Origin of the sequence: Enterococcus sp. DIV0712 (genome assembly GCF_050554855.1) — a bacterium.
Lineage (GTDB): Bacteria > Bacillota > Bacilli > Lactobacillales > Enterococcaceae > Enterococcus > Enterococcus faecalis.
The window spans coordinates 2499537-2614879 of the sequence record NZ_CP187333.1; the positions used below are offsets into that span (position 1 = coordinate 2499537).

Here is a 115343-nt window from a genome sequence, read left to right on the forward strand (position 1 = left end):
CCTACTTTTCTACATACTTTACCGAAAAACAGCGAAACACGCAAGGAAAATCGGCATTTCCCTTGCGTGTTTCTTTAATTAGCGTTTAAGCGAATGATGGCAATGATCGTCTGAACAGCTTTGGCCATTGATTCAACGGTAATGAATTCATATTGCCCATGAAAATTCTCGCCACCTGTAAATAGATTAGGCGTGGGAATGCCCATGAAAGAAATCTTAGAACCATCTGTCCCGCCACGAAATGGTGTGATGATTGGTTCAATGTCACAACTTTCCATTGCTTGGACGGCCAATTCTACAGGAGTCCAATCTTTTTCGATGATTTCCTTCATATTATAGTATTGGTCTTGGAAAGTAATTGTTAGTCTGGGTTTATCCGCCAGCGCATTTAAACGTTGGACTTGTTTTTCCAAAAATTGCTTTCTCGCTTGAAAGTTTTCTTGATCATGATCCCGAATGATATAGACAAGTTCTGCTTTTTCAATACTTCCTGTAAATTTATTGAGTAAATAAAATCCTTCATTTCCACGTGTTTGTTCTGGTACTTCCTTTTGCGGTAGTGATTGATCAAGTTGTTCGCCTAATTTAATGGCATTCACTAACGAACCATAGGCCGTTCCCGGATGGACACTGGTTCCCTCAATTGTTATCACAGCTTGAGCAGCGTTAAACGTTTCATACTCGAAATGCCCCACGCGGCCACTGTCAATCGTATACGCAAAAGCGACTGGGAAGTTCGGCGCATCAAATTGATCGGCCCCGCGTCCAATCTCTTCATCTGGACCGAAGGCGAGCCAAACATCCCCCCGCGCTACTTCTGGATGTGCCAAAAAATACTCAACAGTAGCTAATATCTCGACAATTCCCGCTTTGTCATCTGCTCCTAAAAGTGTGGTTCCGTCTGTAGTAATCAACGTTTCCCCTTGATACTCTTTTAAATTGGGAAATTCAGCAACCGATAAAACGATGCCTTGTTCTTGATTCAAGAGGACATCTTGGCCATCATAATTAGTGATGACTTGGGGACGGATATTTTCTGCTGAAAAATCCGCCGTATCCAGATGTGCAATCAAACCGATACTCTTCGCTGCAGGTTGGTTACCAGGCAACCGTGCCGTTAAAAAGCCGTTTTGTTCGTTATAATGCACATCGGCCAAGCCTAATTCATGAAGTTCTGTTTCAATCATTTTGGCTAAAACCACTTGACCGACCGTCGTCGGTGTGGTTTGACTGTTGGCATCTGAACGGGTGTTAACTTTCACGTAAGTTAAAAATCGTTCGACTAATTTTTCCATTTTTTACTCCTTCTTCCTGAATCATTCTGTTAAATAAGCATTGCGCAAGTGGAAATAGTCCCCATACAAGTGATAACTAATGCCTTTCAATTTAGGATTGATTAGATAATTTGAGGCACTTTGATACAGCGGTACTTGGGCAGCATCTTGGTTCAACAAGATGTCTTCCGCTTCTTTGTATTCTGCAAATTGTTTCTCTGGATTATTGGCATTAATCGTTCGCGCATCTTCTACCAGTTGGTCGTATTTGGCATTATGATAATTGCCATAATTGTAACTTGATTCTCCCGCATATAAGTTAAAGTAAGAGTCTAATTCACTACTGCCGGCAATCCATCCTGAAAGGGACAACTCATAATTTTTTTCACGTCGCGATTGATTCACATTATTACTTGGTTGCGATGAAATGGTAATTTCTAAACCTGGCAGATTTTCTTGCAACTGACTTTGAACATATTCAGCAATTCGTTTTCCTTGATCTGTATCTGCCGCCAGCAATGAAAGTTTCACTTTTTTACCAACATCCGCTTGGGCTTTCGTCCATTCAGCTTGAGCTTTTTTGACGTCATTTTTCAAATATTCGCCACTGTAAGCTCGGAAATCTTCATCTGTTTCTGGATTCGCATAAAGTTTACTTGGAATCAATCCGTTGAGGGGTTTTGACCCATCGTTTAAGACACTTTGTGTTAAGGCTTCTTTATCAATTGCTTGGCCAATCGCTTTTCGTAAATGAACATTCGCTAATGGCGTTCCTTCTTTTTTGTTGAAATCTAAGAAGTAGTTGGCCACATCTGGATGACTGACATAGCCTGGATCATCTTGATATTGTTGAACATATTGTCCGTTAATGCGAACTAAGTCTAGTTCATTCGCTTGATATAAGTTAATCCCAGTATTATCTTCTTTGATTGTACTAACCGCAACTTCTTCCAGTTTCACTTGATCCGCATCATAGTATTCTGGATTTTTTTTCAATGTCCAAGTATCTGAAGTCGCATCCCAATTGGCTAGCGTAAATGGCCCGCTATAAAGTAAATGTTCACTATCCAAGGCATAATCTTTACCTTGCGCTTCGACAAATTTTTGATTTTGTGGCGCTAACCAAGCAATCGAAACGACTGCTAAGAAGGAAGGTTGGGCCTGTTTTAATTCAACAATGAATTCTTTGTCATTAGGGGCTGAAATCCCTAATTCATCGACTGACTTTTCACCGTTGCGTATTTCAAAACTATTTTTAACACTGTCTAGTAAATAAGCATTCGGTCCAATCGTCGCTGGTGTCACCAGTTTTTTCCAAGAATAAACAAAATCTTGGGCCGTAATTGGCTCGCCATTGCTCCACTTAATCCCCTCCCGCAAGGTAAAGTGGTACTTGCGCCCATCGTCACTAATCTTGACATCTTTAGCTAGAGCTGGCACCGTGGCACTATCATCATCAAACCGATAAAGGCCTTCAAATAAATGTTGTGCCATTGTAAAGGTATTTTTATCTGTTGTTTGTGTTGTATCCAATGTTGAGATTGGTGCAGGTGAACTAATACTGATTTTTTGTTCAGCTGCTAAATTTCCCGAATCTACTTTCTCTGCCGCTTCTTTGGTTCCGCCACATGCGGCTAAAAGAAACCCTGTTGCAATCAAACCTACTACTTTTTTCCCCAATTTCATGTTGTTGCCCCCTCATATTTTTTAAACAAATAAAAAAAGCATTCGTCCTAAAAAGGACGAATGCTTATGCAATCGCGGTACCACCTTTGTTGATCTCTTCGCTAAAAAAGATCCGCTCGTTTCCAGTACAATCATACTGTAGCGCTATAACAGGCGCACCTGAATTGGTTTAAGCAAACGGCTTCAACCAACCTGTTCAAAGGCCATTTTCCCCTTTAACGTCACTACCTCTTCTCACCAAACGAGGCTCTCTGCAAGCTATTTTAAAAAGTACTTTCCTTCTCATCACATTTTGTTCTTTTATTTGTTTCATCAATCATACTGATTTACGGATAGTTTAGCAAACATTTTCGAGGCCGTCAACCACATTTTTAATTTAAAACTTTTTTGTTTTTCATCAAGAAGGTCGGGACAGAAGTGTTTAGCTCCGAGAAATAAGAAGAAATTTCCGAAAATTGTTCTTTAATTTTTGGAGAATTTCAGCTTATTTCCGAAGGAGTTGCTTTTGTTCCCGCCGTTTATCAGCTTTTAAGCCTAGGACAAAAATCCAAAGTGATTTTTGTCCTAGGCTTTTTTTTACTCTAATCCTTTTTTAACATCTTCTATCATCAAATGCATTGATTCTAATCCACCACCGCTTAGATACCAAACATCTGGTTGAAGCATAATGACTTTATCATTTTTACCAGCATCGGTTTTTTGAATCAATTCGTTTGCAGCGACGTTATCTTTTGAATCGTCGCCACCAATTGCTTTGGTGCGATCTACCACAAAGAGAATCCCAGGATTTTTTTCTAAAACATATTCGTAAGAAACACTTTGCCCATGAGTGGAAGCTTCAATCTTATCGTCTGCTGCTTTGAAGCCAAATGTATCATGAATTAAACCGAAACGAGAGCCTTTTCCGTAAGCGGAAAGTTGTCCTTCGTTAACTAACACAACAAGCGCATTATTCGCGCTAGCTTCTGCTTGTTTTTTCACGTCAGCAATTTCTTTTTCTAAGCCAGTTATTTTTTCTTTAGCTACCTCTTCTTTATCAAAAATAGTGCCTAACGTTTCGATATTTTGTTTCGTTGATGCCCAAGGATTTTTGGCATCTACAGCTAAGTAAATGGTTGGCGCAATGGCTTTTAATTGTTCTTGATAATCTTGTTGACGACCAGAAATAATAATTAAGTCTGGTTTTAGTTGATTGATTTTTTCTAAATCTGGTTCTTTAATGCCGCCTGCTGATTCAACTTTTTGGTATTTTTCCAAATACGCAGGGATATTTTTAGTTGGCGCACCTACCACGCGGTCACCGACACCTAGTGCATCCATTGTATCCAAGGAACCATTATCAAAAACAACGACTTTCTGAGGATTTTTGGGAACGGTTAATTGACCATTGGTGTCTTTGACTGTGACTTCCGTTTTAGCTGTTGTTTCTGTTGTTGCAGAATCTGCTGTTTTTTTATTTGTTTGACAAGCACTTAACATCAACAGTCCCATCATTGAAACTGCCATCATTGCTAAAAATTTCTTTTTCATTCTTTTCCTCCAAAAACGTTATTTTTAAATTGCCCGATTTAGTGATAAAGACAAAAGCGTTTTCCTTCAATTTCACAAATCCGGATATTCATTTCATAAAGATCATTTAAAATACTTGTTTGAATAACTTCTTCTGTTGCGCCATGCGCATAGAGCTTTCCGCCTTTCATGGCGACAATTTCATCTGCATAGCTTGCGGCAAAATTAATATCATGTAGAACAATCAGAATCGTTTTTCCTAGTTCATCCACTAAGCGTTTAAGAATCTGCATCATTTGAACCGCATAATTCATGTCGAGGTTATTTAAGGGCTCATCTAATAAAATATAATCGGTATCTTGGGCTAAAATCATGGCAATATACGCCCTTTGTAATTGGCCCCCAGAAAGGGTATCAATGTATTCTTCTGCCATTTCAGTTAAGCCCAATTGTTCCAGTGCTTCTGTTACTTTTTCGTGGTCAGCGCTTTTTAAGCGACCTTTGGAATAAGGAAAACGACCAAAATTGACCAGTTCTCGCACAGTTAATTTAAGTTGTACACCATTGGCTTGTTTTAAAAGGGCAATTTTTTGTGAAAAAGCCGATTGCTTCCAGGTTTTTACTTCTTGCTTGTCCAGATAAATTTCCCCGGTATCTTTGGGAATTAAACGACTCATCATGGCTAGCAGCGTGCTTTTCCCAGCGCCATTTGGCCCAATAAAGGCCGTTAATTTGCCTTCAGAAATAGGTAAATCAATGTCTGAAACGACAAATTTATCGCCATATTTTTTTGATACATCACTCATCTGGATCATGTGCGTTGCTTCCTTTCTGCAATAATTTTCCATATAAAATAAACGCCCCCAACAAATTGAATCACCACACTTAGCGGGGTATTCAAATGAAAGACCTGTTCAACCATCAATTGACCGAACACCAGTAAAAAGACTGCTATTAAACTCCCTGCCACAAACAGTTCTCGGTGGCGATAGGTTTTCATGAATTGATAACTCATATTGGCCACGATAAAACCTAAAAATGTAATCGGTCCCACTAATGCTGTTGATAAGCCGACCAGACTACTAATCAAACACAACAACACTAATTGAAACTGATTCACAGCAATCCCCAAATTCTGTGCTTGATGGTTCCCTAAATGTAAAACGTCTAAACGGTAACTTTCCCGCCAAAGTATCCCACAAATCATGAGTACCGCCACACCAACGAAAACGAGATACTGACTATTGACGTTACCAAAACTGGCAAACAACTTTCCTTGGAGTAAGTCGTATTCGTTAGGATCCATAATCACTTGTAAAAACGTACTAATACTACTGAAAAAAGTACCTAAAATCATGCCAATCATCAATAATAAAAATAAATCGGATTGATTTTTGCGTAATAGAAAATACGATAAACTAGTACTTAAAAACACCATTAAAAAGACGTTCATCAAAAACGAGCCAAGACTTACTTGACCTAACGCTTGTGCGCCTCCTAAAAGAAAAAATAACACCGTCTGCACAAAGACATACAAGGAATCCATCCCTAAAATGTTTGGCGTTAGGAAATGATTTTGCGTGACCGTTTGAAAACTAATAGTTGAAAAAGCCGCAGCGATTCCAACAAAAATAAAAGCCAATAACTTTTTGCCTCGTAACGCCAAAGCAAAGGACCAATTGCCATACGTGTTATAAGTTAAATAACAAAGACTCACAATTACTACGGCAGCTAAAAGCAAAAGTAATGAAAGCCATTTTTTTAAAGGCCGTTTCATTGTTTGCGCCCCCTTAGTAATAATAAAATGAACAAAATGCTCCCTAATGTTCCGACAACCACGCTGACAGGAATTTCATAGGGGGCAATCAATACTCGTGCTAAAATATCACAGATTAACAAGAACAAACTCCCGCAAATCCCAGTTAACCACAAGGTATTTTTCATATGATCGCCATAACGTAAAGACACGAGATTAGGAATCACAACCCCTAAAAACGGAATATTCCCCACCATCAATAAAACGATGGCACTTGCTAAAGCAACCAGCGTCAAACCTAAAAACTGAATTCGCTGGTAATGGACGCCAAGACTATTTGCAAATGCTTCACCCATACCAACGACAGTGAAATGATAAGCAAATAAATAAATAACAAACCACAAAGGAATCATTAAGAATAACCATTCATAATTCCCTTTCATAACTGTGGAAAAATTTCCTTGTAACCAAGCAGACATATTTTGAACCAATTGGTATTGATAGGCAAAAAATGTGGCAATTGAGCCTAGAATGTTACCAAACATCACGCCCACCAAAGGGACCATCACTTGATTCTTACTTGGTAATAATCGAATGAGCGCTAAGAATAATAAGGTCCCGCTTAGCGCAAAAATAAAAGCAATTGCCGTTCGATAGAGAAACGGAGCTGTTGGGAAAAATAACATTGCGACTAAAATACCCAACCTTGCACTATCGGTTGTTCCAGCGACACTAGGAGCGACAAATTTATTTTGTGTGAGTTGCTGCATAATCAATCCAGAAATACTCATCGTACTACCAGCAATGATTAAACTCAACGTGCGGGGAACACGGGTGGTAAATAAAACAAATTGTTGCTGCGCATCTAATTGAAACAACTGAGAAAGTGCAATGTCCTTCACCCCTATCACTAATGACAATAAGCTGAAAAGTAATAGTAGAACAAACAAACCAATCTTTTTCATGAGAAAACTCCATTTTTATTTAATTGAGAATGATTCTCATTCTTAATTACAGTGTATGAGAAAACCATCACAAATGCAACCACTTTTTTTCCTTTATTAAAAACTTCTTCTCAAGCCGACTGACCAACGACTTATCTAAGATATGCTATAATGGAGGGAAACGTTAGGAAAGGAGTGTTACTGAATGGCGAATGATGACTTACAACAACGTCTGGATAAAGGAATGTACGGTACGCCCCTCGTTAATCCTGAAGAACAACACAAATACATGGGCACATTTCGTGAACGCTGCCGTCTCTCCATGACCGTCGCTGAAATGAAAGATGCACAGAACCAAAAACATTTATTAGAAGAATTAGCGAAGCATCCTGAAGTTACAGTACTTTTAAATGGCGAAATCTCTTCTGACCTGCAAAGTACCTATATTAAATTATTAAATCAGCATGGCGCAAACTTTAAGATTGTTAACAATTTTGTGGAGAACAACCCTGACTCTCTCGGCTTACTGTTAGCTGAAAAACATGCAGTCGATGAACCTGTGATTGACGTTACAGAAAAATATCCTCAAGCAACAGAAACGCCAAAAGAAGAGCCAACAGCTAAAAAAGGCTTTTGGCAAAAACTATTTCAATCATAAAAAGCTCAAGGAAAGTTATGAGCGCTTCCATTTATAATAGAATTATGCTATTATAAAGATGAAAAAGAGAGGTATGCGGGTACATACCTCTCCTTTTATACCAACACCAGTTATAAGAACTGGTGGCTTACTGAGTTAAGTTTTTGTTGTTCTTTAACCGTTCAGCCGTCTAAGCTTATGAACGGTTATTTTTTATCGTTTTTCGTTGCTTCAAGGATACCGAAAATCAGTAACGCAACAAGGGTTGCAAAACTAATCATCAATTCCAATGTCGCTTCGATTGACAAAAAAAATGCTCCTTTCGTTAAAGTGCATCGGATACACATAGGCATCACCTGCCTCTCTAACTCAGAGCCACCGTCATACAACTTTCATTGGTAATAGTTTTAGTATAACCTATTGGGTTCACCAAGAAAACGTTTTTATAAAGAATACCGCCAAAAAATCTATTATGAATTTTTTGGCGGTATTCTTTTTTTATTGAACCACTTCTGGGTATAAAAGTTTTAAAACGTCCATTGTTAAACGGCGTCCTTTTCCAGCGTAAGGATACACATGCATGTGCATGGCTGGATTAAAGTTTGCTTCGATAATCCCGTACGTTAAGCTATCACGTGTGCCTTTTACGTCTTTGTCAGGAATGATTAAATCAATGCCACAAATTTTGGCTCCTAAAGCAGCTACGGCCTCAATGGCGATTTGTTTATAACTATCATCAATGACATCGGTCATATCAATCGAATCCCCGCCCGTGCTAACATTAGAATTTTCTCGCAAGTACACGATTTGCTCTTTTTCTGGCACAGAATAGATAGTTAAACCTTGTTCTTTCAACATTAGTTTTTCTAAATCATTTAACTGGATTAATTCTAGTGGTGCACGGTGATTGGTCCCCCGCAATGGATCACTATTTTTAGCGGCCACCAATTCTTCTACAGTGTGTTTGCCATCTCCGGTAACATTGGCTGGCACGCGCAACATGATGGCTTTTACATCATTATCTAACACAAAGAACCGATATTCTGTTCCAGGTAAAAACTCTTCAATTAAAACCGCTGTGTCCTCTTTAAAAGCAATCCGTAACGCTTCCGTAAAGTCTTCCAACGAAGCGCCTTCTTTAAAAATGGTAATTCCTAAACCGTAATTCGTTGATTTTGGTTTCACGACAAACGCTTTATTGGCATAGCGTAAATGTGCTTCTTGTGCCTCAATAAAAGATGAAAATTCTTCACCGCCAGGCACATGGAACCCTGCTGCAGACAAAATTTTCTTTGTCACGGTTTTGTTTTCCATAATCAATGGTACCACGTAGTTATCTTTGCTAGTCATGTTGGCATTTTTGACGTATTCAATGTGCTCGCCATGTTGCAGTTTCAAAAATTGCTCTTGTTCATCTAAAATTTCGATTTCCAAACCTTTTTGAATCGCATCAAATAAGAAAATTTGTGTGGATAATTCCATCTCACGGAAACCAGCTAATTGATAAGGGCGTTCAAAGGCCATACTTTGATATTGGTTTCCAAAAATATTTCCCAGTTCACTGTTGGAGTTTTCTTGAATAATCGTCCACATTTTGCCAGAAACGGTGTCTTGTGGATTCCGCAGTTGTTGATAATACTTACCGACAACTTCTTTGCCTTTACGAATGCCTAGAGCATCTAACATATCAATCATTTCTGAAAAAATCCGATCGCCTTCTGCAATTAACTTAATCGTTTCATGAGGATGACCAAGAGCCACTTGTTCATTAAAAATATCGCCAGTTTTTACCCATTCATCCGCTTCTTCTTTTTCATCTGTCCACAATAAATACAACATGAAATAATGTAAGAAATCCACGGTATCTTCCACAATGCCTAAACGTGAAAAAGGATTTAAGTCTAAATTACGCAACTCGATATAGCGAATACCTGTTTTAGGCAGATCAGACATTTGTTTCCCGCCACGTAAGCGCACAGGCGCATAAAATTCTTTTTCTTCAGAAAGTAAACCATTTTCCACCATGCGATGAATATCTTCTAAATAGCGTTCCAATGAGGCATACGATACTTTCACATTGTCATGATTTCTGTAGCCATACGTACTATTCCGAATACTGCGAATGGGTTCTTGCGGTTGGTCGTCATAGACCCTAAAGTAGCCGTCTTCACTAACTGGCGAAGCCCCAAAAAGATACGTAATTAACCAACGATAACGTAAAAAGTTACGGGCAACTTTCATGTACACTTTCGTTTTAAATTGTTTGCAATCTGTCACTTCGGATTGTTCATCATATAATTGCTGAATCAGGGCTTGGTCATATTCAAAATTAAAATGAATTCCGCTGACCATTTGTTTTCGTTTGCCATACTCTTTTGCCAAATAACGACGATATAACACCGCATCATATTGATCTAATTTAGCAATTTTAATCTCTTCATCTTTTGTTGGTAATTGTGGCGGCATACTTAATGGCCACAACATTTCATCTTCTGGAATCGAACGACGAGCCACATCGTGAATGGCATCTAAAAAACGAAGCATTTCTGTGCCGCTATTTGCTACAGGCGTGATTAGTTCTAATTGTGTTTCACTAAAATCTGTTTGAATATATGGATGATAAGAACGGTTACCAAAAACCGTGGGATGATCAGTTGTCGCTAAAAGCCCTTCTCGTGTACTACGTTGGTTTTCTTTTTCTAAACCAAAACGAGCCATCAATACGTAAGGACGAACATTTTTCTTTTGCATTAATTCTCTATAATTCATCTTGTCGCCTTTCTTTCTACAAACTATCTGTTTCTCTTACTATTATATAGGAAAACGAGTAAATATGCTGTTTTTTTGAACGTTCACTTGGGAATTTTCGAGACACTTTTAGAGAGCGCCTTTTTCCGTTATACTCAAAACAACTAGTTTATAGAAAGTGGGGATTGCTCATGAAAAATCGTGCATTACTTTTAATTGACTTTCAAAAAGGCATCGAAAGTCCGACGCAGCAATTGTACCGTCTACCAGCAGTGTTGGATAAAGTCAATCAGCGTATTGCTGTCTACCGCCAACACCATGCGCCCATTATTTTTGTTCAACATGAAGAAATCGAATTAGCTTTTGGCTCAGACTCTTGGCAACTTTTTGAAAAACTGGATGCACAACCTACAGATTTTTTCATCCGCAAAACGCATGCGAATGCCTTTTACCAAACAAATTTAAATGATTTACTGACGGAACACGACATTCAAACGTTAGAAATCGCTGGTGTCCAAACCGAGTTTTGTGTGGACACTACAATTCGGATGGCTCATGGTTTAGGCTATACGTGTTTGATGACACCGAAAACCACTTCCACCTTGGATAATGGACATTTAACCGCAGCACAAATTATCCAACATCATGAAGCTATTTGGGCTGGCCGCTTTTTGACTTTTTTGCCTTCAATAAATTGAGGGCTTTTCCAAAAAATTGTTTGTTCACTATGTTTTCTTGTCGTATTTCATGTTAGTATAAGGAAAAAGTGTTCAGTTGATTAGTTGAAGATTTAGAGTGTGGGACATAAGTCGATTAGGCTTGTCTCTCATGTTCTGTCTTTTTTTATGTCATCATTCACTAAACTAATAAATAATTGGAGGTATTTTATGAACAAATTTTTTACAGCCCAACGTTTAAAAGACACCGCCTATGTAACAGTCGGTGCATTCATTTTGGCCATTTCAATCAATGCGGTCTTATTGCCAAATAAACTTGTCGCAGGCGGAGCCAATGGCATTAGTATTGTTATTAATTATGTTTTCGGGATTAGTCCCGCCATTGTTCTTTACGCCATCAATATTCCTCTTTTAGTGCTTTGTTTCTTACTTCTTGGGAAAGAGGTCGGTGTCAAAACCATTTATGGCAGTCTTATTTATCCATTTTTTGTAGGAATTACTTCAGGGATGCCTGTTTTAACACATAATATTTTTCTAGCAGCATTATTTGGCGGTATTATTACAGGTGCTGGCCTAGGCTTGGTTTTCCGTGGCAATGCTTCAACTGGTGGGACAGCAATCATTTCACAAATTGTCAATAAATACTTCAAAGTTTCCTTAGGTATTGCTATTTTATTCGTCGATGGTTTAGTCATTTTATCAGCAATGTACGCTTTTAATGCAGATATTGTGTTATTCTCTTTAATTTGTTTATTTACAATTGGTCGTGTCGTTGACATGATTCAAGTTGGTCTGGTTCGCTCGAAGAATGTGATGATTATTTCACCAAAATATGTCGCTATTCAAGAACGCTTATTACGTGAACTAGATAAAGGTGTGACCTTGGTGCCAATCGAAGGCGGTTATCGAAGCGCGAAAGGCATGCTCTTAATGACTGTCATTCGTGAAAAAGATTTTCCCCGCTTAAAAGAAGCCATTCTTGAGATTGATGAAGAAGCCTTTTTGATTTCAATGAGTGCAAGTGAAGTCTACGGAAAAGGATTTAGCTTGAAAAAAGTAGCTGATTCTTATGGTGTTGAAGCTACTAATGCCAATAATTTACAATAGTTTTTTGTAGGAAAAGAGCCGCAAAATCTGTAGAGATTTTGCGGCTCTTTTTACATCTTCATCCAGACAGGTTCTAAGCTATTGCCATCCAAATCTTGCACTTCTAAGCCATACATTTGCTCTTCTGGTATTCCCATATCAACTCGGTAACAGTTGCCTCCGTTAGCTTTGGCGGTTTCGCCAAACTGTTTTACGGCTTCGGCACTCTCTAAACTAAAGGAAATTAATGCTCCACTGGTTGTTTGCGCATCAATAATTTGCTTTTCTTGGATAAATTTTCCATAAAAATCATGGTTCAACAACATAATCCAAAATTGATCATCCCACATCATCGAACTAGCTTCCTCTGTTGAAAATTCCTCGTTCTTTTTGAATCCAAGTTTTTCATAAAAGGCTGTAGAACGTTGGACATCCGCTACTGGGAAGTTAACAAAAACCATTGTGCCCATGTGATTCATCCCTTTCTTTTAATCATCTACGACAGCTAAGTGTGCGTTGCGACAAAATCAACAATCTTGTTTGATTTATACTAGCATATTCATAAAAGAAATGTTACTAAAACGTTTTCTTAAGGTAATTCTCGATAAGCCAAGTGCTGAATGATTTCACTATGTTGTGGATAATCGTTTAACAATTCCGCTTGAGTAAATAACTCGAAGTCTTCAAACTCAAAGCCTGGTGTAACCACACAACTGACTAACGCAAATCCTGTCGCTACTGTAGAGCCAAAGATTGTGCCGGCAGGAACTGAGAACGAAAGCTGTTGTCCTTGAACTAAGTCTTTCCCTAACTGAACAGCTTGATACGTTCCATCAGGAAAAATACAGTGAACGGTTAATGGCTGACCATCGTGAAAAAACCATAATTCATCCGCTTTTAAACGATGAAAATGTGACGGACTTTCTGTATTTAATAGAAACAAAATCGCTGTATGCAACGCCCGTTCGCCTCGTTTGGTTGGAATCAATTGTTCACTTTTATTGGTTTGTTTAAAATAACCGCCCTCAGGATGCGCTTCTAATCCTAACTTCTCAATCCACATTTGTTCTGTCATCTTCTCCCTCACTCCTTCATTTTTTTCAGAAACAATTTAGAAAGAACTTAGAACATCCGTCCTAATCCTAAAATAAATGGCGGGACAGGAGTAGCTTCTTCATTCTTGAAGCTAAATACTCCTGTCCCACGTTCTTCCCAAACCTGTTATTTTCTACAACTAAACATCTTTTAATAAGCCTTTAAATAAGCCCATTGCGAAATCGTTGGCATTGAATGGTTCTAAATCGTTAATGCCTTCACCTAGACCAACTAATTTCACTGGCAAGTGTAATTCATTCCGAATAGCAATGACAATACCACCTTTGGCTGTTCCGTCTAGTTTGGTTAAAACTAAGCCAGTGACATCAGTTGTTTCTTTGAACTGTTTGGCTTGTGTCATCGCATTTTGCCCAGTAGTTGCGTCCACGACTAAGAGAACTTCGTGAGGCGCATCTGGAATTTCTCGTTGGATGACTCGTTTGATTTTTTCTAATTCTTTCATTAAGTTGACTTTATTTTGTAACCGACCTGCTGTATCCACTAGCAAAACATCGGCCTGCTCTGCTTTGGCACGTTCCACTGCATCGAAAACGACCGCTGCTGGGTCGCCGCCAGCATTCCCACGTACAACTTCAACGCCAGCCCGTTCGCCCCAAACAACTAATTGATCGATGGCGCCCGCTCGGAACGTATCGGCAGCGGCCATTAAAACTTTCTTTCCTTCCAACTTGTATTGATGGGCTAATTTACCAATGCTGGTTGTTTTACCAACTCCATTAACACCGACAAATAAAATCACGGTTAAGCCATTTGGCTGTAAGTTAATCGCATTATTTTCATTAATTCCTGCTTCTTCATACAAATCAACCATTTTTTCAATGATGGTATTTTGAACTTGAGCTGGTTTTTTCACGTTTCGCAGTTTCACTTCTTGTCGTAAGGCTTCTGTAATTTTTAAGGATGTATCAAAGCCTACGTCTGCACCAATTAACGTTTCTTCTAATTCTTCAAAGAAATCTTCATCGACGCTTCGGAAATTAGCAAACAATTCGTTCAACCGTTGACCAAATGTTTTACGCGTTTTTTCCAAGCCTTTTTCATATTTTTCTTGGACCTGCTCTTCTTTCGACTCTTCAATTTCTTCTGAAACCTGCGTGTCTGTTGGTTCTGCCAACGGAGTCACGACACTACTTTCTTCCTCAGGCGCTTCCACAACAACTTCTTGTGTTTCCTCTGTCAAGATTTCTTCTGGCTCTTCTTCTAATGCTTCTTCTACGCCAGCTAATTTTTCCATTTCAGCGTTATCTGTTAAATCGGCTGTTTCTGTGACTTCTTCCGCTGTCGTTTCTGGCGTTGTTTGCGCCTCTTCTGCTGCGGTTTCTTTTGATTCAGCAGGCGCTGATTCATCACTAGGTGTTTCGTCTACTGTTTCTTCAATTATCTCTTGTTTTTCTTCTTCCTTTTTTTCAGCGGAAAAAGCTTTTTTAATTTTATCAAAAAATCCCATTCTTATTGGCCTCCTTCCAACGGCGTTAAAATATATTTTTCGACCGCTTTGGCAACGCCATCTTGGTCATTCGTGTCTGTAACGACATCTGCGGCTTCTTTAACTAATGGAATCGCATTTGCCATGGCGACACCTAAGCCAGCGTATTCGATCATCGGTAAATCATTTTCTTCGTCCCCTAGGGTCATGATTTCTTCTGCACGGATTCCTAAATCTTTGGCTAACAAGGAAATACCATAGGCTTTCGTAATCCCTTTTGGCATAAATTCTAATAAGTTATTTCGCGTTTTAATAATTTCAAAGCGCTCATAAAAGGAGGCCGGAATTTCCTTGATGCGTTCATTTAAATACGCTTCATCAATCGCAACAACAACTTTGTTATAAATTCGATTCGGGGTTAACTCTTCTAATTTGTAGGACTCAAAGGTTAATAATTTGTTTAGAGAACTATAAATTGAAGGATAATTAGGTGCAGAAGGCAGTTGCATCACGACCTCATCGGATAAGACATCAAACGGCATGTTGAGTGTGGTTGCTAATTGGTACAGCTCATGAATCGCTTCCAAGGGCATCAATGTTTTCTCAATAATGGCCCCTGTATCATTTTTTTGAACCAATCCGCCGTTAAAAGTAATGCTATAATCGCCTTCATCTTGTAAACCTAATTCTTCTAAGTAAGGACCAATAGCTGCCAAAGGTCGACCTGTGCAGATAACAACTTTCACGCCTGCTTGTTTCGCAGCCATCAGTGCTTGTTTATTCCGTAAAGAAATCTCTTTTTGGCTATTTAATAATGTTCCATCTAAATCAATAGCAACTAATTTTATCAAACGTTCGCTCCTCCTTGCTTCTGGCTAATTGCTTTTTTCAATTGCGCCACCTTCTTTGACCTCTTCCAAGCGAACTGAAACGATTTTTGAAACCCCAGATTCTTGCATAGTCACGCCATATAAAACATCTGCGGCTTCCATTGTCCCTTTACGATGCGTCACCACAATAAACTGTGTGCCATCTTCAAATTCGCTTAAATAATGACCAAAACGAGCAACGTTGGCTTCATCTAAAGCTGCTTCTACTTCATCTAAAATACAGAACGGAACGGGTCGAACACGAATAATTGAAAAGAGTAACGCAATCGCCGTTAATGCCCGTTCGCCTCCAGACAACAAGCTTAAATGTTGTAATTTTTTCCCTGGTGGTTGCGCCTCAATCTCAATCCCTGTATTCAAGAGATCCTCTGGATTGGTTAGCACCAGTTCTGCCCGTCCGCCACCAAACATATTAGGGAATACCACTTTGAACTGGCCACGAATTGCTTCAAAGACTTCTTTAAACCGTTCTTTCACTTCTTGGTCCATTTCATCCATGGTTTCAAATAATTGTTCTTTCGCATTTAATAAATCATCACGTTGACTGACTAAAAATTGATGGCGTTCATCGACTTGTTCAAATTGCTCGATGGCACTTAAGTTAACAGGTCCTAACCGCTCAATTTCTTGTTTTAGGCGTTTCACTGTTTGCTGCGCCTGCGCTAAATCATCGATTGGGAAATACGCTTCATAGGCAGCTTCAAAGGTTAAGCTGTATTCTTCCTGTAAGTAACTTAACGAGCTATCTAATTGCATTTCTGCACGATTTTTTAGGACTTCAATTTGTGTTTTATCTGCTAAATACTGTTGTTGGCGTTTGTTTTCTTCCGCTAATTTTGTATCTAACTCGTCTACTTCTTCTTGCAACGCTTGTCGTTGACTACGTGCCGTTTGTAAAGAGGTTTGCAACGCTGTTTGTTTCTCCGCTAATTGAGCGACTTGTGCCGCTAAGCCTTCTTCGGTTAACTGGTGATCGCTAGAATGGCTACTTAATTGTTGTAGCTGTTGACGGATGGCCGTTTCTCGAATCAACAATTCGTCCAATTGTTCTTGTTTGTCTTGCTTTTGACGAGCAAAATGGGCACATTGTTCCGCCGCTACTGCTTGTTCTGCTTGAACTGTCGTCAAGCGTTCTTGCGCTTGGGCTTTAAAGGTTTCCATTTGGCTAGCTTCTTGTTCCACTTGTTTCATTTCAGCATCTAAACGTTCTTTCGTTGCCGTTAAGTTTGCTTGTTGCTCTGTCAATGTGGCTTTTTTCGTTTGATATTCGGTTAAGAATTGATGCAATTCCCGTGATTCATATTCAAACAGACGTTTTTCTTTTGTTAAACGAGTAATCGTTTCTGTTTGATTGGCTAATTTATTGTCAATTTCTTGTTGTTTTAAGCGATTTTGTTCACCAGCAGAGCGCAACATTTCTGCACGTTCCGTGGCTGTTTTCACTTCTTGCGAGAGCGCTTGGACTTCTTGTTCCACACTTCTTAGTTGTGTTTCTAATTGAGTCATTTGTTCAGTAATTGTTTGAAGTTCTTGCGCTTGTGAAAATAGGCTTCCTTGGTTGCCACGTTTATTGGCTCCCCCAGTCATCGAACCGCCAGGATTCATCACATCGCCTTCCAATGAGACAACGCGATATTGGTAATTGACTAATTTTGCTAACTGGTTGGCACTCGTTAAATCTGCCGCTAAAATCGTGACGCCTAAGAGATTTTGAATAACGGCTTGTACTTGTTCTGGATAACGAACTAATTCACTGGCAATCCCCACGAAGCCCGGTGCACCAGCCAAACGATTCTGAACCATCGCCGATACAGAGCGCGGCTTAATGGTAGTCAATGGTAAAAAGGTTGCTCGGCCACTGTGTTGTTGTTTTAAGAAGGTAATGCCTGCACGACCATCTTTCTCATTTTCCACAACAATATGTTGCGCCGCACCACCTAAGGCCGTTTCAATCGCCAACGTATATTCTTTAGGCACTTCAATTAACTCAGCCACTGCGCCAACAATCCCAGTTAATTGGTTTTTGTGACGCAATACAGCTTTCACGCCTTGATAGAAGCCAGCGTAATTTTCTTGAATTTCTTGCAAACTTTTTTGGCGTGCCTTCGCTTGTTGCACTTGATTCATCGCTTGGTACATATCATTTTGACGCTGTGCTAATCGTTCACGTTTGGCTTCAAGCGTTGCTTTCAACGCAGTGTATTCTTCCAGCTGTTCTTGTAAGCCTTGTTTTGCGACTTTTTGCTCTTTTTCTAGCGTTTCTTTCATTGCAAGAGCTTCAACCATCTGTTCTTCTAGCGCTTCGTGTTTTGCTAGCGATTGTTGATTTTTAGCTGTTTCTTGTTGATATTGTCGTTCTAAATATTTTAAGTCATTGGCTGTATTGGCTTGTTCTTGCATGACTTCCACATACTGACTGCGCAATTCTTCCATTAATTCTTTAGAAGACTTACTATATTTTTCCACATCTTTCGTTGCCAAAGCCAATGCTTCTTTTAACGTCTGACGTTGTGCCGTTTTTTCTGCGATTGCTGTTTCCAGCGTCTGCAATTCTTCTCGATAACGAACAATTTTTTCGGCCGTTTCTGCCAACGTCTCTTCGTATTCGCTTGCCGTTTGGGAGGTGTGTTTAGAACGTTCAATTAAAACATTTTTTTGTCCTTCTGCTTGTTTCAACGCTTCTGTCACTTGTAATAATTGTTGTTGTTCCGTTTCAATTTGTTCATCTAAACGATTGCGCTTGCTGCGTAAACGTACCAATTTGCCTTCTAGGTCATGGACTTGTTTACTTGCGCCAGCTAACTTTTCTTCAATGGCTGTTAATTCTTGCGTTTTCGTTTCCCAAATAGCTTTTGCTTCTTGAATTTCGGTCACAGTTAAATTGACATCAATTTCGGTAAGTTCTTCTTTCAAAGCTAAATACTTTTTAGCCGCATCTGCTTGGGCGGCTAGAGGAACTAATTGGTCTTCCAACTCGTAAATGATATCTTGGACACGGCTTAAGTTGTCCTCAGTTTCGAAAAGCTTTTGTTCAGCCTTTTTCTTTCGTTGTTTGTATTTTAAAACGCCCGCTGCTTCTTCAAAAATCCCTCGACGGTCTTCAGGTTTACTATTAAAAATCGCTTCAACTTTCCCTTGCGAAATAATTGAAAAAGATTCTTTGCCTAACCCTGAATCCATAAATAAATCTTGAATGTCTTTTAAACGGCACGCTTGTTTATTAATAAAAAAGTCACTTTCGCCCGTTCGTTTTAAACGACGGGTGACACTAATCTCACTATAATCCAATGCTAAATAATGGTCGTTGTTGTCTAACGTCACGGTAACTTCCGCAATATTTAGCGGCTTACGACCTTCCGAACCGGCAAAGATAATGTCGTTCATTTTGCCACCGCGAAGGTTTTTCGCAGATTGTTCACCTAATACCCAGCGAACGGCTTCCGTGATATTACTTTTCCCACTTCCATTCGGACCAACCACTGCTGTCACATCATCTTCAAATTCAATAATGGTTTTATCTGCAAATGATTTAAATCCTGTAATTTCAATTCGTTTTAAATACACGAATATTGCTCCTTCCAGCCTTACTGAGGAATACTTTTCAGTGCCCGCTCAGCGGCATCCTGTTCAGCTAACTTCTTCGATTTTCCTTGGCCTAACCCAATGAGTTCACCATTCATGTAAACTTCAGTGAAAAAGGTGCGGTCATGAGCAGGGCCTTCTTCTTTAATTAAGCGATATTCAATTGAAACATCGCCTTTGCGTTGTAAAACTTCTTGTAATTGTGTTTTGTGATCCATCTCATGTGAAAAAGCACCGGCATCAATTTTCGGAAAAATAACGTCTTCAATAAATTTCTTGGCTGCGCCAACTTTTTGGTCTAAGTAGAGGGCACCTAAAAAGGCTTCAAATAAGTCACATAATAATGATGCACGTGTTCGTCCGCCCGATGCTTCTTCTCCTTTACCTAATAAAATGTAGTTGTCGAAGTGACATTCTTTCGCAAATTTGGCTAAACTATCTTCCCGAACGATGGCTGCGCGCATCTTCGTTAATTTTCCTTCTGGAAGTTCTGGGAATTTTAAATACAAATATTGTGAAACAATTAATTCTAAAACTGCATCTCCTAAAAATTCAAGACGTTCATTATCGGATAATTTTAAATAGCGATGCTCATTCACATAGGATGAATGAGTAAAAGCTTGCTCTAATAGATTGACATCATGGAAAACAATGCCGTAACGTTCTTTTAACTCTGTTGTTAACTGATTGTCCATTCTCCACATTCCTTTACATTTATTTACACCTTGTTTCATTATACTTTTTTTTTCACTTTTTTTAAATGGTTCTATTCAGAAAAAGCCTGTTATTCACTGTGTTCTCATTATTTTTTAGAAAAAAATAAATAAATAGAGCTATGACTGAGATAAAAGCGTTTGTTTACGTAAGAGATAGAAAGAGCGTGGGACAAAAATCACTTTGGATTTTTGCGCCACGCTCAAAAACTGATAAACGGCGGGAACAGAAGCAACTCCTTCTTATTTCTCGGAGTTAAACACTTCTGTCCCGACCTCGTTCTATCTCTATTAAATCAGCGGAACGTTGTTTAACGTTTTTCCGCAGTGACACCCACCGTTGCCCATGGATTATCTTTCGTATCAACTGCCCACGTAAAGTCAACTACACGGTCGTTGACAGGCAAGACTTCATTTCTGTAAAGCGTTGGGATTACAAACGCTTCATCAATGGCATACTCTTGCCAATCGTAGAAGGCTTTTTTACGTTTTTCTTCATCAAATGATGCTTTTGAATCAATCGCATCAAGTAATTTAGTATTTTCTTCTGACTCAAAACGTGTATAGTTAAAGGCTGAGTTTGGACCATATAAGCCGGTTGGTGAAGGATCTGAACCTGTGCCCCACGCGCCTTGATAGATATCTACTTCTGGGTCATCATTTTTCAATTTATCATAGAATGCTTGGAAATCAATTAAGCGTCCTGTTGTATACGTTACGTTTAAGCCAATTTCTTTCCATTGTTGGACATAGTAATCAGCAAGTGGTTGTGCAGTTTCGCCGCCTGACATTGAAGCAAACTTGATTTCTAGTGGTTTGCCTTCTTTGTCTTCGCGAATGCCATCGCCGTCTACGTCTTTATAACCAGCATCGTCTAATAATTTTTTCGCTTTGTCTAAATCAAGCGTATAGCCTTTCGCTTCGCTATCATGCAAGCTCTTGAAGACTGGTGGGATTAACGTTGTTGCCCCTGTTCGTAAGCCGTTGTAGAATTTTTGGCCGACTGCATCATTGTCAATTGCATAGCCCATGGCTTGACGTAAGCTTTTATCTGCCATTTTAGCTTTTGGATTGTATTTCACTGTATTGGTTTCTTTGTCAAACGTACCCATTTTAAAGCCAATATACGTGTAGGCTTGTTCGGGACGTCCTAAGATTTGATACCCTTCAGTATCTTTGTATGTTGGATACGTATCTGTTGGCATTGATAATGCAATATCGTATTGTTTCGCTTTCATCGCTTCTACAATGCTCGCAGAAGGAACAGATTTGAACACTAATTTATCTAATTTAGGTTTGCCACCGTAGTAATGCTCATTTGGTAGGTATTCAACAGATTCACCTGTCACAATATTACTCATGTAGTATGGTCCAATAGTCACAGGGTTTTTACGAACTGCATCGCTTGATTCCATGTCTTTAACAGCAATTCCTTCAAAGGCATGTTTTGGTAAAACTGAACCCCAAACACCGCCACCTAATTGTTGCATTCCTGGGTGAACTTCTTTATAAGTGATTTTAACTTCTTTATCATTGACTTTTTCTATGCCAGAAATGGTTGGTGATTTACCAGCATGGTAGTCTTCCATGCCAACAATATTCGTAAAGTTATCATCATAACGAATCCCTGTATAGTCTTTATGACCAATGACTTCATAAGAGAAAATCACGTCATCTGCCGTCACATCTTTACCGTCAGACCATTTCAAATTGTCACGTAATTTAATGGTTGCTGTATTGGCATCTTCATCTAATTTCAGATCCGCAGGACCCCCATCGACAATCTTAAAGTCTGCATCATTGTTAAATAATGGCTGTACCGTTGGAAGCATGTATTGTGCATCATAGTTGTCTTGATAAAATTCTTGCTGGAAAAGTCCTTGGAATTGTGTATCCATAACTACAGCGACATCTAATGTCCCGCCATCAATTGCTTTTTTATCATTTTTAACAGCGATTGGCATTTTTGAAATGTCTTCTGTTTCCGTTGCTTTATTGCCCCCGCCTTTATTGCCGCCACCACATGCAGCTAACCCGAATACTAACACAGAAGCTAACGTGATTGCACCTAAAATTCGTTTCTTGTTCATCTCTTTTCCTCCCTCATTTTTTGGCTAATTAGCCTAATCGTTGTCGTGCATCTGCTGAGCGCTTAAATGCTTGTCCAACATAGTTTATACTTAACATCAAGACTAAAATTAGAATTGATGCAGGTAACCAAACCCATTGTTTATTGACTAATACATCCCCACTGCTGGCGTAGCCAATTAAGGTTCCTAAACTTGGGACACTTTGTGGTAACCCGAAGCCTAAGAAAGTTAACGTTGTTTCGATCCCGATATTGGCCGCGAAATTAATCGTTAAGTTCGTAATAATTAATGAACTTAAATTCGGCATAATTTCTCGAAACATAATTTTAAAATCGCTTGTTCCCATTGTCTTAGAGGCACTAACGTAATCTCGGCGCCCTTCAGATAACGTTTTACTGCGGAACAACCGCGCTTTTCCAACCCAATAAAACGCACACATAATCCAAATAAAGGACCAGATACTATATTTAGGAATCACGGAAACGAACACAATAATAATTAACATAATTGGCAAAATCATAATAAAATCCACGATACGCATCAAAATATTATCAATCATGCCTCCATAATAACCGGAAATAATCCCTAAACCGACCCCGATAATAGACGTAATAATCGTAATGGCAAAACCGATTAAAATCGAGTTCCTAGCCCCGATAATCAATTGTCCTAAAACATCACGACCCCCTTCATCGGCACCTAAAATGAACTTGGTGCCATTCATTGTAACGGTACCTGGTTCCGCATATTTATCTAAAATACTTACATGCATAACGGCACTTTGGTCTAACACTAACGAACCGATAAAAACGGCTAATAAGATAATGACCAAAAGGATTAAAGAAAACATCGCCATTTTTTCTTTGACGAATTCTCGCGCAATCATCCGAAAGCCCATTGGTGGAATACTTTCTTGTAAGACTTCTTCTCTTTTTTCTTCTGTCAATTCCATTTTTATCACCCTTTCTTCGTGTTTTTTCTACTGAATTCGAATTCTTGGATCAACAATACTCATTACAATATCAGAAATTAAGGTTCCGATAAGGGTTGCCAATCCCAAAATCAACACGAGAGCGGTAATAACGGAATAGTCACGTTGAATGATACTATCAATAAATAATTTTCCAATTCCTGGGAAAGCAAAAATCTTTTCAATAACGACTGATCCGGCAATCAAAGCAGTAATTTCATAACCTAATTGAGAGGCAATTGGTAATGCTGCATTTCTAAAAATGTGTCGATTAAAAATTTTATTCGTTGGCACTCCTTTTGAACGAGCAGTACGAACAAAGTCCATGTTTTTAACATCAATCACTTCACTCCGCAAATATTGAATAGTGACCGCTGTCCCTAGCAACGCTTGAGTGACCCCTGGTAAAATTAAATGCTTCAGTTTATCTAAATAATACGGCCATGTTCCCTCAGCCAAACCAACAGTCACGGTTCCACTCGTTGGGAACCAGTCTAAGCGATACCCAAAAATAAAGAGCATAATCAAGGCAAAGATGAATAATGGCACGGCAAAACTGAAGAAGTTATAGATAACCACCATTTTGTCAAACCATGAATTTTGGTAACGGCCAGCAATTAAACCGAAAGGAATGGCGATTAAATACGTGATTATAACTGACACAGCAGCCAATGCAATCGTATTCCCCACCCGACCAGCAATGAGCGTGGACACAGGTAATTTAAAGATAAAACTATGACCAAAATCTCCATGTAAGGCATTGCCAATCCAACGGAAATATTGTTCGTACCAAGGATCATTTAACCCGGCAGCTTCGCGCATGGCTTCAATCACTTTCGGGTCTTGGTTCGGATTAATCAATCCTGTAAACGGATCACCTGGCATCATTTTAGCCAATAGGAAAATCAAGACACTTAAAATAATCACTTGCGGAATCATCAATAACAAACGGCGTAAAATTGTTTTCCACATTATTCAGCACCTCCATTTTTTAACGCTACTTGGTGGGTTGGACTAATCGCATGTAAGTTATAAACCCGCCCATTTTCATCATAATAGTCTTTATGATTTTCCCGATACTCTTGCTCAACTCTTCTTCGTTCTTCTTTGTGAGCTTCTCGGTTCGCTACGTCAATTTTAGGAATTGCTGAAAGTAAGCGTTTGGTATAAATGTGTTGTGGATTAGTGTAAATATCTTGGCGTGTACCGATTTCTACAAAACGGCCTTTGTACATAATGGCAATGTTGTCACACATATGTTTAACTACGCCCAAATCATGGGAAATAAATAAGTAACTTAACCCATATTCCTGTTGAATGTTTTTCATAAAATTCAATACCTGTGCTTGCACAGATAAGTCCAGTGCTGAAACAGGTTCATCTGCAATAATTAATTTGGGGCTGGTAGCCACCGCTCGGGCGACGCCTAAACGTTGGCGTTGTCCACCAGAAAATTCATGAGGATATTTGTACAACGCATCTTCTGGCATCCCCACAATGTCCAACAAACTTTTGACTTTTTTCTTTTCTTCTTGGTCACTTAACCGTTCAAAATTTCGAATTGGTTCGGCGATAATATCTAGTACTCGTTTTTTAGGGTTTAAACTTGACATCGAATCTTGGAAAATCATTTGGACATCTTTGTTGTATCCAATCGCTTTTCGACTTCGCGGCTTGGTTACATCTTGTCCTTGATAAATAATTTCACCATTTGTAATTTTTTCTAAACCAATAATTGCTTTTCCTGTCGTTGATTTTCCAGAACCCGATTCACCAACTAACCCATACGTTTTACCTTGTTCAATCATGAAATCCACACCATCAACCGCCAAAACATGATCAGTGATTCGATTGAAGAAGCCGCTGCGAATTGGATAATGAACTTTTAAATCTTTAATTTGAATAATTTCTGTCATTACGCTTCCCCTTCCCCGTCTCTAAAATGAAAATGTTTATAACATGTACAACGAACATAATGATTCGGTGCAACTTCATGTAATGTTGGATTTTCTTCATGTTCCGATGCATCAATCCAAGGAATTCGTGGGGCAAACCGACAACCTTTTCTAGGTAATTTGGTTAACGAAGGAACAATCCCTTCAATCACATGAAGTTCTTCTTCATCTGAATTCTCTTGGGGAATGGACTGAAGTAAGGAACGTGTATATGGATGTTTCGGATGACTAAACAATTCTTCAGCAGTGGCTACTTCTACAAACTGACCCGCATACATAACCGCTACACGATCAGCCATTTCCGCAACTACACCTAAGTCATGGGTAATTAAAATAATGCCGCTCCCTGTTTCTTCTTGCAAATCTTTTAACAAATCGAGAATTTGTGCCTGAATGGTAACGTCTAAGGCCGTCGTGGGTTCATCTGCAATTAAAATCGGTGGTTTACACGCGATTGCAATGGCAATAATCACCCGTTGGCGCATGCCGCCAGACAATTCATGAGGATACTGTTTCCCGACACGCTCTGGGTTGGGAATCCCCACTTGATCTAACAGTTCAATGGCCCGTGCTTGTTTTTGTTGTGCGGTCATTTTGGTATGATACGTGAGACTTTCTTTAATTTGGTCTTCAATTCGCATGAGCGGATTCAGTGCAGACAACGGATCTTGGAAAATCATCCCAATATCGTTTCCTCTGACTTTGTTGTACAATGTTTCATTAAACGTAGTTAAGTTTAAATTGTTGTATAAAATTTCCCCAGTAATTTTGGTATGATTGGGATCATGTAAGCCCATAATCGTTGTTGCTAAGGTACTTTTTCCACAACCAGATTCTCCGACGATTGCCAGAATCTCATTTTTCTTCAATTCAAATGAAACATCATCGACGGCATTATAATAATCATCTTTGATTCTAAATGCTGTTTCTAATCCTGAAACCTCTAGTAATTGTTCATTTCCTTGCATCCATACGCACCCCTTACGTCCTTTCAAAAACATTATATAAATTAACTAATATTTAATGATAGCACTTTCTAATTTTTATCAATGTTAATTTACAGCTCATTGTTTTTTCATAATTTTATAGAATTATTCCATAAAAAGCAAGATAAAATAACTTTTTTCGCAGTTATTTTTTTACATGTATGATTTTTTTTACAAAAATATGTGTAAAAATAGCCTTATTGCTTAATAAAATAACCATTATGTACGCAAAAAAAGTCGATTAACAGGAATGTTAATCGACTTTGTCTTATTATTTTTTATGAATTACTCACAATATAATCTACAGCGGCACCAACTGTTTCAATTTTTTCTGCATCTTCATCTGAAATCTCTGTTCCAAATTCATCTTCAAGTTCTAAAACAAACTCCATTACGCTAATTGAGTCAGCGTTCAAATCATCTTTAATGTTTAATTGATCTGTTACTTGATCCGCTTCAATATCAAAGTGGTTTGAGATAATCTTCGCTACTTTTTGAAGTACTTCTTCACGAGTCAACTGTATTCACCTCCACTGCTTTTGAAAAAAGGTTCTTTCTTTTACTAAAACGCTAAGATACATTGTACTCACAATTTGGGTATTTGTCCATCTTTTTTTCATTTGAGTAACAAACTGATGTCAAGACAATTGCAAATTACTCTGCTTTGCCTTCATAATATTCCACTAATTGTGGGACAACTTGGGTTTCTAACATTGTATGAATTTGACGAATGGTGTAGCGGACGGCATCAGGACCCGTGGCCCCATGCGTTTTAATGACTGGCGCTTTTAAGCCAAATAAAACCGCTCCCCCATGTTTTGAGTAGTCCATTTCGTCTTTCATGCCACGCAACGCATTCTTTAATAATAAGGCGCCCATTTTTCCTTTGACACCTTCAGAAAGAATCGCTGTTTTCAGCAAGCTCATCATGTTCATAGCTGTGCCTTCGATGGATTTTAAAACGGCATTTCCTGTGAAGCCATCTGTCACCACCACGTCAGCTACGCCATTTAATAATTCTCGTGCTTCAACGTTTCCGACAAAATTAATCGTTTCATCTGCTGCTAACAATTCGAAGGCTTTTTTCGTTAATTCACTGCCCTTTGTTTCCTCAGTTCCGTTATTTAATAGACCGACACGAGGATTCTGAACGTTCCGAACTTTTTCAGCATAGAATGAACCTAAAACGGCATACTGAACCAAATGTTCTGGTTTATTGTCTGCATTGGCTCCTAAATCTAACATGTCAAACCCTTTGTCTGGTTCTCCCATGACAGGTAAAGTTGACATCAAACCGGGACGTTCCACATTTTTGATGCGGCCGACAATGAACAGACCCGCTGCTAATAGCGCTCCGGTGTTGCCTGCAGAAAAAATCGCATCGGCTTCCCCATTTTTAACTGCTTGCGCTGCTAAAACCATGGAAGCAGTTTTCTTACGACGGATTGCTTTAACTGGCTCATCGTCACTAGCGATTTTTTCATCGGTATGAATAATCGTAATGTTTTTTTCATCGGTGATGTATTTTTTTATTTCGGCTTCTTTTCCATATAATTGAAATTCAATGTCTGGGAAGTCTTGTTTGGCTAGCATAACCCCTTCAACAATTGCTTGTGGGGCGTTATCTCCACCCATTGCATCTACAGCAATTTTCATGAGTGATTCCCTCCTACTTTTTTGTTTCCTAACAAGTATAACATATTTTTTTCAAAGAAATACGCATTGGCTTTTACTTTCTGGCTTCAAAAATTACCTCTTCTAATCGAAAAATTGGGCTGCCTCATCTTGGGGTTTCACTCGATTGGCTAAGCCTTGATAAGCAGGATATTGCCACCATTCTTTCACTTGCCATAGGGAACTTGCTTCTTGGCGCGCAACTTCTAAAATGTTAAAGTCCGTCACGATATCTCCTACCGCAAATTGAGGCACCCCTGATTGCCGTGCACCGAACACTTCCCCAGGTCCGCGAAGTTCCAAATCACGCTCACTCAAGACAAAACCATTGGTGGTTTCTGTCATGATTTTCATACGCTCAACGCCCATTTCATTTTTCGGATTGGCCACTAAAATACAATAAGAAGCACTGGAGCCACGCCCCACACGTCCCCGTAACTGATGTAATTGTGCTAACCCAAACCGGTCCGCATCCATAATTAACATCACTGTGGCATTTGGTACATTCACGCCAACTTCAATAACGGTGGTAGAAACCAATAATTGCAGCTGATTGTCTTTGAACTCCTGCATAATGTCATCTTTTTCTTGATTTTTCATTTTACCGTGTAGCAATCCCACTTGATATCTTGGGGAATAAAAGCTTTGCATATGTTCAAAAATTTCTGTTGCGTTTTTCACATCTAAGGCTTCGGATTCTTCAATCAAGGGACAAATAATATAGGCCTGATGTCCTCGAGCTAGCTCTTTTTCCATCCATTCTAAAACAGTATCTAACTGCGGCGGCCGAATCCAACGTGTTTCGATTGGAATCCGTCCAGCTGGCATTTCATCAATGATTGATACATCCATTTCGCCATAGGCTGTAATGGCCAGCGTTCGAGGAATCGGAGTGGCCGTCATAAATAGAACATCTGGTTTTAAGCCTTTTTCTCTTAATATTTTTCTCTGGTTCACACCAAAACGATGTTGCTCATCGGTGATTACCAAACCTAATTGATGGAAACTGACATCTTGTTGTATCAAAGCATGGGTCCCTACCACAATGTCAATCTCGCCATTGGCCAGTTCTTCGAGGATTAGACGACGTTCTTTCGTTTTGGTGGAACCTGTTAATAAGGCCGTTCGCACTTCTAATGGATCAAACAACTGCTGTAAGCTTTCCATGTGCTGTTGCGCTAAAATTTCAGTCGGAACCATTAACGCCCCTTGAAAGCCAGCGGTCATGGTGGCGTATAGCGCAATCGCAGCCACTACCGTTTTCCCACTCCCCACGTCACCTTGAAGCAATCGTTGCATATGCTTCGGACTTCGCAAGTCTCGACAAATTTCATTGGTCACTTTTTTTTGGGCGCCTGTCAATTCAAAAGGCAGTCCTTGGGTGAACGTTTTTAAGCGATCCACGTCATATTGAACAGCTAAACCATTTTTTTCCGCTTTTTCTTGTTTCTTCAATCCTTGCATTTTAAGTTGGAAAAGGAAAAACTCTTCAAAGACTACTCGCCGTTTGGCTTGATGGCTTTCTTCTGGATTACTGGGAAAATGCATCGCCCACATTGCTTCTTTTCTAGGCATCAAGCGGTACTTTTCTAATAAATCATTCGGTAAAATCTCTTCAACCAGTGAACCATACTCTTCAAAAGCAGTGCGGATTAACTGAACCAACGTGCTTTGGCGGACTTTTTTATTCACATGATAAATGGGGGCGAAATCTTCATTGTCTCCTTTAGAAGCTAAGATTTTCATGCCATTTAATGATTTTCTCTTGGCGTCCCATTTGCCATAAACAGCAATTTCTTCGGAAAGAACTACTTTGTCTTTTAAAAAAGGTTGATTGAAGAAGGAAACATTAATGACCGCATGTTCTTGCATCATTCGAAACGTTAACCGGCTCTTCTTATAACCGTACCGACTAACGACTGCTTCCGAAACCACTAGCCCTTTTAGCGTAACTTTTTCCTGATCCTGAATCTCGCTTAAATCCTTTTCTTGGATATCATCGTAGCGGAAGGGATAATACGTCAATAAGTCTTCAATTGTAGCAATCCCCAGTTCTTGTAAATTTTCAGCACGTTTTGGGCCAACACCGGGCAATACGCTGACTAAATCTGTGATGTCCATAAAATCCCCTCCTCATTAATATACGCAAAAAAATGGATCATTCATTAAATAGGCTGGTTCATTAGCCCTAACTAATGAACCAGCCTATTCGTTTTTATTTTTTCATCACGAAAACCTATTCTGCTGAGAATAAGTATGGATACACAGGTTGTCCACCTTCATGAAGTTCTGTTTCTAGTTCATCGTTTTCAGAAACTAAAATAGCGATTAGCTTTTCAGCTTCTTCAACCGAACCATCTTCGCCGACAATAATTGTCACGATTTCAGTGTCTTCATCAATCATGCGGTTCAACGTGTCTAATGATGCATTAAAACGATCTGCTTCAGAAACGACGATTTTACCATCAATCATTCCTAAGAAGTCATCTTTTTTAATTTCAACGTCATCAATGGTTGTGTCACGAACAGCTGTGGTTACTTGACCACTCACAACGCTGTCTAACATTTCCGTCATACTTGCTTTGTTTTCTTCTAATGATTGTTGATCATTGAAAGCTAACATTGCTGTCATTCCTTGAGAAATGGTTTTAGATGGAACAACCGCTACTGGTACATCGGCAACTTCTGCTGCTTGATCAGCTGCCATAAAGATGTTTTTGTTATTTGGTAAGATAATGACTTGCTCTGCATTCACTTCTTTGACTGCTTTTAAAATATCTTCCGTACTTGGGTTCATTGTTTGGCCACCACTAATAATGTAGCTTGCACCTAAACTTCGGAATAATTCTTGAACGCCTTCACCGGCTGCAATAGCAATCACAGCAAACGGTACGCGAACTTTTTCAGTCAACGCTTCTTGCTGAGCATCGCGTTCAACTAACGTTTCATGTTGTAAACGCATATTGTCTACTTTTATTTTTACTAACGAACCAAATTTTTGGCCGTAGTTCATCACTTCACCTGGATGCTCAGTGTGCACGTGAACTTTGATAATTTCGTCATCGTTAACGACTAATAGAGAATCGCCTAGTTCATTTAAGTAGTTTCTGAATGTTTCATAATCAAAAGCGCTGTCCACGGTTGGGCCTTCGCCGATACGAACCATAATTTCTGTACAATAGCCAAATTTAATGTCTTCTGTCGCAACGTGGCCACTAACACCACGGTGATGTTCAGCATTAACCATTTCGTCCATTTCGGCAGGACTTGGTTCATAGGTTTCAGTTGGTAAAAATTCACCACTAAGCGCTTCTAAAAATCCTTCATAGATAAATAGTAGTCCTTGACCCCCACTATCTACAACGCCGACTTCTTTTAGGACAGGTAATAAATCAGGTGTTTTCGCTAAGGCACGTTTAGCGCCTGCTACAACAGCTGTCATAACTTCGATACAGTCATCTGTTTCTTTCGCTTTACGTTCACCAGAACGCGCCGCTTCACGAGAAACAGTTAAGATTGTTCCTTCAACGGGTTTCATCACTGCTTTATACGCTGTTTCTACACCATGTGTAAAGGCAGCGGCCAAGTCTTTGGCATTTAATGTTGTAACCTCAGGAATTTGTTTTGAGAAGCCGCGGAATAATTGAGATAAAATAACCCCAGAATTTCCACGAGCACCCATTAATAACCCTTTGGATAACGCACCTGCTAATTCTCCTACTTTTTCAGAGCGAGAATCGGCCACAGCCTTTGCACCACTGGTCATTGATAAGTTCATATTTGTTCCTGTATCACCATCGGGTACAGGGAAAACGTTTAATGAGTTGACATATTCTGCATTTGTGTGCAGACGAGTCGCACCTGCCTGGACCATTTCCTGGAACTGACCTGCGCTGATTTCTGTTACATTCACCTAAAAAATCCTCCTTCAGATTTACCGCTAACGGCAACACACGACTTCCTTGTGCAATTGCATCGTTGACAGTACACTACCTCTAATCCGGTAATACACGAACTCCTTGAACAAAAACGTTAACTGAATTCGCAGTGACACCTAATAATGTTTCAAGATTATATTTTACTTTTTCTTGGACGTTACGAGAAACTTCAGAAATTTTTGTACCATAACTAACAATCGTGTAGACATCCACTGCGATTCCGTTGTCTTCTTGACGAACAACGACACCACGTGAGTAATTCTCACGACGTAAAATATCGTTTAAGTTATCTTTAATTTGATTTTTGCTTGCCATTCCGACAATTCCGTAAATATCTGTCGCAGCTCCGCCAACTACTGTAGCGATCACATCATTGGTAATCTCAATGGTACCTGCGGGTGTTTGAATTTTTACAGCCATTGATGAAAGCCTCCTTATAAGAGCACATTCGCCCTATTTTCTTCCATAACATTTTATCATATCCAGCCTTTAATTAAAAGGAAGTTCGTCAGATATTATAGACCCTTCCTCATAATTACCAACATTTGTACAATTTACAACGTTTGTCGTGCATTGTCAATGCAGAAAAAGACAAGATTCGACTTGGTTCATTGAATCTTGTCTGCTGATTTTAGAGGTTTTTCATGGCTCTCACTGAGACTAAACATCTTTCTCCATTACTCATTTCGACAATCCGTTCGCTTTTTATAACTTTACTTATATGCTTGCGGTTGATTAAATATGATTTGTGACAACGATAAAAGTCATTAGACTGTTCTTCAATCTCCTTTAAGGAACCATAAAATTCAATTTCTCCGTTTTCAAGATGTAAAACAATTTTATGCGATACGGAAGAAGATTCAAAAAAAATGATTGTTGTCATATCTACAGACCGAATGGTATCGCCGTCCTTAAATTTAAATAATTTTTTTGTATCTCCACGTTCACTAGTTATACGTTCATGAGCCAATTGAATATTTTCACAGATTTTCTGCTGTAGATGTTCTTTGTTGTCTTTAATGATATAATCCAGCGCTTCCACTTTATACGTAAACGTCAGATAGGACAGTTCCCCATGTGTTGTGACAAAAACGATTTTACCTAAATTATCGTAGTCTCTGATTTTAGCTGCTAAGGTTAATCCTGACATTTCATGTTGTAAATCAACATCTAGAAAATATAACCCAATTATTCTAGACTGACTTTTGACAAATTCAAGTACTTCTAACGGATTTCCTGTTGAAAAAACCAGTTCCATATCAAGACTTTCCATCATTATGTAATTTTTAACATAGGTTTCCAACATTTGTCGTTGTCGCCAATCATCTTCGCAAATAATAATAGAAATCACCTTATTCGCACCTCCTATTGTTTTCAATCGTCAATTTTTGAGTAAACCATCCATCACTGATGGAGGTAGCTAGTTGAACATTATTTAGGGATTGAAGCAATTCTTGAACATTACTCAATCCCATTCCTCTATCAGTGCCCTTTAATGAAAAACCGCGTTGCTTAAGTAGATGGAATTTTGGTAAATTTTTCCTACATGAATTTTGGATAATAATATGTACAGCAGAGGCATCTTTATATACAGCGATTACAAGCTTACCCTCACCTAAAAATTCGATTTCTTCTATAGAGTTATCTAAAAAAATACCTAGTATTCTAACCAAAGAAATTGAATCAATGGCTAATTCTTCAATTGGTTCAGTCACTTCTAACTGTACATCCATTCCTTTTTCTTGCGTTGAAATCAACTTAGACACAAGGAGACTTTTAACTTCTCTTACTCGAATGTTTCCAATCGCTTCTAACTTGAACCCATTTTGGTCAATGCATTTTGATGCTTTCTTTATTTTACTGAAATAATAGTCATTAAGACTCTCGTAATCTCCACTTACAATAAAATCTTCTAATGAATTTAGGATATTTTTATAATCATGCCGAAACTTCCGAATCTCCTTGAATTGTTTCTCCATTGCCTCCATATATCTCTGATTTTCTAAATATTCTGTTTCCTTCTGTTGAATATCATATTTATTTTTGAGCGAACTAAGATACACAATAAAAGAAATTAATGAAACGACTAAATAGAGCGTGAGAAAGATTGAATTTACTACAATTATTTCCTTGTTATTCCCCAAATATTTTCCTAAAACCAGGCTGGTATAGTAGATAATCATTGTGCCGATTCCTATCAAATTAAAAAGCAGAAGACATTCATTGATAATAGAAAACTTTTTTTCTAGTTTTTTTATCCCCTTTATCATTAATATCGTCAGAATTACTGATAGTGCTAGCCGAAATGTACTATGTAAAAACATAGTTAAATTACTTGAAAAAATTAGTTCTGTGCCAAATATTTTTTCCTTTATAAAGGATACAAACTGACCACTTATAGCTGAAATAATGACGATATAAGAATTTATACCTAAAACTTTAATAAGGCTTTTAGAGATAAAAAAATAACCTAAAATTATTATACTCAAATAAATCCAAGCAAATCCATACATTCCTATAGCAGAAATTATTTTGCCATTCAAAATTGCGATAACCATCAATCCGAAAATACTATGTAAAGTAATTTTTTTATTAAGCTTTACTACTTTTGACTTTAGATAATTAAAGAACACTTGAACCACTGCCGTGATATTACTTAGAATAAAAACAAACCTCACCAAATTAAAACCTCCTTATATTTCAGTTAATAAAAAAAGTATATACTCTAATAAAAGACAATTCAAGCTTTCTTTACAAGTGAAACTGAGAAAAAGTAGTTTTCAGCGCCCGACTATTACGCTATAAACAAAAATTGTACACTCGCTATACTGAGTGTACAATTTCAATTACTTTTTTATTTATCAAAATAAATGTTTTATACATGAGAGTTGCGACAAGATTTTTTATACTCATCTAACATAATATTTCCCAGATTTAAACGCTTTTTTGAAAACATTTATAAGTTTATCTCCACTATAAATAAATACGCCCCCTTGATAAACACTTTTGCCTAGAAACGCTAAAATCATAGTAAAGACCAGATTAATTCCCATCGCTACTGCAAAAGCATTTAACGATGCATCCCCCAGCATATAACGTGCGTACATGACTATCGGTGATAGATACGGTATATAAGATGAAATGATAGTCGCTTGGTTACTTCCTAATCCAGTTGCAAGAATCATTACCATAAACATCGCAATAAATAAAGGAATAATCAAAATATACATCAACTGTTGAACTTCCTGAACAGAGGAAACAACAGAACCTAAAATAGCAGCCGTAACAGAATATAGCAAATAACCTAAAACGAAACATATGACAGCTAAGATGATTGCTTGACTATTTTTGCCTTCACTCAAAAAGTCAAATACTCCTGTACTATCTCCAAAAATTCCATAAGATGCATACGCAGCCCCAAAAATTGCTGCTGCTTGCGTTACCCCAACTAGCCCAATGCCAACAATTTTACCAATTAAGTGCTGAACTGGTGTAATTGTTGTGAGTAAAATTTCCATAACTCTTGAACTCTTTTCCACCGCAATGTCTTGGGCAACCATTGTAGAATAGAGCATAACTGCAATGTAGAGAATAAAACCAACAATATAAACTAGTATTAATGTTTGAACCGAATTATCTTGATTTCCAGCTAAAGATTCTAAGGATAAACGTGTGCTTTCATTCAAAAACTGTTGTTGCGCCGCATCAATATTTAATTGATTTAATTTAATCGATTGATTTACAGTGGTTACAAGACTTTGTAATTGTTCAGACACATTATATTGGAGAGCTCCTTCGTAATAAATTTTTCCTTCGTATAGACCAGCGCTACTCTTTTCAATTTTCAAAATGGTTTTACTCGCTCTATCTTTCAGCTCTTTCTCAGCATCTGATAACTTTTGACCGCCGTCAACAAAGTTCAGATTGGTACCTTTACCAACTTCTTTCAGCATAGTAACAGTCTCTTGATTATTTGAAACAACAAGGATGGTTTCTTTGCTTGGTTCCTCTTTTTTTAGAATCCCTTCATAATTCATTCCCAAAAATGTCCCTACCATCAAAACCAACAGTATAATAACAAACACTTTTGACACGACTTTTTGTTTGTATGTTTCTAAAGCAATCGTCACTATATTTTTCACTTTACTCACCCACTCTTTCTAGAAAAATATCATTTAACGAAATTGGCTCAATTCTGAATTGCTGAATATTTTCTGATTGAAAAATAAATTTTTGAATTTTCTTCGCAGTACATTCATCTTTTACATAAAAAGAAATAACATCATTTTCTTCTTTATACGATTCTATTTCAAAATCTTGTTTTAATATTTCTCTGTCAAAATCAGCCTGAACAATCACTTTTCTTTTATCCGTTTCATCTTTGATTTCTTTTAAATTTCCTTCTACAAGAACCTCACCCTTTTTCATCATACAAATGTTTTCACAGATTTCTTCTACGTTTGCCATTTGATGAGAGCTGAAAATTATCGTAGCACTATTTTCCTTCAAAAAAAGAATTGCTTCTTTTAGTTGATTCGCATTAATCGGGTCTAGCCCAGAGAATGGTTCATCCAAAATGACAAGCTTGGGTCCATGAATGATCGACGCAATAAATTGAATCTTTTGTTGATTCCCTTTTGACAATTCACTAATTTTTCGATCTACGTTCTTTTGTATCTTAAAAAAATCCAGCCAAAAGAGGATACTTTTTTCAATTTCTTTCTTTTTCATTTTACGGAGCTTCCCAAAGAAAGTTAATTGTTGTCTCACCGTTCTTTTCGGATATAGTCCACGCTCTTCTGGAAGATAACCGACCTCTTTAGCATCAAAGCGATCAACTTTACGTCCCTGCCATGTTATTTCCCCTTCATCAGGAGAGTAGATGCCTAAAATATGGCGGAAAATAGTAGTTTTACCTGCACCGTTTGCGCCTAAGAAGCCGTAAATTTCGCCTTCTGGAATAGTCAAATTGATTCCTTTAATAATTTCCTGCTCATTCATTTTCTTTTTCAACTTTTTAATTTCTAAGCTCATATTTTCCCTCTTCCTGTTAAACAATGGTATAGCCATAATCCACGATAATGTTTTGACCTCTAATTGCTTTACTGCGATCTGATAACAGAAAATCAATGGCTGCAACAACATCTTCCAGTTGAACAAATTTCTTTAGTGGGATTTTTTTTAGCAATTTCTTTCCTTCAAAAGATTCTGTTAATAACTGCTTATTACTTTGATTTAGAATATATGATGGGGAAACAACATTAACTTTAATATCTTTTTCCTGATCCTTCTCAAAATCCAAAGTTAAATTTTTAGCTAATTGAATCAACGCAGCTTTAGATGGACCGTAATCTATTCTCTGTTCATGCCCAACCACACCATTTTGAGAACCAATCAGAACGATAGCTACTTGTTCTTTAAATAATGGATACAGTTCCTTAATCATGAATACAATAGACTTTAGATTTACAGAAAATGTGTAATCCCATATTTCTTCATCAATACTATAAAAACTTTGAAAAGGATTAATCCCTACTGAAAATAATAGACTATCTAATTTTATCCTCTCGCATTCAAGTTTTTTTCTTATTTTTCGAATGTTGTTTAAATTTGTTACATCTGCAATAAATTCTTGCTTAATAAAATCTGGACAACTAGTATTCTTGACTTTGTCTATTCCCCAAAAATTATATTTTTCTTTATTTTTTTCTATATAAGACCTACCTAAATATCCAGCAGATCCCACAACTAATAAATTTTTCATACTTACTCTCCTTCGTATTCTCTTAAAAGAACAACTGTATCAGCTGTATGGCTCCCATCAAGATAATAAAAAAAATAATAACAATATTTGCTAAAGATAATAAAATTTCTACTAGCCTAATGTCTTTTTTCTCTTTTTTGATCCATGATTTAAAAGAACTCATATAGTCTTGTGAATCAATCAACAAATTAACAATCCAATATCCATCTGTTTTTATAAAAGGTAGTAAGTTAATCAAAATATTAAAGCTATTTAAAAAAAAGAGCAGTATTAATATACGTGAAGAATTAACCAACATTATCAAACAAAGAATCCCACTAATCATCATCTGAATCTGAATACCACCTATCATAATTTTTAATTGCTTTTTCTTTGATAGTTGTTCAATAAAATTCACATTCGTGTAAAACATAAATAAGAAAAAATATCTTAACAAAAAACCAAAGCGAAACTGATTCGAACTGATATATTTTTGATAATAGTAATAGTGTCCCAGCTCATGAATCATAGTGATTATCAATTGACCAACATACACAACTACCAGTGTCCTCCAGTCCACTCGCTTCATCTCAGTAAAATAAACTATAAGTTCTTTTTGAAAAAAAAATGGCAAAAGAATCACACCTATTAGGGTGAAAGCAAAACGTATCTTTGTTATAATCGTCGCATCCATAAATTTAAAAAAAACTAAAAAAAATGATTTAGATATAGAAAAACCTTTCAACTTAATATCTAATAACTTTCTTTTTCCTGCACCAAAAATAAAATTGTCAATTGCTGGATCATTCGTACTATCCCCCGATTTATATTCTTTTAAATAATTAATCATATCAATTGTTGATTGGACCATTCGTTCATTATTTGTATTATAGATATAGACACCTTCATCACATTCTATATACTCAAAAAGAACTTGATCTACTTTCAAATAACGTACATCAAGCATATGCGTTCACCACTTTAGCTATACGCCTTATTATTTGTAACATCTTTTGATAGTTTGTATAAAATGATGGCATCAATGTCAATCCATTGTCTTCATCAGAATTAAAATATTGATAACATAATATCCCTGTCTGTTTTAATGACTGAATAATCAAAGGTAGTGCTTGTTTGTCATCTATTGGTATTGCAAACATACAACCTATTCCTCTAAAAGAAATACCATATACATTTAACTCTGTTAAAATAAGTTCATTTAAATTTTGGATATTTTGCACAATTTCTACTTCATGTTGTCGATAATAATTTAAAGTTTCATATGCACTGATCACACCAAGTAAATTACCATTCTGCGTCGAAAAATGTTCTAATTTTTCTTTTTTCAATTCACAAACAATATCATTTGATAACAAAACAACTCCAAACGGTAACATACCATTATTTATTCCTTTACTGAGATTTATAATATCTGGTTTAAAATCTAAATAATGAAAATAAAATGGTTTTCCGGTCCGATAAAAACCAGTTGCCACTTCATCAAAAATAACTATTATACCGTATTTTTTTAGTAAACTTCCTAATTTATTCAAGAATCGAATTGAAGGCATTTTTATACCTGCAGAGCCCAAAACAGGTTCAATAATCATTGCACTATATTCATGGTGATGATATTCAATATGCTTAAAAAAATTCTTCTCCTCTATATCATTCTCCGGAGATTTTATAAATTCCATATTACTCAGTTTAGGTGAATAAATGTCTGTTACTTCTTGATCTAACCCACTGATTGACATCCCTCCCCAAAAAGTACCATGATACCCTTGAGAAAAGGCTAGTATCTTTTGATTGCTTTTATTTATTTGACGCGATATTTTTAATGCCAGCTCGGTACATTCAGACCCACTGTTTGTATAAATAACCTGTTCATAGAATCCTTCTTTATCGGCAAATGTTGCAAGTTTTTTAGCATATTCTTGATAAACTGGGTGATGAAAAGAATGAATATCTAGATAAGTTAAGCTCTTTGATAGTTGTTCAGTGAATCGTTGCCTGATTATCTCATACAATTCTTTTTTATAGCCTAAATTTGTATTCCATAATCCACTTCTTAAATCCACAAATCTCTTCTGCTCTTCATCAAATACATACTCCTCTTCAGCTCGAACAATAGTAGTTTTATGTTCATTCACTTTTGTAATATCACCCATCGGGACTAGATAATTATATTTCATTTTTTTGCACCTCCATCATAATATAATCAGGTTGTTTTTTTATGATTCTTGACGTATAGCCTAATTGTTCACCTAAATGATTTACTTGATCAATGGTGTAAATATTCTTTATTGAATAACCTAACTTTCTACTTCCCTTAGCTGTTTTTGTGTAAATGTTATAGATGAACTTTTTTCCTTGGACAAAGTTTCCTGACATAAATAATTGATCGCTAATCTTATCAATAGAAACCACTCCATCTAATTTTTTTATCTGCCCTGGATTAATAAAATCAAAAATAATCTTACCTTTACTATTTAACACTTTCTTTGCTTCAGACAAAAAATTTGAAAAGATTTGTTCATCAAACAGAGAAACAGAAGTAGCAGGGATAATAATATAACTATACTTTGATGTATGATTAAATTGAGTCAGTTTTTCAATCCCTCCAATATATACACGAGATTTTTCTTCTTCATTTAGAAATTCTAGCATCGCTTGCTCTGGCTCAATTCCGTAGATATCAATCCCATGAGCCAATAAAGGCTTCAAAACACGTCCATTTCCTGTTCCAATTTCCAATACTCGATCGTTTTTAGAAAGCATATCTAGATAATATTCAATATCACCACTTATAGATTCACATGCAACTGCTTCATAGTATTGTGCAAATTCTACTTCTTGATAAATATTATTTATTATATCTATTTCTTTACCATCCCTCAGTTTTTCTTTAAATGTTCCAAAAAAGACTGTTTCAGCTTTATACACTAAACATCAACTCCTGCTGCTCTTTAATTAATTCATCTGTGATTTCTCCATTCTTACTTTTGGCTAATTCAACACAATTTTTCATTTGTGCCTCAAAAATTTCTACAAATAATTGATTAACTTCAAATGTTCGATTACTTGGTACATGTAATGCAAAATAAGTCTCTCTAGTAGAAAAAACTATCCATTCACTGGGATAATTGCCTAAATCAATAGAATCGAATTGATGTTTATTAAATGGTGTAATAAAGGTTAGATGTGCATCCTTTATTGATGCAGCAATACTTACTAACAATGGATAAATTTCATAAAGTCCATTTTTTTTATTCTTATGACTAATTCTACTTTTCCCTAGTTCTATTTCTGAAAATGTACAGTTTATTGATGAAGATACTTGTTTTTTTCTTTGATAATCCAAATAAACTCCATCTGAAAAGATAAATAAACCACGTTCTAATCCGAGTGATAATATTTGAGAATAATCATAAATTCCACTCTTCCTTGTTTCCCAGAATACAGTCCCATTTTCTTTAAATTTCTGTAACAATTTATCTAGCTCTTTTTCGGAAAGCACCTCTAATTCAATATCTTTCGTAAAAGTTCGTAAAGAATTTTTGAACGTGATAATACCAGGAATTTTGCTATCAAAATTTTTTTCCAATTCATCGATATATAATCCATAATTAATTGCACAATTTAGATATACTGAAGGATGAAGCTTCTCTGCATCTTCCAATTGTTCAAAATAAAGATGTTTAATCATGTTCTTTTTAAATATTCTTGGATAAAGACCTGTGAAAAGTGCCATTAAACCATTTTTTAAAACTTGTTCTGATCTGTCTATCTTTTTTTCATAAAACTTAAGTTTATCTCTATCAATATACTGCTTAGTTAGAGAATCTCCATCTTCTATAGACACAGAATGAAATATCGTTGTCTCACTAAATGCATTTAAAAAAGAGATAATTTTAGGCAACCGCTTTGATTTTGAAAAATTGACAAAAATATAGTTTGTATATTCTTGAAACTCTACGTATTCCAATAAATCTAAAAAAGTGTTTGTATCAAAATTATATGTATCAGTACTCAATTCTTCTATAAAAGCACCTTCTCTCATGATATCAGACAGCGCTACATCTTCAATATTTTTTAATACATAGTTGCTTTCTTCTACTAACGTTATTCCAATCATTTCTTCCACTCCACTTTTATTTAATATTTAACTAGTTTAATTATAATGGCCTAATACACCCCGTTTACATTTTCTCTTAACTTCTTAAGTTTTGGTCTCTATTGTCTTTTCTAACATTTACGACTGCCCAAACGTTTAAAGAACTTCAATTTCTAACGAATAAGTTAAAGAACACATAGTTGAAGAAAAAAAATATATATTCTTTCACACCTCATATACTTTAAGTGTGCACAATAAAAATATTTAGGAAAAGAGGAGATAATAGTATGAATAAAATTAAGTTTAAGGAAACAGAAAAAAAGGTAATCAATAGCTTTTGGCATGGTGTAGGTGTAGGTATTGGTATTGGTGCTGCAGTTGTAGTATTAACATAGGGAAATTTTAAGTTAAAAAACAGGTAACAAAGTAAAATACTACCTGAATATTATTGAGGTGTTAACGTTAGTACGCTTTTGATTCTTGTATTTTTTAACTCAGTAAAAGAAATACCCATATTTAGACTACTAGGAGGTGAGCCAACATGAAATGGTTTTTCCCATCTCCAATCATCATTTTGCCAATTTGGCGATTTTAAGAAGTAAAAAACTATAACTAATATTTTTTATAAAGGAGAGATAATAATGAAATTGATTAAATTTGTAGAGGTAGATCACATGACATTAAATTCACATGGCACTGATTTTTGGACTGGGGTCGGTATTGGTGCAGGCCTTATTGCAGCAGGTGTAGGTCTTGCTGCATTGACTTAATTAACTAGGAGGAAACGATATGAAAATCAAAATGACTGAATGTACAATTAAAAATCTAAATTGCGGTTGGTGCATGGGAGCTGGAGTACTTGCTGGAGCAGGTGCTAGCGTTGGTATAGCAATCATTATCACATAAGTATAAATAAAAAGGAAGAAGGTGTTCCTTATATGAATCAGAAGTACATCACTGTACTACTATGTTTACTATTCCTACTTGTAGCAATGACGATTTTCGTTAAGCCTGTAGCTATAAAAGCAATATTAGCCATTGCAACAGTTATTTTTAGTGGATATTTTTATTCTTCGTACTTATCCAGTGTGTCTATGAAAGTGAAAAAATAGGAATATAAAAAATCAGTGATTTTAAATTGAAATCACTGATTTTTTATATTCCTATTTTCTCACTAAAAATCTTCTTGCAAATCAGTGCCTAATATGATAAATTAAGTTAGTATGAGCTGAATATTATCGCTCCAAGATCAAGGCAAAGGAGGAAACTTAAAATGGCAAAAGTATGTTACTTCACTGGTCGTAAGACTTCAAGTGGTAATAACCGTTCACATGCGATGAACTCAACAAAACGCACTGTGAAACCTAACTTACAAAAAGTTCGCGTATTAATCGATGGTAAACCTAAAAAAGTTTGGGTGTCAACTCGTGCTTTGAAATCTGGTAAAATCGAACGTGTTTAATAAACTTAAATAAGCAAAGCTGGACGTTCGTTGTTCGGCTTTTTTTATTGCAAAAAAAAAGAAGTTGGACCTTCATCACTTTGATGAAGGCCCAACCTCTTTTTACTTATCTTTACTTTGAATAACCGCAATCATCCCTGCATCGAAGGAAAAAGCAGCGGCTTCTTCGATAAATTCATTACTTGCATACGATGTTGGGTAAGGAACATCTTGATTGGTTAATAAATATTTACTGCGTCGTAGCGTCAAGTTTTCTACAGGCGTCAAACAGCAGTAGGCCAGATATTCTTTATCTGGCTCTTTTGGTACGATATACGAACCAGGGGCGTAATACTGGATGCTATTTTGACGATCGCATAGACGGATTTGGCGAAGTACGCCTTGAAATCGTGGTTCAAAGGGTAACCAAAGATTGGCTAACAGGTGGTCAATTCTGCCCCCTGTCGCACCGATAATCGTCATCTCTGCTTGTGGAAATCGTTGTAAAGCTTCTTGAAGCGCTAATTGTGTATCTGTATCATCTTTTTCAGCAGGTGCTTGGATGAGTGTTTCGGCAGTTTCTTGGACAAAATGGTATTCTTCTCGTGATAATGAATCAAAATCGCCTACCGCTAATTGTAACGGTAAATCGGCCTCTAATAAATGGAGACAGCCGCGATCAATACCTACGAAATAATCATACGTAGCTGGTTCAAAGGTTGGCCAATCACTTGGATTACCGCCAGCTACCAGTAAGACACGACTCATTTGTCTAGCACTGCTCTCAGTGCATCGATTCGTTCTTGAGGATTTTCAGCATTATAAATGTAGGAGCCTGCAACGAACACTTCCGCACCGGCTTCTTTACAACGTGCGGCAGTTTCAGGAACAATCCCGCCATCGACTTCAATTTCATAGGTGTATCCTTTTGTTTCTTTCCATTCTTTTAATTGAGCAATTTTTTCTAGTGAGTTTTCAATAAATGATTGTCCGCCAAAGCCTGGATTGACAGTCATTACCAAGACTTGATCTGCCAAGTCTAATACATTTTCGATCATCGAAAGTGGTGTCCCAGGATTGATGGTTACGCCAGCTTTCACACCCGCATTTTTAATCATTTGTAAGGCACGATGAATATGGGGTGTTGCTTCTTGATGGACGGTAATAATATCCGCACCGGCTTCCGCAAAGGCATTGATATAGTTTTCAGGTTGTACAATCATCAAATGAACATCCAATGGTAGTTTTGTCACTGGACGAATCGCTGAAACGATATTCGGTCCTAAGGTAATGTTGGGTACAAATTGACCGTCCATGACATCAACATGAATATAATCTGCTCCTAATTCTTCTACTAAACGGATATCTCTTTCTAAATTGGCAAAATCGGCACTTAAAATGGATGGTGCTAGTTTCATTTGGCTCGCTCCCTTTATATTTGCTATGATTTTTTCTTATAAACAGGTCGTCGATTCTCGATTTCCATTAAAAACTGTAAATAATTTTCGTAACGACTCGTCGCAATGGTTCCCGCTTCCACTTGACGTTTCACTTCACAACCAGGTTCTTTGTGGTGCATACATTCACGAAACTTACAGTGAGAGGCCGCGGCAACAAATTCAGGAAATTGCTTTGGTAATTCCACTGCTTCCATCTCCAAGAAATCGATGGCACTAAATCCTGGTGTATCAGCGACCAAACCGTCGTATAACGGAATCAATTCCACGTGACGGGTCGTATGTTTGCCCCGTCCTAAAGATTGGGAAATTTCCGCAGTTGCTAGTTGTAATTCTGGTGAAATTTGATTCAACAATGTTGATTTTCCAGCGCCTGATTGTCCCATAAAAACAGTCAACCGTTCTGGGAAAAAGCGTTCTAATTCTTTGGTGGCTTCTACGTCTTCCGAAGCGATCACCGCATAACCTAACGCTTCATAAATCTGTTTAATTTCAGTGACTTGTTGACGTTGCGGCTCATCTAATAGATCAACTTTCGTTAAATAAATAACTGGTTCTATATCCTTATACTCTAAGCTGACTAAGAAACGATCCAACAAATTAAACGAAAAATTTGGCGAAACCATACTCATGACAACCACACCTAGATCCACATTTGCAACAGGCGGGCGCACTAATTCATTTCGTCTTGGTAAAATTTCCAACACATAACCATCTGTTAAATTATCGCTTTCAAAAAGTACTTCATCTCCCACGAGTGGCGTAATTTTTCGATTACGAAAATTCCCTCGCGCTCTTGTTTGATATGTTTCTCCATCTGCGTATACATAATAAAAACCGCTTAACGCTTTTCTGATTTGACCTTTCAGATAAACCACTCCTAACTACTTTCGAATATACAGGATAGTGGCAGAGAAATCAAGGGAGCCTCTCGATTCTATTAATTAAAAAGAGCCTAGGACATAAGTCGAAATGACTTACCTTCCTAGACTTAAATCTTAAGATAAACGGCGGGACAGGAGCAGCTTCTTCTTATTGCTGAGAAACACTATTTGAAAAGCAAATAGATGTTAAACAGTACCTACTTGGTTCTTGAAGCTAAACACTCCTGTCCCAACCTCTTGTCTTAATTACTCGTACTACTTTCACTAGTGGTGCTTTTTGAATCATTTGCTTTTGAATAATAAACCGTAACAGAGTCGCCTTTTTTAACTTTGCTGCCAGCGGATGGGCTAGTTCGTTCAACGACTTGGCCATCGCCAGAGCCAGATAATCCTTGTTCATTGATTTTAAGGCCAGCGTTATTGATGCTGTCTTCTGCAGCTTTTGGCGAATAACCTGAAATATCAGGAACAGTTACTGAGTCACTGCCTTTGCTGACATGTAAAGTAATCGTGTCATTTTTCGGATCAACAGCGGTACCAGAAGCTGGTTCTTGACTAATCACGGTATCTTTTTCAACTTTGTCGCTTTCTTCGTCCACTCGTTTAATTTGAGATTCTGGGATACCTAAAGCAATTAAGCGACTTACCGCATTATCGTAAGAAATTCCGCTATAATCAGAAAGTGTCACTTTGTCGCTACCTTTACTTACATATAACGTCACTTGGCCATTTTTAGGTGTCACGGTGCCACCTGGTGCGGGGTCTTGCGTAATGACTAAACCTGGTTCTACCGTATCGCTTGCTTGGTCGACACGCGTAATTTGAGATTCAGAAATGCCTAATTGTGCCAGTGCATTTACTGCATTTGTGTAAGAATAACCGGCGTAACTAGGCAAAGTAACCGCTTCTGGTCCTTCACTGACCGTTAAAGTGACTTTGTCTTTTTTCGGATCAACTTTTTTACCTGCAGCTGGTTTTTGTTTAATAATGTTATCTGTAGACACAGAATCACTGTATTCTTTTTTCGTTGTAATTTGGTCTTCTGAAAACCCTAGTTTTTTCAAGGCTTCGACAGCAGATTCATACGATTCGTTTGTATAATCGGCCATCTCAATTTTTTCTGTTCCAGAGCTGATATATAAAGTAACAGATCGGCCTTTTTTCACAGATGATTTTGCTTCGGGGTCTGTTTTGACCACCTTGCCTTCTTCAATCTTATCATCGGGAATTTTTTTGGTTTCACTATCGACTTTCAGCCCGGCACTTTGTAGCGCTTGTGAAGCGGCCGCTTTCGTTTCATTTGTAACATCAGGAACTTCAACGTCTTTACCACCCGACATTGCAAAGGCTAAGCCACCTATTGCTAAAGCAATTAATGCCGCAATTGCTAAGCCAATCCACAATTTTTTGCGGTTTTTCTTCGGTGGTTGTTCAGCTAAAATGTCATCTGCGATATCTTCTGGAACTTCGACAGGCGTTGTCTCTTCCGGTTCAGCGATGTCTTCGGGAATCGGAGTTAATACTTTCGTTTCTCCTAATAAAGCCGTTGGTTCCCACGCAGGTTCGTTTAAACGACTGGCTGACAAGGACGTGTATAAGTCTTCTGCCATCTCATTCGCTGTTTTGTAGCGATCGCTTGGGTCTTTTGCGGTTGCATGACGAACCACATTTTCCAATGATTGAGGAATCCCTGGATCAAACATTTTAACAGAGGGAATTTCTTCTTGGAAATGTTTTAAGGCAATCGTTACGGCTGATTCACCATCAAAAGGTACATTCCCTGTTAGCATTTCATAGAGAATAATTCCCACAGCGTAAATATCTGATTGGTTGGTCGCCATGCTTCCGCGCGCTTGTTCTGGCGATAAGTAATGCACCGAACCTAACATTGTGTTCGTTTGCGTAATTGACGTTTCTGACAAGGCAATCGCAATCCCAAAGTCAGTAATTTTGACTGTGCCGTGTTCGTCAATCAGAATGTTTTGCGGTTTTAAATCCCGGTGAATAATTCTATGTTCATGTGCCATTGCGACAGCAGATAAAATTTGTTGCGTAATGTCCACAACTGTGGAATAAGGGATTGGGAAATGCGTTTGGATGTAACGTTTTAAGTCCATTCCTTTCACATATTCCATGACTAAATATTGTAGTCCATCTTCTTCGCCTACATCGTACACACTGACGATATTCGGGTGAACCAGCTCAGTTGCGGCTAGTGCTTCACGCTGAAAACGTCGGATGGCGGCTTGATCGTTTTGGAAGTCAAAGCGCAAGACTTTTACTGCAACGTCTCGGTCTAAAATTAAATCGTGTGCTAAATAGACGTTGGCCATGCCGCCGCTTCCGATGCTGCCAATAATGTGATATCGACCATTCAGCTTCTTGCCGATTTCTATCATTGGTTTTCCTCCTTCTGTTCGTCAAAGTGTATCACTAACACGGTAATGTTATCTAAACCACCCGCTTCATTTGCTTGGGCAACGAGTTGGCTTAATTTGGATTCTAAGGGATCTGACGTCTCTAAAATTTCTAAAATTTTTGTCTCAGGAACCATATTGGTTAAGCCGTCCGAACATAACAGTAAATAGTCATTAGGCAGCCATTCATGATTGGTTACATCGACTTCGACAGTGCCAGGCATTCCCAAAGAACGTGTTAGGACATTTTTTCGTGGATGATTTGCAGCCATCTCACGAGTAATCTCCCCTGATTTTACTAGTTCATTCACTAAAGAATGATCTTCTGTTAATTGTAACATGTGTTGGTCACGAACTAAATAAGCACGACTGTCCCCCACATTTGCTAAGACAAATGAATCCGGTAAAAGGATGGCACCAACCACGGTTGTCCCCATTCCTAAATACTCTGGTTTCGATTGTCCGCGTTCATAAATTTTTTCATTTTCCTTTTGAATTGCTTGAATTAACCACTGTGCAGATTTTTCAGCTGAGTCGACAGACGCATTGGACCAACTCTCACCTAAATTATTGACTGCCATTTGGCTAGCGACATCACCTGCTTGGTGACCACCCATGCCATCTGCTAAAACAGCAAAGGTTATGTGTTGTTGGTTCTCAAAAACGTTGGCATAATCTTGGTTCGTATTTCTTTTGCGACCGACATCTGATTGAACGTTGATTTCCAAATTATTTCACCTCATTTGAACTAACTTTCCGCATACAGCAAATAAAGAAGCCATCTGTCATGTATTGATGGGGATACAGAACCAGTTCTTGCTCTTTTACTACTGCTTGGACGTTTTCATTTGCAACAATTTCAATTTTTTCAAATTCAGGGTGTTTGGCTAAAAAGGCTGCCACCACTTCCTGATTTTCTTCTGACGTAATAGTACAAGTGCTATAGACCATTATACCCCATTGTTTTAGTGTTGGGGCAACACTTTCTAAGATTTCTAACTGAATTTTAGGTAAATTTTGAAAATCATTGGCCGTTTTATGGTATTTAATGTCTGGTTTACGGCGCATTAGCCCTAAGCCTGAACATGGTGCATCAACTAAAATCCGATCAAAGGTTTCTGCGGGAAATTCTTCGGCCACTTGTCGCGCATCAAGCTTTTCTGCTTGGACGACATCCGCCACATGGAGGCGTTGCGCATTTTCATTAATTAGCTTAATTTTGTGCGCATGAATATCTAAAGAAGTCACACGACCACCTGCTTCAGCCTCTAAAAAAGTTGCGATATGAGTCGTTTTGCCACCAGGAGCCGCACAAGCATCCAAAACACGATGATGCGGTTCAATTTGCATCGCTGGAGCCACGAGCATAGAGCTTTCATCTTGAATGGTTAAACAACCGTTAATAAACAGTTCACTACCAGCTAAGTAGCCTTTTTCAGCGACAACACCATAAGGGGAAAGTTGACTTTCCTTCGCGGCAATCCCTGTTTCTTGTAATTCTTCCAGCGCTTCTTCTCGTGAAATAAACCGTGTGTTTACTCGACCACTCGCATGGCTTTTTTCAAATAATGACAAACCTAACTGCCGTGTTTCTTCTTCGCCTAATTGGGCAAGTAATTTTTCTGTTAACCAACGTGGCATGCTAATTTCCGTTGCTAAACGATCAACTGGATCGCTAATTGCGGCCAAACTAGGTGCTCCATTTCGTTGGAACGCCCGCAGCACGCCATTCACGAATTTACCAATCCCAGGATTGCCACGACGTTTGCCAATTTCAACCGCTTCATTAATGACTGCATGATCGGGCACTTTATCTAAATAAAGTAATTGATATAACGATAAAATCAATAAATTTTTCACCCAATTATCGACTTTTTGCGGTTTCTTAACAAATGGTGTTAAGTAGTATTCCAACAATAATTTGCGACTAATTGTGCCGTAGACAAGTTCTGTAAACAAGCGGCCATCTTTCTCGCTTAGTTCTGATTTTGTCATCATTTCATTAAGTAAAAGATTGGAGTACGCCCCACCTTTATCCACACGTTCGATGGTTTCTAAAGCAACGTATCGAACAGAACGTTTTAATTTCTTGGGGATTTTTTCAGCCATTTTTGTTAGTCCACCTTATCTTTTTCTGCGACATTTTGACCAACGCCATTTAAAAATTCTTGAATCGTTAATTGACCTTTACCTGCTGGTTGCAGGCGATCAATTTGAAGGACTGTCCCTTCACCACAAGCAATCCACAGCGCTTTTTTACTACGTTGGATAATCGTTCCTGGGGCGCTGGTTGTTGTTTCAGTCAGTGGTGTCACTGCCCAAATTTTCCAGTTGGTCCCTTGGTAGGTTGTGAACGCTGTTGGCCAAGGACGCATACCACGCACTTGGTTATCAATTGCCTCAGCGGTTTTTTGCCAGTCAATTCGTTCTTGTTCTCGAGTAATATTTGGTGAAAAAGTAGCCTCTTCTTCCACTTGTGGAATAGGCGTGATTTCGCCAGCAATTAGCTTAGGTAACGTCTCTAATAAAAGTTCTTTTCCTAGAATGCTTAATTTTTCAAACATGGTGCCTACATCGTCTTGTTTCGTAATCGGAATTGCACGTTGCGATAAAATCGCGCCAGCATCCATTTTTTTCACCATTTCCATAATCGTGACGCCTGTTTCTTTTTCTCCTTCAATAATCGAGTAATGTACAGGTGCGCCGCCACGATATTTTGGTAAAAGTGAGGCATGGACATTAATCGCACCTAGTTTAGGCGCTTTTAAAATTTTCTCTGGTAAAAATTGTCCAAAGGCTGCTGTCACAATTAAATCTGGTGCTAAGTCAATCACTTTTTCCATTTCAGGAGAACCTGAAATTTTCTCTGGTTGTAAGACTAATAAGTTATGTTTTAAAGCTGCTTCTTTGACAGGCGTTGGGGTAATCACTTTTTTTCGGCCAACTGGTCGATCTGGTTGCGTGACAACCGCTTGAACGTCATAGCCTGCCTCGATTAAACTTTCTAAAATCGGAACAGAAAAGGCTGGTGTGCCCATAAATACAATTTTAGTCATCAAAATGTTCCTCCATATACGCTTCTAAATCTTCTGGTGCAATTTTCTCAATCATTTTGTCGATAAATAACTCGCCATTCAAATGATCAATTTCGTGTTGAAAAGCTCGAGCTAAATAGCCGTAAGCCGTAACTTCCATTTCTTCACCTTCACGGTCAAAATAACGGACAGTCACTTCATCTGCTCGTTCAACGGTTCCATATGTTTCTGGAATACTTAAACAGCCTTCCACATCAATACTGGTTCCCTTTTTTTCAATAATCACTGGATTAATTAGTTCAAAATGACCAGATTCTTCATCGATTTCAATCACTGCCATTTGCAAATTTTTACCAATTTGCGGGGCTGCTAAGCCAATCCCATCATGGGCCAGCATTGTTTCATACATATCCTCTAGTAACTGCACAATTTCATCGGTAATAATCGTCACAGGTTGAGCCTTCATTTTTAAGTGTTCGTTCGGGTGAATCACAACTGGATAGCGCATAAGTGCTCCTTTCAAAGCTGTATTTTTTAAATAAAATTCATGGGTTCTGCATCAATGGAAAGCTTTAAGCCACGAGCCGTTGCTCGTTGTGTATCGGTTAAAATTTCTTTCAATAATGGTTGAAGCATTGGTTCTTGTTTATACTTGATAATCACTTGATAAAAGTATCGATTATTGACACGCATAATTGCGTTGGGCGTTGGTCCCAACAAAATAGCTTGCGGCGATAAGCCTTGTTTTAATTTCGTCGCAATTTGAAACATTTGTTTCGCTGCTTCATTTTCTTCAGGATGGCTAGCCGTAATTTGGACCGTAAAATAGTACGGCGGATAATCCCCACGATGACGGATATACATTTCTTTTGTATAAAAATCTTCATAATCTTGGGCTTTTGCCAATTGTATCGCATAATGCTCGGGGTTAAAAGATTGAATGATGACTTCCCCCGGTTTTTCAGCGCGACCAGCGCGACCGCTGACCTGTGTCAATAACTGGAAGGTCCGTTCACTGGAACGAAAATCGGGTAAATTCAAGGCGGTATCAGCATTTAAGACACCGACTAACGTCACATTTGGAAAGTCCAGTCCTTTGGCAATCATTTGTGTGCCTAATAAGATATCCGCTTGTCCTTCACCAAATGTTCGCAAAATCTTTTCATGTGCACCTTTGCGACGGGTCGTATCAACATCCATTCGGAGAATACGACTGTCTGGTAACAACGTTTGTAATTCTTCTTCTACTTTTTGTGTGCCTGTTCCGTAGTAGCGAATTTTATCTTGGCCACAGTTAGGACAGCGATAAGGAATCCGTTCTTCATGTCCACAATAATGACATTTCATTGTTTTACTATCCATATGCAAAGTTAAGGAAATATCACAATTCGGACACGGCAACACATAGCCACAATCGCGACACATCACAAATGACGAATAGCCACGGCGATTAAGTAGGAGAACACTTTGTTCGTTTTTCTCTAAGCGTTCTTGGAGTTTTTCTTGCAACGACATGGAAAAAGAAGAGACATTGCCATTTTCTACTTCTTGCCGCATATCCACTACATCAATCGTAGGCAAGGTTGCCGCTTGATTGGCACGCTGTGTTAATCGTAACCGCTGATAAACATTTTTTTGTGCGCGAGCGCGTGATTCCAAGGACGGCGTGGCACTACCTAAAACAACAGGGCAATGATGGTACTCCGAACGCCAAATCGCTAAATCTCTCGCGTGGTAGCGGGGGGTTTCTTCTTGTTTATAACTTGCCTCGTGTTCTTCATCAATAATGATCACACCGATGTTTTCGATTGGCGCAAAAATGGCAGAACGCGCACCAACCACCACTTCCGCTTCTCCTCGTTCGATCTTCCGCCACTCATCGTATTTTTCACCTTGCGATAAGCCACTGTGCATTACAGCAACATGTTCGCCAAAGCGACTTTTAAAGCGTTGCACCATTTGCGGAGTTAAAGAAATTTCAGGAACAAGCATAATGGCTGTTTTGCCTTGGTTAAGAACTTCTGCAATGACCTGTAGATAAACTTCTGTTTTCCCGCTTCCTGTAATACCTTCCAATAAGTAGGTTTGGCTTTGCTGTTCTTGGACCGATTGTAAGATTGTTTCCACAGCCACCTGTTGTTCTGCGTTCAAAGATAACGCAGTCGTTTTTTCAAACGTCTGATTAGCAAACGGATCACGATACGCTTCTTTTTCAACGAACGTTAACCAGCCGTTTTTGGCCGCTTCATTTAAAAGCGCGGTACTGAAACCTAATTCTTTCATTTCCTTCACAGCGGTGACTTTTTCAGTACCCAAGCGTTGTAAATAGTAAAGAAGTTGCTCTTTCTTCTTAGCTCCCTTGCGTAAACCCAAACGAATTTCCTCTAGTTGTTCAAATTCCTTAGCGGCTTGAATGAAGCGGACCATTTTGACTTTATTTCTCGTCGTAACTTCGTAGCGAATATCGACTTTTTGCTGTTTACGCAACGCCATTAGTTGAGGCAAAAGCCCACGTTCTTGCGCTTGGTCCCACGAAATTTCCTCTAAACCATAAAATAACTGATCTTGTAATTCTTCAGAAAGCTCATCCGTTAAATAAATATATTTTTGGTAATCGGCACGCATTACGCTAGGCAACATGGTTTGCAAACAAGTGATTTTAAAAGCAAACGTTTTTTCCTTCATATAATCAGCTAAAGCCAACATTTCTGTATTTAAGACAGGTTTTAAATCCAACACCGCCACTAGTTCTTTCAACTGAACATTGGTTTCGTCAAGAACCATTGCAGCCATTGGTTCAATGGCTAAAACAAACCCTTGAACATGCCGATTACCGTTACCAAAAGGCACTTCTACACGCATGCCGACAGCCAATTGCTCATTTAAATTTTCAGGAACTAAATAAGTGAATGGTTGATCGGTTTGCATCGTTGGTACATCCACAATAACTTTGGCTACTTTTTGCATGGTGCGTCCTCCTTTTTATGTAAATTCTCTTTGCCTATTGTACTAAAGATTGACTGATTTGTCTTGTGTGTCTCGTTGGCACCTTTCAGAATAAACGAAGAGAAAGCCTCTGAAATAGACAGACGGCTTTCTCCATTCGTTGACAATCATTCAATTAATTTTTTTCGTCACGTAAACGGTTTTCTAATTCTTTTTGTTCTTGTTCACGTTGGCGTTTGCGTTCTTCACGTTCAATGCGTAGACGTTCGCGTTTTTCTTCAGGATTTGGATCACTGATCACTGTTCCTGCTTCGATTTCTTCTAACGCACGACCTACACTTTTTACAGAATCAAAGGATTCAACGGTTGGTTGAACGCCTTCATCTAATTCATGCGCACGTTTGCTTGCTAAAATAACCAAAGAATATTTTGAAGGGACTTCTTTTAACAATGAGTCAATTGACGGTTTTAACATCATAAGGCTACATCTCCTCTAACATTTTAATATATTTTCCAATTACACGGTCAACACGGAAGTGCTCACTCGCGATAATGTCTTTAATTCGTTGCACGGCTAAAGGAACTTCATCATTCACTACCGCATAATCATACAGCGCCATCATTTCGATTTCTTCTCTGGCCACAGCCATTCGTTCTTCAATCACAGACATTTCGTCTGTTCCGCGGCCAATAATTCTTGATTTTAATTCCGCTAAATCGGGAGGTGTCAAAAAGATAAATACGCCATCAGGCACTTTGTCTTTGACTTGTTTAGCCCCTTGGACTTCGATTTCTAAAAAGACGTCTTTGCCTTCATCTAGCGTCTGGTTAACATACGTTAATGGTGTCCCATAATAGTTACCAACATATTCCGCATATTCCAACATTTCTCCAGCTTCAATCATCGCTTCAAATTCTTCTCTTGAACGGAAATAGTAATCTACTCCATCCACTTCGCCTTCTCGCTGTTTCCGAGTGGTCATTGAGATTGAATATTGAAAATCATTTTCTTCACTGTCGAAAATAGCCTTTCTTACAGTCCCTTTCCCCACTCCTGAAGGACCTGACAATACGATTAATAACCCGCGCTCTGACATAACGACTTCCTTTCAAAACATAATTTCACAGTATTAGTTCTATTTTGCACTTTTTTTCTGCAATTTTCAAGACTTTCTTGGAGATTCACTGAAAAAATAACATTTCTTCTTTAATTTGGCTTTCATAACTTGTTCTTTTTTTAAACAAATTACCTAGAATTCCTATACAGGCAGCCATTTTTTAAGTAAAATGAAGTGATGACTCCTTTAGGATGAAAAAAACGTGAATAAGAAAGGACTGAGAAACATCGCACGAATTAAACCATTTACATTGTTTCTGCTAGGCTTAGTTGTCAGTTGTGGGGCCTTTTTTGCCCAACCTACTGTGACTCACGCAGAAGAAGATATTACCGCGATTGCTAAAAAAATGGGGACGACCCTGAAAGCGGATGGCATTCCCAAAGCAGCCATCGTTGTTGATGCTGATTCTGGAGAAATTCTCTGGTCGCAGCAACCAGATTTAGCGTGGAATCCTGCCAGTATTGCCAAAGTGATGACCATGTACTTGGCCTTTGAAGCAATGGAGCAAGGAAAATTTACAATGGATACGACTGTGACTGCTACGCAAAAAGATGTCGATATTTCTAAAATATATGCCATTAGTAATAACAAAATTACGTTAGGTGTTGCTTATCCAGTCCGTGAACTGTTAAAAATGATTGCTGTCCCCTCTTCTAATGTGGCGACTCTCATGTTGGCAAACTTAATTTCAGGGAACCAGCCTACTGACTTTGTTCATTTAATGAATCAAAAAGCGGCTGAATTAGGGATGACAAATACTACCTATTACAACTGCAGTGGAGCGCAAGCAAGTGCCTTTAACGGCCTGTATCAAATGCAAGGAATTGACCCAAATGGCGATAACGTCTCTACAGCTAGAGATTTAGCTTCACTAACCTATCACTTTCTGAAAAATTATCCAGAAATTTTAGAAATCACCAATAAACCAGTGGTGAAAACAATGGTCGGCACGCCTTACGAGGAAACGTTTGAAGCGTACAATTATTCTTTACCAGGCGCTAAGTATGGTTATCAAGGCGTGGATGGTTTAAAAACAGGCTCTAGTCCAACAGGCGGCTTTAACTATATTGCGACTGTCAAACAAGGAGATTTCCGTTTAATTGAAGTCATTTTAGGCGTTGGTAATTGGCAAAACCAAGATGGTGAATACGAACGGCATGTGGCTGGGAATGCTTTGCTGGACTATGCCTATACGACATACGAACGCAAAAAACTTTTAGACAAAGGACCACAAACCATTGATCACAAAAAAGTCACTTTGGCTAACAATTTATACGGTGTCATTCCCAAAGGCAGTCAGCCTACTTTTAAATTAGTAGCAGGGCAGGTGCAAGTCGACACGCCTTTGACATTGTTAAATAGTACTGTTCAAGCGCCGAAAGTGGCTTACCAAGAAGTTAAGCCAAAACAAACAACAGCTGAAGCTGCGGAAGAATCAAACGAACATTCTGGGGATACCACCGTTGCAGAACCGAATCATTTTATTCCCAAATCGATTGCCACAAGTGTTTTAGTCCTTTTCGGACTAATCTTCTCAGTAATTACCCGTCAGCTTCAAAAACGTTTAGAACGTCAGAAAAAACACGGCAAAGAAAGCAGTAAAACTGCATCCATGCGGACAATCTTTTTAAGTGCCGCAGTTCTTTCTTTCCTATGCGCCGTTGGCTTGTTTCTTTTATTCTAATTAAAAAAAATACCACCAAGCGTGAAATGCTTGGTGGCATTTTTTATAAGCCCATATTAGAAAGCGTATTGACCACGTTCATCAATTCATCGCGACGACGAACTTGTTTGTCGACAGGGCCGTCAACTTCTTTCACGTCAATGCGAACAACAAAGTGACGATTCAAAGTAACAAACGTGTCTTCGTTAATTTGGATATTTAATTCTGTTTCAGAATAGCTTGCACAAGCATCTTGCCAGACGTCAAATGGTTCTCTGTCTGAAGCGACTTCTGTTTTTACCACAGAACGACCACTTAATTCTTGAAAGGTTACATCATAAAATTTAGTCATTGCTTTCACCTCTGTCATTTATTCGTTACTTCTATATTATAGCGTTTTCTGGAAAAACACGAAACCATTTTCTCTATTCGACATTTTGAATTTGTTCACGAATCTTTTCTAAGGTTGTTTTCATTTGAACGACACTATTTTTTATTTCAATTGGACTTGATTTCGAACCAATCGTATTGACTTCACGGTTCATTTCTTGAATTAAGAAATCTAGTTCTCGGCCCACTGGTTCTGTTTCGTCAAGCAACTGATGCAACTTATCAATATGGATATCCAAACGATCCAATTCTTCATGAATATCGCCTTTTTCCAATAAAATGGCCATTTCTGTTAATAAGCGTGTTTCATCCACTTGGCTACCTAACCATTCGTTTAATTTCGCTTCAAAACGTTGACGGTATTCTTGTTCAAAAACGCCCACAAACGCTTGCAGCTCTTGAATTGATTGGGTCAACACTGCTACATAGTCAAGCAGGACTTGTTTAATTTGCGTTCCTTCTTGCACACGGCTTTGGTCAAGACTAGCGATGGCTGCTTCAAATGCTTGAACAAGAAATGGTTCAAATGTCTGATCAACAATTTCTGCTTCCACTATTTCGACAAAATCATTTTGCTTTAATAAATGGTTGACCGTGTCCCCTGCATCAAACGTTGCTTCCGGATATTTTTCCTTTAAATGTTGATCTACCGAAGTTAATAATTGATCAATTAAGTCCCACTGCACGCGCACTTCTTTTTGATTGTTGCCGATTTTTTGGAGATTTACATAGACTTCCACACGTCCACGTTTTAACGTGCGTTTGATTACTTGCCGAATCACCAGTTCATAGGCATTCAGTTCCTTTGGCATACGCAACTGAATATCTAAAAACCGCTGGTTGACACTTTTGACTTCGATATCCAATTGATAATTTTCATTTTGAATGGTCTTTTTTCCAAATCCAGTCATACTTTTCATTGACAGGGTGCTCCTTTTACATGGATTTAATTGTTTTGCTTAATTCAGCAAATTCTTCGTTAGTTAAGGTGATGCCTTTACCCATTTTTTCGTGATCAGGGGCCCACTCACGCAAATCAAATTTTGGTGGACGACCATTCCAACTAATTAAATTCAATTCTTTACGCCAGCCACGAGCATTCTCAGATAACACAGCGACTTCTTCTAAAATTTCATATGAAAATTCTTCTTTCATAACATTCACTCCTTGTTAGTATTCTCCTTAGGTTATTGTACCATCTTTTCCTCGACACTTAAAATACACATCTCTTTTCTATCACCCTGTCTATATAAACATACGCAACTTTTTCAAAAAATCAGTAAAAAAAGCGACAACTGCTCGTTTCAATCGTGTCAGTCACCGCTTCTCTGTTTATTCTTTTTCTGTATAAAGATCCACCACTTCAAAACTTTGGCAAACTAACAACATGTCGGGATAAAATTGTAGCTGATAGGGGGCCAGTTCTTCTTTAAAGAACCGCGCATGCTCTTCATACCAATAATCCAGCGTCAAATCTCCTTCACCTTCCGCTTGTGCAAAAGATTCTGAGACCTTATTCATGGGCATAATTTCAACTTTGGTTGTTCGAATAATAGCCAGCGGTTGAGACTGACCATCTAAAATTATGTCGTATTGACCAGCTTTAGGGAGTTGTTCTTCTTCCATCTTATAAATATCTAAAGAAGAACATGTCGCTGTCTTACGACCAGAAACAACCAATTGACCCAAACGATTACCCATCTCAGAAGAGCCATCACCAAACATCCACACATCGGGCATCAACATATCTAATTCATGTTTATCTAAAAAGTTTTGCCAGAACACTTCTACATTTTTTAACATCCTTTGCTCTCCTTTTTATTTTTACTTCACGCAACCTTCTTTCACTAATTATACATAACTGATTGCTTTTCTCCTATACTATTTTTACAAAATGAAAACTAAAATAATGTCAGTAGTATTTGGACAGAAAAAAAAGAGGACTAAGTAACAAAACTTAGCCCATCTTTTTATTTTGCTTGTCGTTCTTTGATTTTCGTGAGTAAAGATTGAACATGCTGGCGTGCCGAAGCTTCATCTTCTTGAAGCATTTTTTCTGATAAAATAAAGGAACCGCCCACTGCTAATACTTCTTTGGCTTCCACATACTCTATAAAGTTTGTTTCATCAATCCCACCAGTTGGTAAAAATTGAACATCATAAAACGGGCCACTTAAACTTTTGATGGCTTTTAACCCGCCATAAATATCGGCTGGGAAAAATTTAACCACTCGTAAGCCATACGCCAGCGCTCGCTGAATCTCCCCAGGCGTAGCTGTTCCTGGAAAAATAGGCACCTCATTTGCCAGACAAAAATCAATGACTTCTGGAACAATCGCTGGGGAAACAATGAACTGTGCACCGCTCCCTACTGCCTCTTGGGCTTCTTTCAAGGTTCGAACAGTTCCTGCGCCTACTATTAAATTCCCTGAAGCAGCAAGTTGTTTGATGGCAGGCAAGGCCAGCTGACTCCGAAAAGTGACTTCAATAAACGGTAATTCGTTTTCTACTAAGACCGATTCTACTTGTGGCAAATAGCGTAAATCTGTTGCAGTGTATAGTGGTAAAAGTTTACATGTCGCTAATTGTTGATACAGTTGATTTTTTTCAACTTTTGTTTCCATTCTGTCACTTCCTATTTTGTTTGGCTTTGGTTGCTTCGTACAGTCCTTGAATATAGGTCAACCCCATTGCTCGATCATATAAACCATAACCAGGCATCGCTTTTTCATCCCAAATTGCCCGCCCATGATCAGGACGAATAACACCTTCATACCCTACATCTACCAGTGCTTGCATTAATTCCGCCATATCTAACGAACCAGCGACACTCGGATGCGCCGTTTCTTCAAAACGATGCTCACCTAAATACTTCACATTGCGGAAATGAACAAAATTAATTCTGTGACCTATTTCACGAATCATAGTAGGCAAATCATTCGTCGGGTCCGCACCGAGGGAACCTGTACAAAATGTAATCCCATTTGCTGGTGAGTCCACCAAGGAAAGGATCCGTTTTAAATCCGCTAAATTTTTAGTGATTCTTGGCAAACCAAAAATTTCCCAAGGTGGATCATCGGGGTGAATCCCCATTTTGATATTTTCTTCTTCACAGACAGGAATCACACGTTCTAAAAAGTAGCGCAAATTTTCGACCAAATCTTCTTCTGTTACGCCAGCATACATGGCTTTCAATTCTTGAAATTGTTGCAAACGCTCCTCTTCCCAACCTGGTAACCGGAATCCTTTTGACTGACTGTGAATCAATTGATACATGTCTTCTGGCTGCATGTTCTCTACCACAGCTTGATCAAATAACAACGATAAACTGCCATCTTCATTCTCATACGCCAAGTCCGTTTTAGCCCAACCAAAAATAGGCTTGAAACTGTAGCACACTAAGGAAATTCCACATTTCCCCAAGTTACGTAACGTTTGGCGATAATTATCAATATAGTGGTCTCGTTGATCCGTCCCCGCTTTAATGGCATCATGAATAGCGACACTTTCAATTCCTAAAAGCGCTAATCCTTCTTGTTCCACCGATTGTTTAAGTGCCTGAATTTCGGCTACAGTCCAAACATCACCTGGTAGTTTATTTAACAAGGTACCGACAACACCAGTAATTCCTGGAATCTGTCGAATATGTTTTAACGGAATGGCATCGCCTGCCGCTCCGTACCATCTAAATCCCCATTTCATTGCTTTCACCCTTTACTACATTCTTAAAAATCATCGTCCTCATCCTCTTCGTCCTCAAAGGAAGTCATAGAAATATCCCATGCTTGCACACTTTCTTTGCCTTGCGCAACAATCGCTTGCGCCGCTTCAGCAATCGGTGTGCCCAATAATTGATGGTTTATCGCTTCTAAGACCATTGGTAGGTTGGTACCACTCACCACAAAGATTTTCTTTTGTAGAGCTGGTTCGAGTTCGTTAATCACCAAAACTGCCTGATTGTAAGGACTCGCACTTAATAAGTCAACCATGACCAACACGCCATCCCCTTGTTGGACGTTCTCAATCGCTGTTTTAATTTGTCCGCCTAGTGCTTGGACATCGTCTCCACTATTTAGATTAACGGTTTCGATATTTTCGGTTGCGCCCATAATCACGGTAGCTGCGTCTTTCGCACCGTCACTTAGTGCACCGTGTGTAGCAATCACAATCCCTAACATAAAAGTTCCTCCTTCAGTTCAGTGGCTTGAGTCATTACTTCAAACAGTCATGCAATGACTCAAGCGACTGGCCTTTTATAAATTAAATTTGCCTAAAACCTCTTTTAAACTAGTTTTTGGTGCAGAAGGCGTTGCTTGGAAATAAATATCTTCTACGCCATACACCTCATGTAGTTCTTTTAATTTTTCAGCATCTTCTTTGTTTAAATAAACAGATTTGGTTACTAATAAATCTTTTTCTGGATTCTTCTGTGCAATACCGCCGATATTTAACTCCTTCATAGGGACTCCGTGTTTTACTAAGTCATAAATTACAGAGACGGTTTTAGCGATTAAAATACAGTTGTACTCTTTGAATTGGTATTCATCCCAATAAAATTTAGCTTTTTCCGGCGTAATGACAATGGTTTTTTGTCCTGTCCGACTGCCTGCACTTTTGTATAAATCACGCATAAATTTATCCTTTGCCACCACTTCATCGACAACGAAAATGGAATTAACGCCACTTTTTTGGGACAAGGTCACCATCACTTGTCCATGAATTAATCGTTCATCTACTCTTGCTAAATTTACTACGCCCATCTGATTCACGTCCTTTTCTTTTTATAAAATACCGACTGTTGCTAAGACAATTAAGATACCTGTTAACCACAATAATGCTTGCGTAACTTTCAAGCCTTTTTTCGTATAGAACCAATACACGCCCATTACGACAGCTAGCGGCAAGAGTCCTGGGACAATCTGATCAAGGATATCTTGAACCACAAACTCACGGCCAGAAAGTTTAAATTGAAGAGTTGAAGAAACTTTGACATAATTACCAGCTAAAATCCCCATCATGAACAACCCTAAAACAGATAACATTTCAATGGCTTTTTGAATCCCAGCACTTTGCATTAAGCCTGTAGCATTCCGCCCCATTTTGAAGGATTGTCTCGCAAAGAACACACCTAACAGTACTTGATAAAGGGCAAACGCCACAAATGGGAAAATCGCACCTAATGCGCTACCTTGTTGCGCCCACGGCACCGCAATCGCAATAAAAATATATTGAACCGTGCCTGAGTCAATCGCATCACCAATCCCAGCTAACGCGCCCATCAAGCCAGCTTTGGTGTTATACATTAAATCATCTTGCATCATGATTTCGCGGCCTTCATGTTCTTCTTTGGCCCGCTCTTGTTCCATAGAAGCCATCAACCCAGTAATGACCCCGCCGCCCCAACTTAATTGCGTATTGAAAAACAGCAGTTGACGCATATAAGCGGCTTTTAATTGTTCATCGTCTTTATACAATTTCTTTAAAAGTGGCATCATTGCGTACAATAACGAAGGCGCCAAGTAACGTTCAAAGGAATGGGGAATTTCATTGGCAAAATGCCAACGGAGATAGGCTTTTGTAACATCTTTATTGGTAATTTCTTCTGGTGCTAAATTCGTTGTTTTCGGCACGACTTTTTCTGTTGTTTCCGTCATTTCAGTTCCTCCTTTTTCTTTTAAAACCCGTCATCGTAATCGTCATCATCATCAAAATCAGTGGTGGCACTGGCGGAACCAGCACTTTCTGCTACAGGTTTGCCTTTTTGGACTTGCACAAAAATTAACGCAATAATTACGCCAAAGATGGCATACGTTACCATGGTAATTTCCAATGACTTAAAGACGATACTCATGAAGTATGCAAGGAAAAAGAAAACCAAGAAATCTTTTCGACCAATGACATAGACCGTTGTCGCAATCCCAATTGCGGCTAAACCACCACCGACTACTTCTAACACGTGAATCACAACGGTTCCTTCTAATGCTTTAATAATATCGGCAATGACTGGTGCCCCTAAATAAAGAGCAAAAAAGACTAATGGAACGAATAAAATAAATGAGGCAATCGTTGGATACCAGATAATTGAGCGGGCAATTTTTTTAGAATTTAGTTCAGCCACCGCACGATCGGTATACTTCCCTAAAAACGTGTTAATAAAGAAACGGAATTGATATAAATAACTCCCTAAAAGACCGACAGGAACCGCTACGGCGATAGCCGCTTCCGGCTTCAAATTCCCTAGCAACGCAACTGGCACAGCAATCGCTGCCGCAATTGATGGTTCTGCTGGCATAGAGCCACCTGGTGAAAAAACACCCATGTAAATCATTTGTAATGCTGCGGTGACAATCATCGCTTTCGGGACATCGCCCATCACTAAACCTGCTACTAACCCTGTCATTAAGGGCGAGAAACGCAACGTTAACGTTGCTCCTCCTCCAAGCCATCTGGACATAATTGCTGCCACCCAAAGCGCCATTATCAAACTTTGTAAAACACTTAACGTTTCCATAGTTCCTCCTTCTTATCCTTGGTTTTGGATATACTTTTCTAGCTCTTCAATCCCTTGACGTAAACGTTCTTCCGAAATCTCAATAGGAATTAAATGAACCTTTTCTTTTGAATCAATAAATTGAACCATTGCATCGAGTACTGCTTCTTCTTCTGGGTAAAGGCCCATTTGTCGTAACGACATGGGCAAGTTTAGCTCTTGATAAAAAGGGATTAATGCGTCTATGATGGCCCACCTTTTTTCCAATGCTAATTGATAGAAGATGCCGTAAGCTACTTTTTCGCCGTGTAAATAGTCATGACTTTTGGGTAAAAATTTACTCATAGCATCATGCATGGCGTGTGCTGCTGCATTGCGGGCGTATTTGTCGCCGAAGCCGCCGACTAATCCAGAAACAGCGAAAACAATTTCTGAAAGATGGACAAATTCAGGCGTGAGTTTGCCCTCATCCATCGCTGCTAAGGCTGCTTTTGAGTCCCGCATAATCGCTTCTTGCGAAAGCTTGGCGGTCGCTCCCGCTAATTGTAAAAAGGGTTCCCCTTGCAAATGGGCTTGGCGTAAAATGGTCTCTGATTCATACCATTTCGCTAACGTATCAGCTAAACCAGCGACAAAATAATCACGGGGTGCATCAAGAAGCAACTTAGGATCGGTGATTAAAAACGCAGCTTGGCGAAAGAAATGTTCCGTTTTGCCTTCGGCCGCGCCATTTTCTTGATACATCACAGCTAACGGTGTCCACGGCGCACAGTTACTAGCCAAAGTGGGGACCAAGCCAAAATTCAGATTGTTTAAATGGGCGCTGTAGCCCACTAAATCGGCTAACTTACCGCCGCCGACTCCCAGAAGAAAGTCAATCTGGTGTTCCTTTATTTGCTGTGAAATTTGTTCGGCGCCAAAATAACTACATTCTCCTGTGTAAGTGTGATAGAAGAATTGATACTCTGAATCTGCCAAGAATGGTAAAAATGGCTGAGCTTTTTCAAAGGATACGGTGCCATGCACCACCAAAATTCGTTGGGCGTGATATTCCTTGAAAAGTGACGGCACCGAAGCTAAGGCGCCTTCGTGGTAACGATAAAATTGCGGTCCAACTTTCACTTTTAAATCAGTTAACATGCTCCTCCTCCTTCTTAACTAACGTAACGACTGACTTCTTGCACTGCCCGTTGAGGTAAAATACCTTGCACCACGTCTTCCACATCTTGCACGCATTTTTCTCCCATCGCTTGCAGGCATTCCATGGTATAAGCGGAGGTGTGCGGCGTCATTACTACATTTTCAAACGCAAGATAAGGATGATTTTTCCGACCTGGTTCCTCTTCTAAAACATCTGTCCCAAGCCCAGCAATTTTGCCCGATTGTAAACCGGCGATCATGGCTTCTTCATCAATCAAGGCGCCTCGTGCGCTATTGGAAAGATAGACGCCGTCTTTCATCTTGGCAATTTCCGCCGAGCCAATCATGTGATAACTTTCTTCAGTTAAATTGGCACATAAACAAATGATGTCTGCTGAAGCTAGCAACGTATCTAAGTCTACTTTTTTGGCTCCATAACTTTGCAGATAAGTGGCGGATTTATAGGGATCATACGCTAACACGTCACAGCGAAATCCGTTTCGTAACGTCTCCACGACACAACTTCCTGTGTTCCCAACACCAATGACACCCACAGTTTTGTTAAATAACGTCCGACCGACAAAATTCGCTCGTTTTTCCCATTGATCCGCTTTAACGCTGGCATCTGCAGCCACGGTTTGTCGTAAAACAGCTAGTAAATTTGTGACATTGTTTTCCGCCACGGCATCTCGTTCTACTAAAGCTGGGATGATGGAAACAATTGTGTCATGCTGTTTTGCAGCGTCTAAATCGATGTTGTTATACCCAATGCCATGGCGAGAAATCAGCAATAATTCATCTTTATGTTCAAAAAATTCTTTCGTGAAAAATGGCGTCACGCTAGCAATAATAATCGTATATCCTTGTAAACATTCCGCTAACTCTTTGCCACCAATTTCACTGTCGACTGTAAAATGCTTTACGGTGCCTATTTTTTCTAAGCGCGTCAAGTGTTCAGGAAAAATTTGACCAAAACTACTGGAATTCACTATGGCAATTTTTTGTTTTTTTAACATGACTAAACTCCTTTACTGACTTTTTACGACTTCATGCCCGCCAAATCCTTGTCGCAAAGAAGCGACCACTTTGTTTGAAAAATGATTTGCTAGCATACTTTCATTTCGAGTAAATAAGGACAACGCCGTAGTTGGGACGGGCATCTCCAAACGCAATGCTTCTTCAATCATCCATTTGGCTTCGCCATTTGCTGCCACTTTCCCTTCTAGATTGGTTAACGTAGGATTTTCCGCAAAAACCTCTTTCGCTAAGCCCATCAAGCGAGCTTCAATAATCGAGCCGTGATTCCACACATCGGCTACTTTCTCCAACGCAAAATCATATTCGGCAGCTTCTAATAAATTGAATCCTTCGCCCATGGCTTGCATCATGACGTACTCAATCCCGTTATGCACCATTTTCAAATAGTGACCAGCTCCTGATTTCCCAGCATAAAGATACCCTTGTTCACAAGCTAAATCTTCAAAAAATGGGGTTAACACCTTGACAGCTTCAGGCGCACCGCCAACCATTAAACACGCTCCTTCCCGCGCTCCTTTGATGCCACCAGAAGTACCACAATCAATAAAATAAATTCCTTTTTCCTTAGCAAGCTGAGCATTCGCAACACTATCATGAAAATTTGAATTGCCACTATCCACAATGATATCCTCTGGTGCTAATTGCTCTACCAATTCTGCCACTAATTGATTGGTAATCTGACCAGCGGGGGTACTTAAAAAAATCACCTTCCTTTTGTTAAGCGCTTTCAATAGTTCCGGCAACGAATCTACAACGGAAAGCCCCTGCTCTCTAGCAGTCGCTCTTGCTTCTTTTGTCACATCAAAGCCAATAATGGGCCAGCCTTGTTCGTGAACATTTAACGCCATGTTCAAACCCATTTTCCCAAGTCCAATAAAGCCAATGTCCATTTTTCTTTCACCTGCCTCTTTTGATACTTCAATCATAAAGGATAAAAAAAATAATGTAAACGATTACACTAATTAAAAAATATTTTTTATTTTTTAGCAAAAATCTTGCCTACTCAAAAGGTAAAACGTTTTTATTTTTAAGGAGCTTTCATACAAAAAACACAAGTAAATCTCTTGGTATCACGTTCTTTTTACTGGCTACTTTCTTTAGTTGAGAGAAGTCTTTTCAAGACCCCTTCATTTTTCAGAAAAAAGATTATTTATTTTTTTTTGGCTTTTTTAAAGAATTTCTTTTTTGTGGAGAAAAAGAGAAATTGTATTTGTCCTCTTTTTCCACTATAATCAGTCTATACCAACAATGAAAAGGCATTCATTCTATTTTAAAAAATAAGATTGGAGGAACGTGTTAATGAAAAACCACTATTTGGATCAACGGATTCGGATCAAAAAACCGAATTTGAGCCTCACAGAAAAGAAAATTTCCGATTACTTTGTTCATTCTGAATCATTATTGACACAAATGACGTTAGAAAGTCTTGCCAACGAAATTGGCGTCTCCCAATCTTCCGTGTATCAATTTGTAAAAAAGATTGGCTATTCTGGGTTCCAAGAATTTAAAATTGATATCGCCAGGAATTCTAATTATCAGCCGACTTTTCAAAACGTCAATAGCGTGAATGGCGCCGATGATATTTCACCAGATGATGATAGTATTACGATTGCTAAAAAAGTCTTACAAGCCAATATTTATTCCCTCAGTAACGCCACACAGTTCTTAACAAAAGAGCTGTTAGATAACGTGTTGGCTTTGATGTACTCTGCCAAAACGCTTCACTTTTTTGGGCAAGGCGGCTCCTCGATTGTGGCTTTTGATAGTTTCCATAAATTCATTCGGACCAACTATCGGTGCAACTACATTTTTGATTACCACATGCAGTTAAGTTTTGTCACAAAATTAACCAGTGAAGATTGCGTGTTTATTTTTTCCCATTCAGGCAAAACCAAAGAATCAATCAACCTAGCACGACAAGTTAAAAAAACCAACGCAAAAATGATTACGTTAACTGGTAACAGCGGTTCAGAGTTGGCAGGCTTGTCCGACGAAGCAATTATTGTCGTCACCGAAGAAGGCTTGTTTCGTGCGGAATCCTTGGCTTCACGGATTAGTTACTTAACGGTAATGGATATTTTATACACAAATACGATGTATCACAATTTTGATCAAAATGCCGATTCCTTGAAAAAAATCCGTGATAACATTAGCACGACTAAGACCGATCCGCATTACTTGTCGTAAAGAAAAGTCTTATTTGTTAGTAGTTGCTTCTGCTCCCACCCTTTATCATTTTTAAGCCTGGAACAAAAATCCAAAATGATTGATGTTCCAGGCTTTTCCTTTGAAGTTTTAATCCTTTGCTTTCTCAGTGCAGCTACTCAGGATTTATATTTTTTATCCTTACGAACAGTATCATTAGAATCATCCAGATATCGACTACTCTGAAAAGTAGATTATACTCATACAGCCAAGTTGCTTGCGAACAGACAAGAAAGACTGAAAATATAATGGGTAGGCAAAATAACCTATCTTCTTTTTCCGTTATTGAAATAATTAATAGCGTTAATAAAAATAAAGGAATAAAGAGGAAGTGCATAACCATTTGAGTAACAACTATCGATACAGTAATCGTGTGCTTGTCAAATAGCTGAACTAGTATTGGATTAAACCAAACAATGGCGACTATTACTAACGAAAAATATTTAGTCACGCTTTCCAGCCTTATTACATACAACAAGCCAAAGAAAATTAGTAAACTAATAATGATATCTTTATAAGTAAAAAAATGTTCATAATTCATAATTTCTTTCGTTTCATCTCCACTCAACTTGCTTAACTATTCAAGGTTTAGGTAAATCACGTTTCCCATTTTCTCACATGATCGTTCAAAGAAACAGAACGTTGTTTGGTGTTTTAAAACGTAAAAGTTGAGCAACATATCCTGTCTAAACATTTACTTGGCAGTTTATTTATAGAAAAATTGTTACTTTCCAAATTTTTGTATGCTTTTTAGAAATGAAACCAAGCTTATGTTTTAATGCTTCTTATGCAAATCATTAAAACGAAATCCCCCAAATTTCGCAACTCTTATCATTTCAGATTGTGATGTTCGTCCAATTAAAAAGTGATAGTACTTCTTAACGTATCGTTATTAAATTTTAAATTCAAAGGGGCTACTCTCTTTAATTTTGTTTCTGATTTTTTCTAAAAGTACTGTTATGTAAGTAATAAGTTCTATACTGGACTTGTAATAGAAAATAAATTTAATTCTTTACAAAAATTAGTATAAGAGAACCCCTTTTTTCATTCTACGACATCATTAGCTGACGATATATAGCAAATTACAAACTAAGTTAATGACGTAGTCCTACTTTTTTCTTCTTTTTTTCTTACTTTTTTCTGCCTGTATTTTTTTAAAAAATTCTTGCCTATCTTCTAATTTCCAAGTACCCTGTTCTGTTCTTTCATATATCCAAATTTTTGTACACCGACAGGCGTTACGAAACGAGGTATGTTGTTTCGCTTCTTTATCCTGAGCAAGATTTAAACAAGAACGAGGAATTGAGAATTCTGGATGATCATGATATAAGCCAATCCCTAAACCAATCTTAGGCGTACTGATTGTGTTCGTCATAGGAATTGTTCTTAATTGTCCGTCAGCGCCTATTCTGACCACATCTGTCTTTATGCTTTTAATGTATTTCAATACCTGAAGCTTATCTTTTACTTTTCTTGTACTTTCTACCCAACATTTTGAAAAGTTCAATTTATTTCTTTTAAAGTCTCTATAAAATTCAATAGCATACTTACTTTTCATTCTTGACTTAGAGGTTTCTCTTTCATTAATATCATAATAACTTATCCCAATTAAGTGCAGAATACTCTCTCTAGTAAAACAAACTTCTAATTTTTCTTGTTTACTTTTCACGTTTCTTTTATAGAAATAAACTATTTTTTTATTAACAACTTCTACATCTAAAATTTCTAAAACGGCAATAAGTTCATCAAATAAATCTTTACAACTTAAATCACTTGCCACTAATTCTGTTAATCGGAAAGTTTTAGTTACTTTAGCTTCACCCATTCCATCCCTCCTCTACGTTTTCATTTTGATAAAAAAAAACAAACGTGCAAAAAGCACGTTTGTTGAAATATCTCATAAGAGGGTGCATTATTTTCAGCTTTCGCCTAGGCTCCTTCTAAGCCTTCGTACTTTAAATAAATATGCTGATAGTTTATCAACCCTCTGGCTACTAAATGTATCAGCCTCTAGATCCTTTGTTCATAACGACTTGAAACAGTCAGCTATGAATTGAGAAGTATCATTGGAGTGTCATGCACCGTGACACTGAAAGTAAGTTTTCGATGATTGGCTCTATCATCACTCCAGATAATCTGGTACCCTTTCAGGTGAGTTTTACCTCCAGAAATTCTATATGAGCCATAAGAATTTCTGACTTCTTTCATCCACATTATAGCTAAATCATAGCCTCTTGTCAAATAAAAGCAAACAATTGTTCTCTAAATTCAAACAAGATATCTATTCCCACTGAACAGAAAAAAGATTCACCAATTTTACCTTTGAACCTTTTTTCATTTATGCTTTTATCAAGCAATTTTTTTATATGGTTACATCGAACCTTTAAAAACATCTTTATTCTTAGCAAAATAATCAACACCAGAGTAAATGGTGAAAATCAAGCAGGCATATAGCATGATTTGATCTAGTGGTAGGTGGAGTGCTGAAAATGGAATGTTGTTAATGAATAGTAAAATAATTGCAACCATTTGGGTAGCTGTTTTTACTTTTCCTGGCCAAGCTGCTGCCATTACTTCGCCATGTTCGACTAATAACAACCGTAAACCAGTTACTGCCAATTCACGACAAACAATAATTGCTACAATCCAAGCAGGTACTTTGCCTTGACCAACTAAGACGATAAAGGCGGTCATCACTAGCATTTTGTCCGCTAATGGGTCCGCAAATTTTCCGAAGTTCGTCACCAAGCCTTGTGCACGGGCAATTTTGCCATCCAACCAGTCTGTAAAACTAGCAACTGCAAAAATAATCGCGCCCACTAATTGGGTAACGGCTAACGTTGTGTCGCCAAAACTAATCGTTCCCCAGTCCATCGGCACCGACACAATAATAATAAAAATCGGAATCATAAATATTCTTAAAACTGTTAATTTATTTGGTAAATTCACTTCAATTGCCCCTTCCTTCTCCTGTTCTATTTTACGTTATCTTGCTGGCAGTGTCACGAAAAAAAGAAAAGAATCTGGAATAATTGCCGTTTGACCGTTTATCCAGATTCTTCTTACACCATTTCTAACGATACGTAATCCCTAATGTAACATCCTTACGAATTAAAACTGGCGTTTTTTCCAGTGTTAAATCGGCGCCATCGACTTGAATGGCGACGTTATTTGAGGCGCCTAAAATCAGTGTTGCATTGGCGGCATTCGCAGGTAAAGCTGTTGTTTCTGTTTCTCCTGCTTGCAGGGTGTGTTGGTAGGTGTAGTTGCCATCGACCATCACGCCAATCCAGCAAGAGCCTTCAGTCCCTTTAAAGGTAATGTTGATTGGACTATTCGCATCTTTAACCGTTGCAGTCACTTGATTGTTAGCATCGCTCACCACAGCCACAGCTGTTTTCTTCTCTGGTTCGCTTGAAGAAGACGGCGGTGTACTACTTTGTGTGCTACTTTCTGGGGCTTGACTTGATTCTTTGGGTTTTTCCACACTGGCACTAGTTGCCGGTGTTTGAATAATCGGTTCGGCTTTTTGATCTTGCCACATAATATACAGCACTACGACCGCAATGGCTAAACCAATTAACGAAAAGGCAATGGCCGGTAAGTTCCGCAGTAACCAACTGGATTGCTTTTCTTCGTCATGCAATTGCTTACGTGACCCTTCAAGCTCTTCATACACTGGCTTGGGTTCTTCGACAATTGCTGGTTCTTTGCCATCATAGATATCTACCAATTGATTGCCATCTAAGCCGACCGCACTTGCATATTGGCGGATAAACGCCCGCACATAAAAGGTGCCTGGTAAGGACTCAAAATCGTTTTGTTCAATAATTTCTAAATATCTTTTTTGAATTTTTGTCATTTGTTGCAGTTCATCAATTGAGATGTTCTTCTGCAATCTTGCTTCTTTTAGTGTTTCTCCAATATTTACGCTGGCCACTCGTCCATCTTCTCCAGTCTATTTTGTTAATTTATCGATTGTCTCATCAGTCTTTTTCAATTGCCAAGGAAAACATTCCCGTCCTTTAAGAATACCACAAAAGAAGCCAACTGAGGATAACAAAATTGAAAGATTTCAAAGATTTTTCTTTTTCTTAAACAGTTGGTTTATTGCTCGGTTTCTCCTTTAGGATACATGTAGAAACGGCTCAATCCTTCTTCACGAATCAAGGTCTCTGCTACTTGGCGGACGTCGGCTAATTGAATGCTTTCAATGACTTCAATCTTATCAAACAGCGTGGTTTCCCCAAACAATGATTGTGAAAATTGGTTGGCGATATACTCTAAAGAGTTTAAGGATTGGAAATATTTACCAATCATTTTTTTCTTCAATAAGGACAAATTTTCTTCCGTTAATTCTGGACTTGTTGTGGCAGATAATAAAATAGCTTCAATTCGTTCTGCTAAAACTTCTGGTTGCTCACTATCGCCGCCAATATCCGCAAAATGGAAACTGCGATCTAAATTAAAGTCATAACTAAAACTATCATCTAACAAGCCTTCATCATAAAGAGCCAAATAGTTTTGAGAGGTATTACCAAACAATAATTGTAACAACAAGTTCACGGTGACTTGATATTTCATTAAGTCACGACCCGTTGTTGGCACTTCATCTAAGCCTTTCAAACCAACAAGCACTTTTGCCCGTGTGACTGCCATTTCAATGGCGCTCTCTTTGACAATGTCAGCAGCTGTTTCTTCAGGAAAATGCCGACGAATAGGTTGGGCGGCAGGAAACTCTTTCGCCGCTTGGTTTTCACGAATGAAGGCCATTAACGCTTCAGGGTCCATTTTCCCTACTACGAATAAGGTCATATTACTTGGATGATAAAACGTATTGTAGCATGTATACAAATCTTCTGCGGTAATCTCCGCAATACTTGCCACTGTACCGGCAATATCAATATGCAATGGATGTTTCGGATAAAGGTTGCCTAAAATGCCAAAGAACAAGCGCCAGTTAGGATCATCTAAATACATTTGAATTTCTTGTCCAATGATGCCTTTTTCTTTTTCGACCGTTTCCTTCGTAAAATACGGCGATTGCACAAAATCAAGCAACGTTTCTAGATTTTGTGTCACTTGATCCGTCGTTGAAAACAAATAACTCGTTTTCGTAAAACTGGTAAAGGCATTCGCTGAAGCCCCTTGTTGCCCAAATTTTTGGAAGACATCGCCATCTTCTTTTTCAAACATTTTATGTTCTAAAAAGTGGGCGATTCCGTCAGGCACTTCAATCATTTCCTCTTGACCAATTGGCACGAACGTATTGTCGATGGAACCATAATCGGTCGTAAACAAACCATACGTTTTTTGGAAATCATTTTTCGGCAATAGGTAAACTTTTAAACCATTCGCCAGTGTTTCTGTATACAATGTTTCTTTAATTTGTGCATAGTCTTTTTTAATCATTTTCTGTTTCTCCTTCCAAAAAGAAGATCGCTTGAAGTTCCAAGCGTTTGGCCACTTCTTGGATTTCTGAAATGGTCACGGCATTAATCCGCGCAATCCATTCCTCCGCCGTCAGCATCGTCTGCGGCATTAATTCGTTCAAGTATTCTTTTTCCAACCACGCGCCTGCATTATCTAACGCTAAGATATACTGATTTTTTAACATTGCTTTCGTTTGTTCAATTTCTAATTCGCTAATCTTACCTAAGCGAATATTTTCCAATTCTGTCGAAATCAAACGCAAGACCTGATTCCGATTTTTGCCATCGATTCCTGTTTGAACCGTCATGAAGCCACGGAAAGTGTCGATACTACTAGAAGCATAATACGCTAAATGCTCTTTCTCACGGACATTCATAAATAATTTAGAATGCGGGAAACCGCCAAAAATCCCATTAAACACTTGCAACGCAAAATAATAGCTATCGCCATAATAAATATCCGTGTTGTAAGCCAAGTTTAATTTTGATTGGGCTAACACCTCACGCTCGGTCCGCTCTTCAATCACATTGCGAATTGGTTGATTGTAGAAAATCGCGGCTTTGCCTTCTTCACGAGGCGTAAACGGTAATTGCTTGAATAACGGCACTAGCTCCGCCTCATTGACATCACCTAAAACAAAAATATCCACTTGATCTTCCGCCAGCATTTTTTGATAATATGCCGCTAATGACGCCGCAGTTTCCTCAGCTAACGCCGCAACGGTCCCGAAACTAGGGATTTTTTGATCCTCCGATTGATTGAAATAGACACTTTGAAGCGCCAAAGAAGCATAGGTTTGCTTATCCTCCACAATACTTTCCAAGTACGCTTTCAAATTCTCTTTCTCCCGTTGGAAGGTTTCCGCCTCAAATTGACCTGCTTGAATATTGGGGGCAAAAATAATTTCCTTCAAAAAGTCCACCGCTTCGGCGAGAACCTGACTATCCTGTAAATAATGATCATTGACAATGTTCATAGAAATATTAAACCAATGTTGATTGCCTTTTTTGGAAACGCCAATCCCAAAGCTGGCGCCGTAAAGTTCCGCCAAACGCTCACTTAACTTGACTTGATTCGGGTAATTCAAGCTGTTGGTTTCCATCAAACTGGACAACAGCGTTCTTTTTGTAATGGTTTCATGATTTAATCGTGTATTAAAGCGGACTAAAAGACGCACCGTTTTATATTTTTCTGTAGGAATGACGTGTAAATTCACGCCTTTAACTAATTGAACAGACATTGCCGCATCGCTCCTTCATTTGCTTCATCTTACCTAAAGAATGCTGTGAAATATATGTATCGCGTAAATTCTAAAGCATTTTTTAATGTTTTTTCCAATAGCTCCATTATAACACAGCTTCAGGTGCTTTCTGAATGATAAGAGTTTTTCAGTTCAAATTTTCAAGAAGATTCGGTATACTGTTTTTAAAGTGAGGAGGGAAAAAAGAATGATTAAAGAATTTAAAGAGTTTATCATGCGCGGGAGTGTCTTAGACCTAGCCGTTGGTGTTGTCATTGGTAGTGCGTTTACAGCGATTGTGACACAAGTGGTGGAAGGCTTGATTACCCCGTTAATTAGTCTGATTTTTGTCTTGACGACTGGGAAAAAGAGTGCCGACGATGCATTGGGTGCCCTTGTTTATAAAGTCGAAGGCGTTGAATTCAATATTGGTAGCGTGATTAGTGCACTTATTACATTTTTAATTACGGCCTTCGTCCTCTTCTTGATTGTCAAAGCGGCCAACAAAATGAAAAACCGCGGCAAAAAAGAAGAAGCGGCAGAAGAAGAAGTGGTACCAACGAGCGAAGATTACTTAAAAGAAATTCGCGACTTGCTAGCGGCGCAAACACCGCCTGCTGAAACTGTCAAAACAGACAGCACCGTCACAGAGAAATAAGCAAAAAGTCATCCTGAGGGGATGACTTTTTTGTTTGGACTTAGATTGATGGTCCTGCGACGAGGTTCCAAGTGATATTGCCTGTGTAGTTCCCAGCTTTGATTTGTTGATAAGGGGTTGTGATATTTAACGTTGAGTTAGTCATGTAAGAATTCCACATTCCTTGCCCTTTTCCACTCACTGCATTTCCGACTAATGCAGCACCACCACCAATTATAATACTACTGGTATCTAAAAACTCAGGGGCAACTGGACTACTATTGAAACTACCTACAGATTCTACTTTAAATCTATTATCTACCTCATCATAATATGCTACATAACCTGTTTGGTTAAAAGAAACGGCACCTGTTAATTTATCTTCCCCATTTGCCATTTCAAGAATCGTTGCGGTAATATGCCAGCCTTCCTTCGTTCCTCTTAAATCCCCAACCGCATAATTAGCATAAGATGATGACTTAATAGAAGATAAATCAGCAGAGATAGCCGTTCTAGCAAATGAAATACTTCTGGGGATATAAAGCAAATCAAAATCACTGTTTAACGTGTTAGGATCTGGATCTATTGCACCAGCGTAGTTCCCTTCTGGCAACACTCCCCCATCAAACCACACAGATACAGGCGTATTCCCTGTCGTCACCGCCTGTGCCGAAAGTGGTGCCAAACTTGCGCCAACTACGGCACTACCAACCAATAAACTTGCCATTATTTTCTTTTTCATATGTACATCTCCTTTAACATCTTGAATTCCCAGTGCGCCCTAGTTGTTTCTTTGTCGCTGCTGAAGCTATGGCTTTATTATACAAGATTCCTCCTTGTCTGTAATTTTAAATATTGAACAGTTCTTATCAAAAAACAACATTTCCTTTAAAAGCAACGTTTCCCCTTAGTTTAAAGGCTTTTTTTCAACACTGATTGATATTTTCGGCTGTTATTTAATGGTTTTTCCGAAAAAATGCTTTAATAAACAACGAGAAAACGTCACAAAGTAGAGGTTAAACTCTAACTTTGTGACGTTTTCTCCTAAAATCTTATACATTTATTCGCAGATGCAGCGAAAAAACCGTAATTTTTTATTTAATGACAGCCGTTTTTATATTTGTTCGTCACTAAGACTTACAATTTACGGCGACGGGCGAATTCCACAAACTTAAATTTGTTTAAGCGGTGACGAGATTCCGTATAGCCAAAACAACGGGTGTCTTCCAAGTTCATGATACTACGGACCACGACGACATGATTGCCTTCCACTTCACCAATCAGCTGCTTGTCCATCTCTGTGAGCGGTTCCACGGTAATTTCTTTCTGGGCATAACTAATCGCCAAGCCAAGGTCGTTTTCCAGATAATCGAAAATCGAATCTTCGGCACGGTGCTTCGGCAGTTCTGGGACAATCTCTTTAATCAAGTAATCAATGTCTAAAATATCGACTTCCCCTTCAATCTCCCGTTGCCGAACTAAGCGCCACACAGGGGCCCCTTCCCTCCAACCAGTCAACTGAGCCAAGTTGCGCTCCACAGGAATTTCTTCTAAGGAAACCACATGCGTATGACTTTCAATATGTTGCGTTTGTTGTAACTCCTTGTAACTGGTCACCCCTGAAATAGGAAAATTAAACTTTTTAAAGTTGAGCACAATCGAGCCTTTGCCTTGTTTTTTCTGAATGTAGCCAGCGTTAATCAGTAAATTCAAGGCTTTCCGAATTGTTTCACGGGAAACATTGTAGGTTTCCACTAATTGATTTTCACTAGGTAATAAATCGCCTGGCTGATAGTCGCCTTGGACAATTTGTTGTTCTAATTCTAAAAATATGTCATGAAACTTGTTCATGCCGATCCTCCTCTACCAACAATTTCTTTTCTAAAAGCATAGCATATTCCCTCCGAAAAACCTAGAGCTGGTCAGAAAAATCCCCCGCACTTTCTGCCTTGCTTACGCCACAAACTCCCCCAGCCAAACCACTACTTGACCGCCTTTTTTTCGGACCCAGCGCAGTCGATTGCTGCCCCCTTCTGGAAAAGTTTTCCCAAGAATCTAGGGAAAATCCTTGTAATTCTGATTCGTTCATACTATACTGTAGTCAAACGAAACATGTCTATACAAGTTCACAAGGAGGCGCCAAACATGACCATTTTAGAATTAACATTCGCAACGAACCAACTAACGACGACTTTTTTTAACCATAAATTGGAACCGCTTCATCAAAAAACGTTCCCTTTTGAAGCTTTGACTATCGAAGAAACGGTTCCTGAACTGTGCCAATTGATTGTGGCAGAGGCTGCGCCGATTCAGGGGGGGATTGTGGCTGATTTCCCAGAGGACTTCTTTTCGCCAGAGGAAACGTTGGCGCTGGTTCCGCAAGCGGTGATTCAAGCATTCGCGGAACAGTTGAACACGCCACTTTTAACGGCAGCCGAACAAGCGGCGGCACCGAATCTGCTGGCAGCATTTGAAGAAAAACGGCAGTATCTGGCTTGGCATTTAGATTATTATGGCTACGTGCCTGGGAAAAATGAATATGCGGTGGAGTCCCTGTTAACTGTCGGCAATGGCTTTTTAGGCTTGCGCGGCACGACACCTGAGATGACGATTTCTGATGATCATTATCCAGCAACCTACATTGCGGGACTTTATAATACAGCGGCTTCGGAAGTTGCGGGTCAAGTAGTGGAAAATGAAGATTTCGTCAATGCTCCTGACAACCAACACATCGCTTTAAAAATTGGCGATGCCACTGACTGGTTAACGATTTCCCCAGACACGCTACAACAATTACACCGTCAATTGAACTTGAAAACGGGATTGTTTGTCGCAGAAATGATTTTGAAAGATGCGGACAATCAGCAAATTAAATTAACGACGAAAAAAATCGCCAATATGGCACAGCCGAATGACTATCATCTGCAATATACGTTTGAGCCGTTAAACTTTTCAGCCCCAATTACTTTGAAAACCGTCACTGATGGCAGTGTCTACAACTATAACGTGGCGCGGTATCGTAACTTAACGGCGAAACATTTTCAGGTGACAGCATTAAGCGCGCAGGAAAACAAAACCGTGATTGAGGTTTGTACCAATCAATCTAACTTAAGCGTCCGAGAAACGGCCTTGATAACCGGTGATTTTTTTGAAAAAGAAGCCATTATGATTCAAGAAGAAGCGGAAAAAATCGCCCAAGTGGTGACCGTGATGGCGCACCAAGGAACGCGCTATACGCTAGAAAAACAAGTCTTTGTGCAAGCCAGCCACGCCGAACAAAGTTGGCAAGTACCGTTTACGCCGAAGGACTCTTTTGCGGCCGCCGCTCAGGAAAGCGCCCGCGCTTGGCAAACCCTTTGGCAACAAGCCAACATTACCGTGACAGGCGATTTGATGTCTCAAAAACTTTTACGGATTCACAGTTATCACTTGCTGGCTTCGGCTTCGCCTTTTAGTAACCAAGCCCAAGCATTGGACGTCTCGATTACCGCCCGAGGCTTGCATGGTGAAGCGTATCGTGGACATATTTTCTGGGATGAAATTTTTATTTTACCTTTTTATATTCAACATTATCCTGACACAGCGAAACAATTGTTGCTGTATCGCTACCACCGATTAGAGAAGGCGAAGGAAAATGCGGCGGCCAGCCAGTATCGTGGCGCAATGTATCCGTGGCAATCAGGACGTGATGGGCGTGAAACCACGCAAAAACTTCACTTAAATCCGTTGAATGGACATTGGGGCGAGGATCATAGTATTTTGCAACGGCATGTTTCCTTGGCGATTGCTTACAATGCTTGGTTGTATTGGCATAGTACACAGGATCATGAATTTATGAAACAATATGGCGGCGAAATGTTGTTAGAAATCGCTCAATTTTGGAACAGCGCTGCGACGTTAGATGACGCAACAGGACGGTTCTTTATTGATAAAGTGATGGGACCTGATGAGTTTCACGAGGGCTATCCAGACCAAGCGGAAAGCGGCTTGAAAAACAACGCCTATACGAATTTGATGGTGGTTTGGCTATTCGAAGAATTAACCAACATTTTGGCACTTTTCTCTGAGGAAGAACAGGCACAACTTTTTGCCAAAACGCAGACCTCTTCGGCTGATCTAGCCCGCATGCAGCAAATTCAAAATTCACTGGAAATTGAAGTTAATTCTGACGGTATTATTGCGCAATATGAAGGGTATTTCGGCTTAAAAGAGATTGACTGGGCGGCGATGAAAGAGAAATACGGCAATATTTACCGCATGGATCGAATTTTAAAAGCCGAAGGAGAATCTCCCGATGATTACAAAGTGGCGAAACAAGCCGACACGTTAATGTTGTTCTACAACTTAGACAAAACTCGGGTGGATCAAATTTTAGAAGATTTAGGGTATCAATTGCCTGCGGATTATTTGGAAAAAAATCTTTTATATTATCTAAAACGGACGTCTCATGGTTCGACTTTGTCACGAATTGTTCATGCCCAATTGGCAGAAATGGCGCAATTCCATGAGCTATCTTGGCAACTTTATCAAGAAGCGTTGTATTCCGATTATCGTGACATTCAAGGTGGCACGACCGCTGAAGGGATTCATACAGGGGTCATGGCTGCGACGATCCACGTTACTTTAGCGACGTATGCAGGCGTTGACACGCGCCAGAACGAGTTATCAATTTGTCCAAACTTACCTGAACATTGGCAAGCGCTGGCCTTCCAGTTTATTCATCAAGGCGTGACGTATCAATTTTCATTAACACAAACCAGTGTCACGATTACAGCAGATAAAGACACACAATTATTGGTTCAGGGCGCGTTGATTCCGTTAACCGCCGAACGACCAAAAGAAGTACATTATCAATAAAGGAGCGAACCACAATGACGATTGGATTTATTTTTGATTTGGATGGTGTCATTACAGACACCGCCAAATTTCATTATCAAGCTTGGAAAGCATTGGCCGATTCGCTAGGTATTCCCATTGACGAAACCTTCAACGAAACATTAAAAGGCATTAGTCGGATGGATTCCTTGGACCGCATTTTAGCCCAGGGCCACCGTGAAAATGCGTTTACTCCAGCAGAAAAAGAAGCCTTAGCTCAGCAAAAAAATGACCACTACGTTCAATTATTAGAACATTTAACGACAGAAGATGTTTTACCTGGTGTCGTGCCATTGCTACAGCAAGCCCAAGCACGTCACATTCCCTGTGCCGTGGCTTCGGCTTCAAAAAACGCGCCCCTGATTTTGGAAAAATTAGGCGTGCGCGCGTACTTCGCCACAATTGTCGATCCCGACTCGTTAAGCAAAGGCAAACCTGATCCTGAAATCTTTTTAGCCGCCGCTGACAGTATTGGCGTGCTACCGCAAAACGCCATTGGCTTTGAGGATGCACAATCAGGCATTGACGGCTTGAAAGCCGCGGGCATCTATGCCGTCGGCTTGTCGGCCAGCCAACCCTTAATCGGAGCCGACATGCAAGTCTCTGAAATGACTGAACTAAGCGTTGATGCACTGCTCAATCGCTAAAGAAGGACAAGAACCTTTAGCAGCAGGCACCTCTTTTCATCTACATTGTATCTATGCTAGAATGTAGATGAAAAGAGAGAGATGCGTCAACATACCTCTCTGATGTAGAGCCGTTTGAGACGGTGACCTTTTGGATTAATTAAAAATAACCGTACTTGATCAAAGTTGACGGTTATTTTTTATTGTCATTTTTAACAGCTTTTATAATTTCACGGATTAACGCTAAATTTATTCGTACTTTTCGGGAAAATGTGCTATAATGAAAACGAAAAGAGAGATATGCGTCAACATACCTCTCTGATGTAGAGCCGTTTAAGACGGTGACCGATTTTGTTACAAAAAATAACCGTACTCGATCAAAGTAAACGGTTATTTTTTATTGTCATTTTTAAGCAATTTCACAATCAGCGCAATCAAAGCAATGGTAAACATACCAAACCCTAGGATCGTCTGAATTGTTTCATATGCTGACAACAGGCCTCTCCTTTCTGTAAATTTTGGAAGTACGCTCATACGCACCACCTCACCGAAAGAGGAAAGTCTCTGCTCATACGCTTCTCACTTTGTTGCGATGCTCGTCGCAAAGCGCATGTTCCTTTGCGCTTGCCTCCGCCTTAACTTCTCTACACTTAGATTATACCATGTGAAACTAAAAAATAATTAGTTTCAAATATATTTTTTTAGGGAATTGTGCTATAATGAAAATGAAAAGAGAGATATGCTTCAACATACCTCTCTGATGTAGAGCCGTTTAAGACGGTGACCGATTGTATTATTTAAAAATAACCGTACTGGTCAAAGTAGACGGTTATTTTTTATTGTCATTTTTAAGCAATTTCACAATCAGTGCAATCAAAGCAATGGTAAACATACCAAACCCTAGGATCGTCTGAATTGTTTCATATGCTGACAAAAGGCCTCTCCTTTCCGTAAATTTTGGAAGTACGCTCATACGCACCACCTCACCGAAAGAGGAAAGTCTCTGCTCATACGCTTCTCACTTTGTTGCGATGCTCGTCGCAAAGCGCATGTTCCTTTGCGCTTGCCTCCGCCTTAACTACTCTACACTTATCGTATATCATGAATGCCTAATAAATATTCAGGTTACAATATATTTTTAGATAAAATGATTTAGAGAAAAACCCGCCCACATCAGAAAAATGATGTGGGCGGTTTTTTGTAATTATTTATTTTTTGTTTCAAATAACGGACTAACTGGTTTGTTTTCGTGGATACGTTTAATCGCATCTCCGATTAATTCACCAACGCTGACTTCGTCAATTTTAGCAATTTTACGATCATCAGATAGGTAAATAGAGTCTGTTACAACTAAGCGTTCAATTGCTGAATCTTCAATACGTTGTAAGGCTGGTCCTGATAAAACGGGATGTGTACAAGAAGCGTAAACGTCTTTTGCTCCGGCTTCTTTCAATGCGTTTGCAGCAAGAGAAATTGTCCCCGCTGTGTCAATCATGTCATCAATTAAGACACATGTTTTGCCTTCCACATGACCAATGATATTCATTACTTCTGCTACGTTCGCTTTTGGACGACGTTTGTCAATGATCGCAATTGGTGCTTTTAAGAATTCTGCCAATTTACGCGCACGCGTTACACCACCATGGTCAGGGGAAACAACAACGACGTCATCGCCTTGAATGCCGTGTTCGATGAAGTAATCGGCAATTAATGGTGCACCCATCAAATGATCCACTGGAATATCAAAGAATCCTTGAATTTGGACCGCATGTAAGTCCAATGTCAACATTCTTGTTGCACCAGCTTTTTCAATCATGTTTGCAACAAGTTTAGCAGTGATTGGTTCCCGGGCACGTGCTTTACGGTCTTGACGTGCATACCCATAATAAGGCATAACCACGTTAATTGTTTTAGCACTCGCACGTTTTAACGCATCAATCATGATTAATAGTTCCATTAAGTTATCGTTAACAGGGCTACTTGTTGATTGAATGACGTAAACATGTGCACCACGAATACTTTCTTCAATATTCACTTGAATTTCGCCATCACTAAATTGTGTTACAGAGCACTTTCCTAGCTCCACACCCACAGCATCCGCAATTTTTTCTGCTAAGGGACGATTAGAGTTCAAAGAAAAGATTTTCAATCTTGGATCAAAATAATGTTTCGACATTAGAACCTCCACTTTCTATTTCAGCCAATTCGTTAAAACTGAACAATACTTTCCTTCTAAAATAATAGTAGTCCTAGCCAAATAAATCAAGAGATTTTCTGTATTTCATACAAGATATTCATCAAAAGTCGCTTTCTTCTAACTATTTTATCGTATTTGTCTAAAAAATGAGGATTATTTGAATAAAGAAAGGTACTCGCCATAGCCTTCTTTTTCTAAATCTGCCACTGGCACAAATCTCAAAGCTGCCGCATTAATGCAATAACGTAAGCCGCCTTCTTGGAGTGGGCCATCAGTGAAAACATGCCCTAAATGTGAATCCGCTTCTTGACTGCGAACTTCTACTCGGTGCATGCCGTGACTAAAATCAGCTTTTTCTTTGACGCCACGTTTTTCAATTGGTTTGGTAAAGGATGGCCAGCCGCAACCAGCATCGTATTTGTCCAGGGAGCTAAACAACGGTTCGCCACTAACAATGTCTACATAGATTCCGTCTTGGTAAAAGTCATCATATTCTCCTGAAAAAGGGCGTTCTGTTGCGTTTTCTTGTGTGACGGCATATTGAAGATCCGTCAAGGTTTGTTTTAATTCTTCTTCTGTTGGTTTTGTCATTCTGTCCACTCCTTTTCTTCTGTTCAATTTATTGGGTTCAATGATACCACGTTTGCCAAACAGGCACCTAATAGTTTGCATAGTAAAAGACAGTCCTTTCTCTTTTTGACGAATGAAAAGGACTGTCTTTTATTAGTTGAATTCTTTTAGTAGTCGGGCTACTTTGGCAATTGGTAAACCCATAATGGCGTAATAATCGCCGGCGATTGCTTCAATTAGTAATGCTCCTTGTCCTTGGATACCATAAGCGCCTGCTTTGTCGGCATATTCTGCGGTATCTAAGTAAGCATGGATTTCCGTGTCTGTCAGTGGATAAAACGTCACGGTTGAATGAACTGTCGCGGAACGCTCTTTTTCCCCTTGTTTCAACGTCACACTTGTATACACGTCATGTGTTTTGCCACTTAGGAGGCGCAACATGCGATAACCGTCTTCCCGAGAAGTGGGTTTGCCGAGGATTTCTCCCGCCAATGCCACAATTGTATCGCAGCCAATGACTAGTGCTTCGGGGGATTGTTCTGCTATAGCCGCTGCTTTTTGGGCAGCCATTTGCGCCACATATTCTGCTGGTAAGCCGTCTTTGCCAACAGTTTCATCGATGTCGGCTGGTGCAATCGTAAAAGTTGGGACCACACGCTTTAATAACTCCTGACGGCGAGGAGATTGGGATGCTAAAATAATTTGCATAAAATGATGACGCCTCGTTTCTTTTTAATGGGGGTCTTGAATGCGTTTAAACATTCGTTCCATATCTGAATTCGTAAAATGAATCAGCACCGGACGTCCATGCGGACAATTAAACGGATTTTCGCACAAGGCTAAATCTTTTAATAGCACGCGTGCTTGTTGCTCATTGAGGTAATGATTGGCTTTGATGGATCGCTTACAGCTCATCATAATGGCAGTTGCTTCACGGAATTTTTTCACGCTGACCGAGCCAGTTGTTAGCAACATGTCAATCATCTCGCGAACAATGCTTTCCTCTTCGCCTGCAGGATACCAAGTTGGGTGCGCCCGCACAATGAAACTATTTTGTCCAAAGTCTTCCAAATGGATGCCGACTTCCGCAAGGGTTTCTTTCTGCTCTTTAATTTTCAAGGCATCGCTATTTGGATAATCAATAACGATTGGTACCAATAGTTCTTGTAAATCATCACTGACTTCGCCAATTTTTTCACGGAAGTACTCGTATTTAATTCGTTCTTGGGCAGCGTGTTGGTCGATAATAAACAGGCCATCTTTGCTTTGTGCGAATAAATAAGTTCCGTGCATTTGACCGAAGTATTCTAGCTCAGGAAAACGTTCTGTCGGTCGTTCTTCTTCCAACTTATTCAGGGCTTGTTTCAGTTCTCTTTGACTCGCAGCGCTATTGGCATCGAATTCTGGGTGAAGTTTCATTTCTTCTTGGAAAACCTCGTCAGCAGCCTCTGATGAACGCAGAGAAGGTTCTGAATCAGATACTTCAGTTATTCTCGTTTCTTCGGCTATTATCTGTTGCTCATTACTAGCTGTTTCCCAATGATTTTCGGAATCAACAGCTGCCGAAGAGGTTTCGTAAGCTGACGTTTCTTCCGCTACACTCGTTGATTCTGGCACTGGCGGCGCAAATGGGTCGTCCATTGGGTCCACTGCTCTTTCTGTCTGGTTGACAGCTTCAGGGGCGCTTGAGACTGGTGTTTCGTCTGTCGCATGTTCCGCATAGAAGCGACCCGTTGCGGGATTATAGCTTAAGCTGCCCGGTCGTTGTTTTACCGCAGGTTGTTCAGTCGATAGAGGAATTTCCATTTGTTCGGCTTTAGGTTCTGGCGGTAGTTTCTTTTTAAAACGCAAATTGTCTGCCGCATTGGGAATCAACTGTTCTTGGCTCAACACTTCTTGAATCGCCTGTTCAATTAATGCCATTAAATCTTTTTCTTTACTTAAACGAACTTCTTGCTTAGTAGGATGGACATTGACATCGACTAACAGCGGATCCATTTCAATTTCTAACACAGCAATTGGAAAACGCCCCACCATTAGTTTCGAACCATAGCCGGCTACAATTGCTTTATTTAACGCGAAATTTTTAATATAACGACCATTGATAATCGTTGATAAATAGTTACGGCTGGCCCGTGTGACTTCTGGCAATGAAACATACCCTGTCAAAGTAAAATCAAGGTCTTTTCCTTCAATTTTCAACATTTTCTTTGCGGTGCTAATGCCATAAATTCCCGCAATCGTTTGTTTTAAATCGCCATTGCCTGTTGTACTCATCATTTTGTGGCCGTCATGAACTAAGCGAAAAGCGACTTTAGGGTGGCTTAACGCCAGACGATTGACAATGTCACCAATATTGGCCAATTCCGTTTGGATCGTTTTGACGTATTTCAAACGAGCGGGCGTATTATAAAATAAATTAGAAACGGTCATTTTTGTGCCTTTACGGAGGGCTGCTGGTCGGTTTTCTTCGACCTTGCCCCCTTTTAGAATCACATAGCTGCCTTCTTCTTCCTCAGCTGTGGCAGTTTCGACAATCATTTCAGAAACTGAGGCAATACTTGGTAAGGCTTCGCCTCGGAACCCCAAGCTGCGAATTCGGAACAAATCATCTCTTGTATGAATTTTGCTTGTGGCATGGCGTTTGAAGGCATTCAGTACATCTTCTTTGGCAATTCCTTCACCATTATCAATAATTTGAATGGTTTTCAAGCCAGCTTCTTCAATAAAAATATCAATTTGGGTGCTTCCTGCATCCAGTGCATTTTCCACCAATTCTTTGACGACAGAAGCGGGACGTTCAACAACTTCACCAGCAGCAATCTGGTTGGCTAGTTGTTCGGATAGTTCTTGAATTTTCCCCATTTCACGACCTCCTAACCGGTTTGGTTCCTAATTAGATACGTTTTTGCAATTGATGAAGCATGTTTAACGCATCTAGTGGTGTCATTTCTAATAGATTCATTTTCTTCAATGTGTCAATGACACTTAATTCTTCTGTTGAAACTTCTTTAAATAATGAAAGTTGCTCGGTTTCTTCATGGACTTCTGAAACTTCTTCATGATGAACTGAACTTGGAATCGTTGTTTCTTCCGCTTCTAAAGCAGATAAAATGGTGGCTGCTCGTTCTAAAAGCGGGCTTGGTAAACCAGCGATTTTAGCAACATGTATCCCATAGCTCTTATCAGCAGGTCCTTCCATCATTTTATGAAGAAAGACCACTTCGCCATCTTTTTCGACAGCGCCCACGTGAATATTCTTCAAGCCTTTTAAGGTTTCATCTAGAACAGTTAGTTCATGATAATGTGTAGAGAATAGCGTTTTGGCTTGTACTTCACGATGGATATATTCAATGATGGCTTGCGCTAGCGCCATTCCATCATAGGTTGCCGTGCCGCGTCCTAATTCATCAAATAAAATTAGGCTGTTAGGCGTGGCATGCCGCAGTGCTTGGTTGGCTTCCATCATTTCTACCATAAAGGTACTTTGCCCTGCAATTAGATCATCAGAGGCCCCAATCCGTGTAAAAATTTGATCGAAAATTGGCATTTCAGCACTTTCCGCTGGTACAAAACAGCCAATTTGCGCCATGACCACCGTCAAAGCCAATTGACGCATGTAGGTACTTTTCCCTGACATGTTTGGTCCAGTAATCAAGAGAATATCTGTTTCTGGGTTCATGCGGATACTGTTTGGAATGTATTCTTGGTGCCCTAAAACTTTTTCCACGACTGGGTGTCGTCCTTCGACAATCGCCAAATTTTTCGTGTTACTTCTTAACGTTGGTCGAACGTATTGATACCGTTCACTAATTGTTGCAAAAGATTGTAAAACATCAACCGCACTAATGGTTTTAGCCAGTGTTTGCAACCGATCAATGTTCGTTTTCACTTGTTCTCTCACGGCCAAGAACAATTGATATTCTAGTTCAACTGATTTTTCTTCAGCTTCTAAGATTAAACGTTCTAATTCTTTTAGCTCTGGCGTAATAAAGCGCTCCGCATTGGCTAATGTTTGCTTACGCTCGTATTTTCCTTCTTCTAAATTCGCTAAATTTGACTTAGTGATTTCAATAAAATAACCAAAGACCCGATTGTAGCCAATCTTCAAGTTTTTAATCCCTGTTTCTTGGCGTTCTTTCGCTTCTAACTCCGCTAACCATTGCTTACCATTGCGCATGGCATCACGGTATTCATCTAATTGGTCGTTATAGCCGTCTTTAATAACATTTCCTTCAGTAATTTGTAAAGGGGCTTCTTCATTAATCGCCGTCGCAATCAATGCCACTAAATCTTCAACGGGGTTTAAGTCGACTAACAAATCATCCCATTCCCCTTGATTGATCCCGACAATTAACTGTCGAATCGTTGGTACTTGTTCTAAAGAGGTCCGTAATTGAATTAAATCACGCCCATTCACGCTGCCGAATGCCACGCGTCCTGCTAACCGCTCTAAATCATACACGTTAGTCAATGCTGCTTGCAAATCCAAGCGTTCAAAATAGGCATTTAATAAGGATTGCACCATTTCTTGACGCGTCTTAATTTGACGTTCCTGAATCAGCGGACGATCCAACCATTGTTTTAATAAACGGCCGCCCATAGCTGTTTTCGTTTCATCTAATAGCCACAAAAGAGTCCCTTTTTTCTGTCCTGTTCGAATCGACTGACTCAATTCTAAATTGAATTTAGAATAATGATCCATTTTCAAGAAATGATCTGGCTGATATTCCACAGCTTTCTGAATATGGGACAAGCTCCGCTTTTGGGTAACGGATAAATAAGATAATAACTTGCCTGTAATTTCAATTTCTAATGGATTAATCAGTTCATTGGTTAAAAAACTAAACTCGGCATTTTCTTCCACCGTTTCTTGTGTCGAAAAGATGATATTTAAACGTAAACTTAAGTTCTCTTTTAACGATTCAGGAATCCCTGAACCTAGGACCATTTCTTTTGTTTGCAACGCAGAAGCTTCGTTTAAAACGCCCTCTTCATCAGCCAAGACTGCTGTTTTTAATTCGCCTGTACTCAAGTCTACATAGGCAAAACCGAACTGATTACCATCTGTTAGCACAGCGGTTAAGTAATTATTGTCTTTGGCTTCCAAGCCTTTACTATTCATCACCGTTCCTGGCGTTACCAACTGGACCACTTCTCGTTTGACCATGCCCTTGGTAGTCTTTGGATCTTCCACTTGCTCACAAATCGCTACTTTATAGCCTTGCTCAATCAACGTATCAATATAGCCTTGCGCGGCATGATAAGGAACGCCACACATAGGAATCGGATCATCCGCATTGCGGTTACGACTGGTTAACGTCAATTCTAAGATTTGCGCTGCATTGATAGCATCTTCATAAAATAACTCATAAAAATCACCTAAGCGATAAAATAAAAACGCATCCTTGTATTGGGCCTTAATGGATAAATATTGTTCCATCATGGGTGTATTTTTTGTCTTTTGTGGCATTTAATTCCCTTCCTTCTCTAGCTCTTCGTTCACGCGGTATTGAATGAGCGCCGTGACATGTTGGACTAAGTCATTGGCTTCGATCAGTTGTTCGCGGTAGGCTACAACGAGTGGGTGCTCATCAAATTCTTTTGTTTTCGCATCAGCTCGTTGAATGGCTTCTTTTTCAGCAGTTGGTTTGCCATAGTGAGCAAATTGAACCGCATCTTTTTGCGCAGCTTTAATTTCTTCCACTAATTCTGTCAGCTTTTTGTTTTTCTTTACCTTTTCTTCAATCGCTTGGTAGCGCTGAATGACTTCATCTTGTCCAATTAAATGTAACAATTTTTCTAATTCTTTATTACTTTGTGCATCTAAATTCAACGGCTCCATTTTTTTCACCTTCATCTTTCACCGGCACTTTTTCTATAAGAGCAGAAAAAGTTAACCTCTTAATGATCCGAGATTAACTTTTCTTCTATTATTCTTGAAACGGGCGATCTTCGCTAATCTGAATCGGCTCAATCATTTTCGCTTGGCCCGTTTGGTCATCAATCTCTAAAATACAGGCAGATAAAATCGTCCGCCCTGTTTCGACTACCTCAAAGCGCTTCGGCAATGCTGTCATAAACTTCTCAATAATCGGTTCACGCTTCATTCCTAGAATCCCATCATAAGGACCGGTCATACCGACATCACTTAAGAAGGCTGTCCCTTTCGGTAAAATCCGAGCGTCATTTGTTTGAACATGCGTATGTGTTCCAACAACGGCTGAAACTTGGCCATCTAAAAACCAGCTCATGGCTTGTTTTTCACTCGTCGTTTCGCCATGAAAATCCACAAAAATGAGCGGTGTCCGTTTGCGAGCGATAGCCACTAGCTCGGCGGCTTTCTTGAAAGGATCTTCCAATGGCACCATAAATGTGCGGGCCTGTAAATTAATCACCGCTAGTTCCAATTGATTGACTTTCACAAAAACCATTCCTTGACCAGGCACATCTTCTGGAAAGTTCGCTGGACGAACCATTTTCTTCGCATCATCAATGAATTCAAAGATATCCTTGTTGTCCCACGTGTGGTTACCCATCGTAACAACATCGACACCATCTTGCAAAAATTTCTTATAAATCTTGCCAGTAATCCCCCGACCAGATGCCGCATTTTCACCATTGGCAATGGTCACTTGTGGACGATATTTCTTCTTTAATTTAGGGACATACGTTGCTAGGGCTTCTCTTCCTAAAGAACCGACAACATCTCCTATAAATAATATACGCAAAAAGGTTCCTCTTCTCTTTTTAACATCTCTTGTTTATTATAGTTGTTTTCGCTTTGAAAAGAAAGTTTTGGTTTTAAAAGATTAAAAAAAGTGTCTCAACGAACAATCCTTGCAATTGTTCGTTGAGACACTACACGCGATACTTATTCGCTTTTTATTTTATTTCGCATAGTCTACGGCACGTGTTTCACGGATAACCGTTACTTTGATATGTCCTGGATAATCCAAGTCATCTTCAATTTTCTTCCGAATGTCTCGAACTAAACGAACAGATTCTAAATCAGAAATTTCTTCTGGTTTCACCATGACACGAACTTCACGTCCTGCTTGAACAGCAAAACTTGAATCAACGCCTTCAAAACTATTAGAAATATTTTCTAAGTTTTCTAAGCGGCGAATGTAGTTTTCTAACGATTCACTACGTGCACCTGGACGGGCTGCAGATAACGCATCTGCGGCTGCCACTAAAACAGAAATAACTGAGGTTGCTTCCACATCACCATGATGCGAGGCAATGGCATTAATAACTACTGAATTTTCTTTATATTTCGCAGCTAATTCTGCGCCAATCTCAACGTGAGAACCTTCAATTTCATGATCCAATGCTTTCCCAATATCATGTAGTAAACCTGCACGTTTGGCTAATTGAACATCTTCGCCTAATTCGGCGGCTAAAACGCCAGCTAGTTTTGCTACTTCGATTGAATGGTTCAAGACATTTTGACCATAACTTGTTCTGAAACGTAAACGGCCTAAAATTTTAATTAAATCAGGATGTAACGTATGAGCACCTACTTCAAAGGCTGCTTGTTCTCCGTATTCACGAATCCGTTCATCCATTTCTTTACGTGATTTTTCTACCATTTCTTCGATACGAGCGGGATGAATCCGACCATCTTGGATTAATTTTTCCAAGGTCATTCGAGCAATTTCTCGTCTGATTGGATCAAATCCGGATAACACAACCGCTTCTGGCGTATCATCAATGATTAAGTCAATCCCTGTTAATGTTTCCAATGTACGAATATTACGTCCTTCACGACCAATAATGCGACCTTTCATCTCATCATTTGGTAAAGTGACCACGGAAACAGTTGTTTCAGAAACAGAATCGGCGGCGCAACGTTGAATTGCTAGGGAAAGCAAGTTCTTCGCTTTGCGATCAGATTCTTCTTTGGCACGTTGTTCTGACTCCTTGACCATCAAGGTTAGTTCATGATTCAACTCTTCTTCTGTTGACTTCATAATAATCGATTTTGCTTCTTCTTTTGAAAGGGAAGCAATTCGTTCTAATTCTTGATGTTGCTGATTAATTAAGTTTTCTACTTCTTTTTCTCGCTCATCAATTAATTGCTGTCTAGCACCAAGTTTCTCTTCTTTTTCTTCCAGTGAGCCTTCACGTTTTTCAAGAGAGTCATCTTTACGATCCAACGTTTGTTCCCGTTGAATTAAACGATTTTCTTGAGATTTAAGTTCTAATCTGCTTTCTTTCAACTCACTTTCAATTTCTGAACGATACTTCTGGTTCTCTTCCTTAGCTTCTAGCAATGCTTCTTTTTTCAGTGTTTCTGATTCTTTCCGAGCGTTCTCGAGAATACTCGACGCTGAAATTTTTGCACCATTTATTGCTTTATCATGACGTGACTTTGCAATAACAAATCCTAAACCAAGACCGACAATCAAACCGACGATAGCGAGGAGAATATTTAAAACCATATTTCCACCTCCATACTATCTTTTTGTTAATTCATATCTTGTAGTTTTTTGATAAACTAAAATCAATTATCAATATGCCTACTTGCATATTTGTGCATACACACAATTTTATTCTAATGTTTGTCGCGAAAGGTGTCAACTTAAAAAAGCCCTTTCTTTTGGAAAGGGCAGCAAATATTAGACAACGTCACATTTTTAGGTTTCCGCCGTCACAAATTGTTTAAATTTTAGAACAAACGCCGCATAGTCTGCTGTTTGACTAAGCTGCTTGATGTGGATGGGTTCGGACATGGACAACAGTCTATTTAACAATTTAGTTCTAAACAAAGAAAGACAACACCTGTCCTGTTCAGTAAGTGTTGTCTTTCTTCTTAACGAGTCGTATTCACTCGTTATTTATTCATCTAAGGGTAATTCTTCTTGACCTTCTGCTTCTTCTGTAATGGTTGAACCGTCACCGATGCCATATGCATCACGGACCAATTTAGACACTTCTGCCATCATTTCAGGATGATCCGCCATGTATTGTTTGGCATTTTCACGGCCTTGGCCAATTCGTTCTTCTTTGTAGCCATACCAAGCACCACTTTTGCTGATAAGGTCTTTTTCCACAGCCATATCTAGTAATTCGCCTTCTTGGGAAATCCCTTGGCCATACATGATATCAACTTCTGCCACTTTAAATGGTGGCGCCACTTTGTTTTTAACGACTTTAATTTTTGTGCGGTTACCGACGATGTCTGTTCCTTGTTTTAACTGTTCTGCACGACGGACTTCTAGACGAACCGTTGCGTAGAATTTCAATGCACGTCCACCAGGAGTTGTTTCAGGATTTCCGAACATCACGCCAACTTTTTCACGAATTTGGTTAATGAAAATAGCAATTGTTTTTGTCTTATTAATTGAGCCTGATAATTTACGTAGTGCTTGAGACATTAGTCGAGCTTGTAAGCCGACATGGCTCGCTCCCATCTCACCATCAATCTCTGCACGAGGAACTAACGCAGCAACCGAGTCGATGACAACAATGTCAATCGCACCACTTGAAACTAAGGCATCGGCAATCTCTAAGCCTTGCTCGCCCGTATCTGGTTGAGATAAAAGTAATTCATCGATGTTAACGCCTAGTTTCTCCGCATATTGAGGATCCAATGCATGCTCAGCATCGATAAAAGCGGCTGTTCCACCATTTCGTTGCACTTCTGCAATTGCGTGTAAAGAAACAGTTGTTTTACCTGAACTCTCAGGACCATATACTTCAATAATTCGGCCACGTGGATACCCACCTACGCCCAATGCAACATCTAACGCTAAAGAACCACTAGGGATAGTTGAAATTTTTTGATCAGCTTTTTCGCCTAATTTCATAATAGAGCCTTTCCCAAAGTTCTTTTCAATTTTTTTCAGTGCGGCATCTAAAGCCACTTTACGATCATCTGCCAATGGATAATCCTCCTTTAATTTATATAAACTTATTTTTCATTTCCTGTTAGTAGGTCTATCATATCTCTTTTGTACCAAAAAAGCAAGAAAAAGCCGAACAAACATTCGCATATTTATTTTTTATTAATGATTCGGCGCCGCAAAAGATCTAACCCTCGCATAACCGCACTCTGTCTAATATAATTTCGGTCACGGTTAAAATGGAAACATTCTGCAACGGTTGGTTGGCCTTCTTCCGCCAGCCCAATCCAAACAGTGCCTGTCGGTTGACCTTCGATTGGGTCACCAGCGACCCCAGTAAATGATAAACCATAGTTAGATTTAGCTAACTGACGCGCTTTCTCTGCCATTTCTTTGGCACACGCTTCACTTACCGTGCCATGTTCTTCTAAAAGTTCATGAGAAATTCCTAAAAAGTTCTCTTTTGTTTCTTGCGAATACGTCACGAAGCCTCCCTTAAAAATCTTCGAAGCACCCGCAATTTCCCCCAGTGTACTTTGGAATAGGCCAGCAGTGAGGCTCTCAGCAGCCGTGACGGTTTGTCCGTTTTGTAATAACAAATCCACTGTTACCTTGGCTAAACTATTGTCATCCCCATACCCATAAAAATAGTCTCCCACTTTAGCTAAAACCTTTTCTTCCGTCGCTGTTAATAATTCTTCGCCGGCTACTAAGTCTTTTGTTTTAACTGTTAAACGAAGTGTCACTTCATTAGGCTTAGCATAAGGCGCAATGGTTGGATTCGTTTGGTGCGCAATCAACGATTGAATCTCGGTCACCAGCTGTGATTCACCAATGCCATAAAAACGCAAGACTCTCGAAATCAATTGTTCTTCTTGTGGAAACGCATCAATCAATAAAGGTCGTGCCGCTTGTTGAAACATCGGAATTAATTCATTGGGCGGCCCTGGTAAGAGCAAATAGCTTGTTGTGCCTTCTGTTACGAAAGAACCAACCGCTAATCCTGTCGGGTTTTGAAGAACTTGTCCACCTTCAATGGCTAACACTTGTCGTAGATTATTTTCCGTCATTGGCCGCTTAGACTGTTGGAAAAACTGGTGCAAGCGGTTCAATCCTTCTTGATCTTCTACTAATGATTTATGAAGATGTTGTGCGACAACTTGCTTGGTTAAATCGTCTTCTGTAGGTCCTAGCCCTCCACAAAGGACAATTAAATCACTTCTTTGTTCTGCTTCTGTTAGTAGCGTTTCTAAGCGGCCGCCGTTATCGCCAACAACGGTCTGATAGTAAACATCGATGCCTAGCGCAGCTAACTCTTCTGATAAAAAGGTGGCGTTGGTATTCACTACTTGTCCAAGTAATAACTCTGTTCCGACTGCAATGATTTCTGCTTTCATTGATTTCCCCTTCTCTAATAACATACGTAGTTAAACTCACTTTCCATTTTAGCACAACAAAATTTTTACAAAAGAATTTGAGCTTCAGGAAATAATTTTTTTATCAGGAAATTTATTAATTATTACGAAAAAAATGTTCATTTTCTCACAATACATTGTATAATAACGTTATATCGAAAGGAGAGAAATGAATGAGTGTAGTATTAGTACTTTTGGGTCTATTAGGGTTACTTGTCAGCGGGGGTCTGACTATCAAAGCATTAATCAAGAAACAACCGAAAAAACAATATGGCTATGCCGCATTAGCAAGTGCCGCTCTATTTATTGGTGGGGTTGCCACGACAGATTCTTCCCCAACGCTTTCACTTGATGCAGAGAGTGTTGAAACCGATGCCAATGGCTCAGCCACCATCAAAGGCGAATACGACGGCAACAGCAAACTAACGGCCAATGGCAAGGAAGTAAAAACAAAAGACAAAACGTTTGCTTACAAAGTAAAACTGTCCGATGAAAAAACGCAAAAAATCACCTTTGTGGCTGAGAAGAAAGATACCAAAGTTGAAAAATCAGTCGAAGTCACACCATCAAAAGAATTTATTGCAAGCATCACAGATTCTGAACAAGAATTGGCCAAAACAGAAAAAGCCTTAGCTTACGCTGAAAAACAACCTTCTCAGAAAAACTATGATGAAGCCGCAACCTTAGTATCTTCATTAAGTCAAGAATACGAGGAATACAATGATCGCCTTGAAAAAATCAAAGAAGCAGTACCTGTTGATGAAGCAGTTACAACTGCTGAAAAATCTAAAAGTAAAAGCGATTATCAAGCAGCTGAAAAATTAGTAGCTGCTGCCCCAGTTGGTAAAGAAGGATTTCAACAACGATTAACGACTGTTCAAACCGCTATCGCTGAAAAAGAAAAAAATGAACAATTAGTCGCCAGTGCAACTGCCGCTGTTGAAAAAGCTGAACAAGAACCAACCAATGAAGCTTACTATAATGAAGCGGTCAAACAAATTGACGCTTTAAACTCCCCAAATCAAGCTTTAACAAAACGGGTAGCCGTTGTTAAAACTCAATTAGATGCCCACAAAGAAAAACAACGAAAAGAAGCAGAAGCTCAGAAACTAGCCGCTGAAAAAGCGCAAAAAGAACAAGCCGAAGCGGCAGCAAAAGCGCAAGCTGAAGCAGAGGCGCAACAAGCCGCACAGGCGCCTGCGGAAGTCGAGACGGCTGCTGCGGAAGCACCAAGCGGTAACGCCTTAATTAAAGGGTCACGTAATGGAATTTATCATGTACCTGGAAGTAGATATTATAATAGAACTACGAATCCAGTAGCTTGGTTCTCTACTGTTGAAGAAGCAGAAGCAGCAGGATACCGAGCACCCAAACAGTAAATACATTAGTAATAATTAATCAAACAAAAAAAAACATACTAAGATTAGAGGGTGAATTCATCGACGGGTGAATTTACCCTCTAATCTTAGTATGTTTTAATTTCTTCACTCATTCAAGTTTATAGAATACTTTGTTAAATAGATTCGTTTATATGCAAAACTTAAAAGTTTATAGCCTTTCTTTTCATACTATTTTTTGTTTTCAGATTTTTGTCACTACAATAAATTATTCTTTATAAATGGTGCCCTTATGACCTATTGAAAATATTTGTATCACAACTTTAGAATCACAAATATTAGCCAGTATTCGATAGTTTCCAATTCTATAGCGCTATTCAACAACTTCTCCATTTGCTCTTGAGAAATACCAATCTCTTTTTTCTCTTTGGAAATTTCCATTGCGTTTCGTAAGGTTTTTAAGTCAATTTCATCATCAAGAATTCTAAATGTTGTTGTTGATCAAAACATATAACTACCTCCATTCATACTTTATACTAAAAAAATACGGCCCGGTCAATACATCGTTAGTACACATAGGAGGAGCACCCCGGAACATCTGTACAGAAAATAGTGATAGTGATTACCTCTAAATCTGTAAAACGTTTATTTGAAGCAGCTTATAGAATTTTCAAGATATAAAACAAAATATATTTCTGAAACATTCATACAGAAATTAGCATGTGGTGTCCAACAGTTGTTATTGTCGAGTGGGAATAAAGAGCCAACATGATATGGATGGGGAGCGCCTATAAACCAACATCTTCCAGTTGCTAAAGAGCTTGATTTTCATAAAAAATGATATGGTTTCCTATCAAAAATCCCTTGCAAAATTAACGTTTGACAAGGGACTTTTCTTTTGTTTGCTGCTTTTTTAAGCCTTGGTTGACTGTTCCTGAATTTTATAGAGTTGAAAAACACTGTTTATTGGAATTTATATCAAACTTTTAAGTAAATTAGCTTCACTATATTATATTAAATACTCGTTACTAATGTTCGTAACCAAAATAAATTAATTGCACAGCAAAGAACATAATAAAACTCGATGATTACTTTGGCAAAACTACATTCTTTTAACAAGATTAAATTCTTCTTTTCTATCATACAATGCCACACATTGATTAAATTTATAATCATATTTAATATTAAGCATATTCTTTCTAATTAAATTATCAAAGTCTAAAATAGTTGTACAAGTTTTTTCTTCTCCACATACGCCACATCTATGTGTATTACTTTCTCTAATCAAGTCTTTGCTTTCATCCTTATAGACTGCAGCAACAGCATTTATTCTGTTATCTGCCCTATCCTCTAAAGAGTATCTCAAGCATTACATCTCATTATATAAAGAATAATATACTTTTTGCATTTCTAACAATTGTTCGTGATTACCTTCCTCTACAACTCTACCCTTATCTAAAACAATTATCCTATCCATATTTTTTATTGTATTCAACCTATGTGCCACAATCACACTAGTTTTACAATTATTTAAAATATAATCCATTATTTTTTTTTCTGATACATTATCTAATGAGCTAGTCGGTTCATCCATAATAATTACATCTGGATTTTTTAATAAGCATCTTGCAATGGAAATCTTCTGTTTTTGACCTCCAGAAAGATTCATTCCATTTTCTGATATTATTGTATTCAATCCGAGCATATCATTATCTACCAGTTCGTTTATTCCTGTAGCAGTCAATACTTCTTTAACAACAATAGGCGATTCGTCACCTACCATCAAATTTTCCTCTAGCGTATTACCAAATACTATTGAACTTTGTGTTACATATCCAACTTTATTTCTCAAACTACTTTTATCAAAACTAGATATTTCTTCATTATTATAAATAACCTGTCCTTCACTAGGAATAAACAATCCACAAATTAGTTTTAAGAGTGTACTTTTTCCACTTCCACTTTTACCAACTATTGCAACTTTCTCTCCTTTTTTTATTTCTAAATTCACACTTGAAATTACATTCTTTTCGAATTCTGAAAAAGAAAAGTTTACATTATTCATTTTTAAATTTTCAAATCTTTCAAACTTCTTTTTACCATTAATTTCATTATAGAAATCTGTGTTTGTGACGTCTGATATTTGGTTAAGATATGATTTCAAAATTAAAATTTGAGAAATAGAACCAATCATCGTAGAAAATGGTTCAATAAAATATGCTATCAAGGTTGTAAAACCAATTAGTTGACCTAAAGACATTTGGTTCGCCTGAACTTCATGTATACCAAAAAAAAGAATAATAATAGGTAAAGTAAAAAGTAGCGTAGTAGAAATTCCGGATAACCATGCTGCTGCTTTTCCTTGTTGACTCAAACTTTTCAAACTGTTACTAAATATGTTAGACCACCTTGTAAAAAAAACCTTCTCTTTTCCTAAGGATTTTATTGTTTCCATTCCAGAAAATATTTCAACATACAAGGATTGAATTTCACTTTGGTACTCTATAACTCTTCCATTGATTTTATAATTTATTTTAGAATATGTTAGGGAATTAATTAATATTAATAAACAAAATATGATAGTAATTATTGTCAATTTACTTGAATAATTAGTTAAATAAATGAAATATACAATCATAAATAAATAATCTATGATATTTTCGATTGTATTTTTTGAAAGCATTTGCTGAACCATAGTGATTAAATTAGCTTTATAAATCATTGAACCTGATGATCTGTTCACAAAAAAATTTAACGACTTTATAAAAACTTTTTCCATAAATTTATTAGATAATTTTTTACTCCAGCTAAGTTGCAATTTCGTTAACAATAAACTATAAGAGACTGTTATCAAGTAATATATTCCTGCTATTAAAATCGTTCCCCCTATTAAAGTAGCTAAAGACAAATTTGCTAATATCTGATAATTATCTATTAACCTTTGAGTCAAAACAGGAACTATCAATGATAACATCTTAGATAAAAAAATTACAAATATCATAAGTATAATTATCGATTTTGTACTACGTAATAGACTACAAATTAACTCTTTGGTCTTGTTTTTCAAATTTATTTTAATTTCTTTTTTTCCATCATTATAATTAATTTCTTTAAACACAAGCGCATATAAGGAGAAATGTTCTTCAAATTCGTGTTTTGTGTAAACAACTTTTCCTAATTTTGGATCCATTACATAGAAATGACCTCTTTTATATTTATAAAAAACTACAAAATGGTTATTATCCCAAAAAAGAATAACTGGCTTTTTTTGATTTTTCAAATAGTCAGTATCATTTATTTTTATTCCATGATATATTAAACCAAATTTTTTCATAATATAATTCATATTCCCAAAAGTTAAACCACCTTTAGGACTTCCATATTTATCACGTAAATCATTTATAGTAACTCTAGATCCAAAAAAGTTTAAAATGCTTGTTACTACTGCTATACCACATTCACTATGCTCGTTTTGATAAACTACTTTTATATTTTTCATGAGTATTTACCTATATCTATCGAAATATTCTTCTAAACTATTACATGAAAATAACCCACTATTCTCCCAATACCTATATTCTGACAACGTTTCATTCTGTTTTGAAATAGATTTTTTCCAGTGTTGAAACGACATCTCCATACTTAAATTAGGTGAAATCTTTTGAGGATTACTTATATACTTTAGTCCTTCTCTTACAGATGCTTCTATTTCATTCTCAGAAATAGGATTACTCCTTATTGATATAATTTCTTGTACTCTAACCATTCCTAATCCATCACAAAAAGATTTCAAATAGTTGGAAGTTTGAATATGACCATTTCCATCTGACGTTACCACAGTGATACATGGTTTTTTTGCAAAATAAAACAAATGTGCTAAATGACAAAAACGATCAATGAAAAGTTTAATATCTGCAGATACATTAGCAAAATAAGTTGGACTCGCTAGAATAACAAGTGAAGCATTTTCTATCTTTGCTTTTATTTTTTTAGAATCATCTCTTTCATCTTGTTCATTTGTATCTGCTCCTTTTATAAACGCTAATCTAGGGCTATCGGAAAAATTTAGATTATAATCATAGGGAGTAATAATTTCAAACTCAAAAGAAGCATTCAAATCCTGAACCGTTTCTTTTATTCTATTTACTATGCTTAGAGTTTCACTATTTTTATCTCTTGAACCGATAATTGCTAGTATTTTTTTCATAATAATCTCCTCATAATTCATATTTTTAAACAAAAACTGACGGAACATTCTCTGGTTCTAATAGCTTAACCAAGGTATATGCAACACCAGATATGCCATTAAATAAACCAATATTATCAAACCCTTCAAACTCTCTTATTTGTATATATTCGTTTTTAATAATTTCAGAAATCATTTTGTTACCTATTTTTTTTGCATGTTCCAAATATTTATCAGAGTTTTCTAATAAATACAAATCAATATAAAATTGAATTATCCCACAATTACCATGACATAAACAGTCAGATTCCAAGTATTGATTTTTAATTTTTAATAGTAATCTTTGTTTTTCTTTATCAGATAATGCACTCTTAATATTATTTTTGTGAAGGTAAGATTGTCCCAATAGATAACCTAATATTCCATTACACCAAGATACAACATCTTCATTTTCCTGAACTAGAGAAATAGACATTCTTTCATTTAATTTTTTAATATATTCTAAATATTGCCTATCTTTGGTAACTTTATATAGTTCAACCATAGATATAAGTAAGCCTGAAATGCCATGACCTATACCAATATTTTTCATTACATTTGTATCTTTTTCAGCAAACATTATCAATTTGTTACCCAAAAAAATAGCGATTTCTAAATATTGATTATCTTTGGTTTTCTTATACACATCAATATATAATGGGATTATACCTCCATAACCTAATAACCAGTCTACTGTACCCTCACGTTCTAAAAAATTTTGAGAATTTTGCTGTAACAGGTTCAAATAATGTGTAATTCTTTCATAGTTAGTATCTTCTTTTTCGATTATAGAAAACAATTGTAAAAATGAATGAAACCCTACATAAGCACTATCTGTTTGCATAGTATCTAAAAGATCCATCGTAGTTTTCACTAAATAATCAAAATATCTTTGATATTTTACTTTTCCTGTTACTTTATATAACGATTTAAACAATGATGCAATTCCTATTAACCCATCATAAAAATTGACTTTTGAAGCACCTAAATCAAATTCATCAACTACACCATCATTTATAACCAACCAAGTCATATATTCTTCATTTTTGTCGATATAAGCTGAGTCAATTAGTTTTTCAGCTAATTTTTCAGCTATCTGTAGGTAACTATCCTCCTTACTTATTACTAAACTTGATACATCTTGTTTTACAACTCCCTCTTCACCTTTGATTTTCATCATAATAATCCCTATCTGTTTAGCAATATTTTCTGAATCAATATTTTTAATTTTATCAATTAAAAATATTCTAGGAGTATTTTCAAAAACATTTTGTATCCTAACTCCTTCTGAATTGTAGATACAATTCTCATCTAGCTTTGAAAAAAATATTGGGATATCATCAAAAACCATATCTTTATACTCTAATTGAGATATCTGTTTATTTTCATAAGGGAATGTATATAAATTTTCCAATATCTTTTCTAACTCAACAAAATCTTTTAAACAGTTTGGGTGTTTAGTAAACTCCAAAAATTGAGCATATGTGTTCGTATTTCTTGCTAATATTCTAATTGTATTATTTTCCATGCCTTCAATTAGATTCAGATATTCTTCTTTATTAACCAAAAAGAAGTCCATTACATTACTAAAACCAGCAATAATTTCTTTATAGTAATCTTGATAGTTAATAAGTTTATCCTTATAGAACACATTATTATTACTGCCTTCTAAAATGACATTCTCTAATACAAATTTTGCATTATCATTGTCTAAATTTTTTGGAACGTACATTTTTTTTTCTAATTTTTGAGTTTTCCCACTAAGCCCACTAATATCAACGCTATTTCCTTCTGAATCTAATTGCATTTTCCCCGGTAGCATAATACTAGACGATACAGAATTTCTAATAAACCCCACAATTTCACTGAATATATTTTCTTGTCTTCCTTCAAGTTTTATAGGAACCGAAAACAAAGTTTCATAGTCAACTATAACAGGATACTCTCCATGAGAAATTACATTTTCAAAATGAATATCACTACCATTAGTTAAATAGATTAATGCAATTAGCTGACCATATCGTTGATAAAATCTTTCAATTTCTTCTTCATTATTACAAGGTTCTTGCTCGATAAATTGAACAAAAGTGAATGTAGAATTATACAAAGATTTTGGGATATCCATATTTAAAAATCCATTACTATAAGAAAAGAACTTTATAATTTTCTGAAAATTCTTTTCTATATATAAGTTTCTGGGTTTATAAACAATTTTTCCCAAATTAAACTCTATAATAACAACACTTTTCCCTTTTTCATGAGTATCGCCTTTTTCAAATATCAAACTTTCTACATATATTTTTTCTTCTGTATCGAAGAATGTATCTTCAATTGAATCCCATGATTGAAATAAATTATTCAGAAATTCATTCATGAAATCAATAAAATATAAGGTTGTTATACTCAATTTTCTTGTCATTACTGGATATTTTTGATACAGATTCAACAATTTTTCTTTATCATCATACAAATCTATAAAATTTATAAATCTTTCTTTTGATGTTTCACCATGAAGTCCATTGCTATTTTTAATAAAATCCATTTCTAACACAAAGACTTTTAAACTTAGATTTATTAATCGACTAGCTAAACAATCGAAAATATTTTCTATAGCTTTTTCCGATAATTTATCCTGAAAATCAACAATTAAGCCGTTCTCTAGTTTTGTTAAAAATGGTCTGATTAATTTAACATAGGTACTAGGTAAGTTATTTTGATCCTCTATAGATGCTATCAAGCTATCGAAATCAGAGTACGTCACTCTGTCACTGTAAGAATCTATTTTAAAATTTTCGTCTATACAATGGTTAAATTCCTCTAGTTTCCAATTATTGATATTTAGAATCTTACTGAAAAGTTCACTATCCACAGTTGTTTTTCTATTAAGCCATCTTTGAATGTTGCTACTATTTTTATCATCAAATATTTTGTTCTTAATTAAACTCATTCTTTCCTCTATAGTTAATGCTTTCCCCTTGTCAAAACAGTTCATAAATCCCCCTCCTAAAGTATTATGTATATAATTATTGTTTTAAAAAATGTATGGAATTAAATTCGTTGAATTTAATTCCATACATTTCAAATTCCAACAAATAGAATGAAACATATATTTTTATTTCTACTTATCAATTAAAAACACTTTATTATCTGCACTTTGTAAAAGCAGACAATGTATACGATCCTACGAATGAACTTGCAGCACTTGCTACAGTGGCAGCAGAAAGAATAATTGTAGGTGAAATTCTAGCGTTATCGTTTCCACCAGCAATAAAGTTCATTTCTTCTTTTGATAAATCTTCAAATTTTTGACCTACTAACGAGTCTAATTGTTTTTCATCCAATATAATCTCTCCCTTTCATATTAAAAACATTTTTTAGTATATGAGACAAGACCACTAACAGCTGACAAAGCTGCAGAGCCAGCCGCTGATGCAACATAACTTGTGTATGGTGTGACAGGAGTAACAATAGTCGGAGAAATTCTAGCGTTATTATTTCCTCCAGCAATAAAGTTCATCTCTTCTTTGGATAAATCTTCAAATTGCATACCAACAATTTTTTCTGCTTCCATAATACAATCCCTTCCTTTCAAAAATTATATAGCGTGTTAACACATCTTCATGTTATCATGATAATATAAAAAATAAAGTACCATTTGTTATACATTTTACATATGCAAAACATATTATACAAATGGTTAATTCTTTTATCAACGGAGGTTTTTATGAATACTGGAGAAAAAATTCGAAAATATAGAATGGAAAAAAATCTGTCTCAAGTTGAACTTTCATCAATACTATTAGTTTCTAGACAAACAATTTCGAACTGGGAGAATGGACGAACTAGACCAGAAATGGAAAATTTAGTACTAATCAGTAATTTTTTTGATGTACCATTAGAGGTTTTTCTATCAGAAGATATCTCAGAAATTAAAAAGCAACACACCGAATTTACATTTACAGCTAAAATTATATTTATAATTTTTATTTCAATTTGTGTATTGATTTCAAGTATTTTCATGTCTATAAAAATGAGTAAATATTTTCTTGTTTTTCCTTTTTTGCTATTAAATATAATTTTTGCCTGTCTATTAACATTTTTTCTTAGGCAAACACCAGAGAAATCTTATTTAAAAAAATTCAACAAGTTGAACTTCTTATTTATTATTCTCATCATGGGTTTGATTAGTTTTTTCTCTATTTATTTCTTGCTAACTCTTTTAAATTAAAATGTAAAAAACCTTTATAGTCTTTACTAAATAAAACTATTACGCTATTAATCCTTCTTATTTTTGTATATGCTACACTTGTAACGTATATATTATTATCTGAAAGGAGCAATTGAAATGAGTAACGAAGTAAAAAAAATGATTTCTTTAACTTGGATTTTATTTTTAGTATCCATCGTAACAATGATTTCCATTGGTATTACTTTTAAATTTTGGGGGTTGAAAGGATTATTGATACCTGTTTTTGAATGTAGTTTAATAGCATATATAGGTTTCAAAATTGAAATAATAAGAAGAAGAATCAACATTAAGTCCTACAATGAATTGCTAAATATTCTACATTATGATTCTCTGAAATCTACAACTTCACCCTCAAGAAAAAATTTTTTCCTTGAAAAAAACCTGCTTGCTTTTCTAATCTCTTTTGTCTTTTTCCTATTAATCATTTCGATAAGCTTTGTAATATTTTGATAAAATTAAAATAGATAATTGTTTTGTCGATTTATTTTTAATGATCTTAATCTGACTTACTGTTTTTTTGTCAGGTCAAGATCATTTACACGTATAATTTACAAAAAAGTGATTTTACTGTAGCTGTATCAATTTCCTTTTTAGCTGGCGGTGCTTTTGCCCCGATAAATAGCGGTGTCAATAAATATTGACATGAAACTAAAATTAAATATATCTAAAATACTAAACCACTTTTATAGTCAAAATCTATTCAGTGTCAAGGGCCATATAAAGATGTATGTTTTGGCTCTCTGCTATTTTTCAATATCGAGGCCCTTCGTTTCCATGTAATCTTTCATTCGATAAGATTTCTTATTGATTGATAAAATTTTAGAATGATGGATTAGATGATCAATAATCACATTCTTTACCTTTTATCCTGGAATACCTCTGTCCATTGGAACAGAGCTATATTGGATGTTAGAACCGTTGATTTTTTCTCATAACGTAAGTTAATGAGCTGGAAAAAGAAATTCGCCCTATTTTTTATACGACAACTTCACTCTAAAAACAAAAAAGACTACCTTCACTTAGTTACGTAGTCAAACAATATTGATATATCCCATATTAATCATTCTCGGTTACTATGGTCTTTTTATTTTGTAAATACTTTTTATACGCAGATTCTATGAGCTAATGTTTGATACAAATAAGTATAATGATTTAGTTTGTCCCTCAAGGTAACTTGGAAAAGAAACTCGATTATTAATCGACCTACAAACCACTTCTGACAGTTTTAATATGACAGAAAAATTGTTTGTAGGTCGATTGTTTTCATTGTAGTTGGTGAGGGCGGGTTAGACCTCATTGACGTTTGTCCAGACTCTGCTAGATAGGTATTTTATGCCAACGAAAGTAAAGCTTGTGCTTTCGTTAAAGCTTTTTGAGCGGAGCTTTTTTAACGGCATAACTTTTTCCCATTGAGACATCTAAAGCAAGTACATACATGATTTTCATCTCCTACACACGGTCTCGAAGCCTACCATACTTAAACCAGATTTTAAATGACAGTGAAGGAGATCATTTTTTGTTTGTACTCACAGTCCTAGAGAGTGTGGTCGGTCTTCCTTTTACAACCAACTATACGCTTAAAACAGCCCTAGAGGATACCTCTAATCTTAGTATATTTTTTGTATTAATAATTTTTTCTTTTATTGATACACACTAATTCGTTGATTTGGGTGTGCATTACTTTCCACTTCATCTAACATGGCAACGGCGTAGTCTGCGTAACTAATGTAGCTGTCACCTTGACTATTGGTTGTTAATTCTTCGCCAGCGACTTCATAATGGCCTGTCGCAGGACCTTCAGCATCAAACATGGCTGCAGGACTAATATAGGTCCAGTGGATGTTTTGAGCTTCTTTCAATAAGTTTAAAGCTTCGCCCATCGCCGAAGCTAATGGCTGAATTTCTGCTGGAAATGATGGTGTATCTTTTAATTGAGTTGTGTGTTCTGGGTCCACATACAAGGTTCCAGCGCCCCCAACGACAAACAAGCGCGTTTTTTGATTGGTTAAAATCTCAATCAAATGCTGGGTAGATTTTGGGAAATCTTGCACATCAGGGAATCCTAAGGCACTAATTAATACATCAAACGCTTGAATATCTTCTGTTGTTAATTGATAAACATCTTTTTCAATGGTCGGTGTGCCATCTGTTATTTTTGAGGCATTACGAACGATGGCTGTCACGTCCATCCCGCGACGTTTAGCTTCTGCTAAAAGTAATTGTCCTTCTTTTCCTGTTGCTCCTAATACTGCTACTTTCATGTAAATCATCCTTTCATTTTTAAATAGAACTAAAATAGTTACATTTAATACTTTAAAAGTAGAGAGATTACTTATCTCTCTTAACTTCTATTTCATGAATCACATCTGCTAAGGTGATGCTTTTCAATTCTTCTTCCATTTTTTGTTGCACTTTAGTAAATTCAGTTTCTAGTACCGATTGGATATTTGCCCCAACGGAACAGTTTGGATTAGGATTTTGATGGATATTGAAAATCTCTCGTTCCAATTCAACCGCTGTATAAATTTCATACAGTGAGATCTCTTCTGGTTTCTTTAATAAGGTATTTTTATTGGCTCCACGCATGGAATGAATCAAGCCGGCTTTTTTTAACTGGCTCATTAGTCGTCGAACAACGACTGGATTCGTATTCACGCTCGAAGCAATGTATTCAGAAGTCACTTGTTCTTGAGGACCTGTTTCAATCAAACTTAAAATATGAATCGCAACACTTAATTTCGTTGACATGGCCATGTCTAATCACTCCAAACTAAATGTAACGTTATTTGTTACATTTACAGAATACGCTGTTTCGTTTTATTTGTCAATGAGAAACCTCTGACTATTCAAAATAAAAATCATTTGTTGAAACAACACGGGCCCCAAACGGCATTAACGCTAATTTCGCCAATTTAAAGGATTGTTGCCCAAACGGAATACCGATGATTGTCAGACAAAGCAACAAGCCACTAATACAATGCCCAATTGCTAATGGTAGTCCACTGATAATCAGCCAAATAATGTTTACCACCAAAGATACGCCGCTATCACTATACACGACTCGCTTTTTAAACGGCCAAAAGCTCAACCCCGCTAATTTAAAACATTGTAAACCAATCGGAATACCGATAATTGTAATACACCAAATCACGCCTGCGAATAGCCAAGATAAGCCACCAAAAAAGCCGCCAAAGATGAACCATAAAATATTGCCAAGTGTTTTCATTCTTGTTCCTCTACTTTCCTCATTAAAAATTATGTATGTGAGTAAGTATACCACGAAAGCTTCTTTTTGTTTCAAACAATATTGTAAGGTTGCTGACTCGTTAAAAGACGAAGACGCTGTTTCATGATACAATGAAGAAACTAACGATAAAGGAGTAGACTTCATGGACTTACATTTAACCGTTGATCTAAAAAAAACAAAGACACTCATTGATTTAGCCGATCAGGCCCACTTAATCATTGAACAAACAACTAAATTACCGAAAAAAGAGGCAGCGATTCTTTTCTTGCTAAGAGATAACCAACTAGTTGCTTTAGGACTTGCTGAAGAAAAAGCTACATATAAAGAAGTTTCTTTTGATCACTCGATTTTGTTGAAACCGACTTGGGACACAGAACTTGCCTATTTAGCGCAAGCTTTCCTAGATGATGCGAAAGAAAGTGGTTTAACATTGGAAGCGACCCCAACGACAGTCAAAATTCCGAAAAGTGCGGTAGCGACAGTGACTAACTATAAAGAAACAGTCACCTTTATCTTGGAACGTTTTGGCTACTCTCTGTTTAAAAAACCGGCGCCGAAGAAAGCCAGACCAGCCAAAGCACGCCACAAATGGACAAAAGAAGTCAGCCAAATTCCTTTTTATATTGATACTCGACAAAGCAAAGCAACTGTTTTTTGGCAAAAGCGCAATGAAATGCTTATTAAAGCTGGCGCGACAATGATGCCCGAAGCCCCTTTAAATAAAGACGGGTCTGTCGGTTTCTCCGCTAGATTTGGTGAAAAACTTCGTGATGAACGCAAGGGCCAATTTAAAGACTTTGTCACAACGGAAGATATCGTCTTAAAAAGCGTTAATGAAGTCGGCTTGTTTCTCTATTTTGCTGGAACAAACAGCTGGTTAGAGCTAGTTGATGAGAACGGCAAAACCTTAAATGAATGGACTGTGGTGGAATAAACCTTATAAAAAAATGTCGCACCTGATTTTTATGATTCAGGCGCGACATTTTTTTAATTTAAATAACTTTTTGCTATCGCTTGATACTTATCAATCATATCTAAATAATTATCAATTTCGACATATTCGTCGACTTGGTGTGCAGTAGTGGTCACACCTGGTCCAAAGACAACGCAATCAAATGTATTGTCTGATTTAGTAAATTCAGCTAAGTCTGTGGTCCCAGCGCTTGTCACTAATGGTAATGGTTGATCAAATTGGGCTTGAATGGCTTGAATTAACGCAGAATCTTTCTCAGCTTTTACAGGAATTTTATTGTAATCAATCGTTAATTCTAACTGATGTTTTTCTTTTTTGTTCAATTCATCGATAATTTTTTGTAATAATGCAATGACTTGGTCGTTGCTGAATTCTGGAATTGAACGGATATTCCCTTGCAAGGTTGCTTGACCTGGAATACTGTTCACTTGTGTGCCACCTTTAATGACGGTTACATTGTGAATCGTTCGACCTAATTCAGGATTTTCATAGTTTGCTGTGACTTCCGCCATTTGTTGGTTTGCTTCTGTAATAAATTCGTTCAAATTATTAATCGCGTTAATGCCTTCTTCTGGCATCGAACTGTGGGCTTCTTTTCCGTGCGACACAACAGAATAGTTAATTGAACCCATGTGCGCATACATCAAGTTATAATTGGTTGGTTCTCCAATGACTAAGGCACTTAAATCATCCGCATAGCCTTTTTCAGTTAATTGGCCAGCACCTAGCTCACCGACTTCTTCACCAACTGTACCTAAAAATTTAACCGCTCCCTTTAATGGAACTTCCTTTTCTTTTAATTCAATCATTGCTAAAACCATTGCGACTAAGCCGCTTTTCATGTCCGTTGCGCCACGGCCATACAATTTATTTCCTTCAATATGGGCCGCAAATGGCGGGAAAGTCCATTGACTTTCGTCCCCTTCAGAAACCACGTCCATGTGGCCACTAAACCCTAAGACTTTTTCTCGGTTTTCACCTAGGTAAGCAACCAAACTACTACGATTTGGTGCATAAGAAACAAGTTCAGAAGGGATCTCATATTTCTTCAAAAGATTTTGTAAATAGATTGCCACTTCTTCTTCGTTTCCATTTACAGATTTAATTTTAACCACATCTTGTAAAATACTAATTTTTTCTGATTTTTCCATTGCCATTCGCCCTTTCTTGTTATGCTTAATTCTAGTGTACGCTTCTCTCAGTAAAACCGCAACTGACTTGGTTAGGTCAGTTAAAAACACGCGACATTTCTTAAAACTGTCGCGTGTTTTTTGCTGAGTTTATTTTAAATAATTAGGCGCTGCCAATTCATTCTCAATGACTTGATTAGGGATCACAAATTCAGGGGTGCCCATATAGTAAGGCGCAATCTCTCCTTGAGGAAACACAATCACTAATTGGTGTTTTTCATTGATATAGAAAGGTTGGTCCTTTTTAATTTTTTTGAAGGGTTGAACATCACTGGGGGCATCCTCTTTTTCGGACCAGTATATTTTATTGCTATCGTTCTTCATTTGGTCTGCTATTTGTTGTTTAATTTCACTACTAATGACATCAATGTAAAAATCATTTTTAAAAATTAAGGGGAGTGAAACGACAACATTGGCTCGTTTATCGATGGTGTCATATTTTGTTGTCGTCGCAGAACTGCCTTTAATTTCTGTGAAGGTTCGTTTGACCACTAGGAAGCGACGGTCGTCCACGACTTTTTCATAATCTCCAGTGACTGAAACACGAGAACCATCAAACAATTGCCCTTTGACTTGTTGAAATTCTGTTTGGGCTTCTTTCAAGTATTTTTTGTTGAGCGTGTCGGCTACTGAAGATTCTTGGGATGTTTGGATTTTAGGGACATCGATGTTTACTTCACTTTCCTGTTTTTTCGCTGTCAACGTTTTTATGGTGACTAATTGAACAATTTTATCTAACACAGGAATGTTGCGGGCTGCTTCACTAAAACCTGGAAACAAATTGACTGATAAGACAAAGCCACAAGCCACCACTACACTACTTTGCAGTGAGCGGTTTCTAAAACGAAGCCAGGTGTACCGCTTTTTCTCTTTATGAAAACGCGCTTTGACTTCCGCTTGTAGATCCGTTGGCAACGGTTGTTGGCGGTATTCTTTTGAAAAGTTTTTAACAACGCTTTTTACAAAATCTTCCATTATTTTTTCGCTTCCTTTCTTTTACTAATTCAATAGACTTCGGAGTTCATTCAAACTGCGGTACATCTTCGTTTTAATCGTGTTTTCGTTAATATCCAGGATCAAGGCGATTTCTTTTAGCGTAAATCCTTCAAAAAATTTTAATAGAATAATTTCACGATTGGGACTATCTAATTGATTAATAATTTCTTCAATTTCTAAAAAACTGCGTTGGGGATTATTTAAAAGGGCTAACACATGTTCATCTTTTTCAATATGAACAGCTTCTCGTTTCTTTTTACGCCAATAATCTGTCGCTACAGAAAGCAGAATTCGAAAGAACCACGCTTCAAAATCCTTAATATCGGGTCCTTTTTGGATGGCCTTCAGTGCCTTTTCAAAGCTTTCTTGAATCACATCCAAGGCATCTTCTTTCGAATGTGTATAGTTAAAGGCAATGCGATACATTTTTTCATATTTGGTATCCACAAGCGTTTCTAACGCGCGAATTTGTTTTTTTCTTTTCCAACCATCGAAAACCATCGATTTCTGGAACCTCCTTTCCTGTACACTTATATAGACGAATCACAAGCATAAAAAGTTTCAACTTTTTTATTATTTTTAATTTTTATATTCTAAAAGAAAAAGCGCGGTACAAAAATCACTTTGGATTTTTGCTCCACGCTCAAAATCTGATAAACGGCGGGAACAGAACCAGCTCCTTCGGAAATAAGCCGAAATTATCCAAAAATTAAAGAACAATTTCCGGAAATTTCTTCTTATTTCTCGGAGCTAAGCGGTGCTGTCCCGACCTTGTTTTCTTCTCCCGAGTGCGGTCTTAGTGCACTCAGCGTTTTAATAAAATGCGACCAATCAACAGGACGTGGTGGCGCTAGCCAAATAATTTGGGTAATCTCAGGCCAATCGACAAAATGAATATCCGATAAAATTAATTGTACACTTTCATCTACATGTGCTTTGAAAATGATATTCCATTCCGTAATTTTTTCAATATTTTTTTGTATCATACGATTATAGGCTTCACCAAAGGAAAAGTCGACACACAATGTAATCGGAGCCAAAACTTTTTTCAATGGTAACGCATCCACCATTAACAACAGATACCGATAAAATAAAAACTGTCTGGCATCCCAAACAGCGGGATTCGTTTTTTGTTCTTGAATAAATTGTCGACTAGCAGAAAAATACTCTGTATACGTTTCTGCAAAGTAGGTTATATCCATTTTGCGATAACTATAGTTTGCTTCTATTGGAAAATGGAACAATTTAAAATGTACGATTGTTACTTTTTGTTCAAAACCTTGCAGGACTTCCTCGGAAAGCTGAAATTGTATTTTTAAATAGCTTAACAAGTCACGATTCAATTGTTGAATTTCTGCAAATCTTTGGCAAAGTGCTGCTGAAGCTACTTGAAGCCACTCTTCAGCAATTAAAAATAAGAGTAAATAATTGCCTTCGTTTGTTCGTTGTGGTTCTGGGACTTGAAGACTCTCTAACCAATTGAAAACATTCTGCTGATTGTCACCGGCTAATTGTTTTAACACTTGCGAATCTACTTTTTTCTCTACATAAAACTGTTGCTGCGTTCGTACTAAAGAAACCGCCAAAAAATGAAAACATTTAGCTTGTGCATAGCCTGCACGCTGATTAAGATGAACCTTCTCAGAAAAAAATAGCTCAAAGTTCCGAATCTGCTCTAAAACTTTTTTACCGTACAATGAAAAATCACGTTGGTATAATTGTAAAAAAACCAGTGTTGTTACTTCGCGTAAATTGGTTTCATTTCCCACCAAGTGAAATTCTTTATTAATTGTAATTTGATAATTTTCCAGCATTTTCTTTAATTCCTTGAACTCCTTATAAGCCAATGTGTGACTAACAAAGTGTTCTAAAGCAAACTCATTTACAGAATCAAAACGCTGAAAAAAGAAATCTTGAAACATAGCAAAACGTAACGACTCTTTAATATAGCAATCAATCAAAGTAGCGGAAGTTTCCGTTCCTGATTCATTAAGCGTTAAGAAAATACCATCGCTCACAATTTGAAAATCCTCTGATAAACCAAATTCAATAAAATCGGCATTTAATTCAGCGACCGTTTTGTTCACGATAAATTCAGATAATTCTAACTCCTGCATTACGGTTTCTTTTGACTCTGTTAACATCGGTGCATTTTCCAGTAACTGAAATAAGGCGATTTTTCTTTTATCCACTTTATTTAAAAACATCATCAATATCATAGACTTCTCTCACATCCATTTTTTTCCCATACAATCCATTTCCTGAAAGAAAGTACCCAACCGCTGCTAAATAGCTTTCAGATTCTTCATCGCCGCCTGCACCAAGTCCGTTAGGAAAGACAAAATCTTTATTCACTTGTAAGGGATGAGCCGTTGTTTCTTTTGTTTGTTTCTTTTTTTCTTTTGACATTGCCGGTTTCTCCACAGGTTTGTCTTTTTTCTTGGGTGAAGGCTTTTTTTCTTCAGAAGGAACCGTAGTTTTTTGATCTTCCGGAGGGGTTGGCGCAGGTTGTTCCGGTTCTGACTTTTCCTGAGGGGTGATTGATTCTGGTTTTGGTTGAATTTCTTCCGTTGGTTCTAAGGGATTATAAATAGGTGTCGCCAATGTTTGAATTGGTTCTATTTCGACAGCCGTAAAAATTAGCAAAGAACTAAATAAAAAAAGATACTTTTTTCTCATGGCTTCTCACTCTCTCTACCTCTACTTTATGGGAAGCAATTCCTTGTAAAAGTACCTTTACTTTTACAAGGAAAACCCTTTTTGTCAATAGATAGCCCTTTTTATTACTCAGATTGTTGTTCTTCCTCTTTTTTCTTTTTACGATACAAGAAGAAAATCAATAAGAGCAGCGCTAGAATGATTAATGCAATCAGTAGATACAACCACCAATTGGTTCCTTTAATGGTTACGTCTTTTTCATTTAATTCTTTAGCGACGTCCCCAGAAATAGTAAATTCTTTTGTAAATTCCCATTTGTACAGGTACCGTTCTTCACCATTGGCGCCTTTGACTTGATAGGTGCCCTTTTCATCTTTTACACCATAGGCCGTTGATTTCAAGACATATTTTCCTGGCGTTAATCGTTCCCCTTTTAAAGAAATTGGGTAACTAAAGTTAGAGTTTGGCGCCACCTGCATATCCTCAGTATCGGATTGGTAAAGCGTTTCGCCTCCTTTTGAAACAGTGTTGATTAAATGTAATTGGTTTAAATAGGCCGCTTGTGGGTTTTGTAAAGAAACATTGATGACGTTTCGCGCGTTGACTTGGCCTGGTTTAACCCCCAGTAATTTTAAATCTGGTTGAACCTTTGTCTCATTTTGCTGAAGAATAATAGCCACAACATAGGAGTATTCATTATTAATAGCTAACCCTTTTGATTGATCCGCAGAAGTCGTGGTTTCTTTCTTTTTCTCTTTGAGTGTTATACCGCCAGCCATCACGCCATCAAAAGAATCTTTAGGCATCGTGATGGTTAAAGGTAAGGTCTTTTGGGAATGCTTCGGCAAGATGATTTCTTTCGGTGCTTCCACATAATCTTTTAAGTTAAAGCGTAAAGTTTTGTCAGGTTTGATCCCGTTTTGGCCATATTCTACTACGCCATTTAAATTTGTTGTCGCTGAGTTCACCGTATTTTCAATGGTAATGTCTTCATCTGTATCATTGCGTAACTGAATTTCTACGGTTTGTTTGGCACCAGGCGCCATTTTTAAGTCAAAGTAGGTTTTTGATTTGTCCACTTGATTTTCGGGAATTGTTGGTGTGACCGCAAAATTAAATTCAGAAGCGTGCGCCTCCACGCCAATCCAGCCAAATAACATACAAGCGATTACCGTTGCATATACTTTCCATCTGTTCATATTCATTCTCCTATGTCTGTCATTCTTTGTTGTATTATAAGCACCAAAAGACCGAAAGATAAGCCAAAAATTTTTGACTTATATCCCGATCTTGCGTGTATGCTGTCGTTCTTAGTTTCCTGTGTTAGCAGGTGTATCTGTCAAAGTCCAAGTAAAAGTTGTCGTGTATTTTTTCGCATATTTTGTGGTTGAACCAGGTACTTCTAATGAAATACTTGTTTTAGCGGTATCTACACTATCGCCCCAGCTCATTAAGTACGTACCCGCACCTTCTTTATCGCCAGCAGCCATGACCACTGATTCAGCCCCAGTTGGGTTTAATTCAATCGTAGCTGGCGCTGTCGTTGGTTTTGCAGATTGTGAAGCTGAAACCACGCGTCCGTTGCTTAAAGTTACTTTGGCCGCTGTTAGTTCTTGATTGGCTTCAGTTTTGAATTGACCATTTTGTTTTACTTTTAGCGTCCAACCTGTTTCAGTCCCACGATTATCTGAGACTTGAACAAAGTTCGGGCCTTCTTGGTCAGCACCAGCATTATCTTTGTATTTTTGTGTTTCTGCATAGTAGGTCATATTTTTTGAGGTAATCGTTTGTTCCCCAAAAGATAAGCTAGATGCATAGTCAATGGATAACGGACCTGCTGTCCCTGGCTTAGGCCCTGTCGGATCAGTTGGATCAACTGGCGT

General features: G+C 37.9%; 105 protein-coding genes, 3 pseudogenes and 1 other annotated feature (1 of these 109 only partly in view). Of the genes and pseudogenes, 13 read left to right on the top strand and 95 right to left on the bottom strand.

Translation table 11 applies throughout. The features are described 5' to 3' along the window. Window positions 1-74: 74 nt before the first annotated feature. From pepT to IGL42_RS11995, 6 genes are all read right to left on the bottom strand, one after another. Window positions 75-1295 (bottom strand): peptidase T, encoded by a 1221-nt coding sequence (gene pepT, locus IGL42_RS11970; RefSeq protein WP_002410998.1) that lies wholly within the window; start codon window positions 1293-1295, stop codon window positions 75-77. A gap of 21 nt (window positions 1296-1316) precedes the next feature. Continuing rightward, entirely contained in the window at window positions 1317-2960 is a 1644-nt protein-coding gene (locus tag IGL42_RS11975; protein ID WP_002359061.1) for a peptide ABC transporter substrate-binding protein, read from the bottom strand. Between the two features lie 49 nt (window positions 2961-3009). Beyond that, window positions 3010-3255: a binding site (T-box leader), on the bottom strand. 281 nt (window positions 3256-3536) lie between these two features. Continuing rightward, window positions 3537-4490, bottom strand: coding sequence for a siderophore ABC transporter substrate-binding protein (locus IGL42_RS11980; RefSeq protein ID WP_002408267.1), 954 nt, complete (start codon window positions 4488-4490; stop codon window positions 3537-3539). Between the two features lie 38 nt (window positions 4491-4528). Then, entirely contained in the window at window positions 4529-5284 is a 756-nt protein-coding gene (locus IGL42_RS11985) for an ABC transporter ATP-binding protein (RefSeq protein ID WP_002354962.1), read from the bottom strand. Then, window positions 5281-6246 (bottom strand): iron chelate uptake ABC transporter family permease subunit, encoded by a 966-nt coding sequence (locus IGL42_RS11990; protein WP_002371665.1) that lies wholly within the window; start codon window positions 6244-6246, stop codon window positions 5281-5283. The genes IGL42_RS11985 and IGL42_RS11990 overlap by 4 nt, the downstream gene beginning before the upstream one ends. After that, window positions 6243-7190, bottom strand: coding sequence for an ABC transporter permease (locus IGL42_RS11995; RefSeq protein WP_002354960.1), 948 nt, complete (start codon window positions 7188-7190; stop codon window positions 6243-6245). The genes IGL42_RS11990 and IGL42_RS11995 overlap by 4 nt, the downstream gene beginning before the upstream one ends. A gap of 184 nt (window positions 7191-7374) precedes the next feature. Here IGL42_RS11995 and IGL42_RS12000 point away from each other — a divergent pair, with 184 nt between their 5' ends. Next, window positions 7375-7827, top strand: a complete 453-nt coding sequence (locus IGL42_RS12000) for a YueI family protein (RefSeq protein WP_010710887.1) — start codon at window positions 7375-7377, stop codon at window positions 7825-7827. A gap of 185 nt (window positions 7828-8012) precedes the next feature. Here the strand turns inward: IGL42_RS12000 and IGL42_RS12005 are convergent, their stop codons facing one another. Then, window positions 8013-8114, bottom strand: a complete 102-nt coding sequence (locus IGL42_RS12005) for a putative holin-like toxin (RefSeq protein WP_021164442.1) — start codon at window positions 8112-8114, stop codon at window positions 8013-8015. Window positions 8115-8304: 190 nt separating this feature from the next. Next, window positions 8305-10575, bottom strand: a complete 2271-nt coding sequence (gshAB, locus tag IGL42_RS12010) for a bifunctional glutamate--cysteine ligase/glutathione synthetase (RefSeq protein WP_002368430.1) — start codon at window positions 10573-10575, stop codon at window positions 8305-8307. 170 nt (window positions 10576-10745) lie between these two features. Here gshAB and IGL42_RS12015 point away from each other — a divergent pair, with 170 nt between their 5' ends. After that, window positions 10746-11252, top strand: a complete 507-nt coding sequence (locus IGL42_RS12015) for a cysteine hydrolase family protein (protein ID WP_010710886.1) — start codon at window positions 10746-10748, stop codon at window positions 11250-11252. A gap of 189 nt (window positions 11253-11441) precedes the next feature. Further along, complete coding sequence (locus IGL42_RS12020; RefSeq protein ID WP_002365354.1) at window positions 11442-12338, top strand: YitT family protein; 897 nt, start codon at window positions 11442-11444, stop codon at window positions 12336-12338. 50 nt (window positions 12339-12388) lie between these two features. On the opposite strand, the gene IGL42_RS12025 is transcribed toward IGL42_RS12020, so the two are convergent. The 25 genes from IGL42_RS12025 to IGL42_RS12145 all read right to left on the bottom strand — a co-directional run bounded on the left by IGL42_RS12025 (window position 12389) and on the right by IGL42_RS12145 (window position 41538). Then, the gene (locus IGL42_RS12025) at window positions 12389-12787 is read right to left on the bottom strand and encodes a VOC family protein (protein ID WP_002354951.1); all 399 of its coding nucleotides are present in this window, start codon (window positions 12785-12787) and stop codon (window positions 12389-12391) included. Window positions 12788-12906: 119 nt separating this feature from the next. Then, window positions 12907-13392, bottom strand: coding sequence for a cupin domain-containing protein (locus IGL42_RS12030; RefSeq protein WP_002381091.1), 486 nt, complete (start codon window positions 13390-13392; stop codon window positions 12907-12909). Between the two features lie 159 nt (window positions 13393-13551). Beyond that, window positions 13552-14880, bottom strand: coding sequence for a signal recognition particle-docking protein FtsY (gene ftsY / locus IGL42_RS12035; RefSeq protein WP_002385216.1), 1329 nt, complete (start codon window positions 14878-14880; stop codon window positions 13552-13554). A gap of 2 nt (window positions 14881-14882) precedes the next feature. Beyond that, window positions 14883-15710, bottom strand: a complete 828-nt coding sequence (locus tag IGL42_RS12040; protein WP_002359053.1) for a Cof-type HAD-IIB family hydrolase — start codon at window positions 15708-15710, stop codon at window positions 14883-14885. Window positions 15711-15734: 24 nt separating this feature from the next. Next, window positions 15735-19313, bottom strand: a complete 3579-nt coding sequence (smc, locus tag IGL42_RS12045) for a chromosome segregation protein SMC (protein WP_010710885.1) — start codon at window positions 19311-19313, stop codon at window positions 15735-15737. Window positions 19314-19333: 20 nt separating this feature from the next. Next, window positions 19334-20026: a ribonuclease III gene (gene rnc, locus IGL42_RS12050; RefSeq protein WP_002354946.1), complete on the bottom strand. Its 693-nt coding sequence runs from the start codon at window positions 20024-20026 to the stop codon at window positions 19334-19336. Between the two features lie 329 nt (window positions 20027-20355). After that, the gene (opp2A, locus tag IGL42_RS12055; RefSeq protein ID WP_002365357.1) at window positions 20356-22134 is read right to left on the bottom strand and encodes an oligopeptide ABC transporter substrate-binding protein Opp2A; all 1779 of its coding nucleotides are present in this window, start codon (window positions 22132-22134) and stop codon (window positions 20356-20358) included. Between the two features lie 28 nt (window positions 22135-22162). After that, on the bottom strand, window positions 22163-23086 hold the full coding sequence (gene opp2C / locus IGL42_RS12060; protein ID WP_002365358.1) for an oligopeptide ABC transporter permease Opp2C: 924 nt from the start codon (window positions 23084-23086) through the stop codon (window positions 22163-22165). Between the two features lie 27 nt (window positions 23087-23113). Further along, window positions 23114-24076, bottom strand: a complete 963-nt coding sequence (gene opp2B / locus IGL42_RS12065; RefSeq protein WP_002354943.1) for an oligopeptide ABC transporter permease Opp2B — start codon at window positions 24074-24076, stop codon at window positions 23114-23116. After that, window positions 24076-25020, bottom strand: coding sequence for an oligopeptide ABC transporter ATP-binding protein Opp2F (gene opp2F / locus IGL42_RS12070; RefSeq protein ID WP_002354942.1), 945 nt, complete (start codon window positions 25018-25020; stop codon window positions 24076-24078). Before opp2F ends, opp2B begins: the two co-directional genes overlap by 1 nt. Then, on the bottom strand, window positions 25020-26060 hold the full coding sequence (opp2D, locus tag IGL42_RS12075) for an oligopeptide ABC transporter ATP-binding protein Opp2D (RefSeq protein ID WP_002367425.1): 1041 nt from the start codon (window positions 26058-26060) through the stop codon (window positions 25020-25022). The genes opp2F and opp2D overlap by 1 nt, the downstream gene beginning before the upstream one ends. A gap of 263 nt (window positions 26061-26323) precedes the next feature. Beyond that, window positions 26324-26563, bottom strand: a complete 240-nt coding sequence (gene acpP / locus IGL42_RS12080) for an acyl carrier protein (RefSeq protein WP_002354939.1) — start codon at window positions 26561-26563, stop codon at window positions 26324-26326. Window positions 26564-26699: 136 nt separating this feature from the next. After that, entirely contained in the window at window positions 26700-27701 is a 1002-nt protein-coding gene (gene plsX / locus IGL42_RS12085; protein ID WP_002354938.1) for a phosphate acyltransferase PlsX, read from the bottom strand. Window positions 27702-27803: 102 nt separating this feature from the next. After that, window positions 27804-29840, bottom strand: coding sequence for an ATP-dependent DNA helicase RecG (gene recG / locus IGL42_RS12090; RefSeq protein ID WP_047648949.1), 2037 nt, complete (start codon window positions 29838-29840; stop codon window positions 27804-27806). 115 nt (window positions 29841-29955) lie between these two features. Beyond that, a complete protein-coding gene (locus tag IGL42_RS12095; protein ID WP_002354936.1) occupies window positions 29956-31632 on the bottom strand; it encodes a DAK2 domain-containing protein in 1677 nt (558 codons plus the stop codon). An 82-nt stretch (window positions 31633-31714) separates the two neighbouring features. Next, window positions 31715-32077, bottom strand: coding sequence for an Asp23/Gls24 family envelope stress response protein (locus IGL42_RS12100; RefSeq protein ID WP_002354933.1), 363 nt, complete (start codon window positions 32075-32077; stop codon window positions 31715-31717). A gap of 211 nt (window positions 32078-32288) precedes the next feature. Next, on the bottom strand, window positions 32289-33008 hold the full coding sequence (locus IGL42_RS12105) for a LytR/AlgR family response regulator transcription factor (RefSeq protein ID WP_002388606.1): 720 nt from the start codon (window positions 33006-33008) through the stop codon (window positions 32289-32291). 1 nt (window position 33009) lies between these two features. Beyond that, window positions 33010-34338 (bottom strand): sensor histidine kinase, encoded by a 1329-nt coding sequence (locus IGL42_RS12110; RefSeq protein ID WP_025186500.1) that lies wholly within the window; start codon window positions 34336-34338, stop codon window positions 33010-33012. Window positions 34339-34566: 228 nt separating this feature from the next. Then, window positions 34567-35808, bottom strand: a complete 1242-nt coding sequence (locus IGL42_RS12115) for an ABC transporter permease (protein WP_002394754.1) — start codon at window positions 35806-35808, stop codon at window positions 34567-34569. Continuing rightward, window positions 35801-36691: an ABC transporter ATP-binding protein gene (locus IGL42_RS12120; protein ID WP_002361011.1), complete on the bottom strand. Its 891-nt coding sequence runs from the start codon at window positions 36689-36691 to the stop codon at window positions 35801-35803. The genes IGL42_RS12115 and IGL42_RS12120 overlap by 8 nt, the downstream gene beginning before the upstream one ends. Window positions 36692-36707: 16 nt before the next feature. After that, on the bottom strand, window positions 36708-37421 hold the full coding sequence (locus IGL42_RS12125; protein ID WP_002370095.1) for an SDR family oxidoreductase: 714 nt from the start codon (window positions 37419-37421) through the stop codon (window positions 36708-36710). Window positions 37422-37443: 22 nt separating this feature from the next. After that, window positions 37444-38367, bottom strand: coding sequence for a hypothetical protein (locus IGL42_RS12130; protein ID WP_002370096.1), 924 nt, complete (start codon window positions 38365-38367; stop codon window positions 37444-37446). Further along, window positions 38360-39595: an aminotransferase class III-fold pyridoxal phosphate-dependent enzyme gene (locus tag IGL42_RS12135; protein WP_002370098.1), complete on the bottom strand. Its 1236-nt coding sequence runs from the start codon at window positions 39593-39595 to the stop codon at window positions 38360-38362. The genes IGL42_RS12130 and IGL42_RS12135 overlap by 8 nt, the downstream gene beginning before the upstream one ends. Further along, window positions 39585-40346 (bottom strand): class I SAM-dependent methyltransferase, encoded by a 762-nt coding sequence (locus tag IGL42_RS12140; RefSeq protein ID WP_002380958.1) that lies wholly within the window; start codon window positions 40344-40346, stop codon window positions 39585-39587. Before IGL42_RS12140 ends, IGL42_RS12135 begins: the two co-directional genes overlap by 11 nt. Then, window positions 40339-41538, bottom strand: coding sequence for a hypothetical protein (locus IGL42_RS12145; protein WP_010710882.1), 1200 nt, complete (start codon window positions 41536-41538; stop codon window positions 40339-40341). Before IGL42_RS12145 ends, IGL42_RS12140 begins: the two co-directional genes overlap by 8 nt. Window positions 41539-42790: 1252 nt before the next feature. On the opposite strand from IGL42_RS12145, the gene rpmB reads away from it, so the two are divergent. Next, window positions 42791-42979 (top strand): 50S ribosomal protein L28, encoded by a 189-nt coding sequence (gene rpmB, locus IGL42_RS12150; protein ID WP_002354928.1) that lies wholly within the window; start codon window positions 42791-42793, stop codon window positions 42977-42979. 102 nt (window positions 42980-43081) lie between these two features. Here the strand turns inward: rpmB and IGL42_RS12155 are convergent, their stop codons facing one another. The 11 genes from IGL42_RS12155 to gmk form a co-directional block, all read right to left on the bottom strand. Beyond that, window positions 43082-43726 carry a thiamine diphosphokinase gene (locus IGL42_RS12155; protein WP_002354926.1) on the bottom strand — a complete coding sequence of 215 codons (645 nt, stop codon included), beginning with the start codon at window positions 43724-43726 and terminating at the stop codon, window positions 43082-43084. After that, window positions 43723-44376 carry a ribulose-phosphate 3-epimerase gene (rpe, locus tag IGL42_RS12160; RefSeq protein WP_002354925.1) on the bottom strand — a complete coding sequence of 218 codons (654 nt, stop codon included), beginning with the start codon at window positions 44374-44376 and terminating at the stop codon, window positions 43723-43725. The genes IGL42_RS12155 and rpe overlap by 4 nt, the downstream gene beginning before the upstream one ends. 23 nt (window positions 44377-44399) lie before the next feature. Continuing rightward, the gene (rsgA, locus tag IGL42_RS12165) at window positions 44400-45293 is read right to left on the bottom strand and encodes a ribosome small subunit-dependent GTPase A (protein WP_002378814.1); all 894 of its coding nucleotides are present in this window, start codon (window positions 45291-45293) and stop codon (window positions 44400-44402) included. Between the two features lie 248 nt (window positions 45294-45541). Continuing rightward, window positions 45542-47698 (bottom strand): serine/threonine protein kinase IreK, encoded by a 2157-nt coding sequence (gene ireK, locus IGL42_RS12170; protein WP_002404016.1) that lies wholly within the window; start codon window positions 47696-47698, stop codon window positions 45542-45544. Then, window positions 47695-48444, bottom strand: coding sequence for a Stp1/IreP family PP2C-type Ser/Thr phosphatase (locus IGL42_RS12175; RefSeq protein ID WP_002354922.1), 750 nt, complete (start codon window positions 48442-48444; stop codon window positions 47695-47697). Before IGL42_RS12175 ends, ireK begins: the two co-directional genes overlap by 4 nt. Window position 48445: 1 nt before the next feature. Next, a complete protein-coding gene (gene rsmB / locus IGL42_RS12180) occupies window positions 48446-49825 on the bottom strand; it encodes a 16S rRNA (cytosine(967)-C(5))-methyltransferase RsmB (RefSeq protein WP_010710878.1) in 1380 nt (459 codons plus the stop codon). A gap of 5 nt (window positions 49826-49830) precedes the next feature. Beyond that, entirely contained in the window at window positions 49831-50772 is a 942-nt protein-coding gene (fmt, locus tag IGL42_RS12185) for a methionyl-tRNA formyltransferase (RefSeq protein WP_002365369.1), read from the bottom strand. Continuing rightward, window positions 50765-51259, bottom strand: a complete 495-nt coding sequence (gene def, locus IGL42_RS12190) for a peptide deformylase (protein ID WP_002389420.1) — start codon at window positions 51257-51259, stop codon at window positions 50765-50767. The genes fmt and def overlap by 8 nt, the downstream gene beginning before the upstream one ends. Before the next feature lie 26 nt (window positions 51260-51285). Then, the gene (priA, locus tag IGL42_RS12195) at window positions 51286-53718 is read right to left on the bottom strand and encodes a primosomal protein N' (protein WP_010710877.1); all 2433 of its coding nucleotides are present in this window, start codon (window positions 53716-53718) and stop codon (window positions 51286-51288) included. Between the two features lie 154 nt (window positions 53719-53872). Further along, entirely contained in the window at window positions 53873-54175 is a 303-nt protein-coding gene (gene rpoZ / locus IGL42_RS12200) for a DNA-directed RNA polymerase subunit omega (protein ID WP_002354916.1), read from the bottom strand. 4 nt (window positions 54176-54179) lie between these two features. After that, window positions 54180-54794, bottom strand: a complete 615-nt coding sequence (gene gmk / locus IGL42_RS12205; RefSeq protein WP_002354915.1) for a guanylate kinase — start codon at window positions 54792-54794, stop codon at window positions 54180-54182. Between the two features lie 223 nt (window positions 54795-55017). Between gmk and IGL42_RS12210 the strand changes: the two genes are divergently transcribed. After that, window positions 55018-56499, top strand: a complete 1482-nt coding sequence (locus IGL42_RS12210; RefSeq protein WP_104680674.1) for a DUF1958 domain-containing protein — start codon at window positions 55018-55020, stop codon at window positions 56497-56499. Between the two features lie 43 nt (window positions 56500-56542). Here the strand turns inward: IGL42_RS12210 and IGL42_RS12215 are convergent, their stop codons facing one another. The 13 genes from IGL42_RS12215 to gnd form a co-directional block, all read right to left on the bottom strand. Next, entirely contained in the window at window positions 56543-56848 is a 306-nt protein-coding gene (locus IGL42_RS12215) for a hypothetical protein (protein ID WP_002383233.1), read from the bottom strand. 55 nt (window positions 56849-56903) lie between these two features. After that, on the bottom strand, window positions 56904-57788 hold the full coding sequence (locus IGL42_RS12220; RefSeq protein ID WP_002387384.1) for a YicC/YloC family endoribonuclease: 885 nt from the start codon (window positions 57786-57788) through the stop codon (window positions 56904-56906). Window positions 57789-57804: 16 nt separating this feature from the next. Next, window positions 57805-58023 carry a YdbC family protein gene (locus IGL42_RS12225; RefSeq protein ID WP_002381076.1) on the bottom strand — a complete coding sequence of 73 codons (219 nt, stop codon included), beginning with the start codon at window positions 58021-58023 and terminating at the stop codon, window positions 57805-57807. Window positions 58024-58200: 177 nt separating this feature from the next. Further along, a complete protein-coding gene (locus IGL42_RS12230) occupies window positions 58201-58671 on the bottom strand; it encodes an ASCH domain-containing protein (RefSeq protein WP_002354908.1) in 471 nt (156 codons plus the stop codon). A 167-nt stretch (window positions 58672-58838) separates the two neighbouring features. Next, entirely contained in the window at window positions 58839-59492 is a 654-nt protein-coding gene (locus IGL42_RS12235; protein ID WP_002396834.1) for a bifunctional 4-hydroxy-2-oxoglutarate aldolase/2-dehydro-3-deoxy-phosphogluconate aldolase, read from the bottom strand. A gap of 4 nt (window positions 59493-59496) precedes the next feature. Next, window positions 59497-60570: a mannonate dehydratase gene (gene uxuA, locus IGL42_RS12240; RefSeq protein WP_002388613.1), complete on the bottom strand. Its 1074-nt coding sequence runs from the start codon at window positions 60568-60570 to the stop codon at window positions 59497-59499. A 23-nt stretch (window positions 60571-60593) separates the two neighbouring features. After that, window positions 60594-61046: a PTS sugar transporter subunit IIA gene (locus IGL42_RS12245; protein WP_002354905.1), complete on the bottom strand. Its 453-nt coding sequence runs from the start codon at window positions 61044-61046 to the stop codon at window positions 60594-60596. 75 nt (window positions 61047-61121) lie between these two features. Beyond that, on the bottom strand, window positions 61122-61628 hold the full coding sequence (locus tag IGL42_RS12250; protein ID WP_002354904.1) for a PTS system mannose/fructose/N-acetylgalactosamine-transporter subunit IIB: 507 nt from the start codon (window positions 61626-61628) through the stop codon (window positions 61122-61124). A gap of 21 nt (window positions 61629-61649) precedes the next feature. After that, a complete protein-coding gene (locus IGL42_RS12255) occupies window positions 61650-62522 on the bottom strand; it encodes a PTS system mannose/fructose/sorbose family transporter subunit IID (RefSeq protein ID WP_002354903.1) in 873 nt (290 codons plus the stop codon). A gap of 20 nt (window positions 62523-62542) precedes the next feature. Continuing rightward, entirely contained in the window at window positions 62543-63379 is an 837-nt protein-coding gene (locus IGL42_RS12260; protein WP_002354902.1) for a PTS mannose/fructose/sorbose/N-acetylgalactosamine transporter subunit IIC, read from the bottom strand. A gap of 12 nt (window positions 63380-63391) precedes the next feature. After that, on the bottom strand, window positions 63392-64498 hold the full coding sequence (locus IGL42_RS12265) for an iron-containing alcohol dehydrogenase family protein (protein WP_002359028.1): 1107 nt from the start codon (window positions 64496-64498) through the stop codon (window positions 63392-63394). A gap of 14 nt (window positions 64499-64512) precedes the next feature. After that, window positions 64513-65514 carry a D-isomer specific 2-hydroxyacid dehydrogenase family protein gene (locus IGL42_RS12270; protein ID WP_010710875.1) on the bottom strand — a complete coding sequence of 334 codons (1002 nt, stop codon included), beginning with the start codon at window positions 65512-65514 and terminating at the stop codon, window positions 64513-64515. A gap of 12 nt (window positions 65515-65526) precedes the next feature. Next, a complete protein-coding gene (gnd, locus tag IGL42_RS12275; RefSeq protein ID WP_025191899.1) occupies window positions 65527-66462 on the bottom strand; it encodes a phosphogluconate dehydrogenase (NAD(+)-dependent, decarboxylating) in 936 nt (311 codons plus the stop codon). Window positions 66463-66835: 373 nt separating this feature from the next. On the opposite strand from gnd, the gene IGL42_RS12280 reads away from it, so the two are divergent. Further along, on the top strand, window positions 66836-67723 hold the full coding sequence (locus tag IGL42_RS12280; protein ID WP_002383224.1) for a MurR/RpiR family transcriptional regulator: 888 nt from the start codon (window positions 66836-66838) through the stop codon (window positions 67721-67723). A gap of 1126 nt (window positions 67724-68849) precedes the next feature. Here the strand turns inward: IGL42_RS12280 and IGL42_RS12285 are convergent. The 5 genes from IGL42_RS12285 to yfmF form a co-directional block, all read right to left on the bottom strand. Then, complete coding sequence (locus IGL42_RS12285; RefSeq protein WP_002378980.1) at window positions 68850-69566, bottom strand: PBECR4 domain-containing protein; 717 nt, start codon at window positions 69564-69566, stop codon at window positions 68850-68852. 545 nt (window positions 69567-70111) lie between these two features. After that, window positions 70112-70690 (bottom strand): CDP-diacylglycerol--glycerol-3-phosphate 3-phosphatidyltransferase, encoded by a 579-nt coding sequence (gene pgsA, locus IGL42_RS12290; RefSeq protein ID WP_002365382.1) that lies wholly within the window; start codon window positions 70688-70690, stop codon window positions 70112-70114. A gap of 124 nt (window positions 70691-70814) precedes the next feature. Then, the gene (locus tag IGL42_RS12295; protein WP_002360992.1) at window positions 70815-71681 is read right to left on the bottom strand and encodes a RodZ domain-containing protein; all 867 of its coding nucleotides are present in this window, start codon (window positions 71679-71681) and stop codon (window positions 70815-70817) included. Window positions 71682-71848: 167 nt separating this feature from the next. Next, window positions 71849-73153 carry an EF-P 5-aminopentanol modification-associated protein YfmH gene (gene yfmH, locus IGL42_RS12300; RefSeq protein ID WP_002354885.1) on the bottom strand — a complete coding sequence of 435 codons (1305 nt, stop codon included), beginning with the start codon at window positions 73151-73153 and terminating at the stop codon, window positions 71849-71851. Further along, complete coding sequence (gene yfmF, locus IGL42_RS12305; protein WP_002354884.1) at window positions 73146-74414, bottom strand: EF-P 5-aminopentanol modification-associated protein YfmF; 1269 nt, start codon at window positions 74412-74414, stop codon at window positions 73146-73148. The genes yfmH and yfmF overlap by 8 nt, the downstream gene beginning before the upstream one ends. Window positions 74415-74622: 208 nt before the next feature. On the opposite strand from yfmF, the gene mscL reads away from it, so the two are divergent. Further along, window positions 74623-75072, top strand: a complete 450-nt coding sequence (gene mscL, locus IGL42_RS12310; RefSeq protein ID WP_002359018.1) for a large conductance mechanosensitive channel protein MscL — start codon at window positions 74623-74625, stop codon at window positions 75070-75072. Between the two features lie 40 nt (window positions 75073-75112). Here the strand turns inward: mscL and IGL42_RS12315 are convergent, their stop codons facing one another. Both IGL42_RS12315 and treR read right to left on the bottom strand, forming a co-directional pair. Continuing rightward, window positions 75113-75793 carry a WxL domain-containing protein gene (locus IGL42_RS12315; protein WP_010710873.1) on the bottom strand — a complete coding sequence of 227 codons (681 nt, stop codon included), beginning with the start codon at window positions 75791-75793 and terminating at the stop codon, window positions 75113-75115. Between the two features lie 395 nt (window positions 75794-76188). Then, the gene (gene treR, locus IGL42_RS12320) at window positions 76189-76902 is read right to left on the bottom strand and encodes a trehalose operon repressor (protein ID WP_002367455.1); all 714 of its coding nucleotides are present in this window, start codon (window positions 76900-76902) and stop codon (window positions 76189-76191) included. A 261-nt stretch (window positions 76903-77163) separates the two neighbouring features. Here treR and IGL42_RS12325 point away from each other — a divergent pair, with 261 nt between their 5' ends. Next, complete coding sequence (locus tag IGL42_RS12325) at window positions 77164-79908, top strand: glycoside hydrolase family 65 protein (protein WP_185776380.1); 2745 nt, start codon at window positions 77164-77166, stop codon at window positions 79906-79908. A gap of 14 nt (window positions 79909-79922) precedes the next feature. Next, the gene (gene pgmB / locus IGL42_RS12330; protein ID WP_185776381.1) at window positions 79923-80573 is read left to right on the top strand and encodes a beta-phosphoglucomutase; all 651 of its coding nucleotides are present in this window, start codon (window positions 79923-79925) and stop codon (window positions 80571-80573) included. A gap of 369 nt (window positions 80574-80942) precedes the next feature. Here pgmB and pepG1 (IGL42_RS12335) read toward each other — a convergent pair whose 3' ends face one another. The 12 genes from pepG1 (IGL42_RS12335) to IGL42_RS12390 all read right to left on the bottom strand — a co-directional run bounded on the left by pepG1 (IGL42_RS12335) (window position 80943) and on the right by IGL42_RS12390 (window position 94567). Continuing rightward, the gene (gene pepG1, locus IGL42_RS12335; protein ID WP_002392696.1) at window positions 80943-81086 is read right to left on the bottom strand and encodes a type I toxin-antitoxin system toxin PepG1; all 144 of its coding nucleotides are present in this window, start codon (window positions 81084-81086) and stop codon (window positions 80943-80945) included. A gap of 295 nt (window positions 81087-81381) precedes the next feature. Beyond that, complete coding sequence (gene pepG1 / locus IGL42_RS12340) at window positions 81382-81525, bottom strand: type I toxin-antitoxin system toxin PepG1 (protein WP_002392696.1); 144 nt, start codon at window positions 81523-81525, stop codon at window positions 81382-81384. A gap of 231 nt (window positions 81526-81756) precedes the next feature. Then, window positions 81757-82728, bottom strand: coding sequence for a ribose-phosphate diphosphokinase (locus tag IGL42_RS12345; RefSeq protein ID WP_002381060.1), 972 nt, complete (start codon window positions 82726-82728; stop codon window positions 81757-81759). 174 nt (window positions 82729-82902) lie between these two features. Then, window positions 82903-83340 carry a peptide-methionine (R)-S-oxide reductase MsrB gene (msrB, locus tag IGL42_RS12350; protein WP_002354871.1) on the bottom strand — a complete coding sequence of 146 codons (438 nt, stop codon included), beginning with the start codon at window positions 83338-83340 and terminating at the stop codon, window positions 82903-82905. A 132-nt stretch (window positions 83341-83472) separates the two neighbouring features. After that, entirely contained in the window at window positions 83473-84027 is a 555-nt protein-coding gene (locus tag IGL42_RS12355; RefSeq protein ID WP_002354869.1) for a Maf family protein, read from the bottom strand. Window positions 84028-84051: 24 nt separating this feature from the next. Next, window positions 84052-86184, bottom strand: a complete 2133-nt coding sequence (mutL, locus tag IGL42_RS12360; RefSeq protein ID WP_010710871.1) for a DNA mismatch repair endonuclease MutL — start codon at window positions 86182-86184, stop codon at window positions 84052-84054. 31 nt (window positions 86185-86215) lie between these two features. Then, entirely contained in the window at window positions 86216-88792 is a 2577-nt protein-coding gene (gene mutS, locus IGL42_RS12365) for a DNA mismatch repair protein MutS (RefSeq protein WP_002359009.1), read from the bottom strand. Continuing rightward, on the bottom strand, window positions 88793-89179 hold the full coding sequence (locus tag IGL42_RS12370) for a RicAFT regulatory complex protein RicA family protein (protein ID WP_002359008.1): 387 nt from the start codon (window positions 89177-89179) through the stop codon (window positions 88793-88795). Window positions 89180-89252: 73 nt separating this feature from the next. Continuing rightward, window positions 89253-90050, bottom strand: a complete 798-nt coding sequence (locus IGL42_RS12375; protein WP_002354864.1) for a TIGR00282 family metallophosphoesterase — start codon at window positions 90048-90050, stop codon at window positions 89253-89255. Window positions 90051-90209: 159 nt separating this feature from the next. Further along, complete coding sequence (gene rny / locus IGL42_RS12380; RefSeq protein WP_002354863.1) at window positions 90210-91766, bottom strand: ribonuclease Y; 1557 nt, start codon at window positions 91764-91766, stop codon at window positions 90210-90212. A 396-nt stretch (window positions 91767-92162) separates the two neighbouring features. Further along, window positions 92163-93209 carry a recombinase RecA gene (gene recA / locus IGL42_RS12385; protein ID WP_002354860.1) on the bottom strand — a complete coding sequence of 349 codons (1047 nt, stop codon included), beginning with the start codon at window positions 93207-93209 and terminating at the stop codon, window positions 92163-92165. A 113-nt stretch (window positions 93210-93322) separates the two neighbouring features. Next, window positions 93323-94567, bottom strand: a complete 1245-nt coding sequence (locus IGL42_RS12390; RefSeq protein WP_010710870.1) for a competence/damage-inducible protein A — start codon at window positions 94565-94567, stop codon at window positions 93323-93325. Window positions 94568-94758: 191 nt separating this feature from the next. Between IGL42_RS12390 and IGL42_RS12395 the strand changes: the two genes are divergently transcribed. Next, window positions 94759-95964: a hypothetical protein gene (locus tag IGL42_RS12395; protein WP_002367468.1), complete on the top strand. Its 1206-nt coding sequence runs from the start codon at window positions 94759-94761 to the stop codon at window positions 95962-95964. Between the two features lie 226 nt (window positions 95965-96190). On the opposite strand, the pseudogene IGL42_RS12400 reads toward IGL42_RS12395, so the two are convergent. The 8 genes and pseudogenes from IGL42_RS12400 to IGL42_RS12435 form a co-directional block, all read right to left on the bottom strand. Continuing rightward, a pseudogene (locus IGL42_RS12400) lies at window positions 96191-96295 on the bottom strand (type II toxin-antitoxin system RelE family toxin); the annotation flags it as partial. 2 nt (window positions 96296-96297) lie between these two features. Then, window positions 96298-96402 (bottom strand): annotated as a pseudogene (locus tag IGL42_RS12405) (type II toxin-antitoxin system RelB family antitoxin); the annotation flags it as partial. A gap of 622 nt (window positions 96403-97024) precedes the next feature. After that, the gene (locus IGL42_RS12410) at window positions 97025-97288 is read right to left on the bottom strand and encodes a hypothetical protein (RefSeq protein ID WP_002396818.1); all 264 of its coding nucleotides are present in this window, start codon (window positions 97286-97288) and stop codon (window positions 97025-97027) included. Window positions 97289-97291: 3 nt separating this feature from the next. Then, complete coding sequence (locus tag IGL42_RS12415; protein WP_002424924.1) at window positions 97292-99421, bottom strand: peptidase domain-containing ABC transporter; 2130 nt, start codon at window positions 99419-99421, stop codon at window positions 97292-97294. A 6-nt stretch (window positions 99422-99427) separates the two neighbouring features. Continuing rightward, window positions 99428-100129 carry a flavodoxin family protein gene (locus tag IGL42_RS12420; RefSeq protein WP_010710868.1) on the bottom strand — a complete coding sequence of 234 codons (702 nt, stop codon included), beginning with the start codon at window positions 100127-100129 and terminating at the stop codon, window positions 99428-99430. 25 nt (window positions 100130-100154) lie between these two features. Next, window positions 100155-103139, bottom strand: a complete 2985-nt coding sequence (lanM, locus tag IGL42_RS12425) for a type 2 lanthipeptide synthetase LanM (protein ID WP_185776382.1) — start codon at window positions 103137-103139, stop codon at window positions 100155-100157. Between the two features lie 151 nt (window positions 103140-103290). Next, complete coding sequence (locus IGL42_RS12430; protein WP_002396812.1) at window positions 103291-103488, bottom strand: lichenicidin A2 family type 2 lantibiotic; 198 nt, start codon at window positions 103486-103488, stop codon at window positions 103291-103293. Between the two features lie 20 nt (window positions 103489-103508). Then, window positions 103509-103718: a lichenicidin A2 family type 2 lantibiotic gene (locus IGL42_RS12435; RefSeq protein WP_002401134.1), complete on the bottom strand. Its 210-nt coding sequence runs from the start codon at window positions 103716-103718 to the stop codon at window positions 103509-103511. Between the two features lie 153 nt (window positions 103719-103871). Between IGL42_RS12435 and IGL42_RS12440 the strand changes: the two genes are divergently transcribed. Beyond that, entirely contained in the window at window positions 103872-104375 is a 504-nt protein-coding gene (locus IGL42_RS12440; protein WP_002424923.1) for a helix-turn-helix domain-containing protein, read from the top strand. Between the two features lie 117 nt (window positions 104376-104492). Further along, window positions 104493-104846 (top strand): hypothetical protein, encoded by a 354-nt coding sequence (locus IGL42_RS12445; RefSeq protein WP_002407847.1) that lies wholly within the window; start codon window positions 104493-104495, stop codon window positions 104844-104846. A 293-nt stretch (window positions 104847-105139) separates the two neighbouring features. On the opposite strand, the pseudogene IGL42_RS12450 reads toward IGL42_RS12445, so the two are convergent. The 4 genes and pseudogenes from IGL42_RS12450 to IGL42_RS12465 form a co-directional block, all read right to left on the bottom strand. Beyond that, window positions 105140-105372: pseudogene (locus IGL42_RS12450) on the bottom strand (ATP-binding protein); the annotation flags it as partial. A gap of 664 nt (window positions 105373-106036) precedes the next feature. Then, the gene (locus IGL42_RS12455) at window positions 106037-106666 is read right to left on the bottom strand and encodes an NAD(P)-dependent oxidoreductase (RefSeq protein WP_002354854.1); all 630 of its coding nucleotides are present in this window, start codon (window positions 106664-106666) and stop codon (window positions 106037-106039) included. Between the two features lie 58 nt (window positions 106667-106724). Further along, window positions 106725-107150: an Rrf2 family transcriptional regulator gene (locus IGL42_RS12460; RefSeq protein ID WP_002383201.1), complete on the bottom strand. Its 426-nt coding sequence runs from the start codon at window positions 107148-107150 to the stop codon at window positions 106725-106727. Between the two features lie 88 nt (window positions 107151-107238). Continuing rightward, window positions 107239-107622 carry a YccF domain-containing protein gene (locus tag IGL42_RS12465; protein WP_002358999.1) on the bottom strand — a complete coding sequence of 128 codons (384 nt, stop codon included), beginning with the start codon at window positions 107620-107622 and terminating at the stop codon, window positions 107239-107241. Between the two features lie 163 nt (window positions 107623-107785). Here IGL42_RS12465 and IGL42_RS12470 point away from each other — a divergent pair, with 163 nt between their 5' ends. Continuing rightward, window positions 107786-108577, top strand: a complete 792-nt coding sequence (locus IGL42_RS12470) for a hypothetical protein (protein WP_002367471.1) — start codon at window positions 107786-107788, stop codon at window positions 108575-108577. Between the two features lie 53 nt (window positions 108578-108630). Here the strand turns inward: IGL42_RS12470 and IGL42_RS12475 are convergent, their stop codons facing one another. The 7 genes from IGL42_RS12475 to IGL42_RS12505 all read right to left on the bottom strand — a co-directional run. Further along, window positions 108631-109767 (bottom strand): ArgE/DapE family deacylase, encoded by a 1137-nt coding sequence (locus tag IGL42_RS12475; protein ID WP_010710866.1) that lies wholly within the window; start codon window positions 109765-109767, stop codon window positions 108631-108633. Window positions 109768-109896: 129 nt separating this feature from the next. Further along, window positions 109897-110781, bottom strand: coding sequence for an RsiV family protein (locus tag IGL42_RS12480; RefSeq protein WP_002370130.1), 885 nt, complete (start codon window positions 110779-110781; stop codon window positions 109897-109899). A gap of 24 nt (window positions 110782-110805) precedes the next feature. After that, complete coding sequence (locus IGL42_RS12485; RefSeq protein ID WP_002354845.1) at window positions 110806-111303, bottom strand: RNA polymerase sigma factor; 498 nt, start codon at window positions 111301-111303, stop codon at window positions 110806-110808. A 236-nt stretch (window positions 111304-111539) separates the two neighbouring features. Then, window positions 111540-113021, bottom strand: coding sequence for a helix-turn-helix domain-containing protein (locus IGL42_RS12490; protein ID WP_002354844.1), 1482 nt, complete (start codon window positions 113019-113021; stop codon window positions 111540-111542). Continuing rightward, the gene (locus tag IGL42_RS12495) at window positions 112996-113481 is read right to left on the bottom strand and encodes a hypothetical protein (protein WP_002354843.1); all 486 of its coding nucleotides are present in this window, start codon (window positions 113479-113481) and stop codon (window positions 112996-112998) included. Before IGL42_RS12495 ends, IGL42_RS12490 begins: the two co-directional genes overlap by 26 nt. Window positions 113482-113585: 104 nt before the next feature. Further along, entirely contained in the window at window positions 113586-114665 is a 1080-nt protein-coding gene (locus IGL42_RS12500) for a DUF916 and DUF3324 domain-containing protein (protein WP_002354842.1), read from the bottom strand. Window positions 114666-114770: 105 nt separating this feature from the next. Beyond that, on the bottom strand, window positions 114771-115343 hold the 3' portion of the coding sequence (locus IGL42_RS12505) for a WxL domain-containing protein (protein ID WP_002385163.1). 186 nt of this gene lie beyond the right edge of the window; only the last 573 of its 759 coding nucleotides appear in the window; its start codon lies off the right edge, out of view — the gene reads right to left on this strand; the stop codon is at window positions 114771-114773.

What these genes read in the sequence shown, in the direction of transcription:
- pepT (WP_002410998.1), bottom strand. Translation starts at nt 1,295, where the DNA reads ATGGAAAAATTAGTCGAACGATTTTTAACTTACGTGAAAGTTAACACC.
- IGL42_RS11975 (WP_002359061.1), bottom strand. Translation starts at nt 2,960, where the DNA reads ATGAAATTGGGGAAAAAAGTAGTAGGTTTGATTGCAACAGGGTTTCTT.
- IGL42_RS11980 (WP_002408267.1), bottom strand. Translation starts at nt 4,490, where the DNA reads ATGAAAAAGAAATTTTTAGCAATGATGGCAGTTTCAATGATGGGACTG.
- IGL42_RS11985 (WP_002354962.1), bottom strand. Translation starts at nt 5,284, where the DNA reads ATGATCCAGATGAGTGATGTATCAAAAAAATATGGCGATAAATTTGTC.
- IGL42_RS11990 (WP_002371665.1), bottom strand. Translation starts at nt 6,246, where the DNA reads ATGAAACGGCCTTTAAAAAAATGGCTTTCATTACTTTTGCTTTTAGCT.
- IGL42_RS11995 (WP_002354960.1), bottom strand. Translation starts at nt 7,190, where the DNA reads ATGAAAAAGATTGGTTTGTTTGTTCTACTATTACTTTTCAGCTTATTG.
- IGL42_RS12000 (WP_010710887.1), top strand. Translation starts at nt 7,375, where the DNA reads ATGGCGAATGATGACTTACAACAACGTCTGGATAAAGGAATGTACGGT.
- gshAB (WP_002368430.1), bottom strand. Translation starts at nt 10,575, where the DNA reads ATGAATTATAGAGAATTAATGCAAAAGAAAAATGTTCGTCCTTACGTA.
- IGL42_RS12015 (WP_010710886.1), top strand. Translation starts at nt 10,746, where the DNA reads ATGAAAAATCGTGCATTACTTTTAATTGACTTTCAAAAAGGCATCGAA.
- IGL42_RS12020 (WP_002365354.1), top strand. Translation starts at nt 11,442, where the DNA reads ATGAACAAATTTTTTACAGCCCAACGTTTAAAAGACACCGCCTATGTA.
- IGL42_RS12025 (WP_002354951.1), bottom strand. Translation starts at nt 12,787, where the DNA reads ATGGGCACAATGGTTTTTGTTAACTTCCCAGTAGCGGATGTCCAACGT.
- IGL42_RS12030 (WP_002381091.1), bottom strand. Translation starts at nt 13,392, where the DNA reads ATGACAGAACAAATGTGGATTGAGAAGTTAGGATTAGAAGCGCATCCT.
- ftsY (WP_002385216.1), bottom strand. Translation starts at nt 14,880, where the DNA reads ATGGGATTTTTTGATAAAATTAAAAAAGCTTTTTCCGCTGAAAAAAAG.
- rnc (WP_002354946.1), bottom strand. Translation starts at nt 20,026, where the DNA reads ATGGACAATCAGTTAACAACAGAGTTAAAAGAACGTTACGGCATTGTT.
- opp2A (WP_002365357.1), bottom strand. Translation starts at nt 22,134, where the DNA reads ATGAACAAGAAACGAATTTTAGGTGCAATCACGTTAGCTTCTGTGTTA.
- opp2C (WP_002365358.1), bottom strand. Translation starts at nt 23,086, where the DNA reads ATGGAATTGACAGAAGAAAAAAGAGAAGAAGTCTTACAAGAAAGTATT.
- opp2B (WP_002354943.1), bottom strand. Translation starts at nt 24,076, where the DNA reads ATGTGGAAAACAATTTTACGCCGTTTGTTATTGATGATTCCGCAAGTG.
- opp2F (WP_002354942.1), bottom strand. Translation starts at nt 25,020, where the DNA reads ATGACAGAAATTATTCAAATTAAAGATTTAAAAGTTCATTATCCAATT.
- opp2D (WP_002367425.1), bottom strand. Translation starts at nt 26,060, where the DNA reads ATGTTTTTGAAAGGACGTAAGGGGTGCGTATGGATGCAAGGAAATGAA.
- plsX (WP_002354938.1), bottom strand. Translation starts at nt 27,701, where the DNA reads ATGAAAATTGCTGTAGATGCAATGGGTGGAGATAACGCCCCACAAGCA.
- recG (WP_047648949.1), bottom strand. Translation starts at nt 29,840, where the DNA reads ATGGACATCACAGATTTAGTCAGCGTATTGCCCGGTGTTGGCCCAAAA.
- IGL42_RS12100 (WP_002354933.1), bottom strand. Translation starts at nt 32,077, where the DNA reads ATGGCTGTAAAAATTCAAACACCCGCAGGTACCATTGAGATTACCAAT.
- IGL42_RS12120 (WP_002361011.1), bottom strand. Translation starts at nt 36,691, where the DNA reads ATGAGCTTAGAAATTAAAAAGTTGAAAAAGAAAATGAATGAGCAGGAA.
- IGL42_RS12125 (WP_002370095.1), bottom strand. Translation starts at nt 37,421, where the DNA reads ATGAAAAATTTATTAGTTGTGGGATCTGCTGGATATTTAGGTAGGTCT.
- IGL42_RS12130 (WP_002370096.1), bottom strand. Translation starts at nt 38,367, where the DNA reads ATGCTTGATGTACGTTATTTGAAAGTAGATCAAGTTCTTTTTGAGTAT.
- IGL42_RS12135 (WP_002370098.1), bottom strand. Translation starts at nt 39,595, where the DNA reads ATGAAATATAATTATCTAGTCCCGATGGGTGATATTACAAAAGTGAAT.
- IGL42_RS12145 (WP_010710882.1), bottom strand. Translation starts at nt 41,538, where the DNA reads ATGATTGGAATAACGTTAGTAGAAGAAAGCAACTATGTATTAAAAAAT.
- rpmB (WP_002354928.1), top strand. Translation starts at nt 42,791, where the DNA reads ATGGCAAAAGTATGTTACTTCACTGGTCGTAAGACTTCAAGTGGTAAT.
- IGL42_RS12155 (WP_002354926.1), bottom strand. Translation starts at nt 43,726, where the DNA reads ATGAGTCGTGTCTTACTGGTAGCTGGCGGTAATCCAAGTGATTGGCCA.
- rpe (WP_002354925.1), bottom strand. Translation starts at nt 44,376, where the DNA reads ATGAAACTAGCACCATCCATTTTAAGTGCCGATTTTGCCAATTTAGAA.
- ireK (WP_002404016.1), bottom strand. Translation starts at nt 47,698, where the DNA reads ATGATAGAAATCGGCAAGAAGCTGAATGGTCGATATCACATTATTGGC.
- rsmB (WP_010710878.1), bottom strand. Translation starts at nt 49,825, where the DNA reads ATGGCTGAAAAAATCCCCAAGAAATTAAAACGTTCTGTTCGATACGTT.
- fmt (WP_002365369.1), bottom strand. Translation starts at nt 50,772, where the DNA reads ATGACTAAAATTGTATTTATGGGCACACCAGCCTTTTCTGTTCCGATT.
- def (WP_002389420.1), bottom strand. Translation starts at nt 51,259, where the DNA reads ATGCGCTATCCAGTTGTGATTCACCCGAACGAACACTTAAAAATGAAG.
- priA (WP_010710877.1), bottom strand. Translation starts at nt 53,718, where the DNA reads ATGCAAAAAGTAGCCAAAGTTATTGTGGATGTACCAACGATGCAAACC.
- rpoZ (WP_002354916.1), bottom strand. Translation starts at nt 54,175, where the DNA reads ATGATGTTAAAACCGTCAATTGACTCATTGTTAAAAGAAGTCCCTTCA.
- gmk (WP_002354915.1), bottom strand. Translation starts at nt 54,794, where the DNA reads ATGTCAGAGCGCGGGTTATTAATCGTATTGTCAGGTCCTTCAGGAGTG.
- IGL42_RS12215 (WP_002383233.1), bottom strand. Translation starts at nt 56,848, where the DNA reads ATGACAGAGGTGAAAGCAATGACTAAATTTTATGATGTAACCTTTCAA.
- IGL42_RS12220 (WP_002387384.1), bottom strand. Translation starts at nt 57,788, where the DNA reads ATGAAAAGTATGACTGGATTTGGAAAAAAGACCATTCAAAATGAAAAT.
- IGL42_RS12225 (WP_002381076.1), bottom strand. Translation starts at nt 58,023, where the DNA reads ATGAAAGAAGAATTTTCATATGAAATTTTAGAAGAAGTCGCTGTGTTA.
- IGL42_RS12230 (WP_002354908.1), bottom strand. Translation starts at nt 58,671, where the DNA reads ATGTTAAAAAATGTAGAAGTGTTCTGGCAAAACTTTTTAGATAAACAT.
- IGL42_RS12235 (WP_002396834.1), bottom strand. Translation starts at nt 59,492, where the DNA reads ATGGAAACAAAAGTTGAAAAAAATCAACTGTATCAACAATTAGCGACA.
- uxuA (WP_002388613.1), bottom strand. Translation starts at nt 60,570, where the DNA reads ATGAAATGGGGATTTAGATGGTACGGAGCGGCAGGCGATGCCATTCCG.
- IGL42_RS12245 (WP_002354905.1), bottom strand. Translation starts at nt 61,046, where the DNA reads ATGTTAGGGATTGTGATTGCTACACACGGTGCACTAAGTGACGGTGCG.
- IGL42_RS12250 (WP_002354904.1), bottom strand. Translation starts at nt 61,628, where the DNA reads ATGGGCGTAGTAAATTTAGCAAGAGTAGATGAACGATTAATTCATGGA.
- IGL42_RS12255 (WP_002354903.1), bottom strand. Translation starts at nt 62,522, where the DNA reads ATGACGGAAACAACAGAAAAAGTCGTGCCGAAAACAACGAATTTAGCA.
- IGL42_RS12260 (WP_002354902.1), bottom strand. Translation starts at nt 63,379, where the DNA reads ATGGAAACGTTAAGTGTTTTACAAAGTTTGATAATGGCGCTTTGGGTG.
- IGL42_RS12265 (WP_002359028.1), bottom strand. Translation starts at nt 64,498, where the DNA reads ATGTTAACTGATTTAAAAGTGAAAGTTGGACCGCAATTTTATCGTTAC.
- IGL42_RS12270 (WP_010710875.1), bottom strand. Translation starts at nt 65,514, where the DNA reads ATGTTAAAAAAACAAAAAATTGCCATAGTGAATTCCAGTAGTTTTGGT.
- gnd (WP_025191899.1), bottom strand. Translation starts at nt 66,462, where the DNA reads ATGATTGAAGTATCAAAAGAGGCAGGTGAAAGAAAAATGGACATTGGC.
- IGL42_RS12280 (WP_002383224.1), top strand. Translation starts at nt 66,836, where the DNA reads ATGAAAAACCACTATTTGGATCAACGGATTCGGATCAAAAAACCGAAT.
- IGL42_RS12285 (WP_002378980.1), bottom strand. Translation starts at nt 69,566, where the DNA reads ATGGGTGAAGCTAAAGTAACTAAAACTTTCCGATTAACAGAATTAGTG.
- yfmH (WP_002354885.1), bottom strand. Translation starts at nt 73,153, where the DNA reads ATGATTAAAAAAGACTATGCACAAATTAAAGAAACATTGTATACAGAA.
- yfmF (WP_002354884.1), bottom strand. Translation starts at nt 74,414, where the DNA reads ATGTCTGTTCAATTAGTTAAAGGCGTGAATTTACACGTCATTCCTACA.
- mscL (WP_002359018.1), top strand. Translation starts at nt 74,623, where the DNA reads ATGATTAAAGAATTTAAAGAGTTTATCATGCGCGGGAGTGTCTTAGAC.
- IGL42_RS12315 (WP_010710873.1), bottom strand. Translation starts at nt 75,793, where the DNA reads ATGAAAAAGAAAATAATGGCAAGTTTATTGGTTGGTAGTGCCGTAGTT.
- treR (WP_002367455.1), bottom strand. Translation starts at nt 76,902, where the DNA reads ATGAACAAGTTTCATGACATATTTTTAGAATTAGAACAACAAATTGTC.
- IGL42_RS12325 (WP_185776380.1), top strand. Translation starts at nt 77,164, where the DNA reads ATGTCTATACAAGTTCACAAGGAGGCGCCAAACATGACCATTTTAGAA.
- pgmB (WP_185776381.1), top strand. Translation starts at nt 79,923, where the DNA reads ATGACGATTGGATTTATTTTTGATTTGGATGGTGTCATTACAGACACC.
- pepG1 (WP_002392696.1), bottom strand. Translation starts at nt 81,086, where the DNA reads ATGAGCGTACTTCCAAAATTTACAGAAAGGAGAGGCCTGTTGTCAGCA.
- pepG1 (WP_002392696.1), bottom strand. Translation starts at nt 81,525, where the DNA reads ATGAGCGTACTTCCAAAATTTACGGAAAGGAGAGGCCTTTTGTCAGCA.
- IGL42_RS12345 (WP_002381060.1), bottom strand. Translation starts at nt 82,728, where the DNA reads ATGTCGAAACATTATTTTGATCCAAGATTGAAAATCTTTTCTTTGAAC.
- msrB (WP_002354871.1), bottom strand. Translation starts at nt 83,340, where the DNA reads ATGACAAAACCAACAGAAGAAGAATTAAAACAAACCTTGACGGATCTT.
- IGL42_RS12355 (WP_002354869.1), bottom strand. Translation starts at nt 84,027, where the DNA reads ATGCAAATTATTTTAGCATCCCAATCTCCTCGCCGTCAGGAGTTATTA.
- mutL (WP_010710871.1), bottom strand. Translation starts at nt 86,184, where the DNA reads ATGGGGAAAATTCAAGAACTATCCGAACAACTAGCCAACCAGATTGCT.
- mutS (WP_002359009.1), bottom strand. Translation starts at nt 88,792, where the DNA reads ATGCCACAAAAGACAAAAAATACACCCATGATGGAACAATATTTATCC.
- IGL42_RS12370 (WP_002359008.1), bottom strand. Translation starts at nt 89,179, where the DNA reads ATGAAGGTGAAAAAAATGGAGCCGTTGAATTTAGATGCACAAAGTAAT.
- rny (WP_002354863.1), bottom strand. Translation starts at nt 91,766, where the DNA reads ATGGTTTTAAATATTCTCCTCGCTATCGTCGGTTTGATTGTCGGTCTT.
- IGL42_RS12390 (WP_010710870.1), bottom strand. Translation starts at nt 94,567, where the DNA reads ATGAAAGCAGAAATCATTGCAGTCGGAACAGAGTTATTACTTGGACAA.
- IGL42_RS12395 (WP_002367468.1), top strand. Translation starts at nt 94,759, where the DNA reads ATGAGTGTAGTATTAGTACTTTTGGGTCTATTAGGGTTACTTGTCAGC.
- IGL42_RS12415 (WP_002424924.1), bottom strand. Translation starts at nt 99,421, where the DNA reads ATGAAAAATATAAAAGTAGTTTATCAAAACGAGCATAGTGAATGTGGT.
- IGL42_RS12420 (WP_010710868.1), bottom strand. Translation starts at nt 100,129, where the DNA reads ATGAAAAAAATACTAGCAATTATCGGTTCAAGAGATAAAAATAGTGAA.
- lanM (WP_185776382.1), bottom strand. Translation starts at nt 103,139, where the DNA reads ATGAACTGTTTTGACAAGGGGAAAGCATTAACTATAGAGGAAAGAATG.
- IGL42_RS12435 (WP_002401134.1), bottom strand. Translation starts at nt 103,718, where the DNA reads ATGGAAGCAGAAAAAATTGTTGGTATGCAATTTGAAGATTTATCCAAA.
- IGL42_RS12440 (WP_002424923.1), top strand. Translation starts at nt 103,872, where the DNA reads ATGAATACTGGAGAAAAAATTCGAAAATATAGAATGGAAAAAAATCTG.
- IGL42_RS12445 (WP_002407847.1), top strand. Translation starts at nt 104,493, where the DNA reads ATGAGTAACGAAGTAAAAAAAATGATTTCTTTAACTTGGATTTTATTT.
- IGL42_RS12455 (WP_002354854.1), bottom strand. Translation starts at nt 106,666, where the DNA reads ATGATTTACATGAAAGTAGCAGTATTAGGAGCAACAGGAAAAGAAGGA.
- IGL42_RS12460 (WP_002383201.1), bottom strand. Translation starts at nt 107,150, where the DNA reads ATGGCCATGTCAACGAAATTAAGTGTTGCGATTCATATTTTAAGTTTG.
- IGL42_RS12465 (WP_002358999.1), bottom strand. Translation starts at nt 107,622, where the DNA reads ATGAAAACACTTGGCAATATTTTATGGTTCATCTTTGGCGGCTTTTTT.
- IGL42_RS12470 (WP_002367471.1), top strand. Translation starts at nt 107,786, where the DNA reads ATGGACTTACATTTAACCGTTGATCTAAAAAAAACAAAGACACTCATT.
- IGL42_RS12475 (WP_010710866.1), bottom strand. Translation starts at nt 109,767, where the DNA reads ATGGAAAAATCAGAAAAAATTAGTATTTTACAAGATGTGGTTAAAATT.
- IGL42_RS12480 (WP_002370130.1), bottom strand. Translation starts at nt 110,781, where the DNA reads ATGGAAGATTTTGTAAAAAGCGTTGTTAAAAACTTTTCAAAAGAATAC.
- IGL42_RS12485 (WP_002354845.1), bottom strand. Translation starts at nt 111,303, where the DNA reads ATGGTTTTCGATGGTTGGAAAAGAAAAAAACAAATTCGCGCGTTAGAA.
- IGL42_RS12490 (WP_002354844.1), bottom strand. Translation starts at nt 113,021, where the DNA reads ATGATATTGATGATGTTTTTAAATAAAGTGGATAAAAGAAAAATCGCC.
- IGL42_RS12495 (WP_002354843.1), bottom strand. Translation starts at nt 113,481, where the DNA reads ATGAGAAAAAAGTATCTTTTTTTATTTAGTTCTTTGCTAATTTTTACG.
- IGL42_RS12500 (WP_002354842.1), bottom strand. Translation starts at nt 114,665, where the DNA reads ATGAATATGAACAGATGGAAAGTATATGCAACGGTAATCGCTTGTATG.